General features: G+C 61.3%; 99 protein-coding genes, 1 other RNA gene and 1 pseudogene (1 of these 101 running past the window's edge). 43 read left to right on the forward strand and 58 right to left on the reverse strand.

The annotated features are described in order from the left end of the window. Positions 1-124: 124 nt before the first annotated feature. Positions 125-352 (reverse strand): hypothetical protein, encoded by a 228-nt coding sequence (locus ACOYQJ_RS12110; RefSeq protein WP_422906286.1) that lies wholly within the window; start codon positions 350-352, stop codon positions 125-127. A 119-nt stretch (positions 353-471) separates the two neighbouring features. Beyond that, positions 472-642, reverse strand: a complete 171-nt coding sequence (locus ACOYQJ_RS12115; protein WP_422906287.1) for a DUF1328 domain-containing protein — start codon at positions 640-642, stop codon at positions 472-474. A 125-nt stretch (positions 643-767) separates the two neighbouring features. Here ACOYQJ_RS12115 and ACOYQJ_RS12120 point away from each other — a divergent pair, with 125 nt between their 5' ends. Then, positions 768-1,079, forward strand: a complete 312-nt coding sequence (locus ACOYQJ_RS12120) for an ElaB/YgaM/YqjD family protein (protein WP_422906288.1) — start codon at positions 768-770, stop codon at positions 1,077-1,079. Between the two features lie 111 nt (positions 1,080-1,190). Here ACOYQJ_RS12120 and ACOYQJ_RS12125 read toward each other — a convergent pair whose 3' ends face one another. The 10 genes from ACOYQJ_RS12125 to ACOYQJ_RS12170 form a co-directional block, all read right to left on the reverse strand. Further along, positions 1,191-2,321, reverse strand: coding sequence for a Gfo/Idh/MocA family protein (locus tag ACOYQJ_RS12125; protein ID WP_422906289.1), 1,131 nt, complete (start codon positions 2,319-2,321; stop codon positions 1,191-1,193). Continuing rightward, positions 2,321-3,379 (reverse strand): sugar phosphate isomerase/epimerase family protein, encoded by a 1,059-nt coding sequence (locus tag ACOYQJ_RS12130; protein WP_422906290.1) that lies wholly within the window; start codon positions 3,377-3,379, stop codon positions 2,321-2,323. Before ACOYQJ_RS12130 ends, ACOYQJ_RS12125 begins: the two co-directional genes overlap by 1 nt. A 16-nt stretch (positions 3,380-3,395) precedes the next feature. Continuing rightward, positions 3,396-4,199: a TolB family protein gene (locus tag ACOYQJ_RS12135; RefSeq protein ID WP_422906480.1), complete on the reverse strand. Its 804-nt coding sequence runs from the start codon at positions 4,197-4,199 to the stop codon at positions 3,396-3,398. A 17-nt stretch (positions 4,200-4,216) separates the two neighbouring features. After that, on the reverse strand, positions 4,217-5,260 hold the full coding sequence (mgrA, locus tag ACOYQJ_RS12140; protein WP_422906291.1) for an L-glyceraldehyde 3-phosphate reductase: 1,044 nt from the start codon (positions 5,258-5,260) through the stop codon (positions 4,217-4,219). 12 nt (positions 5,261-5,272) lie between these two features. Continuing rightward, positions 5,273-6,403, reverse strand: a complete 1,131-nt coding sequence (locus tag ACOYQJ_RS12145; RefSeq protein WP_422906292.1) for a Gfo/Idh/MocA family protein — start codon at positions 6,401-6,403, stop codon at positions 5,273-5,275. Between the two features lie 3 nt (positions 6,404-6,406). Next, positions 6,407-7,150, reverse strand: coding sequence for a sugar phosphate isomerase/epimerase family protein (locus ACOYQJ_RS12150; protein WP_422906293.1), 744 nt, complete (start codon positions 7,148-7,150; stop codon positions 6,407-6,409). Positions 7,151-7,171: 21 nt separating this feature from the next. Continuing rightward, the gene (locus tag ACOYQJ_RS12155; protein ID WP_422906294.1) at positions 7,172-8,257 is read right to left on the reverse strand and encodes an ABC transporter ATP-binding protein; all 1,086 of its coding nucleotides are present in this window, start codon (positions 8,255-8,257) and stop codon (positions 7,172-7,174) included. 4 nt (positions 8,258-8,261) lie between these two features. After that, positions 8,262-9,173 (reverse strand): carbohydrate ABC transporter permease, encoded by a 912-nt coding sequence (locus ACOYQJ_RS12160; protein WP_422906481.1) that lies wholly within the window; start codon positions 9,171-9,173, stop codon positions 8,262-8,264. Positions 9,174-9,195: 22 nt separating this feature from the next. Beyond that, on the reverse strand, positions 9,196-10,086 hold the full coding sequence (locus tag ACOYQJ_RS12165) for a carbohydrate ABC transporter permease (RefSeq protein ID WP_422906295.1): 891 nt from the start codon (positions 10,084-10,086) through the stop codon (positions 9,196-9,198). A 76-nt stretch (positions 10,087-10,162) separates the two neighbouring features. After that, entirely contained in the window at positions 10,163-11,398 is a 1,236-nt protein-coding gene (locus tag ACOYQJ_RS12170) for an ABC transporter substrate-binding protein (protein ID WP_422906296.1), read from the reverse strand. Between the two features lie 207 nt (positions 11,399-11,605). Between ACOYQJ_RS12170 and ACOYQJ_RS12175 the strand changes: the two genes are divergently transcribed. From ACOYQJ_RS12175 to ACOYQJ_RS12190, 4 genes and pseudogenes are all read left to right on the forward strand, one after another. Continuing rightward, on the forward strand, positions 11,606-12,637 hold the full coding sequence (locus ACOYQJ_RS12175) for a LacI family DNA-binding transcriptional regulator (protein WP_422906297.1): 1,032 nt from the start codon (positions 11,606-11,608) through the stop codon (positions 12,635-12,637). A gap of 65 nt (positions 12,638-12,702) precedes the next feature. Further along, positions 12,703-13,377: pseudogene (locus ACOYQJ_RS12180) on the forward strand (aminotransferase class V-fold PLP-dependent enzyme); the annotation flags it as partial. A 155-nt stretch (positions 13,378-13,532) separates the two neighbouring features. Then, the gene (locus tag ACOYQJ_RS12185) at positions 13,533-14,204 is read left to right on the forward strand and encodes a response regulator transcription factor (RefSeq protein WP_422906298.1); all 672 of its coding nucleotides are present in this window, start codon (positions 13,533-13,535) and stop codon (positions 14,202-14,204) included. Further along, entirely contained in the window at positions 14,201-15,166 is a 966-nt protein-coding gene (locus ACOYQJ_RS12190; RefSeq protein ID WP_422906299.1) for a sensor histidine kinase, read from the forward strand. Before ACOYQJ_RS12185 ends, ACOYQJ_RS12190 begins: the two co-directional genes overlap by 4 nt. On the opposite strand, the gene ACOYQJ_RS12195 is transcribed toward ACOYQJ_RS12190, so the two are convergent. Then, a complete protein-coding gene (locus ACOYQJ_RS12195; RefSeq protein WP_422906300.1) occupies positions 15,163-15,846 on the reverse strand; it encodes a DUF1028 domain-containing protein in 684 nt (227 codons plus the stop codon). The genes ACOYQJ_RS12190 and ACOYQJ_RS12195 overlap by 4 nt on opposite strands. Positions 15,847-15,951: 105 nt before the next feature. Between ACOYQJ_RS12195 and ACOYQJ_RS12200 the strand changes: the two genes are divergently transcribed. The 5 genes from ACOYQJ_RS12200 (at position 15,952) to ACOYQJ_RS12220 (ending at position 22,174) form a co-directional block, all read left to right on the forward strand. Continuing rightward, a complete protein-coding gene (locus ACOYQJ_RS12200; RefSeq protein ID WP_422906301.1) occupies positions 15,952-17,529 on the forward strand; it encodes an ABC transporter substrate-binding protein in 1,578 nt (525 codons plus the stop codon). Positions 17,530-17,672: 143 nt separating this feature from the next. Beyond that, a complete protein-coding gene (locus ACOYQJ_RS12205; protein WP_422906302.1) occupies positions 17,673-18,620 on the forward strand; it encodes an ABC transporter permease in 948 nt (315 codons plus the stop codon). Then, complete coding sequence (locus ACOYQJ_RS12210) at positions 18,617-20,488, forward strand: dipeptide/oligopeptide/nickel ABC transporter permease/ATP-binding protein (protein WP_422906303.1); 1,872 nt, start codon at positions 18,617-18,619, stop codon at positions 20,486-20,488. The genes ACOYQJ_RS12205 and ACOYQJ_RS12210 overlap by 4 nt, the downstream gene beginning before the upstream one ends. Then, positions 20,485-21,441: an ABC transporter ATP-binding protein gene (locus ACOYQJ_RS12215; protein ID WP_422906304.1), complete on the forward strand. Its 957-nt coding sequence runs from the start codon at positions 20,485-20,487 to the stop codon at positions 21,439-21,441. Before ACOYQJ_RS12210 ends, ACOYQJ_RS12215 begins: the two co-directional genes overlap by 4 nt. After that, a complete protein-coding gene (locus ACOYQJ_RS12220) occupies positions 21,410-22,174 on the forward strand; it encodes a FadR/GntR family transcriptional regulator (protein ID WP_422906305.1) in 765 nt (254 codons plus the stop codon). Before ACOYQJ_RS12215 ends, ACOYQJ_RS12220 begins: the two co-directional genes overlap by 32 nt. A 20-nt stretch (positions 22,175-22,194) precedes the next feature. On the opposite strand, the gene ACOYQJ_RS12225 is transcribed toward ACOYQJ_RS12220, so the two are convergent. From ACOYQJ_RS12225 to ACOYQJ_RS12235, 3 genes are all read right to left on the reverse strand, one after another. Then, positions 22,195-22,620 (reverse strand): universal stress protein, encoded by a 426-nt coding sequence (locus tag ACOYQJ_RS12225; protein WP_422906306.1) that lies wholly within the window; start codon positions 22,618-22,620, stop codon positions 22,195-22,197. 63 nt (positions 22,621-22,683) lie between these two features. Then, a complete protein-coding gene (locus ACOYQJ_RS12230; protein ID WP_422906307.1) occupies positions 22,684-25,314 on the reverse strand; it encodes a TRAP transporter permease in 2,631 nt (876 codons plus the stop codon). A gap of 173 nt (positions 25,315-25,487) precedes the next feature. Then, positions 25,488-26,447 (reverse strand): TAXI family TRAP transporter solute-binding subunit, encoded by a 960-nt coding sequence (locus ACOYQJ_RS12235; protein WP_422906308.1) that lies wholly within the window; start codon positions 26,445-26,447, stop codon positions 25,488-25,490. A gap of 118 nt (positions 26,448-26,565) precedes the next feature. On the opposite strand from ACOYQJ_RS12235, the gene ACOYQJ_RS12240 reads away from it, so the two are divergent. Then, entirely contained in the window at positions 26,566-27,900 is a 1,335-nt protein-coding gene (locus ACOYQJ_RS12240) for an aspartate aminotransferase family protein (RefSeq protein WP_422906309.1), read from the forward strand. A gap of 80 nt (positions 27,901-27,980) precedes the next feature. Here ACOYQJ_RS12240 and ACOYQJ_RS12245 read toward each other — a convergent pair whose 3' ends face one another. The 9 genes from ACOYQJ_RS12245 to ACOYQJ_RS12285 all read right to left on the reverse strand — a co-directional run bounded on the left by ACOYQJ_RS12245 (position 27,981) and on the right by ACOYQJ_RS12285 (position 36,576). Next, positions 27,981-28,106 carry a hypothetical protein gene (locus tag ACOYQJ_RS12245; protein WP_422906310.1) on the reverse strand — a complete coding sequence of 42 codons (126 nt, stop codon included), beginning with the start codon at positions 28,104-28,106 and terminating at the stop codon, positions 27,981-27,983. 13 nt (positions 28,107-28,119) lie between these two features. Next, entirely contained in the window at positions 28,120-29,415 is a 1,296-nt protein-coding gene (locus tag ACOYQJ_RS12250) for a c-type cytochrome (RefSeq protein ID WP_422906311.1), read from the reverse strand. A 2-nt stretch (positions 29,416-29,417) separates the two neighbouring features. Further along, complete coding sequence (locus ACOYQJ_RS12255; protein WP_422906312.1) at positions 29,418-30,623, reverse strand: formate dehydrogenase subunit gamma; 1,206 nt, start codon at positions 30,621-30,623, stop codon at positions 29,418-29,420. Positions 30,624-30,772: 149 nt separating this feature from the next. Further along, a complete protein-coding gene (gene fdh3B, locus ACOYQJ_RS12260; protein WP_422906313.1) occupies positions 30,773-31,366 on the reverse strand; it encodes a formate dehydrogenase FDH3 subunit beta in 594 nt (197 codons plus the stop codon). 12 nt (positions 31,367-31,378) lie between these two features. Beyond that, the gene (locus ACOYQJ_RS12265) at positions 31,379-34,276 is read right to left on the reverse strand and encodes a formate dehydrogenase subunit alpha (RefSeq protein ID WP_422906314.1); all 2,898 of its coding nucleotides are present in this window, start codon (positions 34,274-34,276) and stop codon (positions 31,379-31,381) included. Positions 34,277-34,435: 159 nt separating this feature from the next. Further along, the gene (locus tag ACOYQJ_RS12270) at positions 34,436-34,621 is read right to left on the reverse strand and encodes a twin-arginine translocation pathway signal protein (protein ID WP_422906315.1); all 186 of its coding nucleotides are present in this window, start codon (positions 34,619-34,621) and stop codon (positions 34,436-34,438) included. A 131-nt stretch (positions 34,622-34,752) separates the two neighbouring features. Next, entirely contained in the window at positions 34,753-35,361 is a 609-nt protein-coding gene (locus ACOYQJ_RS12275) for a TorD/DmsD family molecular chaperone (protein ID WP_422906316.1), read from the reverse strand. Positions 35,362-35,378: 17 nt separating this feature from the next. Next, positions 35,379-35,984 carry a DUF3306 domain-containing protein gene (locus ACOYQJ_RS12280; protein ID WP_422906317.1) on the reverse strand — a complete coding sequence of 202 codons (606 nt, stop codon included), beginning with the start codon at positions 35,982-35,984 and terminating at the stop codon, positions 35,379-35,381. A 55-nt stretch (positions 35,985-36,039) separates the two neighbouring features. After that, positions 36,040-36,576: a DUF3305 domain-containing protein gene (locus ACOYQJ_RS12285; protein WP_422906482.1), complete on the reverse strand. Its 537-nt coding sequence runs from the start codon at positions 36,574-36,576 to the stop codon at positions 36,040-36,042. Between the two features lie 191 nt (positions 36,577-36,767). Here ACOYQJ_RS12285 and ACOYQJ_RS12290 point away from each other — a divergent pair, with 191 nt between their 5' ends. Continuing rightward, a complete protein-coding gene (locus tag ACOYQJ_RS12290) occupies positions 36,768-38,717 on the forward strand; it encodes a 4Fe-4S binding protein (protein ID WP_422906318.1) in 1,950 nt (649 codons plus the stop codon). 8 nt (positions 38,718-38,725) lie between these two features. Here ACOYQJ_RS12290 and ACOYQJ_RS12295 read toward each other — a convergent pair whose 3' ends face one another. Further along, positions 38,726-39,472: a hypothetical protein gene (locus ACOYQJ_RS12295; RefSeq protein ID WP_422906319.1), complete on the reverse strand. Its 747-nt coding sequence runs from the start codon at positions 39,470-39,472 to the stop codon at positions 38,726-38,728. Positions 39,473-39,529: 57 nt separating this feature from the next. Between ACOYQJ_RS12295 and ACOYQJ_RS12300 the strand changes: the two genes are divergently transcribed. The 8 genes from ACOYQJ_RS12300 to ACOYQJ_RS12335 all read left to right on the forward strand — a co-directional run bounded on the left by ACOYQJ_RS12300 (position 39,530) and on the right by ACOYQJ_RS12335 (position 45,607). Beyond that, positions 39,530-39,721, forward strand: coding sequence for a DUF6494 family protein (locus ACOYQJ_RS12300; RefSeq protein ID WP_422906320.1), 192 nt, complete (start codon positions 39,530-39,532; stop codon positions 39,719-39,721). A gap of 3 nt (positions 39,722-39,724) precedes the next feature. Next, on the forward strand, positions 39,725-40,783 hold the full coding sequence (locus ACOYQJ_RS12305) for an Mrp/NBP35 family ATP-binding protein (RefSeq protein ID WP_422906321.1): 1,059 nt from the start codon (positions 39,725-39,727) through the stop codon (positions 40,781-40,783). A 3-nt stretch (positions 40,784-40,786) separates the two neighbouring features. Further along, positions 40,787-41,509, forward strand: coding sequence for a biotin/lipoate--protein ligase family protein (locus ACOYQJ_RS12310; protein ID WP_422906322.1), 723 nt, complete (start codon positions 40,787-40,789; stop codon positions 41,507-41,509). Continuing rightward, positions 41,506-41,985 carry a DUF6505 family protein gene (locus ACOYQJ_RS12315; RefSeq protein ID WP_422906323.1) on the forward strand — a complete coding sequence of 160 codons (480 nt, stop codon included), beginning with the start codon at positions 41,506-41,508 and terminating at the stop codon, positions 41,983-41,985. The genes ACOYQJ_RS12310 and ACOYQJ_RS12315 overlap by 4 nt, the downstream gene beginning before the upstream one ends. Before the next feature lie 210 nt (positions 41,986-42,195). Then, a complete protein-coding gene (locus ACOYQJ_RS12320) occupies positions 42,196-43,011 on the forward strand; it encodes an ABC transporter substrate-binding protein (protein ID WP_422906324.1) in 816 nt (271 codons plus the stop codon). Between the two features lie 122 nt (positions 43,012-43,133). Then, entirely contained in the window at positions 43,134-43,943 is an 810-nt protein-coding gene (locus ACOYQJ_RS12325) for an amino acid ABC transporter permease (RefSeq protein WP_422906325.1), read from the forward strand. Continuing rightward, entirely contained in the window at positions 43,943-44,671 is a 729-nt protein-coding gene (locus tag ACOYQJ_RS12330) for an amino acid ABC transporter ATP-binding protein (protein ID WP_422906326.1), read from the forward strand. The genes ACOYQJ_RS12325 and ACOYQJ_RS12330 overlap by 1 nt, the downstream gene beginning before the upstream one ends. Positions 44,672-44,752: 81 nt before the next feature. Beyond that, positions 44,753-45,607 (forward strand): substrate-binding domain-containing protein, encoded by an 855-nt coding sequence (locus ACOYQJ_RS12335; RefSeq protein ID WP_422906327.1) that lies wholly within the window; start codon positions 44,753-44,755, stop codon positions 45,605-45,607. A gap of 5 nt (positions 45,608-45,612) precedes the next feature. Here the strand turns inward: ACOYQJ_RS12335 and ACOYQJ_RS12340 are convergent, their stop codons facing one another. Genes ACOYQJ_RS12340 through ACOYQJ_RS12350 form a run of 3 tightly spaced genes read right to left on the reverse strand, consistent with a single transcriptional unit; the run spans position 45,613 to position 47,980 of the window. Beyond that, positions 45,613-46,464 carry an ABC transporter substrate-binding protein gene (locus ACOYQJ_RS12340; protein ID WP_422906328.1) on the reverse strand — a complete coding sequence of 284 codons (852 nt, stop codon included), beginning with the start codon at positions 46,462-46,464 and terminating at the stop codon, positions 45,613-45,615. A gap of 27 nt (positions 46,465-46,491) precedes the next feature. Next, positions 46,492-47,262: an ATP-binding cassette domain-containing protein gene (locus ACOYQJ_RS12345; RefSeq protein WP_422906329.1), complete on the reverse strand. Its 771-nt coding sequence runs from the start codon at positions 47,260-47,262 to the stop codon at positions 46,492-46,494. Between the two features lie 10 nt (positions 47,263-47,272). Continuing rightward, positions 47,273-47,980 carry an ABC transporter permease gene (locus tag ACOYQJ_RS12350; protein ID WP_422906330.1) on the reverse strand — a complete coding sequence of 236 codons (708 nt, stop codon included), beginning with the start codon at positions 47,978-47,980 and terminating at the stop codon, positions 47,273-47,275. A gap of 193 nt (positions 47,981-48,173) precedes the next feature. Here ACOYQJ_RS12350 and ACOYQJ_RS12355 point away from each other — a divergent pair, with 193 nt between their 5' ends. From ACOYQJ_RS12355 to ACOYQJ_RS12365, 3 genes are read left to right on the forward strand one after another with little or no spacing between them, the layout of a single operon-like run. After that, positions 48,174-50,393 (forward strand): SH3 domain-containing protein, encoded by a 2,220-nt coding sequence (locus tag ACOYQJ_RS12355; RefSeq protein ID WP_422906331.1) that lies wholly within the window; start codon positions 48,174-48,176, stop codon positions 50,391-50,393. Between the two features lie 33 nt (positions 50,394-50,426). Then, on the forward strand, positions 50,427-52,829 hold the full coding sequence (locus ACOYQJ_RS12360; protein WP_422906332.1) for a DUF4384 domain-containing protein: 2,403 nt from the start codon (positions 50,427-50,429) through the stop codon (positions 52,827-52,829). A gap of 12 nt (positions 52,830-52,841) precedes the next feature. Beyond that, on the forward strand, positions 52,842-53,582 hold the full coding sequence (locus ACOYQJ_RS12365; RefSeq protein ID WP_422906333.1) for an OmpA family protein: 741 nt from the start codon (positions 52,842-52,844) through the stop codon (positions 53,580-53,582). A gap of 374 nt (positions 53,583-53,956) precedes the next feature. Here ACOYQJ_RS12365 and ACOYQJ_RS12370 read toward each other — a convergent pair whose 3' ends face one another. The 4 genes from ACOYQJ_RS12370 to nudC form a co-directional block, all read right to left on the reverse strand. After that, a complete protein-coding gene (locus ACOYQJ_RS12370) occupies positions 53,957-55,357 on the reverse strand; it encodes an FAD-binding oxidoreductase (protein ID WP_422906334.1) in 1,401 nt (466 codons plus the stop codon). Beyond that, positions 55,354-56,148, reverse strand: coding sequence for a DUF4198 domain-containing protein (locus ACOYQJ_RS12375; RefSeq protein WP_422906335.1), 795 nt, complete (start codon positions 56,146-56,148; stop codon positions 55,354-55,356). Before ACOYQJ_RS12375 ends, ACOYQJ_RS12370 begins: the two co-directional genes overlap by 4 nt. Before the next feature lie 56 nt (positions 56,149-56,204). After that, the gene (locus ACOYQJ_RS12380; protein ID WP_422906336.1) at positions 56,205-56,672 is read right to left on the reverse strand and encodes an SRPBCC family protein; all 468 of its coding nucleotides are present in this window, start codon (positions 56,670-56,672) and stop codon (positions 56,205-56,207) included. 70 nt (positions 56,673-56,742) lie between these two features. Further along, positions 56,743-57,711 (reverse strand): NAD(+) diphosphatase, encoded by a 969-nt coding sequence (gene nudC / locus ACOYQJ_RS12385; protein WP_422906337.1) that lies wholly within the window; start codon positions 57,709-57,711, stop codon positions 56,743-56,745. A 168-nt stretch (positions 57,712-57,879) separates the two neighbouring features. Here nudC and ACOYQJ_RS12390 point away from each other — a divergent pair, with 168 nt between their 5' ends. After that, the gene (locus ACOYQJ_RS12390) at positions 57,880-59,841 is read left to right on the forward strand and encodes a bifunctional 2',3'-cyclic-nucleotide 2'-phosphodiesterase/3'-nucleotidase (RefSeq protein ID WP_422906338.1); all 1,962 of its coding nucleotides are present in this window, start codon (positions 57,880-57,882) and stop codon (positions 59,839-59,841) included. Between the two features lie 6 nt (positions 59,842-59,847). On the opposite strand, the gene ACOYQJ_RS12395 is transcribed toward ACOYQJ_RS12390, so the two are convergent. Next, positions 59,848-60,954, reverse strand: coding sequence for a THUMP domain-containing class I SAM-dependent RNA methyltransferase (locus ACOYQJ_RS12395; RefSeq protein WP_422906339.1), 1,107 nt, complete (start codon positions 60,952-60,954; stop codon positions 59,848-59,850). An 83-nt stretch (positions 60,955-61,037) separates the two neighbouring features. Here ACOYQJ_RS12395 and ffs point away from each other — a divergent pair. Further along, positions 61,038-61,136: signal recognition particle sRNA small type (ffs, locus tag ACOYQJ_RS12400), an RNA gene on the forward strand. A gap of 129 nt (positions 61,137-61,265) precedes the next feature. Here ffs and ACOYQJ_RS12405 read toward each other — a convergent pair. From ACOYQJ_RS12405 to ACOYQJ_RS12415, 3 genes are all read right to left on the reverse strand, one after another. Beyond that, on the reverse strand, positions 61,266-61,799 hold the full coding sequence (locus tag ACOYQJ_RS12405) for a protein-tyrosine phosphatase family protein (RefSeq protein WP_422906340.1): 534 nt from the start codon (positions 61,797-61,799) through the stop codon (positions 61,266-61,268). Continuing rightward, positions 61,780-62,616, reverse strand: coding sequence for a KPN_02809 family neutral zinc metallopeptidase (gene ypfJ / locus ACOYQJ_RS12410; protein WP_422906341.1), 837 nt, complete (start codon positions 62,614-62,616; stop codon positions 61,780-61,782). Before ypfJ ends, ACOYQJ_RS12405 begins: the two co-directional genes overlap by 20 nt. Before the next feature lie 87 nt (positions 62,617-62,703). After that, positions 62,704-64,233, reverse strand: coding sequence for an ankyrin repeat domain-containing protein (locus ACOYQJ_RS12415; RefSeq protein WP_422906342.1), 1,530 nt, complete (start codon positions 64,231-64,233; stop codon positions 62,704-62,706). A 346-nt stretch (positions 64,234-64,579) separates the two neighbouring features. Between ACOYQJ_RS12415 and ACOYQJ_RS12420 the strand changes: the two genes are divergently transcribed. The 3 genes from ACOYQJ_RS12420 (at position 64,580) to recR (ending at position 67,647) form a co-directional block, all read left to right on the forward strand. Continuing rightward, positions 64,580-66,340: a DNA polymerase III subunit gamma/tau gene (locus ACOYQJ_RS12420; protein ID WP_422906343.1), complete on the forward strand. Its 1,761-nt coding sequence runs from the start codon at positions 64,580-64,582 to the stop codon at positions 66,338-66,340. A gap of 171 nt (positions 66,341-66,511) precedes the next feature. After that, positions 66,512-66,856: a YbaB/EbfC family nucleoid-associated protein gene (locus tag ACOYQJ_RS12425; protein ID WP_422906344.1), complete on the forward strand. Its 345-nt coding sequence runs from the start codon at positions 66,512-66,514 to the stop codon at positions 66,854-66,856. A 194-nt stretch (positions 66,857-67,050) separates the two neighbouring features. Then, entirely contained in the window at positions 67,051-67,647 is a 597-nt protein-coding gene (gene recR, locus ACOYQJ_RS12430; RefSeq protein WP_422906345.1) for a recombination mediator RecR, read from the forward strand. Between the two features lie 107 nt (positions 67,648-67,754). Here recR and ACOYQJ_RS12435 read toward each other — a convergent pair whose 3' ends face one another. The 3 genes from ACOYQJ_RS12435 to ACOYQJ_RS12445 form a co-directional block, all read right to left on the reverse strand. Beyond that, the gene (locus ACOYQJ_RS12435) at positions 67,755-69,125 is read right to left on the reverse strand and encodes an alpha,alpha-trehalose-phosphate synthase (UDP-forming) (protein ID WP_422906346.1); all 1,371 of its coding nucleotides are present in this window, start codon (positions 69,123-69,125) and stop codon (positions 67,755-67,757) included. Between the two features lie 5 nt (positions 69,126-69,130). Beyond that, the gene (gene otsB / locus ACOYQJ_RS12440) at positions 69,131-69,880 is read right to left on the reverse strand and encodes a trehalose-phosphatase (protein ID WP_422906347.1); all 750 of its coding nucleotides are present in this window, start codon (positions 69,878-69,880) and stop codon (positions 69,131-69,133) included. Between the two features lie 150 nt (positions 69,881-70,030). After that, positions 70,031-70,795 (reverse strand): DUF1013 domain-containing protein, encoded by a 765-nt coding sequence (locus tag ACOYQJ_RS12445; protein WP_422906348.1) that lies wholly within the window; start codon positions 70,793-70,795, stop codon positions 70,031-70,033. A 134-nt stretch (positions 70,796-70,929) separates the two neighbouring features. Here ACOYQJ_RS12445 and ACOYQJ_RS12450 point away from each other — a divergent pair, with 134 nt between their 5' ends. Beyond that, complete coding sequence (locus tag ACOYQJ_RS12450; protein WP_422906349.1) at positions 70,930-71,559, forward strand: ribonuclease T2 family protein; 630 nt, start codon at positions 70,930-70,932, stop codon at positions 71,557-71,559. Here ACOYQJ_RS12450 and ACOYQJ_RS12455 read toward each other — a convergent pair whose 3' ends face one another. Further along, positions 71,560-72,207: a sulfotransferase family 2 domain-containing protein gene (locus tag ACOYQJ_RS12455; protein WP_422906350.1), complete on the reverse strand. Its 648-nt coding sequence runs from the start codon at positions 72,205-72,207 to the stop codon at positions 71,560-71,562. It lies immediately after the preceding gene. 83 nt (positions 72,208-72,290) lie between these two features. Between ACOYQJ_RS12455 and ACOYQJ_RS12460 the strand changes: the two genes are divergently transcribed. The 7 genes from ACOYQJ_RS12460 to ACOYQJ_RS12490 all read left to right on the forward strand — a co-directional run bounded on the left by ACOYQJ_RS12460 (position 72,291) and on the right by ACOYQJ_RS12490 (position 87,640). After that, entirely contained in the window at positions 72,291-73,916 is a 1,626-nt protein-coding gene (locus ACOYQJ_RS12460) for an AMP-binding protein (protein WP_422906351.1), read from the forward strand. A gap of 185 nt (positions 73,917-74,101) precedes the next feature. After that, positions 74,102-76,273, forward strand: coding sequence for a hypothetical protein (locus ACOYQJ_RS12465; protein WP_422906352.1), 2,172 nt, complete (start codon positions 74,102-74,104; stop codon positions 76,271-76,273). Between the two features lie 2 nt (positions 76,274-76,275). Further along, entirely contained in the window at positions 76,276-80,031 is a 3,756-nt protein-coding gene (locus ACOYQJ_RS12470; protein WP_422906353.1) for a DUF6603 domain-containing protein, read from the forward strand. Continuing rightward, complete coding sequence (locus ACOYQJ_RS12475; protein ID WP_422906354.1) at positions 80,031-81,920, forward strand: hypothetical protein; 1,890 nt, start codon at positions 80,031-80,033, stop codon at positions 81,918-81,920. The genes ACOYQJ_RS12470 and ACOYQJ_RS12475 overlap by 1 nt, the downstream gene beginning before the upstream one ends. A gap of 12 nt (positions 81,921-81,932) precedes the next feature. Further along, a complete protein-coding gene (locus tag ACOYQJ_RS12480) occupies positions 81,933-85,847 on the forward strand; it encodes a hypothetical protein (protein ID WP_422906355.1) in 3,915 nt (1,304 codons plus the stop codon). Between the two features lie 15 nt (positions 85,848-85,862). Then, the gene (locus ACOYQJ_RS12485) at positions 85,863-87,461 is read left to right on the forward strand and encodes a hypothetical protein (RefSeq protein ID WP_422906356.1); all 1,599 of its coding nucleotides are present in this window, start codon (positions 85,863-85,865) and stop codon (positions 87,459-87,461) included. Beyond that, entirely contained in the window at positions 87,461-87,640 is a 180-nt protein-coding gene (locus tag ACOYQJ_RS12490; protein ID WP_422906357.1) for a hypothetical protein, read from the forward strand. The genes ACOYQJ_RS12485 and ACOYQJ_RS12490 overlap by 1 nt, the downstream gene beginning before the upstream one ends. Here ACOYQJ_RS12490 and ACOYQJ_RS12495 read toward each other — a convergent pair. Next, positions 87,637-88,170: a hypothetical protein gene (locus ACOYQJ_RS12495; protein ID WP_422906358.1), complete on the reverse strand. Its 534-nt coding sequence runs from the start codon at positions 88,168-88,170 to the stop codon at positions 87,637-87,639. The two genes, ACOYQJ_RS12490 and ACOYQJ_RS12495, sit on opposite strands and share 4 nt — an antisense overlap. A 174-nt stretch (positions 88,171-88,344) precedes the next feature. Between ACOYQJ_RS12495 and ACOYQJ_RS12500 the strand changes: the two genes are divergently transcribed. Further along, positions 88,345-89,370 (forward strand): hypothetical protein, encoded by a 1,026-nt coding sequence (locus ACOYQJ_RS12500; protein WP_422906359.1) that lies wholly within the window; start codon positions 88,345-88,347, stop codon positions 89,368-89,370. A 124-nt stretch (positions 89,371-89,494) separates the two neighbouring features. Here the strand turns inward: ACOYQJ_RS12500 and ACOYQJ_RS12505 are convergent, their stop codons facing one another. The 6 genes from ACOYQJ_RS12505 to ACOYQJ_RS12530 form a co-directional block, all read right to left on the reverse strand. Further along, positions 89,495-90,787 (reverse strand): SPOR domain-containing protein, encoded by a 1,293-nt coding sequence (locus tag ACOYQJ_RS12505; RefSeq protein ID WP_422906360.1) that lies wholly within the window; start codon positions 90,785-90,787, stop codon positions 89,495-89,497. A gap of 92 nt (positions 90,788-90,879) precedes the next feature. After that, positions 90,880-91,512, reverse strand: coding sequence for a uracil phosphoribosyltransferase (gene upp / locus ACOYQJ_RS12510; RefSeq protein WP_422906361.1), 633 nt, complete (start codon positions 91,510-91,512; stop codon positions 90,880-90,882). Continuing rightward, a complete protein-coding gene (locus ACOYQJ_RS12515; RefSeq protein ID WP_422906362.1) occupies positions 91,509-92,513 on the reverse strand; it encodes an adenosine deaminase in 1,005 nt (334 codons plus the stop codon). The genes upp and ACOYQJ_RS12515 overlap by 4 nt, the downstream gene beginning before the upstream one ends. Before the next feature lie 38 nt (positions 92,514-92,551). Next, positions 92,552-93,763, reverse strand: a complete 1,212-nt coding sequence (locus tag ACOYQJ_RS12520) for a phosphopentomutase (protein WP_422906363.1) — start codon at positions 93,761-93,763, stop codon at positions 92,552-92,554. Then, positions 93,760-95,052: a thymidine phosphorylase gene (locus ACOYQJ_RS12525; RefSeq protein ID WP_422906364.1), complete on the reverse strand. Its 1,293-nt coding sequence runs from the start codon at positions 95,050-95,052 to the stop codon at positions 93,760-93,762. The genes ACOYQJ_RS12520 and ACOYQJ_RS12525 overlap by 4 nt, the downstream gene beginning before the upstream one ends. Beyond that, complete coding sequence (locus tag ACOYQJ_RS12530) at positions 95,049-95,441, reverse strand: cytidine deaminase (protein WP_422906365.1); 393 nt, start codon at positions 95,439-95,441, stop codon at positions 95,049-95,051. Before ACOYQJ_RS12530 ends, ACOYQJ_RS12525 begins: the two co-directional genes overlap by 4 nt. 208 nt (positions 95,442-95,649) lie before the next feature. On the opposite strand from ACOYQJ_RS12530, the gene ACOYQJ_RS12535 reads away from it, so the two are divergent. The 3 genes from ACOYQJ_RS12535 (at position 95,650) to ACOYQJ_RS12545 (ending at position 101,140) form a co-directional block, all read left to right on the forward strand. Then, positions 95,650-97,929: an NADP-dependent malic enzyme gene (locus ACOYQJ_RS12535; protein ID WP_422906366.1), complete on the forward strand. Its 2,280-nt coding sequence runs from the start codon at positions 95,650-95,652 to the stop codon at positions 97,927-97,929. 229 nt (positions 97,930-98,158) lie between these two features. After that, a complete protein-coding gene (prpE, locus tag ACOYQJ_RS12540) occupies positions 98,159-100,051 on the forward strand; it encodes a propionate-CoA ligase PrpE (RefSeq protein ID WP_422906367.1) in 1,893 nt (630 codons plus the stop codon). A 399-nt stretch (positions 100,052-100,450) separates the two neighbouring features. Beyond that, positions 100,451-101,140 carry a Crp/Fnr family transcriptional regulator gene (locus ACOYQJ_RS12545; protein WP_422906368.1) on the forward strand — a complete coding sequence of 230 codons (690 nt, stop codon included), beginning with the start codon at positions 100,451-100,453 and terminating at the stop codon, positions 101,138-101,140. A gap of 104 nt (positions 101,141-101,244) precedes the next feature. On the opposite strand, the gene ACOYQJ_RS12550 is transcribed toward ACOYQJ_RS12545, so the two are convergent. Then, positions 101,245-102,006 (reverse strand): NAD kinase, encoded by a 762-nt coding sequence (locus ACOYQJ_RS12550; RefSeq protein ID WP_422906369.1) that lies wholly within the window; start codon positions 102,004-102,006, stop codon positions 101,245-101,247. Between the two features lie 160 nt (positions 102,007-102,166). On the opposite strand from ACOYQJ_RS12550, the gene glyA reads away from it, so the two are divergent. Together glyA and ACOYQJ_RS12560 are read left to right on the forward strand one after the other, a co-directional pair. Next, positions 102,167-103,462, forward strand: coding sequence for a serine hydroxymethyltransferase (glyA, locus tag ACOYQJ_RS12555; protein ID WP_422906370.1), 1,296 nt, complete (start codon positions 102,167-102,169; stop codon positions 103,460-103,462). A gap of 135 nt (positions 103,463-103,597) precedes the next feature. Next, positions 103,598-104,005, forward strand: coding sequence for a (R)-mandelonitrile lyase (locus ACOYQJ_RS12560; protein WP_422906371.1), 408 nt, complete (start codon positions 103,598-103,600; stop codon positions 104,003-104,005). A 4-nt stretch (positions 104,006-104,009) separates the two neighbouring features. On the opposite strand, the gene ACOYQJ_RS12565 is transcribed toward ACOYQJ_RS12560, so the two are convergent. From ACOYQJ_RS12565 to fzlA, 5 genes are all read right to left on the reverse strand, one after another. After that, positions 104,010-104,621: a class I SAM-dependent methyltransferase gene (locus tag ACOYQJ_RS12565; RefSeq protein WP_422906372.1), complete on the reverse strand. Its 612-nt coding sequence runs from the start codon at positions 104,619-104,621 to the stop codon at positions 104,010-104,012. 107 nt (positions 104,622-104,728) lie between these two features. Beyond that, positions 104,729-105,235: a peptide-methionine (S)-S-oxide reductase MsrA gene (gene msrA / locus ACOYQJ_RS12570; RefSeq protein ID WP_422906373.1), complete on the reverse strand. Its 507-nt coding sequence runs from the start codon at positions 105,233-105,235 to the stop codon at positions 104,729-104,731. Beyond that, positions 105,232-105,681 (reverse strand): peptide-methionine (R)-S-oxide reductase MsrB, encoded by a 450-nt coding sequence (gene msrB, locus ACOYQJ_RS12575; protein ID WP_422906374.1) that lies wholly within the window; start codon positions 105,679-105,681, stop codon positions 105,232-105,234. The genes msrA and msrB overlap by 4 nt, the downstream gene beginning before the upstream one ends. A gap of 105 nt (positions 105,682-105,786) precedes the next feature. Beyond that, positions 105,787-106,827, reverse strand: coding sequence for a tRNA epoxyqueuosine(34) reductase QueG (queG, locus tag ACOYQJ_RS12580; RefSeq protein WP_422906375.1), 1,041 nt, complete (start codon positions 106,825-106,827; stop codon positions 105,787-105,789). Positions 106,828-106,904: 77 nt separating this feature from the next. Next, on the reverse strand, positions 106,905-107,570 hold the full coding sequence (gene fzlA / locus ACOYQJ_RS12585) for an FtsZ-binding protein FzlA (RefSeq protein WP_422906376.1): 666 nt from the start codon (positions 107,568-107,570) through the stop codon (positions 106,905-106,907). A gap of 128 nt (positions 107,571-107,698) precedes the next feature. Here fzlA and ACOYQJ_RS12590 point away from each other — a divergent pair, with 128 nt between their 5' ends. Beyond that, positions 107,699-108,403: a DUF5765 domain-containing protein gene (locus ACOYQJ_RS12590; RefSeq protein ID WP_422906377.1), complete on the forward strand. Its 705-nt coding sequence runs from the start codon at positions 107,699-107,701 to the stop codon at positions 108,401-108,403. A gap of 6 nt (positions 108,404-108,409) precedes the next feature. Here the strand turns inward: ACOYQJ_RS12590 and mtgA are convergent, their stop codons facing one another. The 4 genes from mtgA to ACOYQJ_RS12610 form a co-directional block, all read right to left on the reverse strand. Further along, positions 108,410-109,162 carry a monofunctional biosynthetic peptidoglycan transglycosylase gene (gene mtgA, locus ACOYQJ_RS12595; protein ID WP_422906378.1) on the reverse strand — a complete coding sequence of 251 codons (753 nt, stop codon included), beginning with the start codon at positions 109,160-109,162 and terminating at the stop codon, positions 108,410-108,412. 347 nt (positions 109,163-109,509) lie between these two features. Then, positions 109,510-114,051: a glutamate synthase large subunit gene (gene gltB / locus ACOYQJ_RS12600; RefSeq protein ID WP_422906379.1), complete on the reverse strand. Its 4,542-nt coding sequence runs from the start codon at positions 114,049-114,051 to the stop codon at positions 109,510-109,512. A 154-nt stretch (positions 114,052-114,205) separates the two neighbouring features. Then, positions 114,206-114,619, reverse strand: a complete 414-nt coding sequence (locus ACOYQJ_RS12605) for a GFA family protein (RefSeq protein ID WP_422906380.1) — start codon at positions 114,617-114,619, stop codon at positions 114,206-114,208. A gap of 106 nt (positions 114,620-114,725) precedes the next feature. Beyond that, positions 114,726-115,343, reverse strand: partial view of an NAD(P)-dependent oxidoreductase gene (locus tag ACOYQJ_RS12610; protein ID WP_422906381.1) — the 3' portion only. The gene runs 819 nt beyond the window's last position; 618 of the gene's 1,437 nt are visible here — the last part of the coding sequence; the start codon falls outside the window, past its right edge; the stop codon is at positions 114,726-114,728.

The following is a 115,343-nucleotide window of genomic DNA, read 5'->3' on the forward strand; positions in this document are numbered from 1 at the left end:
TGACGAACTTGTCCCATAAGGTCTCCTTCCATTCCAACGAAAGGATCACACCATCAAACCGTGGGATCAAACACCTAATTCCATGATTTCACACTGATTGAATTTGGTAATTTTTCGTTGTATTTCAGTTGTTTGTGTGAAATTGTAAACTGGCGGAGGCCGCATTCAATTTCCCGCCCCCGGGGCACCGCAAAAACCCAATAAAAACAGTTGTTTGAGTTATTATCTCAACTTTGCGAAGCGTGCGAAGTAGCGCCTGGGTATCCGACAGCCCGTCAGAAATTGTATGCGTGTCGCGCACGCCTGTTGATACGTCATCAACGCTGAGAACGACATTCAGTGCGTCTTTCACAATAACTTCCTGAAAGGTTTTCGTCTTGAACAACCAACGCCGATGGCCCGATCGCGTTGAAATGCCAACAAAAAACGGGGCCGCATTGGCCCCGTTTCCAAACCATTCATGTTGTTCGTTTAAGGTGTGCGACCGCGCAGCGCGCGGGCCACCATGGCGACGACGAAGAGGATCAGGAACAGGAAGAACAGGACCTGCGCCACACCTGCAGAAGCCGATGCAATGCCCCCAAATCCAAAGACACCCGCGATGATCGCGACCACAAAGAAGATTACAGCCCAGTACAGCATTGTCTTATCCTTTCGGTTGATCTGAGTTCTGATGGCTTAACCGCCGGTAAGCCAAAAAGTTCCCGCGGAACCTTAGCGCCGCTCATCCGTTGGTAAGGTGAAGCACCTGAAAAAGGAGACATGACATGACAACCGTTCATCCAATGGACCCGGAAACTCAGATCACCGGCAACCTTGATGCAAAGTCGGTGGCGGACAAGGCCAAACACGTTGCGGAAACGGCGAAGGATTCTGTGTATGACGTGCGCGAGCGCGCAACCAGCGCCGCGCATAATGCACGGGACCGGGCCGAATATGAGTTCGAGCGCGGCAAGGAGCAAATCGGTGCTGCCCGTGATGAGGCCGAGCGCGCTGTAAAAAGCAACCCCGGTCTGGCAGTTGCCGGTGCCTTGGGCGTTGGCGTGCTGATTGGTATGGCGCTGACATCGCGGCGTTAAGGGCCGAGTGAAATCATGTGAAGGGCGGTGCTTATGCGCCGCCCTTTTTGCGTGCTCAGGCCGTGTTGCAGACCATTGCGCCGCAAGTTGTTTGACACGAGGGTACGTGTTTTACCCAAGCGGCGTCCAGACGCCATCCGCCTTTGAGGATGCGATACAGGCTGAAATAAAATGCATCCCCTCCAGGCCATCCGTTATATTCGGGGCGTGCAGCCCTTTGGGCAAGGCTTCGCCGCGGTCCGCGTGGCGGATCATTGCTGCGGCTTCGTTGTAGATCGTGGCAAATCCCTCAAGATAGCCCTCGGGATGGCCGGGTGGAATGCGGGTCACGCGGTTCCCTGCCTCGGTTGATCCAGCGCCGCCGCGGGTCAAAATCTGCTTGGGCTGCCCAAAGCGGGTGAAGGTCATGACGTTGGGATTTTCCTGCGCCCATTCGATGCCGCCCTGGGTTCCATGCACCCGCAGCCGCAGTGCGTTTTCATTACCCACCGCCACCTGAGAGGCCCAGAGCATTCCGCGTGCGCCGCCTGCAAAGCGCAGCATCACATGCACGTTGTCATCCACCTGCCGTCCCGGCACGAAGGCTTGCAAATCTGCCGCCAGCTTATCGGTTTTCAAGCCCGTCACGAATGATGCGAGATTGAAGGCATGTGTGCCAATGTCGCCCACGCAGCCCCCGGCCCCGGACCGCTGCGGATCGACGCGCCAATCGGCCTGTTTGCCAGTGGTCTCCTCGGCCAGCCAATCCTGAACGTACTCTACATGCACCACGCGCAATTCGCCCAAATCCCCGCGCGCCACCATCTCGCGCGCTTGGCGGACCAGCGGATAGCCGGTGTAATTGTGCGTCAGGATGAACAGCTTGCCGCTGTCGCGCTGCGCCTTGGCGATCTCCTCAGCTTGCTCGGGCGTGGCCGCCAGGGGTTTGTCGCAGATCACATGGATCCCGGCCCGCAGGAAGGCCACGGCTGGCCCTGCGTGCATGTGGTTTGGCGTGACGATAGCCACGGCGTCGATGCCATCACTCCGTGCTGCCTCGGCCTTGGCCATGTCTTCGTAATCGGTATAGGCCCGCTCTGGGGCGATCCCCAGATCCGAGGCCGATGCCTTGGCCCGCTCGGCATCGGAGGACAAAGCCCCGGCGATCAGTTCCCATTGCCCATCAATACGCGCGGCGATCCGGTGTACACCGCCAATAAAGGCCCCCTGTCCGCCGCCGACCATGCCAAGTTTCAGTTTCATTATGCGGTCCCCAGCATTTTGCGGATGGCGTCCATATCCGTCTCGCCCCCGGCGAAATCGTCAAACGCCCTGTCCGTCACTTCGATGATGTGCTGCTCGATGAACGGCGCGCCTTCGGCGGCGCCCTGCTCGGGTGATTTCAAGCAGCATTCCCATTCCAGCACGGCCCAACTGTCATAGCCATGCGTGGCAAGACGCGAGAAAATCGCGCCGAAATCCACCTGCCCGTCACCAAGGCTGCGGAAGCGGCCCGCACGGCCCAGCCAAGGCTGGTAGCCGGAATAGACCCCCTGACGGCCATCCGGGTTGAACTCGGCATCCTTGACGTGAAAGGCGCAGATGCGCTCGTGATAAATGTCGATGAATTGCAGGTAGTCCATGCATTGCAGCAGGAAATGGCTGGGGTCATAGTTGATCCGGCAGCGGGTGTGCCCCTTGCAAGCGTCAAGGAACATCTCCCAACTGGCGCCGTCGAACACATCCTCTCCCGGATGGATTTCAAAGCCGATATCGACCCCGTTTTCCTCGTAATGATCAAAAATCGGCATCCAACGCCGCGCCAGTTCGGCAAAAGCCTCTTCTACCAACCCAGCGGGGCGCTGCGGCCAAGGGTAGAGGAACGGAAAGGCGAGAGAGCCGGTAAAGCTGACCGTGGTGTCGAGGCCAAGGCGCCGCGAGGCGACCGCCGCCTTTTTCACCTGATCCACCGCCCATGCCTGCCTCGCCTTGGGGTTGCCATGCACCGCAGCCGGGGCGAAGGCGTCAAAGGCTGCATCATAGGCCGGGTTCACGGCGACAAGCTGGCCTTGCAGGTGGGTCGAAAGCTCGGTGATCTGCACACCTGCGTCGGCGCAGATGCCCTTGATCTCGTCGCAATAGGTGTCGCTGTCTGCGGCCTTGTCCAGATCGAACAGGCGCGCGTCGAAGGTTGGGATCTGCACGCCCTTATAGCCAAGGCCCGCCGCCCATTTCGTGATATTTTCCAGAGAGTTGAATGGCGCATCATCGCCCGCGAACTGGGCAAGGAACAGCGCGGGGCCTTTGATCATTCCGGGCATTTCGGTCTCCTACTCTTCAAGTGGTCTCGTGATAGCGGACATAGGCAAAACGGCGGCTGTCCTGGGCCCAGCAGGGCACGTTCAGCGTGCCCTGGCCGCCAAAAAGCGTGGTCAGGCCGCGCGACGGGCCGCCCTCGGCTGGCATAAGGCGCAGGTCGACTTGACGACCAAACGGGTGGCCTTTGGTGCCGGGGGGATAGGCCAGATAGAGGATGTGCCGCCCGTCCGGCGACGGATGCGGGAACCAGTCCACGGTGTCGCTATGGGTCATTGGTTGCGGGTCGCTGCCGTCAACGCGCATCCGCCAAAGCGCCATGCCGCCGCCGCGATCCGAATTGAACCAGATGTGCTGACCGTCGGGGGTGTAGTCGGGTCCGTCATAGTGGTGCGGGCTGGTGACCAGCACCTGTTCGTCGCCGCCATCCAAGGCACAGGTGGCGATGCCAAAATCGCCATTTCGCACACAGGTATAGCAAAGCCGCTTTCCGTCAGGCGACCAGCCATGCCACCAGCTAGGAACCTTGGGTGTGACGCGCTTGGGCGTCCCTCCCCCCACCGGAAGGGTGTATATACAGGATTTTCCCGTCTCGGTTTTGTCGCTGATCGCCAACACGCGGCCATCAGGCGAAATCCCGTGATCATTGTTCAACTGGTCAAGTCCAGTATCAACCGGAAGCAGTTCTGGCGCCTCCAGGGGCACGCGAAACAACCGCCCCTGCGCGTTGACAATCAGCGCGTTGCCATCGGGCGTCCAGTTGGGCGCCTCAACATGGCAGTCCGTGGCCAGCAGGGTTTGCACCTGCTGGCTTTCGACATCCATTATTTCCACAAAGGCTTTCACCGCGCCGGGCCTTCCCGCTCGGCAGAGGCGGCCCAGAGGTTCACATTGGCATCCAGCGCGTATTGATCGATCTCGGCCAGTTCCGCGTCGGAAAACTGCAGATTTTCCACGGCGCCTACACAGTCCAGAACCTGCGACGGCCGGGAGGCGCCGATCAGGGCAGTTGTCACCCTCTCGCCGCGCAACACCCATGCCAGCGCCATCTGCGCCAGCGTCTGCCCGCGCCGTTCAGCGATGGCATTCAACGCGCGGATGCGGCCCAGAACCTCGTCGCTCAGGAACCCTTCGGGCAGCGATTTCCCCTGTGCGGCGCGGCTGCCTTCCGGGATACCGCCTAGGTATTTCTTGGTCAGCATCCCCTGCGCCAACGGCGTAAAGGCGATCGAGCCGATGCCCAGATCGTCCAGCGCATCCAGCAAACCGTCGTCTTCGACCCAGCGGTTGATCATCGAATACGATGGTTGGTGAATCAGGCACGGCGTGCCCAGATCTTTCAGGATCGCCGCCGCTTCGCGGGTTCTTGCTGCATTATAGGATGAAATCCCCACATAAAGCGCCCGCCCCGAACGCACAATATGATCAAGCGCCATCATGGTTTCTTCCAAGGGCGTGTCAGGATCAAAGCGGTGGGAATAGAAGATATCGACGTAGTCCAGCCCCATACGTTTCAGCGACTGGTCGCACGAGGCGACCAGATACTTGCGGCTGCCCCATTCGCCGTATGGGCCGGGCCACATGCCATAGCCCGCCTTGGAGCTGATGATCAGCTCGTCCCGGTAGGGGGCAAAATCCGTGCGCAGGATTTCCCCAAAGGCCAGTTCCGCTGCACCCGGCTCTGGGCCATAGTTGTTGGCCAGATCGAAATGGGTGATGCCCGCGTCAAACGCCGCGTGGCAGATCTCGCGTTTGACCTGATGCGGGGTGTCATCGCCAAAGTTGTGCCAAAGGCCTAGCGAGATGACCGGCAGTTTCAGTCCCGAGCGCCCGCAGCGGCGATATTGCATCGTGTCGTATCGATTGTCTGAAGCCTGCCAAACCATCTGCTTGTTTCCTTATGCCAAGAGGGCCTGCGCGCCCTCGGGGCTGAGCGCCTGAGGCCGATCGCAAGTGGTTGTCATTGTGACCCAAGAGCGGTCTTCTCCGGCTTGAAGGATCGCGGTCATGACTTCAACCACATGTGTGGCCAGTTCCTGCGAGCAGCGGTGCGGGCGTCCCTCAAGAATGCCCTGTGCCATATCGGCAAGTCCTGCACAGCGATAATTTGCCCGTGGGTTCCCGCGCCCGTCTTCGATGTTGTTCACGGCAAGGGGATGACCGCGCCCCTCCAAGGCTTCGGCGCCGTCGGGTGTTGCCAACAGGATATCGCCGCCGAAAAAGTTCGGATCGGGAACATAGAGCGAGCCATCAAGCCCGTAAAGTTCCATGTTTTCATGGCGATGCGCCTTGACGTCCCAGCTTGCGCCCAGTGTCACGATGGCGCCGTTCTGAAATTCAAGCAGCGCGTGAATATTGGTCGGCGTGTCCACCGGGACCATCTCGCCATCGCGCGGGCCATTGGAAATGGTGCGTCGCTCTGATCCCTTGCCGGTCATTGCGGCCACGGCTTTGATCGGGCCGATCAACTGCACGAGGTTGGTGATGTAATAGGGCCCCAGATCAAGGATCGGTCCGCCACCGGGCTGAAAGAAGAAGTCCGGGTTCGGGTGCCAATGCTCCATGCCAAAGGACATGACGTGGCAGGTGCCGCCGATGACCTTGCCGATGGTGCCTTCGTCCAGAACTGCGCGCGCCAGTTGGTGCGCCCCGCCCATGAATGTGTCGGGGGCCGAGCCCACACGCAGGCCCTTTTCTGCCGCCAGTTTGCGCAAGGCCTCGCCCTCGTCCAGCGTCAAGACAAAGGGCTTTTCCGAATAGCTGTGTTTGCCCGCTTCCAGAATGTGCTTGGACACTTCGAAATGCGCAGCAGGCACGGTCAGGTTGACGATGATATCAATGTCGTCCGAGGCCAGCAAACCCTCCACGGTTTCCACCCGCAGGCCGAATTCCTCAGCCCGCGCCTTGGCAGCTGCTTCGCTGATATCCGCGCAGGCCCGCATCTCGATGCCTTTGAACAGTGGCGCGAGTTTCATGTACGCAGCCGAGATGTTGCCGCAGCCGATCACGCCTACTCCCAATGTGCTCATGTCTCAGTATCCCTTGAAAGCTTCGATGGACCGTTTGGCGAAACGCTCAATGTCCGAGGGTTTGTCATGTTCCATAACGAACAGATCGACGCCCGCAGCGCGCAGGGCTTGCATGATGCCGGCCCAATCCATCGTGCCTTGGCCGACATCGGCCCAGCCATCCTCGTCCAGACATTCGCCCGCTCGGGCAATATCCTTGATATGCGCCGTGGTAATGCGCCCCCTGTACTTCTCGATCCATTCCAGCGGGTCGCCGCCGCCACGTACAACCCAGGCCACGTCCATTTCCCAGTCGATCGAGGGGGCCTCGGTCAGCAAGATGTCCATCGCGGGGCTGTCGCCCATGAACTCCCAGTGATGGTTGTGCCACCCGAAGGCAAAGCCAGCATCCTTGACCTTTTTCGCGGCGGTTTCCAGCCGCGCAGCGATGGCTTTCCATGCAGCAAGATCGGGCGTATCGGTCCGCAGATCATCTTCCGGCGCGGGGCAGAAGACACGGTTCATGCCCAATGTCCGAGCCGTGTCCAGTGACTGTTCCAGCCCGTCCTCGAAGGAACCCACCGGGAAGAAATGCCCCGAAGGCATGCTAAGCCCATTGGCATCGAGCAGAGCTTTGAAGGCGGCCGGGTCTTCGTAGCTTCCGCCGAACCCCTCGACCTGCGTATAGCCCAGATCAGCCAGCAGTTTCAGCGTATCCGCCCAAGAGCCACCGTTGCGCGCGGAGTAAAGTTGAAAAGATGCATCCATAGTCATTGTCCTATTATGCCGTTACAGGCGTGCTTCACTTGTTTTGTCGAAAAGATGGGCGCGCGACGGGCTGAACCCGATCGGCAAAGCCTGACCGCGGCGGATGGTGGCCTGCCCATCCAACCGCACCCACATGGCCTGATTTCCAACCGTCACCCGCGCTAAAGTGTCGGACCCCAAAGGCTCGACCAGCTCGACGGTGCTGTCCAGACGCACGGGCATTGTCTCAGCCTCGGCGCCGCTGACGATATGCTCGGGGCGAATGCCGAACAGGGCGGGTGCCATGCTCACATCGCCCGCAAAGGCGTACCCTTCCAATGCGATGTTCCCGAGATCCGAAGCAAACTGTCCCTCGGTCACCGTGCCTTCTATGAAGTTCATCGAAGGTGAGCCAATGAACTGCGCCACGTACAAACAGGAGGGATGGTTGTAGATTTCATGCGGCGAGGCGAATTGCAGCACATGCCCGCCCCTCATGATCGCGATCCGGTCGGCAAGCGTCATCGCTTCGACCTGATCGTGGGTCACGTAGATCATCGTGTTACCAAGGGTCGCATGCAGCTGCTTGATCTCGACCCGCAGATCGGCGCGCAGCTTTGCGTCGAGGTTGGACAAAGGTTCGTCGAACAGGAACACATCGACATCCCGCACCAAGGCCCGGCCGATCGCCACCCGTTGACGCTGCCCCCCGGACAGGGCGCCGGGCTTGCGCTTTAGCAGCGGTTCGATCTGCAGGACCTTGGCCGCATGCGCGATCTTCTCTTTGATCTCGTGCTTCGGCAATCCGGCGTTCTTCAACCCGAAGGCCAGGTTCCCTTCAACCGTCATTTGCGGGTAGAGGGCATAGCTTTGAAACACCATGCCGATGCCACGCTTGCTGGGTTCTTCCCACGTCACGTTGCGCCCGCCGATGTGAATCTGACCGTCGGTCACATCCAGCAACCCGGCGATACAATTGAGCAAGGTGGACTTGCCACAGCCGGAGGAGCCGAGCAGAACGATGAACTCACCCTGCTCCACGTCGATATTGAGGTTCTTCAGAACCTCGACTGCGCCAAAGCTGAGCTTGAGGTTCTTGATCGAGATACTGGGTTCTGTGCGTGTCATGAGTTCAGCCTTTGACCGCGCCCGCAGCGATGCCGCGCACGAATAGTTTTCCAGAGACAAAGTAGATGACCAGCGGCACCAGCCCGGTCAGTAGCGTCGCCGCCATGTTGACATTGTATTCCTTGACCCCCTGAACCGAGTTGACGATGTTGTTCAGCTGTACCGTCATCGGGTAAAGGTCGGGCTTGGTATAGACCACGCCGAACAGGAAATCGTTCCAGATCCCAGTGACTTGCAGGATCATCGCGACAACGAAGATCGGCAGAGACATGGGCAGCATGATCTGGAAATAGATCTGCCAGAATCCCGCCCCGTCGACACGCGCCGCCTTGAACAATTCCTCGGGGAGCGAGGTAAAGTAGTTGCGGAACAGCAGCGTCAAGATCGGCATGCCAAAGATTGTATGCACTAGGATCAGCCCGCTCAGCGACCCGTAAAGCCCAATCTCGCGCAGCAGGATCACGATCGGGTACAGCATGACCTGATAGGGAATGAAGGCACCGAAAATCAGGATGGTAAAGAACAGGTCCGCGCCTTTGAACCGCCAGTTGGCCAGGGCATATCCATTGACGCTGGCAATCACGATCGAGGCGATCACCGACGGCACGGAAATCCGGACCGAATTCCAGAACCCGCGGCTTAGCCCGTCACAATTCAGCCCGGTGCAGGCCTCGGACCAGGCCTTGACCCAAGGCTCAAAGGTGATCTCCATCGGCGGGGAAAAGATATTGCCCATTCGGATTTCCGGCATCCCCTTGAGCGAGGTGACGACCATCACATAGAGCGGCAGCAGGTAGTACAGCGCCACCACGATCAATGTGCCGTAGATAAAGATATTGGCGCGGGTCAAGGCTTTGCGCGGGCGCGGTCCGGTCGGACCGCTCAGCGCATCCGCAGCGCGATCGGCGGCGATCACCGCGCCGGACAGGTTTGCAGGATCAGCCACGGTTCTTGCTCCCAAATTCGAGGTAAGCCCAAGGGATAATGACCACGGCCACGGCCAGCAGCATCATCGTCGACGCGGCAAAGCCCTGCCCAAGGTTCTGCCCGCCGAACATGTAGTCATAGACGTATTTCGCAGGCATCTCGGTGGAGATCCCCGGCCCTCCTCCGGTCTGCGCCACCACAAGGTCATAGACCTTGATGATGCCACTCGCGACCAGCACAAGCGTGGTGATGAACACCGGGCGCATCATTGGAATGACGATGAACAAATAGGTTTTCCATGCCGGAATGCCGTCAACCTTGGAGGCCTTCCAGATGTCCTGATCGATGCCGCGCAGCCCCGCAAGCATCAGCACCATCACCAGCCCCGAGCCCTGCCAGAGCCCGGCAATCATGATGCCGAAGATGGCGATGTCAGAATTATACAGCGGGTCAAATTCAAAACTGGTCCATCCAAGGCTTTGAACGATGTGTTGCACGCCGAAATCGGGGTTCAGGATCCACTGCCAAACCAGCCCGGTCACGATGAAGGACAGCGCGAACGGATAAAGGACAATGGTTCGAAACGTATTTTCGAACCGGATTTTCTGATCCATCAAAGCCGCCAGAAGGAAGCCAATGACAAAGCTGAGCACCAGCATGAACAACCCGTAAATGAACAGGTTTTCAATGGACATGACCCATCGGTTCGAACTCCAGAGCCGGTCGTATTGATCCAGTCCGACAAAGGACCATTTGGGCAGCAGTTTTGATTTGGTAAAGCTGTAAGCGACGGTCCAGAGGGTGCCTCCGGTGAAAACGACCAAGGCGGTCAGGATCATCGGGATGGCAGCGATCTTGGCTGTCTTGTTGCGAAACAGCTGGTTCGGGCGTGAAGCGGACATGGCGCCCCCGATCAAATGTTTGAAGGGTCAGGATGGGTGGGCCGACCCAAACGGGGCCGGCCCGATCAGCAAAAGATCAATCCGCGTCAGCGATGATCGCGGCAAAGCGCTCTTGCGCGGCTTCCGCGGTGATGCTGGCATCGGCAAAGAACTCGACAAAAAGTTCTTCGATTTGCGTGCGTGTATCCGAGGAAACCAGCTGGTTGAAATCAGGAATGGAGTCGCCGGAAGCAAGGATATCCAGACCCTTTTTCATGCAATCGTTGGCAGCAGCCAGGTCGACATCGCCCCGCACTGGAAGCGATCCCTTCTTGAGGTTGAAGGCCACCTGCGTTTCCGGGTCCAGAAGAACGGCTGCCAATTCACCCTGTGCAGCAGACATTTCCGGGTCGTCAAGGACCGGGAAATAGAAGGCATCGCCGCCCGCCTGAAGCGTCTTGTTCACGCCCAGACCGGGAAGGCAAGTATAGTCCTGACCTGCGACCTGACCGGCCACCTGGAATTCACCCTGTGCCCAGTCGCCCATGATCTGACCACCAGCCTGACCGGTGATCACCATGTTCGTCGCCTGGTTCCAGTCCTGAACGTTCGAGTCCGCCGACAGCTTGCGCGCATTGTCAGCCGCCTGGAAAATCCGCGCGACTTCGGGGCCAGCGGCAACCTCGGCGTTCTTGTCGCCATAGACCGAAAGATAAACATCCTTGGGCAGCAGCGAGATCATCATGACATTGAATGCGCCACTTTGCTGCCAGCCCTGCTGCCCCATGGCCATCGGGACTTTGCCCGCCTCGATCAGCGCAGGGGCGGCGGCAACGAATTCGTCCCAGTTGGTCGGCACCGCAACGCCCGCGTCTTCGTAAGCCTTGTGGCTCAGCCAGAGCCACTGCCAAGAGTGGATGTTCAGAGGGGCGCAATACACCTTGCCATCGACCGTGCAGGCGTCAAGCAACGAGGGCGGGTTGATGACTTCACGCCACTTGCCTGCCTCTGCGATATCGGTCAGGTCGCGCATCAGGCCCGCCTCGACCAGTTCCTCGGCCTGACGGCCATGGTTGAACTGGGTGGCCGCCATCGGATCGCCGCCGGTGATCCGCGAAATCATGATCGGGCGCGCGGTGTTGCCAGATCCGGCGATGGCGCCGTCAACCCACTTATGTTCAGTCTTGGCCTCAAACGCCTTGGCAAGTTCGGCCACGGCGGCAGCTTCGCCGCCCGAGGTCCACCAGTGCGTGACCTCAAGGTCAGCGGCCGAGACGGCCCCTGCGGTGCAAAGTGCGGTCGTTACCGCAAAAACAGTGCGAAGAGTCTTCATCTTCATCCTCCCTTGGGCCCTTCTCACAAAGACCCCGTTTATCTTGACGGTTTGAATTTCGTTCTTCAGAACCGCTGTTGTAATCGTTTACATCTGACGGCGCAATTGCCCCTGAAAACGATTACACATATGGTTTTCCGGGAAGCCCCGACTTGTCAAGGCCTGCCTTTCGATGAATACGTGAACCGCAAAAGGGACCGGGATCACATGGCACAGAAAACAGTCCGAATTCAGGATGTTGCCCGCGCGGCCGGAGTATCCACGGCAACGGTCAGCCGCGCACTGTCCAACCCCGACATCCTGTCCGAGACCACCCGCAAGGTTGTGCAGGAGGCGATTCGGGCAACCGGCTATCGCGTCAACCAAGCCGCGCGAAACCTGCGCAAACAGCGCGCGGGGGCCGTGCTTGTGCTTGTACCCAACCTTGGGAACCCGTTCTTTTCGCAAATTCTGGCAGGCATCAGCGCGCGGTTCTCGAACAGCGACTACTCGGTGCTGATCAAGGATACAGACGGACTTGCCGATCATGACGCCGGTCTTGTGGACTACTTTCTGGATGGCCGGGTGGACGGGATGATTTCGTTGGATGGGGGTTTGAGCCAGACCCAATTGAACACCTTCGAAACAAGCGGTGCCTCGGGCAAGATCGTCTTTGCCTGCGAATGGGTCCATGACTGCCCCCTGCCCTCCGTGCGCAGTGACAACGCAAAGGGGGCGCGGCTTGCCATCCAGCATCTGCACGAACTGGGCCACAGCAAGATCGCCCACATCACGGGCCCACAAGGCAACGTCCTGACCGCCACCCGGCGCGAAGGCGTGTTGCTGGAACGCGACCGGCTGGGCCTGCCCGCGCGGCCCGAATGGATCATCCGAGGCGATTTCTCGATGCAGTCCGGCCATGATGCAGCGGCGCGGATCCGAGCCATGAAGGATCGCCCCACCGCCGTCTTTTGCGCCTCGGACATGGTTGCCTTTGGCCTGATCGCGGGCCTGACCGAAGCTGGCATCCGCGTGCCGCATGACATCTCGGTCGTGGGTTTTGACGATATCGAGATGTCGCAATTCTACATCCCGGCGCTGACCACGATCCGGCAGGACCGTCGCCGTCTGGGGTGCCGCGCGGCGGATCTGTTGCTGGAACGGCTTGACCCGCTAACCGCAGAGCGCGCCGATAGCGCCATCGAACTGGTCGATGTCAAACTCATCAATCGGGCCAGTACCGCCACCCCTCTGGAATGACGCTGGACGCCCCCAGCCAGCAAGCCTAGGTTGCCGCGAATTCTAATGACCGAGGCAAAGACCATGGGCGCATGCATGACATGCAGGCACTGACCAAACTGGCCCACAGCGCGGGTGCGGTGCCCTAAGATTTGACGGCCTCGAACGCTGAGTTTGCGGTGGGCTGCACCTACAAATACCTCAATGGCGGTCCCGGCGCGCCGGCCTTCATCTATGCCCGCCCGGATCTGATCGAAGGGGTTGACCCGGTCCTTTCCGGTTGGCTGGGCCATGCCGCCCCCTTCGCGATGGAACCGGGGTACCGCCCCGCCATGTCGACCGAGCGCCTGCGCGTCGGCACGCCCGCGATCGTGCAATTCGCCATTCTGGACACGGCGCTGGACGCCTGGGACGGCGTTGACATGTCCGACCCGCGCGCTGCCTCCCTTCGTTTGTCCGAACTGTTCATCGCGCAGGTCGAGGCCCGTTGCCCGCAATTGACGCTGGCCTCACCGCGTGACCCGAGCCTGCGCGGCTCGCAGGTGTCCTTCGCGTTCGAGCACGGCTATCCGGCGATGCGCGCGCTGATCGACCGGGGCGTGATCGGCGATTTCCGAGCGCCCGACATCATACGCTTTGGCTTCACCCCGCTCTATTTGGACGACGACGACATTCTGCGCGCCGCCGACATCATCGCCGAGGTCATGACATCCGAGGCCTGGCGCGCGCCGGAATATCAGGTTCGTTCTGCAGTCACCTGAACTGCCCGAAAAAGCTGTCAAACGCGTTCTATCTGCGCGAGTTCTGCACGTCTGCTGCGCACCGCCTGCATTGCGCGGCTGACATGGTCTTTGCACAAAAGAACTTTCGGCGCCACGCCGGTTGGGCAATAACCAAAAGCATGAGGATGACAGGTTTGAAAATTCTTCTGGTCGATGACGACCCACGCCTGCGCGACCTTGTGCGTATCGCACTCGAGCGCGCCGAGTTTGCCGTGATCACCGGCAACGATGGGCAAAGCGCCCTGACCCATGCCGCGCGCGAAGCGCCTGATCTGATCGTTCTGGACATCGGCCTGCCGGAAATGGACGGCTTTGAGGTTTGCCGCCGCGTTCGGGCGGGCTCAGACGTACCCATCTTGTTTCTGACCGCCCGCGACGATGAGATTGACCGCATTCTGGGCCTTGAGATGGGCGCCGATGACTATGTTACCAAGCCATTCAGCCCGCGCGAATTGGTGGCGCGGGTGCGGGCCATCCTCAAGCGGACCAACGGCGCCGGACAGCGCAAGGATGTGGTCCACGGTGCCCTGCGGCTGGACCGCGCGGCGCATCGGGTCTGGGTCGGCGCGGCCGAGGTGACGCTGACCTCGACCGAGTTCACGCTGCTTGACCACCTGATCAGCTATCCGGCTCAGGTCCGCTCGCGCCGCCAATTGGTCGAGGCGCATTGGGGCGCCAACAGCGCCGTGTCAGACCGCACGCTCGACAGCCATCTGCGCAACCTGCGGCGCAAGCTGGCCGAGGCGGGGGCGCCCGACGCGATTGAAACCGTGCACGGCGTCGGCATGCGCCTGGGATCTGCATGAGGCGCGGCTGGCGACCGTCGCTGGGCCTTGTCCTTGGCGGCGGGTTGTTCGGCACACTGGTGATCTCGCTCGCCGGGTTGGTGGTGTTCCGCTATCTCGGTCCCGAGATTGGCTATCGCAAGGCAGCACTGCTGCTCGGCGCAGGCATCGCCGCCAGCACGGCCATTCTGGGCTGGCTGCTGGTGCGGCTTCTGCTGCGCCCGATCACTGCGCTTCAGACCTATGCCGCGCAGGTCCAAAGCGCCCCTCAGGACCCCGCCGATCCGCCGCCCCATTTCGGCACCAGGGAATTGCACGCCACGGCGCTGAGCGTGATGAACATGGCCGAAACCCTGCGCGACCGGGAAAGCAACATGCGCAGCTATTCCAACCACGTCACGCACGAAATCAAGACCCCCGTTGCCGCCATCCGCGCCGCCGTTGAACTGCTGGAGGATGGCACGGAGCTGAACCAAGAGGATCGCCAACTGGTGGCCCGGATCGGCGGCGCCGGTCGCCAGATCGAATCCCAGCTAGAGGCCCTGCGCCGCGCCGCCCGTGCCCGCGAACTGCGGTACATCGGCCAATGCACCTTGGCCCAGGCGCTGGACGGCATGGACCATCATGACCTCGACATTGCTCTGGATGGTGATGATTTGGAACTGCCGTTGTCGAAAGAAGGGGTGCAGATCGTCCTCGGCCATCTCTTGCACAACGCCAAGGCCCATGGCGCGACAAGCCTGCGGCTGTCTCAGACCAAATCGCCGGGCGGGGTGACATTGCGGGTGCAGGACAATGGTGCCGGTATCTCGAACGGCAACCTGCCGCATGTCTTCGAGCCGTTCTTCACCACCCGCCGCGACAGCGACGGTACCGGCATGGGGCTGGCTATCGCGCGGACCATCCTGAACGCACACCGGGCCGATATTGCCGCGATCCCCGCGGATCAGGGCGCCTTGTTTGAACTGCGCTTCGCGGGCTAATTCTTGAAGAAATCGGCGCTCAGAACCTGCTCTGGCGCGTTTTGCGTGGGCACCTGCTTGGCCCATTGCGCGTATAGTCCGTTGGTGGCCCTGTTGTGCAAATCGTCCAGCGCGCCAATTGGATCGCTTTCGTGATAGTCTACCCGCAAGGTCAGCGGCGCCTGCGCAGGATGCAGAACCAAGAGCGCGGCCGACATCAATCCGCGGCTGTCACTGCCCGCCGACTCGCCGGCGCGCAGGGCCGCGATCAGACGCTCGGCAATACCGCCCGTCGCGTCGGAATAGCCTTCGGCCACCGCATCTAAAACCGCCTCCGAGGCCAGAAGGTTGCCCGCCACGATCCCGCCCGCAATCAGCCGATGGCCCATGGCCGGGGTGTTGTCCTCTCCGGTAAAGGCGGCGCCTTCGCCCTGCTGGCCCAATGCCGAAAGCTGCCGCTGTGCGCGGCCACTGTCCGGTTGCGTGACGGCCATCACCGCTTCATCTGCGGGCAGACCCAAAGCCAACCGGTCGAGCACCTCCTCGCCCCAGAAAGTCGACGGCGCTGCACCCTGACTGGCCGAAAGCCCCGCCCCAAGCCGCCCGCGCAAGACCCAGCCTCCGACGCATAGGCTTCCGGTGGTGGCAGCACCGCCAAAGGCGCCGGTGAGCGGATCTCGGACAAGAATTGAGTAAGTCATGAGCACTCTTTTAGCAGGGATGCCCTGAATTATCATGAAAAATTGACCGGTGCAATTTATCATGATAATTTGGAGTCAAAATAAACCGACAGGGAGTCGCCCAAGATGAAACTTTTGACCATGACGCGCCGGACCTTGCTGGCCGCCGCCACATCGACGCTTGCCCTTGGCACGCTGACCGCGCCTGCGCTGGCCCAGACGCCCGAAGGCGTGCTGATCGTCGGCCAGATCGCCGAGCCGAAGTCACTCGATCCCGCCGCCGTCACCGCCGTGAATGATTTTCGCATTCTGGTGAACGTCTATGAGGGTCTGGTCCGCTACAAGCCCGGCACGCTGGAGGTTGAACCCCAGCTGGCCACATCATGGGAGATTTCCGAGGACGGGTCCGAGTACACCTTTACCCTACGCGATGACGTGACCTTTCACGATGGCACACCCTTCAACGCCGAGGCGGTCAAGTTCAACTTTGACCGGATGCTGAAAGAAGATCACCCCTACCACAACACCGGCCCCTTCCCGCTGGCCTTCTTCTTTGGCTCGGTTCAGGAAACCGAAGTGGTCGATGAATATACCGTCAAGTTCAAGCTGAACGGCCCCTATGCGCCCTTCCTGTCAAACCTTGCCTATCCGACCGGACTGATCGTCTCGCCCGCCGCGGTTGAAGCGAATGGCGCCGACTTTGGCCGCAACCCGTCCGGCACCGGGCCGTTCAAGTTTGCCGAATGGCGCTCGAACGAAGCGGTGGTGATCGAAAAGAACCCCGATTACTGGGGCGATGCTGCGGGCACCAACGCGGTTGTCTTTCGGCCAATTACCGATGCCAACACCCGCGTGGCAGAAATGCTGGCAGGCGGCATCGACATGATGGTCGAAGTGCCGCCCACCTCGCTTGGTCAGTTCGAAGGCGATGGCTTCAATGTGGTCGAACAGGCCGGACCGCACGTCTGGTTCCTGATCCTGAACGCCAAGGAAGGCCCCTTTGCGGACAAGAAAGTCCGACAGGCGGCGAACTACGCCATCAACAAAGAGGCGCTGGTGAACGATGTGCTGGAGGGAACCGCCGAGGTGGCCGCTGGCCCGACCCCGCCAGCCTTTGCATGGGCCTATAACGAGGCCCTGGATCCCTATCCCTATGACCCCGAAAAGGCCAAGGCGCTACTGGCCGAGGCCGGGGCCGAAGGGGCGGAGCTGACATTCTACGTGACCGAAGGCGGCTCGGGGATGCTGGATCCGGTGGCGATGGGCACAGCCATTCAGGCGGATCTGGCCGCTGTCGGCCTTAACGTGACCATCGAAACCTATGAGTGGAACACCTTCCTTGGTGAAGTAAACCCGGGGCTTGAGGGCAAGGCAGACATGGCCGAGATGGCATGGATGACCAACGACCCGGACACCCTGCCCTATTTGGCGCTGCGCACCGATGCATGGCCCGACGCGGGCGGTTTCAACTCGGGCTATTATTCCAACCCCGAGGTCGACAAGCTGCTGGAAGAGGCGCGGGTTGCCACAGATCAGGGCAAGCGCGCCGAACTTTACAAGCAGATGCAGGTGATCGTGCAGGACGATGCGCCTTGGGTCTTTGTCGCCAACTGGAAGCAGAATGCGGTCACCTCGGACCGGGTCGAGAACTTTTCGCTTGAGCCATCGTTTCTTTTGCAGCTTTCGAAGGTTGTAAAGAACTGAGGGATTTCGGGCACTGACGCGCCCGATCCGCTGGGGGGCGCTGCCCCCCAGACCCCCCGGGATATTTGCGGACCAGTGAATGCGAAGGGCGTTGCCTCTGACATTCCTTGTCTGCCCGGTTTTACAAAGCCAGAGGGCTGCTTATGGGCGCGTATATTCTGAAACGGCTGGTCTCGGCGATCCCTGTGCTTTTGGGGATCACGGTGATCGTCTTCCTGATTATGGCGATGATCCCCGGTGATCCTGCGACCGCAATCCTTGGCAGCTATGCGACGCCCGAAAATGTGGCCAAGATCAACCGCGATCTTGGGCTCGATAAGCCTTTGGTCGCGCGGTATTTCATCTGGTTGGGCAATATGCTGACCGGTGATTTCGGGCGCTCGTTCAGTTTGAACAGACCTGTGCTGGACGAGATCCTTGAGCGGTTCAGTGCGACCTTGGTTCTGGCGGGAACGAGTTTTGTTTTGTGTTCGGTACTGGGGGTTCTGGCGGGCGTGGTCTCGGCGGCACGGCAGTATGGGCTGGCCGACAAGGCGATCACCTTTACCGTTCTAATCGGGATTTCGGTGCCCTCGTTTTTCCTTGGGATGATGATGATCCTGCTGTTCGCCGTGAACCTGCGGTGGCTGCCTGTCTCGGGGATGTATGCGATTTATGGCGGTGGAGATCTGCCGGATTTGCTGCACCATCTGGTGATGCCCGCACTGGCGCTGGCCGCAGTCGCAACCGGAGTTGTGGCGCGGCTTTCACGTTCGGCTATGTTGGAGGTGCTGCGGCAGGATTTCATTCGTACCGCCCGTGCCAAAGGGGTGCCCGAGCGAAGGGTGCTGATGGGCCATGCCCTGCGCGCCGCGATGGTCAGCATCATTCCTGTGCTGGGCATTCAGGCCGGATTTGTGCTGTCCGGTGCGGTCTATATCGAGATCGTGTTTCAGTGGCCCGGCGTGGGCCGCATGTTGGTCGACGCGATACTCAAGCGCGACATCCTGCTGGTGCAGGGCGGCGTGGTCTTTGTCGCTGGCTGTTACGTGTTGTTCAACATCGCGGTGGACGTCGCCCAAAGCCTGCTGGACCCGAGGATCAAGACATGAGCGTTTTCCTCAAACTGCTGTTGCGCAACCGTCTGGCGGCCATGGGGGCGGCGGTGCTGACTGCGATCCTTTTTCTGGTCATCATCACGCCTCTGCTGCCTTTGGCCGACCCGGATGTGACCGACACCGGCAAACGCTTTGTTCCTCCGTTTAGCGAGGGCGCGCTGCTTGGCACGGATCATCTTGGCCGCGATCAACTGGCGCGGTTGCTTTATGGCACAAGGCTGAGCATTGCCATTGGCATCGCTGCCGCAGTCATAGCGGCCTCGATCGGCAGCGCCATCGGGATCATCGCGGGCTATTATGGCGGTCGCGTGGACAATCTGATCATGCGCCTTGTCGATATGTTGATGGCTTTTCCCTATATCCTGCTGGCTTTGGCCATTGTTGCGGCGCTTGGTCCCGGACTGATGAATGCTCTTATTGCTGTCGCAGCGGTCAACGTGCCGTTTTTTGCCCGCAATATCAGGGGCGTCACCGTCAGCCTTGCGGGACGCGAGTTTGTCGACGCCGCCCGGCTCGCGGGCATGGGGAACACGCGGATCATCCTGTCGGAGATCCTGCCCAACGTGCTGCCTGTCATCGTCATCGCCATGTCCACTACGGTCGGCTGGATGATCCTTGAGACGGCCGGGCTGTCCTTTCTTGGCCTCGGCAGCCAGCCTCCGCAGGCTGATCTTGGCTCCATGTTGGGCGAAGCGCGCGCTGCAATGATCCGGGCACCGCACACCAGTGTTGTGCCTGGCGTGATGATCTTTCTCATCGTGATGAGCGTGAACCTCTTGGGCGATGGCATCCGCGATGCACTGGACCCACGGCTGAAATCCGGCGCGCTCAGCCGCCCCTTGGCGACCACCATGGTCGATCGTCACGGCGCCGTGCCCGCCGCCGATCAAATGGGCCTGCTGAACATTCAGGAGCTTGAGACTCAATTTCATGTCGGAGCGCGCGTTTATCGTGCCGTTGGCGGGGTGTCGCTGCATGTCAGCCCGGGCGAATGTCTGGGCGTCATCGGCGAATCCGGCTCGGGCAAATCCGTGACCGCCCTGTCCGTGATGGGACTTGTCGCCTCTCCTCCCGGCGTCATCACGGGTGGGGCGGTCCGTTATGCTGGCGAAGACCTGTTGGCGGCCAATTACGAAAGCCTGCGCAAGAAACGCGGTCAGAATGTCGCCTACATCTTTCAGGACCCTCTGGCGACGCTGCACCCGCTGTACCGCGTCGGGGATCAATTGATCGAGGCGATTTCCTCGCACCACCGGATCAGCCGGACCGAGGGGCGCAAGCGGGCGCTTGAGTTGCTGATATCGGTGCGGATTCCGAATGCCGAAAGCCGCCTGAACGACTACCCGCACGAGATGTCGGGCGGCATGCGGCAGCGCGTCGGGATCGCAATGGCGCTGGCCAATGACCCGGACGTGATCATCGCGGACGAACCCACGACGGCGCTGGATGTGACCGTGCAGGCGCAAATCCTGTCCCTGCTGGACGATCTGCGCCGCGAACGCGGTCTGGCGATCATCTTTATCACCCATGACTTTGGCGTGGTGGCGCAGCTGTGTGACCGGGTGGCGGTGATGTATGCCGGGCGGATCGTCGAAGAAGGCCCGACCAGCGCGGTTCTGGAGGCCCCGGCCCATCCCTACACCAAGCGCCTGATCGCCTGTGTGCCGGAACTAGGGGGCGGGCGGCGCAGGCTGGCGGCGATCCCGGGCCTGCCTCCGGTGGTCGACAACCTGCCCAAGGGTTGCGCCTTTGCCCCGCGCTGCGAAAAGGCCGCTGACGCCTGCCGCAAGGGTGAGATTGCCCTTGCAGGCGCAGGGCAACGCGCCGTGCGCTGCATCGACCCCGAGGAGGTGCTGGCATGAAGGCGCTGAACGTACAGGATCTGTCCAAGACTTTCCCGATCAAGTCGGGGCTTTTCGGCAAGTCCCGGGATGGCGTGCGCGCCGTGCAACCCATGAGCTTTACCGTCGAGCAAGGTGAGACGCTTGGCATCGTCGGGGAATCCGGTTGCGGCAAGTCCACTCTGGCGCGGATGCTGGTCGGGCTTCTGGATCCAAGCACCGGGCAAATCGAGATCGCGGGCAAGGCTTTGGACAACGCCGATCCGGCGGTTTTTGGTCGGCTGATCCAATACGTCTTTCAGGACCCGATCAGCAGCCTGAACCCGCGCAAGACGATCCGCCAGATCATGGAAGCGCCGCTGCGCCTGCTGTATGGCATGGACCGGCCCCAGCGGCAGCAAAGGATCGAGGAGATCTTTGCCAGTGTGAACCTTCGCGAGGAGTTCCTGACGCGCTATCCGCATGAATTTTCCGGTGGACAGGCTCAGCGCATCGGCATTGCCCGCGCTCTTGCTGCGGCGCCGGAAATCATCGTTCTGGATGAACCGGTCTCGGCGCTGGACGTTTCGGTTCAGGCGCAGGTGCTGAACCTGCTGGCCGATCTCAAAAAGCAGTTCGGCCTGACGTATCTGTTCATCAGCCACGATCTGGCCGTAGTCGAGGCAGTCAGCGACCGCGTCATGGTGCTTTATTTCGGCTCAGTGGTTGAAATTGGCCGCGCCGAAAGGATATTCGCCTCTCCCAAGCACCCCTACACAAGGCTGCTGGCCGACAGCGCCCCAGTGGTGGGGCGCCCCCTGACCGCACCGGAACAAAAGGGCTCGGAATTGCCCGATCCGCTGAACCCACCTTCCGGCTGCGCCTTTGCCGGGCGCTGCCCCAAGGCGACAGATATCTGCCGCCAGAAAACCCCGGCCCTTGAAGAAATGGGAGACGACCAGTTTGCAGCCTGCCACCACCCGATCAAAACCTGAGCCGAAACTCAGCCGCCCTGCAAAGGTGGCCGAAGCCATCAAGGATTGGGTCGTGTCTCAAGGTCTGCGCGCGGGCGACCGTCTGCCCGGCGAAACCGAACTGATCACGCGTTTTGGCATGGCCAAAGGCACCATCCGCGAGGCCATGCGTATCCTCGAAGCGCAGGGGCTGATCAAGACCCGCACCGGCCCGGGCGGCGGCAGCTTTGTCCACGAGGTCAGCCGACAGCGCGCCAAAGCATTGCTGGGCAACTACTTTTACTTCAAGGATCTGACGATCAATGACATCTACCAGCTGCGCCTTGCCCTCGAACCGGAAATGGCTGCCTCGCTTGCCGGAACCCTCTCGCGAGAGGTCCTGACCCAGCTGGAAGACAACATCAGCGCCTATTCAACGCCCGCCCAAACACTGGACGAGGAGCGCGCCCAACATGTTGCCTCGTTGCGGTTTCATGCCCTACTGGCCGAACAGGTGGAAAACCCTCTGCTGGGTTTCGTGATCGACTTCATGGTCAATCTGCTGTCGGATCTGACCGTTTATCGAAAACTCTATTCCCCGCCAAACCAGGAACTCTGGTCACGCGGGCGCGACTATCAGGTGCGGCTGGTCATGGCGCTGCGCGAAGGCGATGCGGGCGCCGCAAGGGCGATCATGAAGGCCCATATGGAAACCGCGTGGAGCCTGATGCGCGGGCAAGAGGCCGAAATGGCCCGCCGCTTCATATCCGAGTAACTTCTGCGCGCGGCCCCAATTCAGCGGATCACAAAGACTGACTGATTGGCATGGCGCACCACGCGGGCCGCGTTTGGCCCGACAAGATAATCGCGCAATTCCGGCCGGTGAGCGCCAACGACAATCGCATCGGCCCCAACAGCATCGGCAGTGCGGATGATCGTGTCATAAATCGTGCCCTGCATCACATGCAGATGCGCGGGAATGTCCGCAGGCAGAACCTCAGCCACCCAAGCCCTGAGCAACGCTTCAACCTCGGCCTTCATCTTGCTCGCATGCTCTGGCCCCAGCGCGGCGCCGACCATGGCCATGCCGCTTTCGGGCACAACGTTCAGAACGTGAAGCTCTGCCTCATTGGCGCGGACCAATTGGCAGGCCGCCTCGGCGGCGCGCCGTTTGCCTTTGGATTGATTGAGATCGACCGCAAGCAGGATCTTTTTGAACATCGTCTTGCCTCCCTGGCGAAAAGCGATCCGAAGCGCGAAACCCGCCTCGGATCGCGAGTCCTTTTAAAATGGTGCCTGGGTCGCCCGAGGCCGCTGGATCATGACCACACCGGCCAGCAGGATCAGCGCCGGGATAAAGAACAGCTCTTTCGGCATCCGGTCATTTTCGACCTGCACCTGCGTGATCGTCACCGGATTGTCGCCGTAGTAGTCATACTCGGTGCCCAGCGTTTCAAAATGCGGCGTGCCGGGGAAAGGTTCTTCCAGAAGCAAAGCGCCCCCCTCCTCCATCACCGTCAGGCCCTGATCTGACAAGGCCGTCATGGCATCACCCGGAATGGCAGGCACGACCACAGTGGTCGGGCGCATCTTGCCGGTGTCGAAGTCGGGGCCAGTCACCGTCAGGCGCACCTCTTGCCCCTGAGGTGCCCCTTCCATCAGGGTGATCGCCGCCGGACCGCTGGCCGAGGCGTATTTCTCGGATATCTGGTCAAGGAAGAACCCCGGCCGAAACAGCATGAAGCAGATCACCAGCAACAGGGCGCTTTCCCACCATCGCGACTTGGCGATGAAATAGCCCTGCGTTGCCGCCGCAAACAGCAGCATGGCGATCAGAGCGATGAAAAAGACCAACACGGCGTGCGGCAAAGTCACATCGATCAACAGAAGATCAGTGTTGAAGATGAACAGGAAGGGCAGCAGCGCTGTTCGGATGTCATAGCCAAAGCCCTGAATACCCGTCTTGATCGGATCGCCCCGGCTGATCGCGGCGGCGGCATAGGCCGCAAGCCCCACCGGCGGCGTGTCATCTGCCAGAATGCCAAAATAGAAGACGAACATGTGCACTGCGATCAATGGCACGATCAGCCCCGCCTGCGCACCGACACTGACGATCACTGGCGCCATCAAGGAAGACACGACGATGTAATTCGCGGTTGTCGGCAAACCCATGCCGAGGATCAGGGACAGCACCGCCACCAACACCAGAAGAATAATCAGATTGCCGCCCGAGATGGTCTCGATCACCTGCCCGATGACCTGATGCGCCCCGGTCAGGGAAATTGTGCCGACGATGATGCCCGCCGCCCCGGTCGCCACACCGATGCCGATCATGTTGCGTGCACCAAGGATCAGGCCCTGCACAAAGTCCTTCCAGCCCTGCACGGTTTCCGCAGCAACCCCCTGCCCCCGGAACATCGCCTTGAGAGGGCGATGCGTCAGGCCGATGATGATCATGAAGATCGTCGCCCAAAAGGCCGACAGCGCGGGCGAAAGGCGCTCCAGCGTGTCGGTGCGCACCATCAGATTCCACACCAGAATGAAAATCGGGATCGAGAAATACAGCCCGGATATCAACGTCGGCGTCAGACGCGGCGCGACCGGCGGGCCATCTTCGTCCTTGTCCATTTCAAGTTCGGGATAGCGGGCCGCCACTCCTACCAGAAAGACGTACAAAACGGCGATCACCGCGACGGCGGCATAGACGCTTTCGCCCATGACAGGATCAAGGATGGTACGAAGCCCGATCATCAAGAAGGCCAGCGCCCCTAGCACGATAAAGCCGGACAGAAACAGGATCATGATCATCAAGACACCGATCTTGCGACCGGGCTTTTCGAGCCCCTTCAACCCCATCTTCAGGCTTTCGAGATGCACGATGTAGAGCAGCGCGATATAGCTGATCACCGCTGGCAAAAACGCATGTTTGACCACGTCGATGTAGGGAATATTGACGTATTCCACCATCAAAAAGGCTGCGGCCCCCATGACCGGCGGGGTCAACTGACCATTGGTGGAACTCGCCACCTCGACCGCGCCCGCCTTTTCCGCCGGAAAGCCGATGCGCTTCATCAGCGGAATGGTAAAGGTGCCCGTGGTCACCGTGTTGGCAATGGACGAGCCCGAGATCATTCCCGTCATCATCGACGACAGAACCGACGCCTTCGCAGGCCCGCCGCGCAACGCGCCCAGCAGGGCAATGGCCACCTTGATAAACCAGTTGCCGCCACCCGCGCGGTCCAGCAAGGCGCCGAACAGCACAAACAGGAAGATCATCGAGGTCGAGACCCCCAAGGCGACGCCAAAGACCCCCTCAGTCTGCATCCAGTAGTGGCCAAGCGCCTTCGAAAGCGAGGCCCCGCCATAGTTGGTGATATTGCGCGCCCACTCCGAATAGCCGCCGAAAAAGGCAAACAGGATAAAGGCACTGGCGATGATGACCAATGGCAGGCCCAAAGATCGGTAGACCGAGATCATCAGCACCACCATGCCGATCGAGGACATGGCGATATCGGTGGGCGACCACAGGCCCGGACGGTCAGCGATCTGGAACCGGAAGACCACAAGGTACATACAGGCCCCGACCCCCAGAACAACCAAGGCCCAATCGTACCACGGGATGCGATCGCGCGGAGAACTGCTGAACAGCGGAAAGGCCAGCGTCGCCAGCATGATAGCAAAGGCCAAGTGCACATAGCGCGCCTGCGCAACGATATTGGCGAACATGCTCACGCCCGTGGCCTGCGCCACGATACCGGGGATGCGGCTCGCGATGTACAGTTGGAACACCGACCAGGCGATGCAGGTGCCGATGATCAGCTTGGCCTGCCATGCCGCGCTGGGATTGCGCGCGCCGGTATCGGCCTCGGCCACCATATCATCGGCTGTACGTTCTACGGAAGGCTGATCCACCATCGTCTTCGTCCCCCTGAGACCACTGTCTTGTCCATGCGGTTGCGTCTTGTTGTTCGGCGCGCAATCCGAGACTTATCAAAGCCCTTGGCGTTGGCCCCAGCCCTTGGATCGGGGCCAGCGCAAAAGGTTCCAGCAAGAACGGCGGCAAGTTTCCCTGCCGCCGTCTGGACTGATTATTCCATCAGTCCCAGTTCTTTATAGGCCTTTTCGGCGCCCGGATGCAGCGGCGCGGACAGGCCATCCTTGACCATCTGCGCCGGGTCGAGATTGGCAAAGGCCGGGTGCAGCTGCCGGAAATCGTCGATGTTTTCCATCACCGCCTTGGCCACGACATAAACCACATCGTCCGAGACATTGGCCGAGGTCACAAAGGTTGCGCCCACGCCAAATGTGGTCACGTCCTTGTCGTTGCCGGTGTACATTCCCGCCGGGATCGTCGCGACGCGGTAGTAGGGGTTGTCAGCAACCAGCTTGTCAATCGGCTCACCCACCACGTCGATCAGCTTGATGTCGCAGGTGGTGGTCGCTTCCTTGATGGCAGCGGCCGGGTGGCCGATGGTATAGATCATCGCGTCGATGTTGCCGTCACAGATCTGCGCGGCCATCTCGGACCCTTTGTATTCGGTCGCAAGGGCGAAATCGCCCATCCCAATGCCAAAGGCATCCATCACCACTTCCATGGTGGCGCGCTGACCAGAGCCGGCATTGCCGACGTTCACGCGCTTGCCCTTGAGGTCCTCGAATTTTTCAATGCCGCTGTCGGCCCGGACAAGCAAGGTGAAGGGCTCGGGGTGGACGGAAAACACGGCGCGCAGCTCGGGGAACGGATTATCCGCGAAGGTCGAGGTGCCGTTATAGGCGTGGTACTGCCAGTCAGACTGGGCCACACCAAACTCAAGCTCGCCAGCTTTGATCGTGTTGATGTTGTAGACCGAGCCGCCGGTGGATTCGACCGCGCAGCGGATGCCATGTTCCTTGCGGGACTTGTTCACCAACCGGCAGATCGCACCACCTGTGGGATAGTAAACCCCCGTGACGCCCCCCGTACCGATCGAGATGAATTCCTGCGCGCTCGCTGCACCACCGAAGGCCAGTCCAACGGCTGCGGCAGCGCCAAGTACGAAATGTTTCATGTTTCGCTCCCTATTTTTTGTCTCTGTCTCATGAAGAGTTGAGTTTTCAGTAGAACCGGGAATCGGATTTGTGGCAAGGTTCGTACAGAAAAATCTTCGCTGAAAAGAAGTTAACGCAATGTCAGGTAGAACATCTCACGTCTTTCCGCGCAATTCCAAGGCACCGCCGCCGGTGGTTTCGCATGGCGATGGGGCCTATCTGTACGACACTTCAGGCAAGGCCTATCTGGACGGATCGGGCGGCGCGGCGGTGTCCTGCCTCGGCCATTCCGACGCCCATGTGACGCAGACGATCAAAGCGCAGCTGGACAAAGTCGCCTTTGCCCACACCGGTTTCTTCACCTCTGATCCAGCCGAGGCGCTGGCGGATAAACTGATCGGCCTCGCCCCCGAGGGGCTGGACCGGGTCTATTTCGTTTCGGGCGGATCCGAGGCGATGGAGGCGGCGCTGAAACTTGCCCGCCAGTATTTCATCGAGATCGGCCAGCCGCAGCGCGGCCGGATCATCGCCCGCCGTCAAAGCTATCATGGCAACACCCTTGGCGCGCTGGCCACCGGTGGCAACGCATGGCGCCGCGCGCCATTTGCGCCGCTGCTGATCGACGTCAGCCATGTCGCGCCCTGCTACGCCTATCGCGGCCAGCACGAAGGCGAAACCGAAGCCGCCTATTGCGACCGTCTGATTGCCGAGCTTGAGGCCGAGATTGCCAAACATGGCGCCGAAACGATCATGGCCTTCGTCGCCGAACCCGTTGTCGGCGCCACATTGGGGGCCGTACCCCCGGTGGCGAATTATTTCAAACGCATCCGCGATCTTTGTACCCGGCACGGTATCCTGCTGATCTTGGATGAGGTCATGTGCGGCATGGGCCGGACCGGCACGCTTTTTGCCTGCGAACAGGATGGCGTTGCGCCAGACATCTGCGCCGTCGCCAAAGGGTTGGGTGCGGGCTACCAGCCCTTGGGCGCGATGCTCTGTTCCAAAACAATCCATGATGCGATCGAAACTGGCTCGGGCTTTTTCCAGCACGGCCACACCTATATCGGTCACCCCACCGCCTGCGCAGCAGGACTGGCCGTTCTCGAACGTCTGGTGGATGACGCCCTTCTTGCCAATGTCGCCCCGATGGGTGCCGCGCTTGCAAACCGCCTGAACGACCGATTTGGCCAACACCCCAATGTCGGCGACATCCGCGGACGTGGCCTGTTTCTTGGGCTTGAGCTGGTCGAAGACCGGGTGAACAAAGCGCCCTTTGACCCATCGCAAAAGATCAACGCCCAGATAAAGAAAGCCGCGTTTGAGGCCGGGCTCATCTGTTACCCGATGGGCGGCACCGTTGACGGACAACTGGGCGATCATATCCTGCTGGCCCCTCCCTTCATCCTGACCGAGACGCAAGCGGATGAATTGACAGACAAGCTCTGGAACGCCTTCAAAGCCGTTGGCCTCTGACCGCCTGCCTTTGCAGCTTTTTGAAGATCCGGAGGGGGGGTGCGCAAATCAGGACCGCGAGGCCCCGTTCCCGAACCGCTTTAATCCAGCCGAACCGAAGCCCCCGCGGCGCGCTCCTTGGAGGAAAACCCGATTTCGTGCAGCCCGTAATAGGCGCCAACCGCGATCACCACCATAGCGACAAAGCCTGTAAACATCGCTTTCATATCAACGCACTCCTCATTGCGTGGCGCCTTTCAAAAACTCGATCAGGTCGGCCCGGTCATCTGCCCCGGCGATCACCTGCATCGGCATCTTGGAACCGGGAATATAGTGATCCGGCCCCTGATCAAAGAGCGCATCCACCGTCTTTTCGGTCCAGATGATCCCTGCACCATCCAGCGCCGTGGAATAGGAGTACTCTTCGATCACCCCGGCCTGCCGGCCGAACAGACCATGCAGCGTCGGCCCAGCCTTGCGTGACGGTCCGGGCTCAAGCGCGTGACAGATCGAGCACTTGCGCATGAACTGCCGTTCGCCATTTGTCATTTCTTCCGCCGGGCGCAAGAAACTGCGCGCGCCGGAAATCCCCGGTTCGAACCTGTCCAGCAGCGCGATGGGCCAGGCATAGACAACATCGTCGAGACCTCCGGCATAGATCGTCTGGCCATCGGGCGAAAACGCCAGCGCCCAGACCGGCCCCTGGCGGGCGGCGCGAAAATCGCGGGCAATGCGCCAGTTCTTCGTGTCAACGATCATGATATAGCCCTCGCCGTCCCCCACCCCAAGCTGTCCGGTCTCGGCATGATAAGCGAGCGCCAGAATAGGCCGTCGGTCCAACGTGAAATCGGCAAGCTCGTTGCCTTCATGGTTGATAATGCGGGTCGTCCCGTCGACAGCACCATAGGCGATCCAGGCTTCGGTCACGATCAACTCATTGATGCCAAACCCGTTTTGGACCAGCGGCAGGCCCGCGCCCTCCTTCAGATCAAAGAGCATGAGACTGCCGTCAGAGGTTCCGGCGTACAGCCGGGATGGGTCGGCAAAAGCCACCGCGTTGACCCCACCCGGCGCGTCAAGAAAACGGCCCCGCGGCGCAGGTGAAGGCGGAGAGAGCGCCCAGTTTTCCCCCGTCGTTATGGGCCACAGACCGATCTTGCCATCCCAACTGGCACTGGCGACAGTCGCGTTGTCTGGCGAAATGGCAATATCCGTGACCTTGCCCTTGTGCACGCCCAGCGGAATGCCCCAAGTCGGCAGGTCCCATCTCAGCACGCTGAAGTCATCGCCACCCGATACCAGTAGCCCGGGGCCGGCAGCCACCGCGTTCACCGCCGCAGAGTGACCTTCGAGCCATTCAGGCCGTGTTCCGTTCCAGACGCCAACCGAATTATCGAAACTCGCCGTCACAACCCGCCCATCGGGCAAAACGTCGATCGCCATGATCGGTCCACCGTGGCCTTTGAGCGTAGTGAACTCCTGCGCCGAAACCGATCCGGCGCAGATCAGGGCAAGGGCTGTCAGCAGCCCCCGCACCCTTACTCGGCAGGGGTCGCGGTGCCCGCGCCCCCGGCTTTGGCTTCATCTTCCTTGACCTTCTCCAGCCAGAGAGAATGGTGCTGGTGCGCCCATGCCTCATCCACCTCGCCGGTGCCCATGGCATCAAAAGCGCCTTCCATGCCAAGCGAGCCAATGTAGATATGCGCGATGATGATCGCCATCATCACGAAGGCCACAATCGCGTGCCACAGCTGCGCAAGTTGCATTTCCTCTTGCGGGGCAAGCGCCGTCGGCAAGGGGGACATATCCACCCAACCCGGAACGCCGATGTCGTTCAGGATGGCAAAAGTTTTGGCAAACAGCGGAAGCTGGAACGGAAACAGCAACGACAGTCCGGACACCGACAGTGAAGCCCCAAGCAGGATGACTGACCAGAAGATGATCTTTTGCCCGCCGTTGAACTTCTTGGCGGGGGGGTGCTTGTTGCCGATGATACCGCCCGCCTGCGCGAACCATTTGATATCGGTCTTGTCGGGAATATTGTGCCAAACCCAAAGCACAAAGACCAGAACCAGAGCCAGCATGAAGGCCCAGGCCACGTTGTTGTGGATCATTTTCGAGACGGTCAGCATCGTGGCGTTCAGCTCTTTGCCGACATAGGGTGCAATGAACATGCGCCCGAAAAGGGTCAGCAAGCCGGTGAGGCCCAGCAGGATGAAAGATCCCGCCAGCATCCAGTGCGAAAATCGCTCAAAAAACTGGAAGCGGGTGACGGTGTGGCCGGTCATCGGCTCATCCAGTCGGATCTTTCCCCGCAGCACGTAGAAGATCGCCAGCGCCGCGATGGTGCCCAGCAGCAGGTAACCGCCATAGGTCGCCAGCGGCCCTTTGCGGAATTCGTACCACTTCATGCCGCCGTCCTGAACCAGAACCTTGCCGACGTCATTATTTGTACTGACCGTCACATCGGCCTTGTTGAACCGAAGCGCCCGCCAGAGATCGGGATCGGACGAGGTGCCAAGCGGCGCAAGGTTCGGCGGCGGCACGGCATCGCCGCCCACATTGTCCGAGCGAAAGCTTTCGTCCACGGGCAGGCCTTGTTGGCGCCGCAGAATGTCTTCCAGCGTTTGCGCGCCACCGGTGGCAGAGCGGTCGATTACGGGGGCCTCTGCCTCCTGCGCTGTCGTCAGGACAGGCGCGGCCAGCAGGACCAATGTCAGAATAGCCATGAGATGGCGCAGCATGGGGGTCTCCCGAAATGCGAATGGCTGTCATGCGGGCACCCGGTGGTCCGGTCGCCTATGCAACTCAATGGGTAAGGCGGGGTGATCCCCGCCCTACGTTTTGACGAACACGGCGGCAAAGCTCTGTCGCCGCCGTGCCTCGGACGGGATCAGCCGCCCTTCTGGTCGTAAGCGGTGCCCCAACCCCATGCGCCCGAGCCGAAGCCGCGCGCGACCACACGCTCGCGGTAGATGGCCGACACAACGTCGCCATCGCCCGCCAGCAGGGCCTTGGTGGAACACATCTCGGCGCAGATCGGCAACTTGCCTTCCGCGATCCGGTTGCGGCCGTACTTCTGGAACTCCACGGTCGAGTTGTTCTCTTCCGGGCCACCGGCGCAGAAGGTGCACTTGTCCATCTTGCCGCGCGAGCCAAAGTTGCCCGCCTGCGGATATTGCGGCGCGCCAAAGGGGCACGCGTAAAAGCAATAGCCGCAACCGATGCAAAGGTCCTTGGAGTGCAACACGATGCCCTCTTCGGACTGATAGAAGCAGTCCACCGGGCAAACGGCCATACAGGGCGCATCCGAGCAGTGCATACAGGCCACGGAAATCGAGCGTTCGCCCGGTTTGCCATCCTGAATGGTCACCACGCGGCGGCGGTTGATCCCCCACGGCACTTCGTGTTCGTTCTTACAGGCCGTGACGCAGGCGTTGCATTCGATGCAGCGCTCGGCGTCGCAGAGAAATTTTGCTCTAGCCAATCTCTTTCCTCCTTACGCTGGCATGATCTTGCAGAGAGTCGCTTTGGTCTCCTGCATCTGGGTGACGCTGTCATACCCGTAGGTCTGGGCCGTGTTGGTCGATTCACCCAGTACATAAGGGTCAGCCCCGTCCGGGTATTTCGACCGTTGGTCCTCGCCCTGGAAATGACCGCCGAAGTGGAACGGCATGAAGGCAACGCCTTCGCCGACCCGTTCGGTGACCATGGCCATGACCTTGACCTTGCCGCCCTCGGGGCCTTCGACCCAGCACTGCGCGCCGTCCCGAACACCAATATTGTTGGCGTCACGAGGGTTGATCTCGACGAACATATCCTGCTGCAATTCGGCCAGCCACGGGTTGGACCGCGTCTCGTCACCGCCGCCCTCATACTCGACCAGACGGCCGGATGTGAGGATGATCGGATAATCCTTCGAGAAGTCCTGCTTCTGGATCGAAGCATAAAGCGTCGGCAGACGGTAGAACTTGCGATCCTCGTAGGTCGGATAATCCGCCACCAGATCGCGCCGGTTGGAGTACAGCGGTTCGCGGTGCACGGGGATCGGATCGGGGAATTCCCAGACCACGGTCCGCGCCTTGGCGTTGCCATAGGGGGCGCAGCCGTGTTTGATCGCAACCCGCTGGATGCCGCCCGAAAGGTCGGTTTTCCAGTTGGTCTTGGGTCCGGCCACAGCCTCGATGGCGCTGCGTTCCTCGTCGGTCAGGTCACCATCCCAGCCAAGGTCCATCAGCATCTGCATGGTGAACTCGGGATAGCCGTCCTGAATTTCCGAACCGGGGTTGAAGACCCCCTCGGCCAGCAGGTTTTCGCCATTGCGTTCAACACCATAGCGGGCGCGGAAGGGCAAACCTCCCTCAGCCACCGGCTTGTTGATGTCATAGAGGTTGGGCGATCCGGGATGGTTCATCTCGGCCGTTCCCCAGCATGGCCAGGGCAGACCGTAATAGTCGCCATCCGCCGGGCCGCCAACCGCCTGAAGCGTGGTGCGGTCAAAGGTGTGCTGGTTCTGCATGTGCAGCTTGATCCGCTCCGGCGACTGGCCGGTGTATCCAACCGTCCACATGCCGCGATTGATCTCGCGCAGCGTGTCCTCGATGTTCGGCGTGATCCCGTCATCTTCCAGCGCGATATTGCGGAAGAGCCGGTCGTGGAAACCGAACTTCTTGGCGAAGAGACCCATGATTTCGTGGTCGGTCTTCGACTCGAACAGCGGTTCGACAACCTTCTCTCGCCACTGGATCGAACGGTTCGACGCGGTGACCGAGCCGTAGGTCTCGAACTGCGTACAGGCCGGCAGCAGGTAAACGCCATCGGTCCGGTCGTGCAGTACCGCCGACACTGTGGGATAGGGGTCGACGACCACCAGCATGTCCAGCTTTTCCATCGCGGTCTTCATCTCGACCATTCGGGTCTGAGAGTTCGGCGCGTGGCCCCAAAGCACCATGGCCCGCACCTTGTTGGGCTGGTCCATGTTCTCGACATCTTCCAGAACACCGTCGATCCAACGCGAGACCGGAATACCGGTTTCGTACATCAGATCCTTGTCCTTGCCGTCGGCGCCTTTCATCTTGGCGAACTGGCCGTTCAGCCAGTCAAAGTCTTCGCCCCAGACGCGCGCCCAGTGCTGCCACGAGCCCTTGGCCAGACCATAGTAGCCCGCCAGCGTGTGCGACAGCACACCAAGGTCCGTCGCGCCCTGCACGTTGTCGTGGCCACGGAAGATGTTGGTGCCACCACCCGAGGTGCCCATGTTGCCCAGCGCAAGCTGAAGCACGCAATAGGCGCGGGTGTTGTTGTTGCCGGTGGTGTGCTGGGTGCCGCCCATGCACCAGATCACGGTGCCCGGACGGTTGTTGGCCAGTGTCAACGACACGCGGCGCAGCTGGCTGCCCGGCACGCCGGTCACACGCTCGACCTCTTCGGGGGTCCACTTTTTCACTTCTTCGCGGATCTGGTCCATGCCCCAGACACGGGTGCGGATGAACTCTTTGTCCTCCCAGCCGTTCTCGAAGATGTGCCACAGGATACCCCAGATCAGCGCCACGTCCGAACCGGGACGGAAGCGGACATATTCGTCCGCATGGGCCGCGGTGCGGGTAAAGCGCGGATCACAGACGATCAGTGGCGCATTGTTCTGTTCCTTGGCGCGCAGGACGTGCAGCAGGGAAACGGGGTGCGCCTCGGCGGGGTTGCCACCGATGATGAAGATCGCCTTGGAGTTATGGATGTCGTTGTAGCTGTTGGTCATGGCGCCGTAGCCCCATGTGTTCGCAACACCCGCAACGGTGGTCGAATGGCAGATACGCGCCTGGTGATCGACGTTGTTGGTGCCCCAATAGCGGGCGAATTTCTGGAACAGATAGGCCTGTTCGTTGTTATGCTTGGCGCTGCCCAGCCAATAGACCGAATCCGGGCCGCTTTCTTCGCGGATCGTATTCATGCCGTCGCCGATCTCGTTGATCGCCTGTTCCCAGCTGATGCGCTTCCACTCTCCACCCTCTTTTTTCATCGGGTACTTGAGGCGGCGCTCGCCGTGGGCGTGCTCGCGGACCGCGGCCCCCTTGGCGCAATGGGCGCCCAGGTTGAAGGGGCTATCCCAGCCGGGCTCCTGCCCGATCCAGACGCCATCCGACACTTCGGCAATGACCGTACACCCGACCGAGCAGTGGGTGCACACGGATTTCTTCAGCTCGACGGTGCCGGTGGCAGCCGACTGAGCGCTGGCCTGTGTCACGGAGCCGCCTGTGGCGGCAATCGCCGTCAGACCCCCGATGGCCAGACCGGACCCGCGCAGAAAGGCGCGGCGATCAACCGAGGCGTTGGCAACCTCGGAAAGGATACTTGTCCGCTGGGGGCGTCGCGCAACCCCGTTGGTCTTTTTCCTAAGCATGTTTCTCTCTCCCTTTACGCAGCCTTGCGGCGCGCTGGACTGTATAAAAGGCCGGTCAAGCAGTCGGGCGTCACGCAACCAGTCGCTTGGGTGGCCAAGTATCAACGTCCGGACAGGCCGGGCGCCGCAGGCACGCGCAAAGCGTGCTGAAACATCACGCTAGAAGCGCGCCGATGCCAAATAAGCGCGGGTGTGCGCAGTGTCTTGCATCTTGTCCGAAGTCAGATCGGGCTCGGCCGCCTCGGCTGCCGTGCCGCCTGATGCCACGGCAACGGCTGCAATCGGCGCCGTGGTCGCAGCCACTTTCAGAAAGTCGCGGCGCGTGGCCCCTTCTTCCTTTTTCATGAGTGTCCTCCTCAAGAGTATTGGTCGCGCAAGAGTCCCAAACCGGTTGCCAGCGTGGGCCTGTGCTCCAATGGTTATGGGCAGTTGCCTGCCCCTTTGTGCCGAGCCCAAGGGCCCGGCGGCGAAAAACACTAGTCCGAACTCATCCGGAACGCCTCGGCCTCGATCTGCATGAAGAGCCGGCCAATCGTGCCCACAGGCGCATAAAAGACCGAGTTCTTCGCACCTTCGAGATCGGAATAGAAATGCGCGGCCCAAGGTCCGATGTGCTTGTTAAAAAAGTCTTTCTGCTGGCGCAGATTTGCAGGCCCGCCAAAGCGACCAACGATCATCGCGCCCATCATTTCCATCAGACTGGCGATATTGTCTTCGGGCTCGAACACATTTTCAGCCCGCGCAAGGCCGCGCGCCGTCATGTCGCGACGCAGCAGGGCAAGCGGCTTTTCATTCAGGAAACCCGTCAGATAATACGAGGCATAGGGCAACAGTTCCCCGCGCCCGAGACCGATGAACAGCCGGTTGTATTCACTTTCCGCGGTCTTCGGCTTGGTCATCCTGGCCAGCTTGGCGAGGGTGCCGATGGCCTGCCCCAACTCGCTGTCGTCGCCCTTCAGACTTGCGGACTGGGCAAGCAGCATCTCGTCCGGAGGCCCCGACAGGATCACGCCCAGATAGTTGTACAGATCCGCCCGTAAGCGGTCTTCGTCGGCAACCCGGGGCGTTTCGGCGGTGGCACTCATCTAGGCATTATCCTTGCTCAAGTCGTCGATGGATCATCGAAACGGAACCGCATGCGTCTGGACGAGACCGGCATTTCCGCAGGCTCGTCCTCAAGATCATCGGGCGAATCGCCATCGCCCATCGCTTGTTCCACATGCTGTTCATCAGGTATTTCCGTCTCGTCCAGCGACTCTGGGTCCGCTTCGGGATCGACGGAGGCTTCTCCCATAACAGCTTCAACTTGCCGCGCTTTTTCGTCTGCGTCAAGGATATGGCTCAACATGCCCCTGCCCACCTGATAGGCCGTTTGCATGTTTTCGACGACCGTCGCAGCGTCCGTGTAGTCGCCGCCGTAATCGATCAGGCCGTCCAGATTGGCCAACTCGGGATTCAGCACCCAAAGCCTGCGCAACGCACGAGTCCTGAGGCGCGCCGGGACAGCGGAGGTCAGGAACAGCTTGATCTGATCGCTGTCCTGAACGTCTTCCGGCAAGGGCAGGTCCAGCTCGGCCAAAATCTCTTCATCCGGACGTTCGGCCTGTTTTGCCTCTTCTTCGGCGCGCGCCCGGGCCTCATCGGCAGAGCGTTCCGCCTGCTCTTCTGCCTCGACCGCGGCTTTCCTGCGTTCCCAAAAGCTGGTCAAGTCATGGCTCCGCAATCCTGGGCCAAACTCCGGCATGCATGTTTATCCAAACCGCTCATTGCAGCCGCCGTTTCTTCAAGGCAGGCGAGGCATAGACATCCGCCGCCTTGCCAATCCGCGGATCGCCAATGCCGTCCTCCTTGAGATCGACCCTCTGCTTGTCGCGTTTGCGTTTCACAAAGACCTCGTGCTCGTGGAACTCCTCCACAAAATCCCGGATCCATGCGATCAGGCCCGGCGGCATCGGTACCTTTTCAACGATCTCATCACCGCTGTCGGTGTGATCCTGCGCCTGATAAGGCGAGGCCGTGACCAGAAACATGTCCAGCGGGCAGTCGGCATCATCGCTTTCGCGCATCACAACAAAGATGCTTGGCACCTCGGCGGACAGCCCGCTCAAATAGGCTTCAGTCTCAGCCCCGTGCAATTCCAGCGTCAGGGTCGCCGCGTGGTATTCGTAAATTTCGCCCTCCTGGCGGAGCACCCGCCATTCAGCCGGCCCGGCGCCCGGCAGCACAGCCACCGCGCGCCATGCGTATTTCGCCCAGCGGGTCACGCCCGGGCTGCGCCGAAGAACGATGCCCAAGGGAATGGTCCGATACATGGCCGGATTATGGATCACGCCGCGCGCACCTCGATAAACTGGATTTTTGTCAGAACTGCCGACACTGTTGGTCATACACTGGTTTGAGTTTAGGGCGTTGAGCAGCGGGCGGCATAGGACTTTGGTCGTATTGCGGTCGGCGGCGAATGACGTCCCGCTTGCGGCGAAATGGGGGCTCTATGACCAAACGCATCATCACCTGTAATTGCGAACAATCTCAAAGCATTGACACCCAAACCCTAAGCGAGTCCCTGGGGTTGGACGTGGCACGCCCCTGTCACGCGCTCTGCACGTCCGAGGCGAGCAAGGCGGCCGAGGAAATCGCCAAAGGAGACGTGATGATTTGCTGCGGCCAGGAAAGCCGCCTTTTCGAGTCGCTCGCCGAAGAACTTGGCGCCCCTTCCCCCGCATTCACAGATCTGCGGGATCGCGCTGGCTGGACCGCTGACACCGTCGACACCACCCCGAAAATGGCTGCGCTTTTGGCCGAAGCCTTGCTGCCTGCGGCCCCCATAAAGGCGCTGGATGTGATCAGCGAAGGGCTGTGCCTGATCCTTGGCGCGCCAGAGGTGGCTCTGGCCGCAGCCGAGCAATTGAAAGATTTTCTCGGCGTCACGGTACTGCTCGAAAACGCGGGTGATCCGCCGATGCATCGCGGATTTGACGTGGTGGTTGGCCGTCTGCGTGGCGCAACCGGGGCGTTGGGCGGCTTTGACGTCCGCATCGACGCGCTGCAAATGCTGGATCCCGGCGGGCGTGGCGGCTTTTCCCTGACAGAGCCGCGCGACGGTGGGCGCTCGGGCTGTGACATCCTGCTTGATCTGCGCGGCGGGGCGCCGCTGTTCGCGGCACATGAAAAGCGCGAGGGGTATTTGCGTGCTGATCCCGGCAATCCGGGCGCCTTGTCTGCGGCGATCCTAGCGGCCTCGCATCTGGTCGGCACTTTCGAAAAGCCGCTTTACGTCAAGACCGAAGAAACCCTTTGCGCCCATTCCCGGGCCGAGCAGATCGGCTGTACCCGCTGCCTTGACCTGTGCCCCACCGGAGCGATCACGCCCGCCGGGGATTTCGTAACTGTCGATCCGATGATCTGCGCGGGTTGCGGCGCCTGTTCAGCGGCTTGCCCATCCGGCGCGATCGTCTATGACGCGCCGCCGGTGGACCTGACGTTTCGCCGCGTGCAGACACTGGCCAAGGCCTATCTGGACGCAGGCGGGATGGCCCCGCGCCTGTTGGTGGTGAGCGCCCACGGTTCCGAAATGATACGCCTTTCCGCGCGATTTGGCCGGGGCCTTCCGGCCGATGTGATCCCGCTTGAGGTCGACGCCATGAACGGCTTTGGCCATGCCGAAATCGTCGCCGCACTGGCGGCCGGGTTCGCATCGGTCGCGCTGGTGCCGTCGCCCGGAACTGACCGCGATGCGCTGGCAACGCAGGTCGCCCTTGCCAGCGCCATCGGCGGCGTGGCGCGCGTGCGCGTCCTCGACACCTCGGATCCGGACGCAATGTCGGATACGCTTTATGCCGATGTCGCCCCCGCGCCCGTGGCCCAGCCCGTGCGCCCGATGGGCACGCGGCGCCAGATCACCCGCCAAGCCGCCCGCGCCCTGCATCCGGGAACCGAGGCGCTGGCCCTGCCCGATGGCGCCCCTTACGGCGCGGTCCTGGTTGACACCGAAGCCTGCACTTTGTGCCTGTCTTGCGTGTCACTTTGCCCCTCGGGCGCGCTTGGCGACAATCCGGACCTGCCACAACTGCGATTTCAAGAGGACGCCTGCCTGCAATGCGGCCTTTGTGCCAACGTCTGCCCCGAGGACGCCATCACCTACGAGCCGCGCCTGAACCTGACGGATGCGGCGCTGTCGCAAGTGATCCTGAACGAGGAAGAACCTTTTGCCTGCATCGAATGCGGGACACTATTCGGGGTGAAATCGACGATTGAAAAGATCACCGAAAAGCTTTCCAGCCATTCGATGTTCGCAGGCTCGGACAAGCTGCGGATGATTCAGATGTGCGACAATTGCCGGGTGAACGCGCAGTTTCATTCGGACGACAGCCCCTTCAAAGGCGCCGACCGCCCCAAGGTGCGCACGACCGAGGATTATCTCTCCAAGCGCCGCGATCACTGAGTTCAGGACTATTGGCTTTGAATGGGTGCCCCAAGATCCGCGGCCGGAAGGCCCTGTACATAGGCCAGGATCGCCTCGACCTCGTCCAGCGTCATCTCGATCGGGTGGATCGGCGACGGGCGGTCTTCGGGGAACGGGGCCGAGACATCCGTGATCAGCGTAAACGACGGATGCGGGTTGAGGACATAGAACGCCTCGAACCGATCAGCCCAATCGGGAAAGGCCCGCAGCACCATGAAGCTGGGGGTCGAACCGATCGAGTTGAAGCGGTCTTCGGGGCGCACGACATGGCACCGGCCGCATTTGACACGCGAGGATTTCAACCCAAGATCGGCGTCGCCGTCCATCGCCACCTGAACCGCCTCAACGGCTTTGGGCTGCGGCAGGGTGAACAGCTGCGCGCCATCGGGGGCAAAGCTGGTCACCGTGTTGCGCCCCACTTCGGACGTCAGCCAATCGGCAAAACGCTGTGTGGCCTTGTGCCCCTCGGACAGCACCTGCATATGCCAGACCTGCCCCGCCCCTTCGAACAATGGGCGCCCGCTGTCGCCCAGCGCCATATCCGCCGGATCGCCCGGCGCCACGGTCTGGACCTTGACTTGTGTCTTGAGGGAAAAGCGCGGAAGGATATGTTTCAGCAAACCCGACTGCTGCAGCGCCTGCGGCGCAGCCAGCCGGACCAAACGATCTTCTTGCGCCTGCACCAATGTGGGCAGGAGCAAAATCAGAAATAACGTGATCCAGCGTGTCAGCATTTGCCCAAGGTAAGACCCGCCCGCGCCCCGGATCAAGAAAAACCGAAAGGAAAGATCATGAGCGACGATTTCAACATGTCCATGCGCAAATTTCTCAAACAGGTGGGCGTGACCTCTCAGCAGGCCATCGAAGAGGCGCTGCGCGGCGCCGAAGCCTCGGGAAAAACCTATAAGGTCAAAGCGGTTGTCACCATCGAAGAGCTGGGCATGACACATGAGGTCACCGGCGAAATCAAAGGGCAGGAGTAACCCTTGGCCCTTTCTCGCGACGACGTTCTGAACATCCTGAAATCGATCAATGATCCGGCGGGCGGCGACATCGTCAGCTCGGGGCTGATGCGCGCTCTGAACGTGGGCGACGATGGCGCGGTGCGCTTTGTCATGGAGCTTGCCCACCCCTCGCCAGCTTATGATGCGGTCAAATCCGAAGCCGAGACCCGCCTGAAAGCGGCTGGTGCGCCGATGGTCTCCATCGTCATGACAGCCCATCAGGACAAGGCGCCGCCACAGCTCAAACCCGCCAAACCGGCCGAACCAAGCGGCCCGCAGAAGATCCCCGGCGTTGATCGGATCATTGCCATTGCCTCGGGCAAGGGCGGCGTCGGCAAAAGCACGGTTTCGGCCAATCTGGCCTGCGCGCTGGCACAGCAGGGACGGCGCGTCGGCTTGCTCGATGCGGATGTCTATGGCCCCTCCCAGCCGCGTATGCTTGGCGTTTCCGGGCGCCCGGCCAGCCCCGATGGCAAGACCATCCTGCCGCTGCGCAACCACGGCGTCACGATGATGTCGATCGGCTTGATGACCAACGAAGGTCAGGCCGTGGTCTGGCGCGGCCCGATGCTGATGGGCGCGTTGCAGCAAATGTTGATGCAGGTGCAATGGGGCGCGTTGGACGTGCTGATCGTCGATCTGCCCCCCGGCACCGGCGACGTGCAGATGACCCTTGCCCAAAAGGCCGAGATCACCGGCGCGGTGGTGGTCAGCACACCGCAGGACGTGGCGCTTCTGGATGCGCGCAAGGGCATCGACATGTTCCAGCAACTCAAGGTTCCGATCCTTGGCATGATCGAGAACATGAGCACGCATATCTGCTCGAACTGTGGCTTTGAAGAGCACGTTTTTGGCCATGGCGGCGTTGCGACCGAGGCGGCCAAGCTGGGCGTGCCCCTGCTGGCGGAAATCCCGCTGCATCTGGACATCCGGCTTGCTGCGGACGGCGGCGCACCGATCGTGGTCAGCGCTCCGGACAGCGCACAGGCCAAGGCGTTTCAGGACGTCGCCGCACGGCTGATCGCGGATGGGAATGCCTGAGCGATGAACGATCTGGAGCGACAAGAGGCCCCCACCTTCCCCCCGCTGATGTCGGGGGAAGAGGTCACAGGCCAGCAAGACCCATTTGAGATCGCCTGCCTGCGCGCCACCACGGGCTGCGACGCGGGGCTGGTGCTGTACCGACTGGATGCCAACAGTCTTGAGGCCGCACTAGTCTTTGCGCCCGAAGTGCCCTTGGCCGAGGCCATGGCCATGCTGCCGCTCTGCGGGGTCGGGTTCCAAAACGCGCTTGGCGCGCTTGCCCCGCCCGAGGTGGCGGTGCATCTGGAATGGAACGGCGCCCTGCGCATCAATGGCGCGCGCTGCGGACGTCTGCGGGCCTGCGCGTCAAACGATGACCCGGCTGCAGTCCCGGATTGGCTGGTGATCGCGCTCAGTGTTCCGCTGATCCCGACGCATGACGACCCGGGTCTGACCCCGGACGAAACCTCGCTTTTTGCCGAGGGCTGCGCAGATGTCGCCGCCCCGCGCCTGCTTGAAGCCTGGGCGCGGCACACGCTGAACTGGATCACCCGTTGGGAAACCGAAGGCCCGCAAAGCCTGCACGCCGAATGGCGCGGTCTGGCGCATGACATGGGCGAAGAGATCACCCAAAGCGGGCGTTCCGGCACCTTCCTGGGAGTGGACGAAGCCTTTGGCATCCTGATCCGCGACGACAAGACCACCCATCTGATCCCCCTGACCGAGATGCTGGAGACCCCATGAAACTCGCCCGCGCGATCCATTTTGACGAATCCGACACCCGCGTCTACGCCTCGCCTGCCCGCACCGGCGAATGGTGCATCCCCGGCGGCTTTGAATTCTCGGACTGGGGCGAAGGCGATCTGACCGGCAAGGCCCGGCAGGCCTTTGCCAACGGCTGGTTCGGGTTGGAAACCGGTGGTCGCGTGACCTTTGTCGCCGTGACCCAAATCGAAGAGGCCGAGGCCGAAACGCTTGCCCGGATCCTGGCGCAGCACTTCGTCACCTACTACGGCGCTCCGTCGCCCGAGGCCGCCATGCCCGTGGCCCGCGACGAGCTGACCCACATGGCCGAGCTGTGCGAAGATCACGCTCCCAACACCTTGCTGACCGTCGCCCGCGAGCTGACCGAATCCGGCGTGCGCGAGGCCTTCCGCGTGATCGAAGCTCAGGACGCCGGGCTGGAGCAGTTCGCCATCCACGGATCGCTGGACGACTAAGACTTTGCGGAAAACATATGACGCACCAATGATCGCCAGTATCCTCAGAACGTGAAGCGAGGCAGTGTTTCGGCGATTCAAGTTTTTCGAAACGCCATTGGTAAAGCGCGGCCGGATATATCTGCGCATGATCTCATCCACCCAAAGGCTCTGGACAAGCGCAGCGCAGGCGGCAACTCTGTAACCAAACATCAGACAGGGAACGTTCACATGAAACTCTGGATCACCACCGCCCTCGCGCTTGGCCTTGCCAGCGCCGCCGCCGCTCAGAATGACTGTGCCGCGGGCAAGACGATCACCGATGGAACGCTGACAGTCGCTACCGGCAACCCGGCATATTACCCTTGGGTGATGGACGACAATCCAGAAAGCAAAGCCGGGTTCGAGGCCGCCGTCGCCTATGCTGTCGCCAATGAAATGGGCTTTGCCGATGAACAGGTGACATGGGTGCGCACCTCCTTCGACCAGTCCATCCAGCCCGGTGCCAAGGATTTCGACATCAACCTCCAGCAATTCTCGATTACCGAGGATCGCGAGAAGATGGTCGATTTTTCTGACCCCTATTACAGCTCGGCCATGGCCGTCCTGACCACCCAAAAGGTTGTCGACGCTGGTGCGACGGCAACGGCGGACAGCCTGAAAACCCTGATCTGGGGGGCCGATGCCAATACAACTGCCGTTCCCATGCTGGGCGCGCTGATCCAGCCCGACAAGGACCCGATGCTTTACGGCGACAACGCCGATGTCACCGCCGCGCTTCAGGCGGGCCAGATCGACGCCGCCCTTTTTGATCTTCCAACAGCCCTCTACCTGTCCGGCGTCGTGGTCGAAGGCGGCACGCTTCTGGGCCAGTTTCCGGCCGAGCGCACCGACAATCCCGACCAATTCGGCATCCTGATGGAAGAGGACAGCGCGCTGAAACCTTGCGTCAACGCAGCCCTGGCCGCCCTGAAAGACAGCGGGAAACTGGCGGCGATCGAGGCCGAGTGGCTACAAGAGGCCACCTCGGTCCCGATGATCGAATAACCACCGCCCGGCGCATTCGTGTTTCTTTGGGCCAAAAATACCTCGGGGGGGCGTGCCAGCGGCACGCGGGGGCAGCGCCCCCATCCTGCCTCGCTTTGAAATAGGCCGCCATGACCGCCCAAATGACCCGCCGCCAAACCTTCGAAGCGCAGCAACGCCGACGCGCCACACTTGTCGCGGCCGGCTCGACTGCTGCCGTGGTCCTCGCGTTGATCGTGCTGATCCCCCTCGCTCCAGGCTGGGAGGCGGTCAAACGCAGCTTTTTCAACGTCGAGGTTTTTGCCAAAACCTTCCCTGGCCTGCTGCAAGCCTTCCTCATGGATATCGCCATCTTCGCGTGGTGCGCGCCGCTTATCGCTGCGGCGGGTCTGATCGTTGCGCTCATGCGCGACATCCGCTCACCCGCGCTCTACCCGGTTCGGCTGCTGGCCATCCTCTACACCGACATCTTTCGCGGCCTTCCGGTAATTCTCGTGATCTATCTCATCGGCTTTGGCGTGCCCGGGCTTGGCCTGCCTCGTCCGTGGAACTCACCTTACCTTTGGGGGTCTTTGGCGCTGATCCTTGTCTATGCTGCCTATGTCGCCGAGGTCATCCGCTCGGGCATTGAATCCATCCACGACAGCCAGCGCTCCGCCGCATTGTCTCTGGGCCTGTCGCAGGGAGACACCATGCGCTTTGTCATCCTGCCCCAAGCGTTGCGCCGCGTGGTCCCGGCCAACATGAACCTCTTTGTTGCGCTGCAAAAGGACGTGGCGCTGCTGTCTTTCATCGGCCCGGTCGAGATTTTCCGGCAGGCCGGTGTCTACAAATCCCTCATGGCCAATTTCACACCCTACGTGGGCGCCGCGATGATCTTTCTCGCCATCACAATCCCGGCCACCCGCTACGCCGACCACCTGATGAACAAACAAGCCAAGGCACGATCCTGATGGCGCGGCTGGACCTGCAGAACATCCAGAAAAGCTTTGGCAAAACCAAAGTCCTGCAAGGCATCGACCTGACGGTTGAGCCGGGGCAGATGATCTGCCTGATTGGCGCCTCGGGGTCGGGCAAATCTACCCTGCTGCGCTGCATGAACCTGCTCGAGCCCATCGACGACGGGCGCATTCTGCTGGGCGGCGACGATATCTCGGAACCGGGCCGCGATCCGCAACCGGTGCGTCAGCGCATCGGCATGGTCTTTCAAAGTTACAACCTGTTCCCGCATATGACCGCCGCTGAAAACGTCATGCTGGCGCCGCGCCGGATCAAGGGCCTGTCCCGCGCCGACCTGCAAACGCCCGTGACCGCCCTGTTTGACCGCTTCGGCCTTGCGGACCGCATGGCGCATTACCCCGATCAACTCTCGGGCGGACAACAACAGCGCGTCGCCATTGTCCGCGCACTCGCCATGAACCCCGAGATCATGTTGTTTGACGAAATCACTTCGGCGCTTGATCCGGAATTGGTGGCCGAAGTGCTCGACGTGCTGCGCAGCCTGCGCGATGAGGGCATGACCATGGTGCTGGCCACCCACGAGATGGGTTTTGCCCGCGAACTTGCCGACAAGGTCTGTTTTCTCGATCAGGGCAGTATTTGCGAAGAAGGCCCGCCCGAACAAATCTTCGGCGCCCCGCGCAAGGACCGCACCAAAGCCTTTCTTTCGCGTGTGCTTTAATTCCCCCTCGCGCGGATAAGCCGGCTGCAACATCGGTCATTGCGATTGCCAAACCGCCCTTCACATCCGTAGAACCAACTCATGACCGCTGAACAGCCCGCATTCCTGACCACCAAAGAAGTCGCCGAGCTTTTGCGCGTGAAAGAACGCAAGGTCTATGACCTCGCAGGCGAAGGTGAAATTCCCCATCGCCGCATTACCGGGAAACTGCTGTTTCCACGGACCGAGCTTTTGGCCTGGATCGAAGGCCGTTCGCAGGCCCGCCCGGCAGTTCTTGCTGGCTCGCACGATCCGTTGCTAGACTGGGCCGTGCGCGAAAGCGAATGCGGACTGGCGCTGTTGACTGGCGGCAGTTTGGACGGTGTCGAACGTTTTGCCGCCCATGAAGCCGCGCTTGCCGGGATGCACATCCCCGAAGAAAACGGTTGGAACGTGGCCACGGTATCGGCGCTGCGTCTTTCTGAATGCGTGCTGATCCATTGGGCGATGCGGACGCGCGGGCTGATCCTGTCCCCCGATTTGGCCAATCAGGTCAGCGATCTTGGCGATCTGCGCGGCCGCAAGCTCGCCCTGCGCCAAGCGGCAGCGGGCACGGCACGGTTGTGGGACCATTTGCTGCAACAGGCTGGGTTGAAAGAGGCGGATTTCACGATCGCCGGGGTCGCCCGATCTGAAAGCGATGCGGCCATGATGGTCGCCGAAGGCACAGCCGAGGCTGCGCTTGGTCTCGAAGCCATGGCGCGGCAATTCGGCTGCGCGTTTCTGCCCCTGACGCAGGAAAGCTTCGATCTGCTGATCGACCGCCGCAGCTATTTCACGGACCCGGTCCAGCGCCTTCTGACCTATGCCCGCAGCACGTCACTGATGGAAAAGGCCGCAGCCATGGGCGGCTACGACCTTAGTGATCTAGGATCCGTGCGCTGGGTCTCAGCCTAGGGCGTTTATCCCGCCGCCCCCTTGCCGTCTGCGCCTTTTGCATTGGGGAAGAACAGCTGCTGACCACCGACCTTGTAACCAGCGATGGCCGCCTGCCCTTCTTCCGACAGCACCCAGTCCACGAAAGTCTGGCCGAGCTCGGACTTCACGTTGGGATGCTTTTCAGCGTTCACCAGAATGATGCCGTATTGGTTGAACATCTTGTCGTCACCTTCGACAGCGATCTGATAATTCCCCTTGTTGCCAAACGAAATCCAGGTTGCCCGGTCGGTCATGATATACGCGCCCATTCCGGTGCCCGTGTTCAGCGTTGCTCCCATGCCTGAACCGGTCTCGCGGTACCAGCCGCCCGAGGCTGCCTTGATATCCACGTTGGTCTGCCCCCAAAGCCGCAGTTCGGCCTTGTTGGTGCCGCTGTCATCCCCGCGCGAGGCAAAGGGCGCCTTTGCAGCCGCAATTTTTTCCAGCGCCGCCACGACATCGCTCATGCCAGCCACGCCGGCCGGATCATCCGCAGGGCCGACGATGACAAAATCGTTGTACATCACGTCAAACCGCTTCACCCCGTCGCCCGCTGCCACGAACTTTTCTTCGGCGGGTTTGGCATGGACGAACAGGACGTCGCCGTCACCATTGGCGGCGTTCTTGATCGCCTGACCGGTGCCAACAGCAACCACGCGCACTTCTATCCCGGTTTTGTCCTTAAACATCGGCAGGATGTAATCGAACAGTCCCGAATTCTGTGTCGAAGTCGTCGATTGCACAACGATGAAATTGTCCTCGGCGGCAGCGCACTGGGCCAGTCCAAGGACGGAAGCCGCGGCAAGGCCAAGGGCAAGAAAATGACGTCTGATCATAAGGTTTTCCCGTCGTTCGATGTGAGTTCAGAAAGGTAATGCGCGCCCGTTGGGAAACATCAATCGCCCTTCGGTCCAGGCTCTCAGGGCCTCGGACCGGGGGCAATCCAGCAGCGTGGCAAGCGGGCCGACCTCGGCCACCTTGCCCGCCTGCAAAAAGATCAGGTCGTCCCCCACGCGGCGGGCCTGACCGGCGTCATGGGTGACCATGAGGGTTGCGATGCCCGCGCCATGCGCTTCGGCCAGCATCTGCTCGACCGCATAGGTCGAGGCTGGGTCAAGGCTGGCGGTCGGCTCATCCAGCAGCAAGAGCCGGGGCCGCCCAACCAGCGCCAAAGCCAGCGCAAGACGTTGCTGTTCGCCCCCCGACAGAACCCGGGCGGGGCTACGCGCAAGGCTGGTCAGGCGGGCCCGGTGCAACGCCTCTTCGGCACGCGCAGCGCGCTCGGCGCGCCGCACGCCCCGTGCCTTGAGAGCAAAGCGCACATTGGCCAGCACCGAACGGCGCAGCAACACCGGGCGCTGAAACACCATGGCCTGTTGAGGGCAGGCCTGCCGCAGGGGGCGTCCGCACCAGAGTACCTGGCCGCTGTTCGGGGCAATAAGTCCGTGCAAAAGCCGCAAAAGCAAGCTTTTGCCGGCGCCATTGGGGCCAAGGATCACCGTCCGGCTTCCGGCCCGCACGCTCAGGTCCATGCCATCCAGCAGGGACCGGCCGCCCGCCGAAAAGGACAGCGCCCGCGTCTCCAACAACACCGGTGCGAGGCTGGGTTCGGCCACCGGCGCGGCCTGTAACATGTGGCACCCGTCATGCATAGGCGGCCCTCAGCGCTGCGCCGCGCAGCCCCATGACCGCCGCGTTTACCGCCACGGCAAGGCTCAGCAAAACCACGCCCAGCGCCAGCGCCAGTTCAAGGTTCCCCTTTGAGGTTTCCAGCGCGATGGTTGTCGTCATCACCCGGGTGACATGGTTGATGTTGCCGCCAACGATGATCACGGCGCCCACCTCGGCCACTGCCCGACCAAAGCCCGCCAGCGCCACCGTCAAAAGGCTATAACGCGCGTCCCAAAGCAGCGCCGCGATGCGATCCGCGGCCCCCACCCCGAGCGAGGCAAAATGTTCGGCGTATTCGCCATAAAGATCCTCGGTCACTTGCCGGGTCAGCGCGGCCACGATGGGCATGACCAGAATGACCTGCGCGATGATCATGGCTGCAGGCGTGTATAGCAGGCTCAAGACCCCCAAAGGCCCCGATGCCGAAAGTGTCAGGTAGACACAAAGCCCCACTACGACGGGCGGAAGCCCCATCAGCGAATTCAGCATGACATTCAGCGCCGTACGCCCGGCAAAGCGCGTCGCCCCCGCCACCGCGCCCAAAGGCAGGCCGATCAGGCAGGCGATGGCAACCGCGCTGAGGGTCACGCGCAGCGACAGGGCGATGATCTCCCACAGGTCGTGATCGCCCTGAAGGATCAGCCCAAGCGCCGCTGCCAGTGTCGCTCCGAAATCTTGCATTTTGCGCGCTTTCCTTCCCCGCCGGGAAAATATGCATAAAAATGCAGGCCTGTCCAGCGTGGTGCCTTGATTTTACACGAAAAGGACATGGTCCCGCCCAAGGGGTCGGGTTTTCCTTCGTTGACAGGACGGGGGGGCAGACACGATCATGAAGATGACTTTACGTAAGAACTTTTTTATTCGGGGAATTATCATGCGTATTTTGACGGCATTGGCTTTGAGCGCCGCCTCACTGACCCAAACGGCTCCGGCACATGCGCAGGAATTCGTCGGCTTTGATCGCGGCAGTTTTGGCCGCGTGGTTCTGAACAGAAAGCAGGCGGCCATCGCCGGCGATCAGGATATGGATTTCGAGCTTGCGGTTGGCCAGTACAACAACGAGTCCATTCAGAACTATTCGCCCCAAAGCGTCTTTGCCCGGATCGGGCATTCCGTCGGGCGGCTCGATATCCTGACGGACGCGGGTATTTTCCCTTGCACCGCCTTTATCGTTTCGGACAAACATATCCTGACCAACTACCACTGTGTGCCGGGCATTCTGGACAATGCGCAGGCCAAGGCGACCCGCATCGACGCGGTGCAGTTCGTGGCGGGCTACACCCAGCAAGGCGTCGAGGATGGCACCAAGACCTTTGTCGTCTCGCCAACTCCGGTCGAGGCCTACAAGGATCTGGATTATGCGGTTCTGGAGGTTCTGGGCGATCCCAGCGCCGAATATGGCGTTCTGGCCCTGTCCGACAGGCTGCCCGAGGACGGCGATCCCTATTGGGTGATCGGCCACCCGATGGGCGAGGCGCAGCGCATCAGCCGCGAAAAGTGCCGCGCCAACCGCCCGGCCCTGTCCAACCACCAACTGCTGCACACCTGCGACACGCTGCCGGGGAACTCTGGCTCTCCGGTGATTGACGCATCGCTTCAGATGGTGGTGGGGCTGCACCACGCCGGGTCCAAGCGGGATTCTGTGAACTTCGCCATTCCCATGCGCGAGATTCTGGCACGGTCCGAGGTTCTTGAGGCGGCTCTGGCCCCCAGTCTGGGCGGGATTATCAATGATGCGGGCACGGATACCGGCGAGCCCACGGACGGCGAAACGCCCCCGCCCATGGTGAACGAAAACGCCATGTGCGACTCGCTTTACAAAGAGGCGAAGGAACTTGGCCAGTGCTTTGCCTATTCCGCCTATCTGACCCAATGCGAAGGCCATCCTTACGCGATCTTTGCCCAAGGCTATGTCAACAGCCAATGCGGAAGCGAACCCGTGGACCCCGGCGAAGACGTTGTGACCGCACCTCCGCCGCCGCCGGTCTATACACCTCAACCTGCCCCTGTACTGTTGCGCCCTTGGTGCGGCAGTTCCAACCTGAACGCGACCGAGGCCGCGATCTGCAGCGATTCCTATCTGGCGGGTCTCGATGCCGAGATGGAAAGCGCCTACCATTCACAGAACGGGCGCAGCTCTGCCTCGCAGCAAAAGCAGTGGCTGACCGGCACGCGCAACGCTTGCGGCGGCAATGGATCGTGCATCTCGCGAGTGATCATTGACCGGATCGCCTATCTGAAGTCCGCGGCACCCGCGCAGCCCGAAACCGGAACTGGCGCCCCGCAGGTTGTGCGCGGCAACTACACCTTGGGCAGTTCAAGCTGCTATATCGTGACGGCCTCGCGCACATCGCTTGCCGAAGCGCAAAGCTTTATCCGGCAGTGGTTGTCGGGGCGCAACGGCGTGCGGATCTTTGAATCTTCCAACGGCTATTATGGCATCGTGGTCGAGACCGTTTCCAAATCCCGCTCGGACGCGCGGCTGAACCAGTTGAAGTCTCAAGGCGCCATTCCTGGCGATTCCTATTGTTCCACCGGCAGCCGCTTTGTTGCCGAGGTGATCTATGGTCGGGCGTCGGGCGGCACGCCGACCCCGCTTCCGAGCCTGACCACCATGTATGTCGACAATAATTCCGACAACTCATTGAACGTACGCACCGGTCCTTCGACCGACTACCAGCGCTTTGCAGAGATCCCTACTGGCGCGCAGGTTCAGGTGATCAGTCGTTCGGGAAAATGGTCAAACGTGATCATTCCGGACGGGCGCAAGGGTTGGGTCTACAGCCCGCTTTTGACCTCGAACAAGCCTACGGCGCAGCGTGTTTGCACGGGCCGGGTGATCAATTTGAGACCGATCAGCGCCTACAACAGCGCGACGGGCGCGGGCTTTCTTGCGGTACGGGACCAACCCAGCGCACGCAGCGGCCGCAAAATCTCTGAACTTTATCTGGGCGATCAGGTCCGCGTGCTGTCGCAAAGCGGCAGTTGGGCACAGGTCAAATGCACCTCGGGGCGCTGCACCAACCCCTATGCGGGTCGCGGCGGCGTGACTGGCTGGTCGTCCAAGAAATACCTTTCCATCAGTTGCAGATAATTGCCCGATATTACGGGTCGAGGGAGAAGATTTATGAGCACCAAGGATATTTTGACCGCGGCGGTTCTGGCCTTTGCTGGCTGGAGCGCACAGGCAAACGCCCACGACGCGATGCCCCTGCCAAGCGATGCAACCGAGATGGAAAAGGCCGCCTATTCGATGCTGGAAAAGCACTGCGCGCGTTGCCACCAGGAAGGCGCATTGAAGGAAGGTCTGCCAAAGGCCAAATCGGGCTTTGGCCATGTGCTGGACATCCGCCGCCTTGCCCATGACACCAAATTCGTCATCCAAGGCCAGCCCACCGGGTCCAAGCTGTATGACGTGATCGGCGAATACAGCTTCCCGTCGATGCCGGATGATTGCACCGCCTCGGATTGCTTCCCGACGCAGGCAGAAATGCAGACGATCTCGACTTGGATCACCGAATTGGCCAATCAAGCCCCGCCAGCGCGGGAATTCGTGCCAATTTCCAAGATGTTCGAACTGGCGCAATTGGATCTACAGGCCCAGCCCACCAATCGGCGGTCGCAAATCCGCTATCTGTCGCTGCGCCCCTTGCACAACGACGCTGATGTAACCGAGGACAACCTCACGGGCTACACCGCAGCCGCCGTCAAACTGGTCAATGCACTGTCGTGGAACCCGACGCCTTACAAGTTCGAAAAGGTCGATGACTACGGCATCCTGATGCGCATCTACCTGCCCGAAATCAACTGGTCGCCAGAAAAATGGCACCTGCTCGAGGCGCAATATCCCTACGCCGTCCAAAGCGAGACTGATCCCTATCTGACCCAGCTTCAGCATATGTCGGGAACCAGCGTGCCGATCATCCGCGCCGATTGGTTTGCCTCCACCGCGCCCGTTTCGCCCCTGTATTACGACCTTCTTGGCCTGCCCGACTCCGTGGCGGGGCTTGAGGATCTGCTGAACCTCGACATGATCGGCAACATCCAAAGCGGACAGGTCGTGCGGGCCGGGTTCCAGAACTCCGGCGTGTCAACCAACAACCGCCTGATCGAACGCCACCCGCTGAACACCGGCTTTTTCTGGACCTCCTATGACTTTGCCGGATCGAAGGGCAAGCAAAGCTTTTTCGAAAACCCGCTTGGCCCGGTCGGCGCATTCGAGAACACGGGATATGGCAATGAACATGCTTTCCTGCATGACGGTGGCGAGTCGATCTTCACCCTGCCGAACGGCTTTCACGCCTATTATCTGAACACCTCGGCCGGAGTACGGCTGGACGTTGGCCCCACCTCGATTGTGCGCGATGACGATTATTCCGATGGCACCGGCGAAGTGGTGAACGGCATTTCCTGCATGTCCTGCCATTCCAAAGGCATCCGCCTGAACGAAGACCGTGTGCGCGATGTGGCGATGAACGATTTCTCCCTGCCGACCGAGGCGCGTCAGGTCATTGACCAGATTTACCCTGGTCAGGACGAGGTGGCCAAGTATCTTGCCGCCGACACGCAGCAGTTCTTTGGCGCCATGGCCTCGGCCGGGCTGGAACCAGAGATTACCGCAGGCGGGCTTGAACCGGTGCGCGGGTTGTTTGTCTACCACGTCGACCGCTTTATCAATTTTGCTCAGGCGGCGAATGAACTGGGCCTGACCGAAGAAACCCTGCGCCAGCGGGTCGCCTTTGTCGGCCATGATCTGGCCAGCTTGATCATGCGGCTGGATCAATCCCCCATCGCGCGGGATGAATGGTCCGCGTCTTATCCCGCGATCCTTGAAAAGGTGACGGAATATCGCCCGATCGTGCCGCAGCATCGCGTCGCGGCGGACCTCAGCCATTCGGTGCAGAAGGTTCTGGCGCAGACCGACTATGCCCCGCCCCCGCCGCCTGCACACAAACCTGTCGCTCCGGCGCCCGTCCCCACCAGTTATGACGACGCGGTCAAGGCCCCGGATTACGCGCCGACACAGCACAGCGCTCCGGCGCAAAGCCACCTGACTGTCTACACCGACAAGCCGAGTTACAAGGTGGGTGAAGGTCTGAAGATCATCGTCGAGCCGCGCCACGATTGCCGCCTGACCCTGATCAACATCGACGATCAGAAACGGTCCTGCGTGTTGTATCCGCATCCTGCCTTGCCGGACGAGGTGATCCCCGGCGGCTCGCAATATGTCTTCCCGCCGCGCGGTTCGCTCAAGACGCAGTATGTCGGGGTCGAGACCATTCTGGCGATCTGCAACGGCGGCTCTGAAGCCATCGCCAAGGAAACCCGCGACACCAGCCGGGTGTCTTGCGATGTCTCGCAAAACGAAAGCGGCGAGGCGACGTACAAGGACGTGGTGAACGAAGTTCTGGCGCTGGATCTTGGATCCGACGACAAGGCAACGCTCAGCGGCGCGACCTACCGGGCCGTTTCGACGCATAACCCCGCCGTGGCCAAGGCACAGATTTCAGCCCATGTGACGGATTACTGAGGAGAGATGAAAATGCTTCGCAAGACATTGATCTTTGGGATCTTTTGTATCGGATTGCCAATCGCGGCCCCGGCGCAGGAAGGCGAAATTTTCATCCCCGGCGCAAATAACAGTGACACTGCACCGCCTCCGGCTCCGCAAAGTGCTTTGGCGGCCTGCCTTGCCGCGCCGGATGCAGCCAATTGCGCAGCGGTCAATCTTGACCCAAGCGGCATGGCTTTTGAATCGGCAACCGGAGACCCCTCGGTTCAGTTTGAAACACTGGTGCTGGATCTGGACGACGGCAAGGTGCAGGCCCGGCCGGAACCGCCAGCCAAAGCCCCCGACTACACGGCTGCCGCCCCCGCACTTACCCACGGGAAAGTGGCTCTGCCCTCGGTCGCGGTGACGATTGAGTTCGACTATGACAGCGCCTCGATTCGCGCTGACCAGATCGGCAAGGTGGCAAGCCTGATCGGCGCGTTGCAGGACCCTGCGCTGAAGGGCGCGGCCTATGCAGTGATCGGCCATACGGATGCTGTCGGCTCGGAAGGCTACAACTGCGATCTGTCGCGCCGCCGCGCGGCTTCGGTCACATCGGCACTGACCGGAGGATATGTGACCCTGCCGCTTTACCCGGTGGGCTTCGGGGAACATGTGCTCAAGAACACCTATGATCCGCGGGCACCTGAAAACCGGCGCGTGACGTTCATGCGCCTGCCCGCGCAATACGACAATGTACTGGCCACCGCCGGGGCAGTCTGCCGCTACTAAAGCGTTGGCCAAAGAGGTTTGCGCCGTGCCTGCGCGCATCGCCCGGGATGGGGGATTATGCCGGTTGCGGGATGAAAGGCGCTTTTACCGCGCTATGAAAAGCTCGCGCGCACGGATAGCATTTCTTGCAATCTGATCTGTTCCTGCTGAACTCCGTTCAAAGCGATTGATCGTCGATCAAAGCGAGCGTTGGTCGCGTCGTCAATCACAGGAACCGTGGCCGCGATATCAATCCGCGTGGCCACTGTGTGTTTGATATGCAGTACCTGCAAGTACGCGGTTGGGCGCATTTGGAACGGTGGGGCGGCGCCTTTGCTCTCGAATTTGACACCAGCCTTTGCAGCATTGTCGGCTCAAGTCTTAACCGAAACGCCCTAGGGGATAACTTTTCCGGGGTTCAGAATTCCCTTGGGGTCTAGCGCCGCCTTGATCCCGCGCATGACGTCAAGGGCCACCGGGTCTTTGAACCGCGCCATGGCGGACCGTTTGGACAGCCCGATCCCGTGCTCTGCCGAAAACGAGCCGCCCAGCGACAAGGCCACTTCTTCGACGGCTTCCATGATCTCGTCGCGCGAGACTTCGGCGCGGCCGAGCCAGACAGCGTAATGCACGTTGCCGTCGCCAAGGTGCGCCACCACCACAGGGGTCGCTTCCGCGTCCAATTCAGCCATTTTTGCGTCTGCCAGCATCAGAAAGGTGGACACCTTGTCCAGCGGCAGTGCCACATCGCAGATCACCGCCGGTCGCCGAGTGCTGACTTCGGCTGCAGCTTCGCGCCGTGCCCAAAATTCACGGCGTTGCGCCTCGGACTGGGCGACCACCGCATCCAGAACGCTGCCTTCTTCAAGCATGTCGCCCAGAACATCTTCGAGATAGCACGCCACGGGCACCTGCCCGTCCGGGTCCGGCTGAACGTCGCGCGGGGCGGTGGCACCCAGTTCGATCAGGATGTTCACGTCATAGGCATCGTCGAAGGGCGCCCGGACTTCGGGGTGAAGCGATGCGAATTCTTCGATATAGCGCCGGGGCATGAATTCAAAGGCTTCAACCTGCCCGCCCGTCGCCTCTTGCATGCGGTTGAGCAGGATCAGCGCACCGTCGAGCGTGTCGACCGCCACCATTGCCGTGGCATAGGCGCGGGGGGCCGGAACCAGCTTGACCACCGCCGCGGTGATCACCCCCAGAACGCCTTCGCAACCGATCATAAGGTTGCGCAGGTTCAAACCGGTGTTGTCCTTGTGCAGCTCTGTCATCAGGTCCATCACCCGGCCATCGGCCAGCACCACCTCGATGCCCAGCACCAGATCGCGGGTATTGCCATAGCGCAGCACGTTCGAGCCGCCGGCATTTGTCGCCAGGATCCCGCCAATCGTGCAAGACCCCTTGGCTCCGAAGGTCATCGGAAAGCTGAGGCCCTCGGCCTCGGCGGCGGCATGCAGGTTCGACAGGATCACCCCCGCTTCGACCACGGCCAACCGCGCATCGGAGCGAACTTCGCGCACCTTGTTCATCCGGTCCAGCGAGAGCATGATCGACGCTTCGGCCGCAGTTCCGCCGGACAGTCCGGTGTTGCCGCCCACGGGCACCACCGGAACGCCAGCCGCATGGGCCGCGCGCAGCACCGCCACCACGCCGTCACGATCCGAAGGACGCGCAACGCACAAAGGGGTCCAGGAGTAGGCGCCGATCCAGTCGCGCGTCCAAGGGGCCATGTCTTCGCCGGTCAGAACGAGATCGTCGCCCAAGGCGCCGCGCAAAGTGTCGACTATCGTCATTCAGGTACTCCAAAAGTCAGCGACGCCCAAAGGCTTTCCCAGGCTGGATCGGTGTCGGCCTCGGGCGTCATTTCCCGCATCACCACATGATCGGCCAGATAAAAATGTCCGGGCTCGACCTCTAGAAGCGCGCGGCCCGTGTCGTCGGTGCGGTATTGGCGGACCTCGACCGATCCATCAGGCGCGCGATCGAACAATTCGACCTGCATGTTCGCCTGTGCCTTGCCCTGATACAGCGCGCGCACAGGAAACCCGCCCGAGACATCGTCGATATAAGGGTTGGCCAGCGCCACCAGTTCAACCTCCAGACCGATCTCTCGGTCGGAGCCTGCACCTTCGCCGATGGCGATCAGGCTTTTGGCGTGGCGGGAATACTGCTCGCGCACCTTTTCTTGTGAAAAACCCCTGTCCAGATGCGCCTGAAGGACCCATTCAAAATCCTTGTGAGTGCAGAAATTCACGAATTTCTCCCACTCGGTATAGGTCAGTTTGTAATCCTTGGTGACATGCACGACCACGGCCAGCCCTTCGCCGGGTACGGCCATGTTCAGCGCAGGCTTGTCCCCACCGCGCCCCTCAACGGGCAGGGTCTGGTCTCCCAGCACGATATCAAAGCGGCTAAAATTCGGAGGGATATAAGAATAGGCGGGGCCTTTCAAATCCTGTCCAACCCGAATATCGGCCATAAGCGGCGCGCCGGGCACCACCTGCGTGGACAGGGGATCGATCCAGAATTCATGGGCTTGGCCGGGCGCGGCCCAAAGTAACAAGGCCATCAACAGGCGTTTCATGAGCATTCTCCTTTTGCCCAGAGATAGCGCTATACATAGCGCTTTCACGCCTCTTCTCAGGCCGAGTTCTTCAGTTTCAACTCAAGATCCTTGGCATAGCCTGCCATCTTCTTGCGAAATCGTTTGTCGATGCCGCCCTTGGCCAGCTTCAAGGACTGAACCAACAGCCGCGCCGACAGCGTCTTGGGCTTCAGTTCGGTCACCATGTTGATCCTTGTGCGGCTGCGCGACAGGGCCACGACCTCGACCCGGGTTTCCGCCTCGAGCCCGCCTGACACGGTATCAAAAACCATCTGCTCGGGTACGGTATAGTCGACCAGCGTCACCTGCGCCTGGCGGCTCTTTCCGCGAAAGGTAAAGCCTGTGGCCCACCCCATGCCCGCCGCCGGGACATCCTCGCCATCGGTCCGCTTGACGTCGATGCCACGACGCATGACTTGCCGTTCAATCGCCTCGAAATCCGAAAGCTCTGCGAAGACCCGCTCGACCGGGGCCTCAATATCTTCGCTTGCCGTCAACTGCATCTATCGCGCCTTTGGTTGTTGATTTTTCTGGCTATTGGCCTCGGGTGCGGAGCCTACAGAAAATATTCTTCTAATCCAGCCTGTCCGCAAGCCAATTGCGCAGAAGAAAATGCGCAATTGCGCCTTTACGCGCGGGCAGGATGTCCGTGCGCAGGCCGGCAAAGACATCTGTCAGCTGTTCTCGGGAAACCCAGCGGGCATCGTCCAATTCGACCGGGTCGACTTTGATGTCCTCGCTCAACGCCTCGCCATGGCAACCGAACATGAGCGAGGATGGAAAGGCCCAAGGCTGGCTGGACAGATAGCGCACCGGCCCAACGTCAATGCCCGCCTCTTCCATGACCTCGCGGCGCACGGCGGCCTCGATCGGCTCGCCGGGTTCGACAAAACCGGCGAGGCAGGAATACATCCCCTCGGGCCAGCCATGCGAGCGCCCAAGCAGGCATCGGTTGCCCTGCGTGATCAGCATGATGACCACCGGATCAGTGCGCGGGAAATGATGCGCGCCGCAGGCCGGGCAAATCCGTTCCCAGCCCGCATTGTGACTTTGGCTTTGCACACCGCAGCGGGCACAAAAGCCGTGACTGGCGTGCCAATTGAAAATCGCCTTGGCGGTGGTCGCCAGTTCCGCGTCGCGGGCATTGAGCCGCGTCAACATGCTGCGAAGTTCACGAAAGCGCTGACCTTCGGGCAACCCGGGATGCGTTTGCTCGGTCGTATCGACAAAGCCGCCAAGCTGCCCGTCTTCAAGACCGTCGGGCTGCCAGCCGGAAATGTCATGGGCAAAGATCGCTGCCCCGTCTTCGCGTCCCAGCAGGATCGGGGCCGAGGTGGCATGGGACAAAACCGGATGATCCAGCGGTAGGCGCACAAGATCAAAACCCGCTTCGCCCTTGATCAGCAGCTTGCCGCGCCAGATCAGCACCGTATGGCTGCGCGTATCCTGCATGGCTGCGGCCAATGCCGGAATATCGCTGCGCAATTCCGCGGCGCGATCCAGCATTGACCCTCCGAAGGTCACCTGCTCTGCGATTTTCATTTGGCTGCCTCCCGGTTTCGTCGGACAATGACTCTGAAGGCTGCGGTTTACAATTCACGATTTCCGGGTGAAATTTGGAATTTCATACACGCCTGCATTGCAATCATTTTTGATTTCTGTTCATTCTTAGTATCTTAAGTTTCACCCCGCAGCTCTGCCAATTAGAGAATGAATGAAAAAGTTGCGCACGCCAAAGAACAGTCTGACGCCGTCAAATCGGGTTATTCTACCGGAGAAGTTTTGCCAAATACGCACCCCTTTGCGAACCGGACCGCGGCCGGAATATGCCATTTTCGGATATTGGAGACGACCGATCTTCATGCGCATTTGTGTGCCTATGATTATTACCACGATCAGCCCAGTCACACGGTCGGTCTGGCGCGCACAGCCACGCTGATCCGGAAAGCGCGCGCCGAAGTCGACAACGCGCTGCTGCTGGACAATGGCGATCTGCTGCAAGGCAGCCCGATGGGGGACGTTCATGCCGCATCCCCGAACGCTGCCACGCATCCGATGATCGCGGCGATGAACGCTTTGGGCTATGATGCCGCGACCCTTGGCAATCACGACTTCAACTTTGGGCTGGATTATCTGACAACTGTCATTGCGGATGCGCAATTCCCCTATGTGCTGGCCAATGTCAGGCTCCAGAGCGGCCCGGACGGCTCATTTCTGCCGCCCTACGTCATTCTGGACCGGGAGGTGCTGGACGGCGCCGGAGAACGCCACCCGCTGCGTATCGGCATTCTGGGGTTGACGCCTCCGCAGATCATCAAGTGGGATTGCAGCGCGCTTGCTGGCCAGATCGAAACACTGGAATTCCTGGAAACGGCTCAGGCCTATATTCCCAGAATGCGGGCCGAGGGGGCGGATATCATTCTGGTTCTGGCGCATACCGGCATCTTGCCGGACACTGCGGGAATGCAGGAAGAAAACGCCGGCCTTCCGCTAAGCCGCTTGGACGGAGCGGACGCGCTTTTTACCGGCCACGTGCATATGGTTTACCCCTCACCTGCCTTTGCAGATATCGACGCGGCGCAGATTGACACGGGCCATCTGAACGGATGCCCGACTGTCATGGCGGGGTATTGGGGTTCGCATCTGGGGGTCGTCGACTTGCTGCTGGAACGGACCTCTGACGGCTGGCGCGTCGAAGACAGCCGCGCCGAGACCCTGCCGATATTTTCGCGCGCCACCGGGCAGACCATCACGCCGCTGGTCGAGGATGACCCCGAGCTGGTCCAATTGGCGCAGCCCTCTCACGAAGCGACCCTGACCTATATTCGCAAGTCCATCGGCCAAAGCACCGCTCCGCTGCACAGTTACTTCTCGATGGTCTGCGGCTCGGCCCATCTTGACCTGATCGCCGGGGCAAAACGTGACTATGTGGCAGCGCAGCTGGCCGGGGGCCCGTTTGAAGGATTGCCCATCCTCGGCGCGGCGACACCGTTCAAGTCCGGCGGGCGCAGCGGACCAGACTACTTTACCGAAGTGCCCGCAGGCGATCTGACGATCCGCAGCGTGACGGACATGTATCTTTACCCCAACAACATGCGGGCCGTGAAAATCACCGGCGCACAGTTGCGGGAATGGCTGGAACGCTCGGCCGGTTTCTTTCAACAGGTCGACGCGGGTGCGCGGGATGTGCAGCTGCTCGATCCAGCGGTGCCCAGCTATTATTTCGATGTGATCGGCGGGGTGACTTATGACTTCGATCTATCCTTGCCCGCGCGCTATGATTTGCAGGGCACGTTGGTCCGCCCAAAGGGGCAACGCGTGAAGAATCTGGCGCTGAACGGCCAACCTGTAACGCCCGAGATGGAGTTCATCGTTGCCACCAACAGTTACCGTGTGGATGGCGGCGGTGCCTTTCCCGGTGTGACCGAGGGTGAGGTTGTGCTGGAAACGCAGGCCAACACCCGCGATGTCGTTCTAGACTACATTCGGCGAAAAGGCGCGATTTCCCCGAGCCCCGCACCGCAATGGGGATTTGCCCCGGTGCGCGGCGCCACGGCGCTTTTCCAGACCAGTCCGCGCGCACGGCTATACATGCAAGACGTCGCGAAGCTGAACATAGAGGATCTCGGCGACGACGATTCCGGCTTTTGCACCTTCCGCCTCCTTCTTTAGGCGAACTCAGGTCAGTGTCCCGGTTTTGTAGAGCTTGATCTTCAACCCGCCATGCGGGATCGGCGCGCTGGTTTGTGCAAAATTCAGCCCCGTCGATTTGGCCAGCCCCGGATCGCTGGTCACCAGCCCGACGCGCCAGCCCTTGAAGTTGGCCTTCAGCACCTGCCCCAAAGCGCCGTAGAGCGCGAAAAGCAGCTTGCGATCTCCAATCCGCGCGCCATAGGGCGGGTTGACCATGACAAGACCGGGTGGGCCTTCAGGGCGTTGCAAATCGCTGATCGGCTGACGCGTGAACGCGGTCACCGCCTCCAGCCCCGCGCGTTTGGCATTGGCAAGGCTGTAGCGGATGGCGCCGTCGTCGCGGTCATAACCTCGAAAAACCAGATCGGTTTCGCGCGGCTGCACCTCTGCTTTCAGGGCCGCCCATTTGTCGGCGTCGAAACTGGCAAATTGTTCAAAGGCAAAGCCGCGCGTGCGGCCCGGCGCCAGACCCTGCGCGATCTCGGCGGCCTCAAGCACAAAGGTGCCTGACCCACACATCGGGTCCAGCACAGGCTCTGTTCCGTCATAGCCGCAATCGCGCAGGAACAGCGCCGCAAGGGTTTCGCGCATCGGCGCTTTGTTGACCGCTTCCTTGTGGCCGCGCCGGTGCAGCGGCTCGCCGCTTGTATCAAGGCTGAAGGTCACCAGATTATCGTCAATTCGGGCCATGACGCGGATCGGCGCATCCTCGGCGATCGGCGCGCCAAGGCTTTCTTTGATGGCGGTCTCAATCCGCTGCCGTGCGGCGCGGTCGTGGTAGATTTTCGAGGCCTTGCAGCTGACCTCGACCCGAACCGGCAAATCCGGGCGCAGATGGGCGGCCCAGTCAAACTTGCGCGCGCGCTTGTCCAGTTGGGCCAGGTGAAAGGCGCGGAATTCGCCGATCCGGGCCAACACGCGCGAGGCGCCGCGCAGATGCAGATTGGCACGCCAGACGGTTTGCCAGTCGCCGCGTATGGTGACACCCCCCGGCACGCATTGCGGCGCTGGCAGGCCGATGGCCGCGGCTTCATCCCGCAGGATGGGTTCCACCCCCGGAGGGGCGGCAAGGAATATCTCGAATGGCTCCATAGCCCCCGCTTATCCGCAAATTCGTGCCACCGCCAGAGCGCAGCCCCCTTGCAACGCGCGCCCATGTCCACTACATCCCCGCTTGAGAGGTTGGCGCGGGCAAGCGCCTCGCCAACCTGGTCAGGTCCGGAAGGAAGCAGCCACAACGAGCCCCGCTTGGGTCGATGTCCAGCCTCTCACCTCGCGCTAACTCTGCGCATCGTCAGCAATGCCCCTCCCCAGAATTTCAGGAAAACGGTTCAGACTTTTCTGCACCTCAACCGCCGGGCGCATGTTCCGGTTTGCAGATCGAGGCTGATTGCCTCGCAGACCTAATCGTTGTGCCGCACAAACAGGGCAGGCAGACGTTCAGCCTTCATCGCCCATTCCATCTGTTCATCAGTTTCTATCGCGCAGGGCCGGACCGAGCGCAGACGCTCCAAGGCCTCGTCCGGGGCCTCGCCTGCCTCGATCATCAGGCGCAGCGCCACCATGCCTGACCGCCCGCAGCCGCCCCGGCAGTGCAGCAACACCCGTCCACCACCAAGCAGCGCCCGCCTTGCGCGCTCCGAGGTGTCGGGCCAGGCATCTTCGAAATTCGAATTGGGCGCGCCAAAGTCGCGGATCGGCATATGCACCCAGCGGGTGCCGTGCTCGACGATGTCTTGTCCAAGGCTCGTCGCCCCAGCTTCAAACAGCTCGACATTGGTCACAAGCGAGACCACGAAAGCCGGTTTCCAGCTGGCGATATGCATCAGATCACCCTTATAGTCGCCACCCGCCCCCGGCAGCGGCGAGAGCGCCAGAATGCCTCCGCCGACCGGCAGGGCGTGTATGACGATATTCTCAGAGATTGCGCGCTCCAAAGGTGTCGCAGCTTTGCACGTCGCCGCTTTTGTAGCCCCGCGCAAACCAGCCCGAGCGTTGCTCGGAGGTGCCATGGGTAAAGGTGTGCGGCTGGGGTATTCGGCCGGCACTGCGTTGCAGATGGTCGTCGCCGATCTTGCGCGCGGCATTCAACGCCTCTTTGATGTCACCCGGCTCCAGCAAGCCATCGACGTTCCTGGCCCAGACCCCCGACAGGCAATCGGCCTGAAGTTCAAGCCGGACAGTCAGCGCATTGGCCTCGGTTTCACCCACCGCCTGGCGGCGGTTGTTGACCTCGCCCAGAATGCCCAATTCGTTCTGAACGTGGTGGGCAACCTCATGGGCAATAACATAGGCTGCGGCGAAATCACCCTTGGCGCCCAGTTGCCGCGACAAGGTGGCAAAGAATTCGGTGTCCAGATAGGCCTTTTCGTCGGCCGGACAGTAGAACGGCCCGGTCGCCCCCGACGCCCCGCCACAGGGCGAGGCCGTTTGACCAGAAAACAGCACAAGGATCGGAGGCTGGTATTCAATGCCCAGCTGATCGGGGAAAACCTGCTCCCAGACCTGTTCCGTTGTCGCCAGAACGCGCGATGAAAACTCGGCCGACTTCTGTTCCTCGGCCGAAAGTTCGCGCGGCGCGCCCTGTTCTTGCGGCAGCCCCTGCAACAAGGGTGTCACATCGACCCCGGCAAAGTAGCCGATCGCCAGAATGACCAGCAGCCCAACGCCGCCGATGCCGGCCTTGGCGCCGCCACCGCCGCTGCGGCGTCGGTCTTCGATATTCCGGCTTCCACGAACGCCCCTGAGTTTCATGCAGCACCCCCGGTTTCACACAACGCCCAGATGATACACAACATATCCCGGGTGCCTAGTCGATTCGCCCCGGGAGTGCTGGCCGGATCAGACCACCTGTCCGGGCATCCGGATCGCCCAGTCTTGCAGGAAAGCCGAGACGTCTTCGCGCCCTGCGTTGCGGATCACAGCCTCGGGCAAGGCGACGCCCGCCTCAAGCGCCAGTCGAAAACATGCGATGTGATCGCGCTCGGCGCGTTCCGGATTGTTCTCAGAGCCATGCAGGATGGTCGACAACAGCGTTCCTCCGTAGCCATTCACATGGCTCAGATCGGGGCGCAGTTTCATGAAATAGGCCATCACCTCGGGCAGCCCCTCCCAGCCTGCGATCTGGACCGGCGTGATGCCCTGCGCATCGGGCTGGTCATAGGGCAAGCCAAGCGCCACAAGTCGTTCAATCTGAGGTAACCTGCCCGGAAGATGCAGGATTTCGCGGATCAGGTGCTGGTACGCTTCGGGCAGTTTGGCGGGATTGATATATTGACCGGGGCTGGCCTGCCCATCGGCGGAGCGGGCCATGAGCTCTTCTTCGGGTGTCAGAGGAACAGCGGCGCCGCGCGCTTCGATGGCGCGGGACAAAGCTTGGTTGCCGTGCACCCGGGCAAAGCCATAGGCGCTGGCGCCTTTGTAATGCGCGGACGGATCGGCGCCCGCATCAAGCAAGATGGCAATCATGCGATCGTCACTGCCGCGCCGCGCCGCCTGATGCAGCGCCGGCATGACGAAAGGCGCCTCGCCTCCGACCTCTTCTGCGTTGAAGTCATCGACCCGGGCACCATGATCAATCAGCATCTGAACCGCTGTGTGGTCGTGAAAATCCATCGCCCGCAGCAAAGCATTAGTCCCCTTTGGGTCAGCGCCCGCCGCAAGCAGCATCTTCAGCCCTTCGTGATGCCCCAACTCTGTCGCATGATACAACGACTCGCCGTCGTTCGGGTTGGCGCCATGCGCCAGCAGCCAGCGGCCGAGAACCATGTTGTCCGCATGACCAATCGCGCCATACAGTGCCGAGAGCAGATGGTCGTCGCCGGGTTGGGCGGCAAAGCCATCGTTCACATCCGCGCCATGGGCCAGCAGCATCTCGGCCACCGCCAGCATGTCCGCTTCAAGCTCTGGGCGCGCGCTTATCCAGCGTGAAAAGGCCAGATGCAGGATCGGTCTGCGCGGCCCAAAGGATTGGACCGCCAGCCCAGGGTTGCGCGCCAAGGCCTTCTCAATTGCCGCGCGATCGTAAAGCGCGCATTGCAGGCCAAACAGACCGTCCGCCAGATCAGGCGTCTGTTCGAGCAGCGCCGCGACAATCGCAGTCTGGCCGTGAAACAGCGCCACCTTCAGCCGCTGCTGCGCCGTCGCGCGATCCAGCCCCGTGGTCTCGGCGGCCAGCTTCAGTTTGGGCCAGCTTGCAAAGCCATGTTCCTGCGCGATGATCTGAAGAAAATCGGCCCGTTGAAGCGTTTCGAAAGTCTTGCGCGGCGGGCGCTGTTTGACTCGCTCAAAAGCCCAGCCTTCGCCGGCCTCAAAGGCATGTTGCAAACGTTTGGCCGCGTGGCGCAGCCCTTCAAGGGAAAGATCGGTCATGATCGGGTTCCTCAACCTAGGCCCGCGATCCGCTAGATCGGGCAAGAGAAAACCGAAGCGGTGGTTTCAGGTCAATCACCGGACATGACCCCAAACCGCCAAATATGTCGGTCGTCAGACAAGGCAGGTGCGGGCGCTTTCCGCGGATCAGGAGGCCCCCTGCCACGGGCGCGCCGACATTTTACCCCAAAGCCGGGACAAATCAATCGGTCGGTTCGTCCGATTCTCTTGAAAAGCGCGTAATCGCGCACCAGATCCTGACCGCGGTCACGCCCTGCCGTCTCAGACCCGGTAGACGCCGGGCGCGCCACGGCTTACCCTGCCGCGACTCCAATCGAAAGACGCCATGACCGACGCCGCCCCCCAGACCGAATATCAGGTCCTCGCCCGAAAATACCGCCCGGAAACCTTTGCCGATCTGGTTGGGCAGGATGCCATGGTCCGCACCCTGCGCAACGCCTTCAAGGCCGACCGCATCGCGCAGGCCTTTATCATGACCGGGATTCGCGGCACCGGCAAAACCACCACCGCGCGGATCATCGCCAAGGGGATGAACTGCATCGGCCCCGACGGAAGTGGCACCCCGACCACCGACCCCTGCGGCCAGTGCGAACATTGCCTTGCCATCATGGAAGGCCGCCACGTCGATGTAATGGAGATGGACGCCGCCTCGCGTACTGGCGTTGGCGACATCCGCGAGATAATCGACAGCGTACATTATCGGGCGGCCTCGGCGCGCTATAAGATCTATATCATCGACGAGGTGCACATGCTGTCCACCTCGGCCTTCAACGCGCTTCTCAAGACGCTGGAAGAACCGCCCGCCCACGTCAAATTCATCTTCGCCACCACCGAGATCCGCAAGGTTCCGGTCACTGTCCTCTCCCGCTGCCAGCGCTTCGATCTGCGCCGCATCGAACCCGAGGTCATGATTGCCCTGATGCGCAAGATCGCCAATTCCGAACAGGCCGAGATCACCGACGATGCTCTGGCCCTGATCACCCGTGCCGCCGAAGGCTCGGCCCGTGACGCGACCTCTCTGCTGGATCAAGCGATCAGCCACGGCGCAGGCGAGACAACCGCCGATCAGGTCCGCGCCATGCTAGGCCTTGCCGACCGGGGCCGCGTCATGGACCTGTTCGAACGTATCATGCGCGGTGATGCGGCGGGCGCGTTGACCGAACTGTCGTCGCAATATTCGGACGGCGCCGACCCTCTGGCCGTGCTGCGCGATCTGGCGGAACTGACGCACTGGGTATCCGTGGTCAAGATCACCCCCGACGCCGCCGAAGATCCAACGATTTCTCCGGATGAACGCAACCGCGGTCTTGCTTTTGCCGATGGCCTTGGCATGCGCCCACTGTCGCGCGCCTGGCAGATGTTGCTGAAAGCCATCGAAGAGGTCTCGAACGCGCCAAACGCCATGATGGCCGCCGAAATGGCGCTGATCCGCCTGACCCATGTTGCCGAATTGCCCTCACCCGAAGAGATGATCCGCAAGCTGCAGGACACCCCACCGCCGCCGGGCCCCGGCCCTTCGGGCGGCGGGCTCGCTCCGCAGGGCGGGCAGACCTACGCGCAGGGCACCCCGGCGCCAACGCATTCCGGCCCCTCTGGCCCTTCGGCCAGCTATGGCGGGGCCGCCGTGGCCATTGCCGCCGATCAGGCGCTGGCGCGGTTCCCAACCTGGGACCACGTGGTCGAACTGATCCGCGCTAATCGCGATGTAAAGCTGCTTGTCGATGTGGAAACCTGCGTACGCCTGGCCGCATATCAGCCGGGCCGTATCGAATTCACCCCCACCGACACCTCCCCCCCCGATCTGGCCCAGCGCCTTGGCAGCGCGCTGCAGCGCTGGACAGGCAACCGTTGGGGCGTGACGCTGGTCAATGAGTGCACCACCGAAACCATCGCCGAAAAACGTGACGCGGCCAGACTTGCCCTGCACGCCAAAGCCGCCGAGCACCCGCTGATCCAAGCCGCCTTGGCCGCCTTTCCAAAGGCCGAAATCGCCTCGGTCCGCACGCCGGAAGAGGCTGCAAACGCAGCGATGGAAGAGGCCCTGCCCGAAGTTGAAGACGAATGGGACCCTTTCGAAGAGGATTGATCCCCACCCTAAACGCAGTTCGTGAGCGGCGCGGGCATTTCTCAATTCTGGCAGACGGCTGCGACGCCATTGGATTTCGGGCCCGATCGCTACAGCCAGGTCCGCACTGTATCTTGCCGACAGGATCGGCGGCTGCGATAAGCGAAACAACCTCAGACAGGAGCAATGACAATGCTTAAGGGACTCGGCCAGCTTGGCGATATGGCCAAGATGATGAAACAGGCGCAGGCCATGCAGGAAAAGATGGCCCAGCTTCAGGAAGACCTGAACACCATGATGGTCACCGGTGAATCCGGTGCCGGTCTGGTCAAGGCCACCGCCACTGCAAAGGGCGAGTTGAAAGGCCTGGACATTGACCCGACAATCTTTGACCCGAACGAAAAGGAAGTCGTCGAGGATCTGATCCTTGCAGCGATAAAGGACGCCCAATCCAAGGCACAGGACCGCGCTCAGCGCGAGATGGGCAAACTGACCGAAGAACTCGGTCTGCCCGCCGACATGAAGCTGCCGTTCTAAGGCACCGCATCCAATGGGCAAAGGCGCCGACGCGCGCCCTTGCCTTCGCGGCGTTTGCTCATAAACTTCCCGGCGAAACATTCCGATAACCGCTCGAACGGGCGGTCAGCAGGCAAGGCAATGCCAATGAGCAAGGCACCTCCGATCCAGATGTTGGACAGCACCGCAAAGCGCCTGGCGTTTTTGGGGGCCGCATGACGCGTCGCAACGATCCGATCGAGGCGCTGATCGACCTCATGGCGCGTTTGCCCGGCCTTGGCCCCCGCTCGGCCCGGCGCGCGGTGCTCTACCTTATCCGCAAGCGTGGACAATTGCTGCAACCTCTTGCGGACGCCATGCAAGAGGTCGCCCGCAGCGCACGCGAGTGTCTCAACTGCGGCAACGTCGGCACCAGTGACATATGCGAGATCTGCGAGGACAGCCGTCGCGCCACCGGCATCTTGTGCGTTGTCGAGGGGGTGGCCGATCTCTGGGCGATGGAGCGCTCGGGCGTGTTCAAGGGCCGCTACCATGTTCTGGGCGGAACGCTGTCGGCTCTGGACGGCGTTGGCCCGCAAGACCTGCGGATACCGCAACTGGTCAGCCGATTGGAAAACGAAGAGATCACCGAAGTGATCCTTGCCCTCAACGCGACAATCGACGGGCAGACCACGGCGCATTACATCGCTGACCAGCTTGAAGGCCGGGTATCCCTGACCTCGCTGGCACAGGGCGTGCCGATCGGCGGCGAGCTGGACTACCTCGACGATGGGACAATCTCGGCCGCTCTCAACGCCCGCAAAAAGTTTTAGAAATCCGCTCTATCACACCCAATGCCACTCGGACGAGACATCGACCACAGGTCTGCGGGACGGCGGGTGGGGCGCATTCCGGCGCAGCCGGAACAGCGTCGCCCCCGTCACGCCACCTTGGCCATCCCTTCGCTCATCAAAGAAGCCAGAAAACGATCCGTCCACCAGACGATATCCTCGGTTCTGACGTTCTCCCACAGCTTCGCATGGCGCGCCTTGCGCTCGTCCAGCGGCATGGTCAACGCCCGCAAAAGTGCCTGCGCCATCTCGCGGGCGTCATAGGGGTTGACGATCAGTGCCTCGCCCATTTGTTCGGCGGCCCCTGCGAAATGCGACAGGATCAGAACCCCCGGATCCTCCGGATCCTGCGCCGCAACAAACTCTTTGGCGACAAGGTTCATGCCATCGGCAAGCGGCGTGACAAGGCTGACCGCTGCGCGGCGATAAAGGCCCGCCAGATCATCGCGCGGCACTTGACGGCGGATGTAACGGATCGGCGTCCAGTCGATCTCGCCGTATTCACCATTGATCGAGCCGGCCGTCAGATCCAGCGCTTCCCGCATGTCCTGATAGGCCTCGACGTTCTCGCGCGACGGCGGCGCAATCTGCAGAAGCGTTGCCTTGGGGTCGACCTCTCGGCGATCTTGTACATAGGTCCCGAAACCCTCAAAGCGTTGCACCAGACCCTTGGAATAATCCAGACGGTCGACCCCGAGAACCAGCTTTTGGTCCGGCGCCATCGATATGCGCGCCCCGGCCTCTGATGCCTCGGCCGCTGCACGAAAGCCCGTCGCATCAATCCCGATCGGACACGCCAATGGCATGAAGCGACGCCCCTGAACGGCAATCATGCCATCAGATCCGAGAGGCACGCCAAAGCGCTGTTCAAACAGGATCGCGCAGCGTTTGACGTCCGCTTGGGTTTGCAGGCCAAAGACATCGTAGGAGGCGATCCAACCGGTAAAGTCGTCAGCCTCGGGCAAGGCCGGGACATCTGACGCGACCGGAAAGGGGATATGCAGGAAAAAACCGATGCGGTTCTCGACACCCAGTTCGCGCAGGCACTTGGCCAGCGGCAGGAAATGATAATCGTGAATCCACAAGACATCTTCGGGCCGCAAGAACTCTGCCAGCATCTTCGCCAACCTCAGGTTGACCTCCAGATACCCTTCGGCATAACCCGGCTGCACGTCCATCAGATCGGCGCGGCGGTGGAACAACGGCCAAAGGACCGAATTGGCATAGCCAAGGTAATAGTTGTGAAACTCCGCTTCGCTCAGATCAAAGGCATAGCGGTCATAAGCACCACTTGCGATCTGATACAGGCCGTCCTTTGGATTTGCCTTGGCGTCCCCCGAACTGCCTATCCAGATACCACCGTTCGCGGTCAGGCAATCGTGCAAGGCCACGACCAATCCCCCCGACGGCTCTGCCTCGGTCGGTATCCGGTTGGACACCATGATCAATCTGCCAGTCATTTGATTTACCTCTGCTGCGTCCATTGCCAAAGGGCGGCCCGCAACATCGTTGGATCAGCAATCCGAAGCGGCGCCCCACTTGCTCCACTTCCAACTTTGCAGGCGGTTCCCCCTGCTTCAACACACAAACGCATGGCAGGCTCATCGGTTGCATCATCGCCGCAAAAAACAGCACGTCGCCCGGCAAATGGGGATTTGGACAGCAGTTCCACGCTGGCCCGATCCTTTCCGATATCGTCCGGGCGCAGCTCGACCGCCATCTTGGCAAAGTGCACATCCAATCCGGAAAAAGGCGCGGCAAGTGCCTGCATTTCGCCTCTGACCCGCGCTTCGAACTCGGGCGCGCGTCGATAGTGCAGCACGACACCTGTCGGTTTAGGCTCACACAGCAGGCCGGGGTCTAATGCGGCGATGCGCTGCGCCCCGGCGATCAACTGCGCCAAAGTATCGCTGCCGGCCAAAGGATGGCGCCAAAGCCCCGCGTCATCGCGCCGCTCGGCACCATGCCCGCCAAGGATCACGCCCTTGTACTGTGGCACAAAGCCTTCCAGAGCGGCAACCGAGCGCCCCGACACCAAGGCAATCGCGCCGCCTGTCACCCTGTCCAGCGCGCCCAGCAGGTCTGGTAGATCATCCGGAACAACGATGCCGTCCGGCGTCTGCGCCAGATCGACCAGGGTTCCGTCAAAGTCCAGAAGAATGGCAGCCTGTTCGGGGGCAGGCAGGGCGGCGGCGACTGAATGTGCATCAAGCATGGCCTTTAGGATGGGTTTTTGCCGCCAAGGTTCAAGGGCAATCCCCTATTGCCAACTTGGCCAAAAGGGTGCCTGCCCAATATCTGACCTGATATGCAAAAAGCCCCGGCCAATGAGCCGGAGCTTTGATCACTTCTTGGAAAGACTGACTTACTTATCGTCTTCGTCTTCGTCATCATCCTTGCCGCCGGGCAAGTTGAAGAAGCTGTCCGCATCGGCGAAATCGCTGGCGGTGCGGTTATCTTCTTCTTCGTCATCCTCGCCGCGCGGGTCGGACAGGCTGAAGGTTTCAAGGCCTTCAATCGCCGAAGGCAGACGCGGTTCCGAGTCCATCTCAAGGCTCTGCTCGGTCGAGACCAGCTTGCGACGCTCGTCGTCCGTCATCACCGCGTCCATCTTCTTGGCGGCCTTGGCAACGGCAGCGTCCAACTCGGACTGTTTGCACAGGCCAAGGGCAACCGGGTCGATAGGCTGCATGTTCTGGATGTTCCAGTGCGTGCGCTCGCGGATCGTCTGGATCGTCGGTTTAGTCGTCCCCACCAGCTTGGAGATCTGGCTATCAGCCAGTTCGGGGTGGAACTTGACCAACCAAAGGATCGCATTCGGACGGTCCTGACGCTTGGACAGCGGGGTATACCGCGGGCCGCGACGCTTTTCTTCGTCATGGGCAGCGGCATTGAACTTGAGTTTCATCTTGTAGACCGGGTCTTTTTCGGCCTTGTCGATCTCTTCCTGGACAAGCTGGTTATTGGCGACCGGGTCAAAGCCCTTGACGCCCGTAGCAACGTCGCCGTCGGCGATGCCCTGAATTTCCAGCTCGTGGAAACCGGTGAAATCGGCGATCTGTTTGAAGCTGAGCGTGGTGTTGTCTACCAGCCAGACGGCAGTCGCCTTGGGGTGCAGAAGTTTGGCCATGGAATGCCTCCGTACGATATCTCTTTCCCGCGCCAAGGCCGGGGCCAGGGCGGTCCCGGCGATCCGGGACAAGTTGCCGTTGTAGGGAAACCTGGGCGCTATATAGTCGCCTTGACCAAAAGAGGGAAGAGAAAATGCGTTGGTTGGTGATCTGGTTGTTTACAGCTGTATCTGCGATGGCCGAGGGAGAGCAGGCGGGCGAATTCGACTACTACGTCATGTCGCTGTCATGGTCGCCCACATGGTGCGCGCTGGTAGGCGACGGACGCGGATCGCCGCAATGCGATGCTTCGGCCGATTTCGGTTGGGTCCTGCACGGGCTCTGGCCGCAATACAACCGCGGCTGGCCATCCTATTGCCGCACCACCGAACGCCAGCCATCGCGCGCCCTGACCGCCTCGATGGCGGACATCATGGGCACCCCCGGTCTGGCCTGGTACCAGTGGAAAAGGCATGGCGTCTGTTCGGGACTCGATCCGGTGGCCTACTACGATCTGGCGCGCAAGGCCTATGAAAGCGTGACCCGCCCGGCGGTGTTTCGCAAGCTGGACAAACCGGTGAAACTGCCCGCCTCGGTGGTGGAAGAGGCCTTTCTCAAGGCCAATCCCGAATGGGAGCCGGATATGCTGACCATCACCTGTCAGGCCGGACGCATTCAGGAAGCCCGTCTTTGCCTGTCCAAGTCGTTGAAACCGGTCCCCTGCGGACGCGACACAGTGCAGGACTGCAAGATGAAAGACGCGCTGTTCGACCCGATCCGCTGATCACGGCTCGAACTGGTAACCAAAACGCGCGATGTCGGCGGCGCTGATCCGGGCAACCAGATCAACCTTGTCGCTCGAATAATAGCTGCGAAAATCCCGCCGGTTCGAACGGTTTGCGTGTGGCATTTCAAGGTCAAAACCAAGACGTGCGGCCAGCGGGGCGAGGTCTTCGTCCAGATGTTCAAGACGCAGGTAGAAATCTGCCTGCTCGCGCCCGGTGACATCCGTCATGTAGCGCGCATAGGGCCAGGCTTGCAGGGAAGATTGCGTGTGGTCGTGGCTCAGGAATTCGGCAAAACTGAGCGTTTGCGCCAGTGTGACCGCCCGGTGATCAAAGCGTTGCATTTGCAGCCAGTGATAATAGCTGACCATACGATCCCAAGGGTTTCGCACCAGCGTAAAACAGGTCATTTGCAGGATCTCATCCGGCGTCAGCACCCCGTCGATATCGGCCAGAGTCGAATGCTTCCATAGGCGCCCGCTGGCCCGCAATTTCTTGACCCGGCCACGCCGCTTTTGCGCCTTGGGCGTGTCGCCGATCAAAATGTCGTCGCGGTGTGCGCGATCTTCCAGCGCCAGCGCCATCGAGGTCCCCCCGGTCTTGGGGATATGCACAAAAATATAGGAACGCCCGGGCGAGATGATCATTCCCGCACCCTAGCGGAAATCCCTCTTTCCACCAGCCCCAAGCTTGACCATTATCGGCCCCGAAAAGGTAAGGAGAGAAAACCATGGCTTGGATGCGAGACGAAACCGGGTTGGGCCGGAACACCGCGAACTACGTGCCTCTGACGCCACTGTCCTTTCTGAAACGCGCTGCCGGGATCTGGCCGGATCACATGGCGGTCGTCTATGGCGCGCATCGCAAGACCTACGCGCAATACTTCGAGCGCGTCTCGCGGCTGGCGTCGGCGCTGACCAAATTGGGCGTGCAACCGGGTGACGTTGTGGCAACGATCCTGCCCAACATCCCCGCACAGGCCGAGGCGCATTTCGGCGTGCCCGCCTGCGGCGCCGTCTTGAATGCCATCAACACAAGGCTCGACCCGGATACCGTGGCCTATATCCTTGATCATGGAGAGGCCAAGGTTGTCCTGTGCGACCCGCAATTCCTGCCCACCCTCGCCGAAGCGTTGGACCGCATGGAAGGCACCGCGCCACAGGTCATCGAGGTGGCTGACGATCACGCCGGGGTGCATGGGCACGGCCATTACACCGAATACGAAGCGTTTTTGCAGACCGGCGACCCCGAATACGATTGGATCATGCCCGAAGATGAGTGGGAAAGTATCGCGCTCAATTATACCTCGGGCACCACGGGGCGGCCCAAGGGCGTGGTCTATCACCATCGCGGCGCTTATCTGAATGCCATGGGGCAGGTCGTGTCGTGGCGCATGACCCTGCATCCCAAATATCTGACGATTGTGCCGCTGTTTCATTGCAACGGCTGGTGCCACACATGGATGATGCCGCTGCTGGGGGGCACAGTCATTTGCTGCCGCGACATCACCGCGCCCGCAATCTTTGACGCCATTGCCGACGAAGGCGCGACCCATTTCGGCGGTGCCCCCATCGTGTTGAACGCTCTGGTCAATGCCCCGCAAGATCAGCGCCGCGCCTTTGATCACATCGTCGAGGTTTTCACCGCCGGCGCGCCCCCTGCCCCGGCAACCCTGGCCAAGATCGAGCCGATGGGATTCAACGTCACGCAGGTCTATGGCCTGACCGAGGTCTACGGCCCCGCGACCGAATGCACTTGGAAAGCCGAATGGGAATCGCTCGAAGGTGACGCCCGCGCCGCCATCAAGGCGCGTCAGGGGGTCGCCATGCCCTTTATGGAAGAGGTCATCGTCGTCGATGAACAAATGGCCCCGATCCCTCGCGACGGTGTCGAAAAGGGCGAGATCATGTTCCGCGGCAATGGCGTGATGAAGGGTTATCTCAAGAACCCCAAAGCCACGGAAGAGGCATTCAAAGGCGGATATTTCCATTCCGGCGACATCGCCGTTCAGCACCCGGACAGCTTTGTGCAAATTGCCGATCGGGCCAAGGACATCATCATCTCGGGGGGCGAGAATATCAGCTCTGTCGAGGTCGAGGGTTGCCTGATGGGACATGACGCCGTGCTGCTCTGCGCCGTGGTCGCCAAGCCGGACGAAAAATGGGGCGAAGTGCCATGCGCCTTTGTCGAGCTCAAGGACGGGCATGACGCAACCGAGGCCGAATTGATCAGCTATGCCCGGCAAAAACTGGCCGGGTTCAAGACGCCGAAAAAGGTCGTCTTTATGGAATTGCCCAAAACCTCGACCGGGAAAATCCAGAAGTTCGAGCTGCGCCAGATCGCCAAAACGGCCTGAGCGCGCGCCATTCAGACCTGTTGAAAACGCGAAAGGCGGGGGACTGACACCCTCGCCTTTCCTGTCTTTTGAAACCGAGGATCTTTCACCTTAGGGCGCAAATATTCACCAATTGACACTTATTAGTTGATCGAGTGCCCATTTGCGGTTTTGTTGAAAGCTATATTTGAACCGGGAATTTTCATATGGGACTTTTCGAGTCCCTTGGTTTGACCAACAAAGGTGGAACCAAGGGCGCCCGAGATACGCTTGCAGGGTATATGCAGACCCTGGCAGGGGCGGACTGCCTTGGGGTGCCGCCGCTTTCAGTGTATGAACGGTTCAATTCCGCAGGATCGGATTTTCACGGGCAATGCGCTGTCGCGCAGGGGGCTTCGGGGTATCGTCTGGGCGCCGATGCCAAGCTGGACGTGGCCAAGATGATCCCGGCTTCGGCCTCGGTTGGCCTGACGGCGGCCGCGACGCTCAAACTCAGCGCCGCCCGCCTGCCGACCTCGGCGATCATGATCTTTCGCCTGCCCAGCGCCATGACCGCCGTGGGCGTTGCGCAGATGCCCATCGCACTGGCACAGCTTGATGGCATCAACTGGACACTGAAGGCTGCCGCAGGGGCCGGGATCGGCGCAGGGCACGACTTTGAAAAGATCGCCGCGGCCAAGATCTCGGCGGACGCCAGCTTGTCCTACACTTGGCTCAACACCCGGCTGGTGTCTTTTGGCACGCAGCATTTCACCGGCACAAGGCGACAGGATATCGCCAACGCAGTTGATGCCATTCTGGCGCTGGAACTGAAAAAGACGCTGGCCAATATCCTGACCTACAACGAAGCCGAGGAACGCAAGCTGGCCAAGGCAGCAGGCTGGGAGGTGGGCTCGAAGTCTATGAAGGACATCGCCAAGGCAAAGCAGGACGACCTGACAGCCATTGGCAAAAAGACCCTCAGCGATCTGAGGCGCGGCGTCGGGTATGAATATGCGCTGGCCGGTTTTGCCTTTGCCACGCCTTTGGTTTTTGCGGGCAAGGTGATCTACGACGCTTTCATGGCGCGCAAGGACATGAAGCTGGACGAGCAGATGCTTGACCTGCGCGAAAAGCTGAGCGCCGAAGTTCGCAGGCTGACCGCTGCGGGCAAATCCGCCAAAGACCCCGAGGTTCTGACCCTGCGCACCGCGACAGACCGGATTTCGGACCTGCGCAACGCATTTCTCGAAGAGCGCGTCTACAAGACAAGCTCGGTCCGCGAAGCGGGTGCCCTGCCCAAGGTCGACAAGGCGCATCTGGAACGGACGGATGAAACCGCGCTGGCCCTGACCTCTCGCGAATACGGCGCCGAAATCGGGGTGAAAGGCGAATTCAAAGTCTTCACCAAGATGCAAACCTCGGCCAAGGCCGGGGCAGATGTCATGGGGCAGAAGATCGACTTTCGCTTTCAGGTGCGCGGCGCCAACGACATGCTGATGGTTCAGGATACCCAGGTCGATTACCTGCAAATGACCGCTGAAGCCGCTGTGGAATGCAAATTCGGCCTGACCGGGGTCAAAGCGGTTGATGACAAGCTGAACAAGGAAGTTGCCAACGAGGTCAATCAGAAGAAGGCCGGGAACGTCAAACAAGTGCTGGCCAAGCGCCGCTTCGGGGCGCTGATCTACCGCGCCGCTACGGTCTATCTTGAGGGCGGCAGTGCCAGAACCAAGCGGCCCAAGCCGGGGGTCAGCGGGCTGAGCATGGGGGTTTCCGTGCGATCCGCGCGGCTGATTTCCTATGCCAATCAGGTACGCGAATTGATCCGGACCAATGCCCCGGATGCGCAAACCAAAGCCTTTGAAAGCTGGGTTTGCCTGCATCTGGGGTGCCAACCACCGGCGCTGCGCGACTTCCTGAAGGACTCGCTGCTGGCCGATGCGAAGGTGGGCGAGGATGGCAAGACCGCGTTCCCCTCGGACGCGCTGATACTTGAGGCAAGTTATGGCATGAAGGCCGCGGCCCTGCCGGCCATGACAATGGGCTCGGATGGTGCTCCGATCAGCCTGTTCGATTACATGAGCTATGGCGGAATGCAGGGATTTCAGAACGATGTCTCAAAGGACAAATACACCCTGAGCGCGCTGCGCCTTCGGTACCGCATTCAAAGCCCGCTGAAATCCACCCCCAAGACCTACTTTTCCCTTGGGCTGCCGCTGAAACAGGCGCTGCCGCTTTCGGTGAATATCGACTTTGGTGCGAACAAAGAGGTCGGACAGGAATCCATTGTCGATCTGGCCGCGCAGTTTTCATCCGAAATTCGCGGCCTCGCCGCCAGCGAGTTCGAAAAATATGAAATGAGCGTGCCGCCGGTCGTGCTCTTCAACCGGTGCTGATGATGTCCCTGAGTTTTGCTGATATCAAAACCCGTCTGGACCAGCTGCAAAAGGCCTATGCGAAGGATCTGGCCGGGACATTCAAGATCAGCGGAACCACGGAAATCGAGCTGATCAAGCCGCTGCCGCTGGCCAATCTCGAGGGTTTCCTGACCAAGCTGTTTGGGTCCGATCACGCCCTGCCTGACATCCCCACTGGGGGTGCCATCATTGAAACGCTGCACATCAAGGCGGGCGATGTGTTTACCGCAAGGCTGCAAATGGCCTTTGAAAGTGCCGATTGGCAGGTGATGGACGGGTTGACCCTGTCGGTGACCTCGCTCGGTTTTCTCAACAAGGCGGGCGCGTGGTCCGGCAGCATCACCGCCCAGGCCACGGTGCAAGCCCATAAATTCGACGTCACGCTGCAATGGCCCGAGATGATCCTAGACGGCGCTTTGCAAAACGATCCCGGCGTGGCGGTCGCGCGCGATGCGGCCTTGCAGGCCGATACTCCGGCAAGACGCCAAGCCGCCGAACAGGCAGCGCAGGCGGCTTTGGATCAGACCTTTGACGCCGTGGATGCCGGCGGGTTGATCGCGGGCCACGGGCTGACACCGCATAAAGCGGCGCGGCTAGACCGCCTGGCGCTATTTGCAGCGGCGCGCATCCAGTATCTGCAACTGGATATTGCGGGCAGCAACCTGATCCAGTTCCACCAGCTAACCCTGAAAACGGCCGATCTGAGCCTTGTCTATGCGGGGGGCCCCAAGGCCCGGTTCACCGGGTCGCTGGAAACCGAAGTGGACATCGGCAGGACCAGCTTTCACCTCAAAGGTGCCAAGACCGAAACCGGCTGGCAAATCGAGGCGCGCGGGCAAAGCACGGGGACCTTGGCGAAGATTGTGCAGGACGTCTCGGCAAAGGTGCTGGGCACTGGCCACAAGATCACAGATTTCGGTGTTCCCGGCAATTTTGCCAATCAGACGGTCTCGGGCGATGTTCTGCTGAAACTGGACACGGCCAAGGCGTCAATATCGCTGGAATTGGCGGTTGAACTTAACTCCGGCTCGGCCCGGTTCGAGATTGACCTGACCAAAGACGGCGCCAGCGCCAAGGCGCAGCTAAGGCTGGGTGATCTGACCTTTGAGGTGGATTTCGCGAAGATAAAGACCCAGTCGGTTCTGGCCGCGCAGTTCCGCAGTGAAAACGGCGTCAGCATGAAACTGGACAGTCTGGCAAAGCTTGCCGAGTTGGACTCGGCGTCTACGGCGCCCCCGGTCGATGCCTCGCTGCAAATCACGCTGCGCGATGCGCTTTTGGCGGCGGTGACCTCGGCCGGCAAGACCCGTTTCCTGATCGCCGCCGATCTGGACGGCGGCATTGATCTGTCGGGGCTGGGCGATCTGCCCTTGGTCGGCGATCTGATGCCGCGCGACATGGGCTTTGGTCTGTCGCTTGCGCCGATCCTGCCCAGCGCCCCCTGGTCGGCGGCGAATATCGAAGCGCTCAATACCCTGCGCGGCAAGGATGGACCACACTTGCCGAAAACGCTCAAACGGGCGTCGCTGGGGATCAGCCTGAAGACCCCCGGCCACCCGCCCGAACCGCTGGACCTGCCTCTGACAAGCGATCCGGCCAAGCCCGGCGATCTTGCCAAACCTGCCGCCCCGAAAAACGGCGACGAGGCGCTGCATTGGAAAGACCTGCAGCGCAGTTTCGGGCCGGTCACGGTGAACCGGGTTGGCATCGGTCTGGACCGCAAGAATGCCGCCGATCCGACACTTCGCATTGCGCTCGATGGCGGGCTGGTCATCGCCGGGCTGGACCTGTCGCTGATCGGGCTCGAGGGGCATTATGGGCTGACATCGAAAACGCTGGGCTTCGATCTGCGAGGGCTGGGGCTGGAGTTTGAACGAGGCCCGATCAAGATTGCCGGGGCCTTTGCCAATCTTGGCGGCGATTATCTGGGCAAGGCGACGCTGGGCACGAAATCCTTTACGCTCAGCGCCTTGGGCGGCTTCGCCATGATCGCCGACACCGGCGGCAAGAAGACCCCGTCGATGTTCCTGTATGGTATGCTCAACGTACCCTTGGGCGGCCCGGCCTTCTTTTTCGTCGAAGGACTGGCGGCGGGCTTTGGCTATAACCGCAAGTTCACCGCGCCGGATGTCTCGGGCGTGCGGAGCTTTCCCTTTGTCGTCGATGCCGTCGGTGCGTCGGGCGGAAACAAACGCAAAGCCGGCAAGATCGGCGACGAGCTTGAACGTCTGCACGATTTCATCACCCCGCAACTGGGCGAGTATTTTGGCGCAATCGGGGTCAAGTTCACCTCGTTCAAGCTGCTCGACAGTTTCGCGCTGCTGGTCGTGTCCTTTGGCCGCGAGGTCGAGATCGACGTACTTGGCGTGTCGACCTATCAGATGCCGCCGATCGTGCCGAAAGGCACGCCTGCTCTGGCGCGGATCGAGCTTGATCTGGTGGCCAGCTTCCGTCCCAAGACGGGCGAGTTGAAGATCCGTGCCGAGCTGGGCAAAAATTCCTTTGTCTACGCCAGCCTGTGCCACCTGTCGGGCGGCTTTGCATTCTATTCGTGGTTCGGGCCTGAAAACGCGGGCGATTTCGTTTTGACGGCAGGGGGATACCATCCGCAGTACCCCGCTCCGGACTATTACCCCAAGGTGCCGCGGATCGCCCTGACTTATCAGATCACCCCGGACATCTACGTCAAAGGCTCGGCCTATATGGCGCTGACGCCATCGATGTTCATGGCGGGCGGATCGCTTTCGGCCTCGGCCAGTTTTGGCAAGGTCTCGGCCTCGTTCACCATGGGGGTGGATTTCCTGATCTCTTGGGAGCCGTATCACTACGATGCGAAGGCCTATCTGGACATTCGTGCGAGCTGGTGGATTTTCCACACCCATGCCCACGCGGAACTTGCGGTCTGGGGGCCATCCTTTGCAGGACACGCCAAGGTGCATTGGAGCGTGATCAGCTTTAGCGTCAGCTTCGGCCACAGCTTGCCCGTCGCGCTGCCGATCACATGGGATCACTTTCTGAAAAGTTTTCTGCCCTACGACGCGGCAAGCAAGACCACCAAGGTTGCCCCGGGGCTGGCGATAGCCGGGGGGCAAATCGGTGAGCAGTCCATCGCCGGGGCTGAACCGATCCCGGTGATCAACCCAAAGACGCCTAGCATCAGGATCGATACGGTGCTGCCAGCGCTGACAAGAAACTCGGGTGCGATCAGCGGAACAGACACCTTGGGATGCGCGCCGCTGAACGTCGCGGCCCTGAAAAGCGCGGATATCAGGATCAGCATACAAGCCAAGACATTGGGCAATGCGCTGGATCGGTTCCATGCCAAAGACCTGATCAAGGGGTTCCCTTCGGCGATGTGGGGCTATTCCAGCACCCGCGCCCTGCACGACAAGACACAACTGAACGGGTGCGGCGGGGTTCTGCTGACCCCGGCAACCAAACCGGTACCGACAAACGCCCCTACGCCGCCCAGTATCAGCCGCGAGGATTGCGCCTATGACATCCATCCCGATACCGGATTTGCCGGACATTTTCAGCCGAGCGTGCCCCCGGCGGTGCGGCAAACGCAAACCGGCGTCCCTGTAGCGACGGCGCTCAATCCGGCGGTCGGCAGCGTCGCGGCGAACAACCGCCAAGGCATTCTGAGCGATCTGGGCCTGCCCCCTGAAACGGCCGGGACAAATGAGACCACAGCCCGGAATTTCCGCGTGGCGCCAACCATTGCGGGGATATCGTGATGCGGGAAAGACAGGTGCCTCCAAAGCAGGACCCAAAAGACGAATTCGTCTTTCACGACAATGACATCCCGACACTGACATCGGACGTCTACACCGTCACGGCAACCTCGACCCTTACGGTCGCCAGCGGTGAAACAGTCACCGGAACCTCTTCGCTGACCTTCAAGGTGGCCGGGCCGCAGTTGGTCTTGCCCCCGGATGAGATTGCCGCGAAATTCCCTGCCAACACGGCGCGCGGCATGTTCTATCAGGTCTTGCCGCATGTGACGCTGACGCGCACGAGCCTCCCTTGGGAGCGGTTGCCTGCAAAAGGTGCCACGGGCGTGCCTTGGCTTGTCCTGCTGGTGCTGTCGCAAAAACAACTGGCACAAGCCGCGCGGTCAACCACAAAGGTCAGCGCGTTGGCGGCTCAGGGGATTGCTGCGGACGACACCGACCCCGAGGCGCAGATCAACCTGCTTGACCTGCCCGCCCGGCTTGTCGCCGATCTGCTGCCCGACTTCGATGATCTCAAGTGGCTGGCCCATGTGCGCAGCGTCACCCCCAAGAACGGGCCCGGTGCACCCGAAACCGCCACGCTGGTTTCCGCGAACCTGCCCGTGCCTGCGCAGCAAAACCACGCGTTCCTGATCTCGGTCGAGGGTCGTTATGCCCAAGGCAACAAGCCCACTGGCGCTTTGACCTTTCCGGTCCTGCACGAATGGACGTTCTTTTGCGAGGCCGAGCACAGCCACGGTTTCGCGGAACTGCTGATGCAGGCGCAGGGCCCCAATGGCCACCCCGAGCCCTTTGCACTGTCGACGCCGGACGGCGCACCGCCCGCCGCGGCCTTGCGCTATGAAAAGGGCTATGTCCCGGTTGTCCATCACATGCGCCGGGGCGAGGTTTCTGCCGCTTGGCTGCGCAGCCCGCTATCGGTGGGCGAGCCCCCGGATCCGACCCCGGCCCAGAAGGCACATCTGCCCGCGCAGCATTCTGACGGGTTTCTGACGCTCGATCCCGATTTCGCCATGCTGGACGTGACCTATTCCGGCGCGTGGGAACTGGGGCGGCTGTTGATGCTGGAACAGACCGAGCTTGCCACCGACCTGTATCATTGGAAACGGGCCCATGCGCAGGCCAGTCATCTGGCAAAGAACCCGGTTCCGGGCCTCACACCAGACCCGCTGCCGCCGATGCCCGGGCCTCTGGCCCAGTGGATCACCCATAACCTGATCGAACTGCGGTCCGTGCCTTTTGGCTATCTTGTGCCTGATAAGGGCATGTTGCCGCCCAACAGCCTGCGGTTTTTCGACGTGGATCGGTTTTGGCTGGATTGCCTACGTGACGGCGCTTTGTCGGTCGGGCGCAGCGACAGCGGCCAGCACAAACGCGAAGCCGATATGCGCAAGTCGCTCGCGTATCCGGACGAGACCAGCGGCTTGTTGCTGCGCAGCGCCGCTGTCAGCGATTTCCCGCATCTTGAGATCGATGCCTACAGCGTCGATCTGCCCAATGCCGATCCGGTCGGAACCACGGCCAAGCCGTTGGATATCCTGCGTTTCGAACGGCTCAGTCGCGACGTGTTGCTGGTTCTGTTTACCGGACGAGTGCGCACTGCGGACCTGCATCTGCACCCGCAGGCGGTCCATTTCGGGTTCGAAGCGCGCCACGATGCCAGCGGCACCGAATACATGCGCAAGGAAACCAAGCATTTGACCCCAAAAATGACCGTCGATATCGGAGCAACGCCACCGCTGAGCGGCCTGCTGCCCAGCCGCCGGGTGCAGATCGACGCCTTGGCAAAGAAACTGGTCGGCGCGCGCGCGGGCACTCCGGGCGATGTGGCGACATTTGCGCTGCAAATGCTGGAAGGCGTGCCGCTTGTACGCTTTCGCCGCGCGGTCTGAAAGGGGAGCAGGATGACGCAAACGCTTTTGGTTCCCATGCACCTTGACGCACTGGTTCTGGACGCCCCCGAGCCGGTGATCGGCCCGGCACTTGATATCGCGGTAGCGCCTTGGTTCGGCGACAGCGGCGATGGCGCGCTGCGCGACCATTTTTCCAACGTCGCCAACGTTTCGTCCGCCATGCGGCAGGATCCGATGTCGCCCAGCAACCGTCTTTTGCAGCCCGGCACCCATCTGCACTGGGCGCTGCCCGACGCGCTGACCCATGGCAACACGCGCAACCCCGGCCATCCCGCCTTTGTCGAGCGGGACGGGCTATGGTTTCCGAAAGTCCCGAACCGCTGGGCTGTGCTGAAACTGACCGGTGGCAGCTTTGACACGCTGGCCGCGGCATGGATCGTCGAAAGCGACTTTGTCCACCCTTGGGGCACCGGCAGCGAGGCGACAAGCTATCCGATCAAACCGGGGACCGGGCGGGTGCAGCCCTATGTCAGACTTGGCCGCAGTTACCCGGTTGCCGGGGCCGTGCCGCCGGACAAAAGCGACGGGCTGCTGGCGGATTATGACGCAGGGCTGACAGCTGTTGGCTATGGTGATCCAACCTTCGCGGCGCTGTATACCGGGTGCCACACGGTTTTCGGGTTTCATGACCCCGACCTGCCCTTGGCGGACACGCGTTATGAGGTGATCGGCTGGTATTCCGCCGATCAGGACTCGCCCCTTGGATATTGGAAGAGGCTGGATCCGCAGGGGTTAGACAGGAAACAGTTTATTGCCTCGCTTCTGGCCAGCGTTGACGATCCTCCCAAGCCGATGTCGCAGATCCAGAACTGGCCCAAGGCCGAGGCCCGCGCCGTGGAAATCGCCTTCGCAAATCAGACTGGCTGGGCGCTTTCGGACCCCGCGCAAAACTTTGCCCAATGCGACAGCCTGACCTTCAACGCCAGCATTCAGATCACCGCCATCAAGGGCAGCAAACCGGCGCCTGTCGATGGGCCTGTTACCGTGGGCACCTCGACCTCCGAGGCGATTGCGGCCTTTCTGTCGGACGGTGACACCGCACTTGAGCAGAGTCTTGAGGCCATCAGTTTTCACACCGAGATGAAGGATCATCACCTCGATTATGGCGCCAAGCTGCGTGAGACCCGCCATGCCGCGGGCTTCACCGCGACGGGCAAGAAAACCACTTGGGCGCTGCGCCCGCCGGAAACGGCGGTGTCGGACCCGATCACCGGAATGATGCCGCGTCACGACGAAACGCAGGCCACCTTGCCGGAATGGCTGGCGCAGGAATTGAACCTTCTGAACATCGCGCAGGACGATTATGACGCCGCGCGCGATACGGCAGATGGCCTGCGGCAACAGATGTATGCCGACTGGCAGCTGTATATGCGGGCCTGCTATCCTTTGGATGACAGGGCCGATTTCGCGCTGGACGTCGATCTGCTGCGCGACGTGGTTCTGGTGCAAAGCGTCGACGCCTACGAAGCCGCCGCCGCCGAGCTGGACCCCGGCAGGCAAGGCTCGGTCGCGGCGCGTCTGGCCGAGGCAAAGATCCGGATCCTTGATGCCGTGAACAGCTTTGTCGCCCATGCCAAACATCCGCAAAAGCTCGAACTGGTGCCCGTCGCCGGGCCGCGCTATTTCGTGCCGAACGACCCCATCATCGCAACCGAAGCCGAGGCGCTGAAGCAAAGCCCGCGCCACGGTCAGGACGGGCGCGCGCGAAAGGACGGGCGGCTGGAATGCATCGCCTTTTCCCCGGCCACCCTGCCCCGCGCAGACATAGGCCTTGGCGATCTTGACGCCCTGCGCCAAGTCATCGCCGCGCAGCGCACCCCGGCCTTTTCGGAAATAGCCGAGCGCGTCCAGGGCAGCTTTCAAAGCTGGAACCCGATCGTGCTGGAATGGCAGGCCTCGGTTCAGGCTTATCTGCCGGGCAGCAATTTGCGCTCGGACAAGGGGCGCTATGATCCGGGCGTAATCGACAACGGCTTTGTCCTGCCGGAAGAGCGTTGCGATCTGGACCTGCGTCAACCAACCGGCCCCGGCGATCTGGCCACGGCCTATCTTGTCGAGGGGCGCAGCCTGCTTCACGCGCATGGGCCGCAACTGCTGCAAACCGCGCTTGACGCCTATCTGAAAGAAAAACCCGCGCTGGATGGCAAGACCACAAAGGCGCTGGCAGCGGTGCAGACCAAACTGGGCAAAGCGCTGGACCCGAAACGCCAAAGCCAATTGGCGAGCACCTCGCTGGGTGGGTTCAACCAGCGCCTTTTGATGCGGCTTCTGGAAGAACAGCTTCCCATCGCCGACCCGCTGGGGTTTGACGCCGACAAGGCACGCGCCGATCAGGTGCGACGGCATGTGGGCAATGCCAACGGTTATTGGTCCGCCGAAACCGAGGCGCCCTTTATCCCACTGCGCACCGCTCGGTTGGCCTTGTCCGAAGGGCGGATCATCGACAGCTTTGGCCAGTTTCTGCCGTGGTATCCCGGAGGCAGAACCGGTGCACAGGTCCTGCCCGCGGCCACGTTGCGGCAAGGTACTGCGCTGGACATCTACCTGCCGCCAAGGTCGGCGCAGCCCTCACGGCTGGATTTTCGCTGGCTGGACGCCGACAGTGATCTGCGCGAAAGCAACGATCACCCGGCCTCATCGCCGCTTTGCGGTTGGGTTGTGCCGAACAATCTGGACAACGACATTCTGATTTATGACGCAGACGGCCAGCATCTGGGGATTATCGATTTCACCGGCATCTGGCGTCCGGCCCCTGGCAATGCCGCCGCTCCCGCCGGACCGGGGCTGATCCCCAACGCGCACCTTGCGCGGGTGGCGCGCTGGATCACCGCCAATGGCTCGGACAGTTTCATGCAGACGCTCCTGGACACATTCGACAGCAGCCTCAGCCGGATCGACCCAAAGGACTACAGCGTGCAAAACGCCGCAGCCTTGTTGGTTGGGCGGCCAATTGCCGTGGCGCGGGCCTTTATGAACCTCTCCCTGCAAGGCCCGCCCGCACAGGACCAATCGCAGCAAATGCTGAACCAACGGATCGCCGGGGGCGGCAACGCCGATCACGGCTTTGGTGCCATCGAATTTCCGATCCGGCTGGGCGAGTATGGCCAGTTGAACGACGGGCTGGTCGGCTATTTCCGTGCGGACGAAGACCGGGACGGCGCGCATGGCACCTTGTACGCGCCACAAAGCGCGGCCTCGTCGCATCCGGCGATCCAGACCTATGACCCAAAGACCAAGGCACCACTGACCATCCGGCACAGCTTTGACGCGCCACCGCAAAACCTGACGCTGCTGTTGGACCCGCGTTGCCCCGTCCACGCCACCACCGGGATATTGCCAACGAAAGCGATCCGAATTCCGCAGGATCAGTTCATGCCTTCGCTGCGCGCGCTGGAAATGGTTTTTGCGGCCATGCCCATTCTGACCCCGCCATCGGGAATGCAGCTGCCGCTGCCGCGCATCGCCGGAAGGACATGGTCCTGGCTGGCGATCGAGGATGGCCTCTGGCATGAACAATCCGGCCGGGCCACCGTCACGCTGGCTGATCTGCGCCACGCCTTGCCCGGGCGGATGCAGATCACCTCGGGCAATGTGGCGCGGCTGTTGGATGGGGACGATGCCACGACCGGACCAAACGTCTTCGCAGCCGCCGATCTGATGTGGCGCGCCTTGCTGGAGCAGGCATGGATCACCGAAACCCAGCCTGGCCTCGGCCTTCTGAAAGGGCCTGCTGCGCCAGACAGCCCGCCGTTGGGTTATGGCTTTGGCACCGCCGCCACGCAGATGCTGCTGAGCAAAATCGCCAAGGGGCTTCAGCCCGCCCAGCAAACCGCTGTTTTCCAGGATCGGATCGTTGCCCGCGAAGGCTGGCTCAGACTTGTTCCGACCAAAGACTCCAACACCTGACCGCGAGGACCCCAGATGACACGGATAGCCCCCATATCGCGCGCAACGCTGGATGCGGTGTTGTTGAACGAGCACCTCGAAAGCGTGCTGACCATCGGCGAAGGCCCCAAGACGCTGATGCTGGAACTGACCAACCTGCTTGGCGCGAATGACATCTCGATCGGCGATGCGCATGGCTCGTCCCTCGTGCTGACCTTTCGGCCCGGAGCGCTGAACCACATTGACCAGATCACCGTCGGCGATGGCTGGACGCTCGGCAGGCTCAAGGGGGCCTTCATCCCCTCGCTGGAACTGACGCACAAACAGGGCGTCACGCTGAAACCGGGGGAAAAGCTGCAAATCGCGCTGAGCAACCTGACCGCCTCGGCCGCCGGAGCATCGCGCAGCACCCGGGTCGAGATGGCCTATGCCAATGTCGCTGTCGCAGGGGGCCCCCAATTGTCAGGGCGCCGGACCATCCACCTGAGCCTGCTTTACCCCAATGTGCCCGCCGGTCAGGTGATCGGACAAACCGGCGTCACCGGATCGTTCAAGGCTGAACTGCTCAGCTCGGCCGATGTGCTTATCAGTTCCAAACGGCTGGTCAACGGCCAACCGGAAACGCCTATGGTCAACGACATTCGCATCCGTTTGTCCGCCAGCGCGCCGGTGCCGATCAAGGCCAACGCCTCGGGGCAGTTGCAGGACGATGTGGCCAAGGTCTCGTTCCATTTCCCCGGCGACACCGGGGACACGGCTAAGCTGTCGGGCAAGATCGTGACGACACAGGACGTGACCACGCACACCACCTTTCCGCCAGCGGCCTTTCCGCCGCCTTCCGGCATTGGGCGCGGCCACCCAATGGGGCCATTTTTCAACCCCAGCACCGCGCCAATTGTCACGACCGTTCAGAAGGACAGGTGGCAGGCGCATGGAGACATCATTTATTACGCCAGCCAACACGACGATCCGCTGTTCGACGACTTTCTGGAGTTTGGGCTCTCGATCACCACCAGCCTGAAACCCGGAGCCTACCCGCTGACGATCCGCCTTGAGAATGTGAACCAGCAGAACGTGGATATCGTTTTGCTGCTGAATGTCACGGCCATCGGCCTTCCCGGGATGGACCCGGCGGACGGTTATATCAATGCGCCGGGGTCGCTGACCATCAATACGCCGAAAACCCTGATCAAAGGCGATCTGACGGTCGACAAGAAACTAACGGTCAACAGCAACGAGATCCACTTCGGTAACGATTGGCACATTGGCGCAGCCACCAACTGGTTCTATTTCCGCAACCAAAAGAACCTGTCGATCATGTTCTTTCAGGAAGACAACAACGCCATAACCATCGGAACCGGAACAAACGTCGACAAACCGTTGCGGATCTGGGCCCCCAAGAACGTCGGTATCAACACCAACAGCCCCAAAGCCACGCTGGACGTGAACGGCTCGCTCGAGGCCAAAACCCTGCAACTGAACAATGCGGCCGTCGCTCTGAAATTTGCATACGGTTGGGATATTTACATCTACAAAACCCAATTTATCATCCAGCAGAATTCGAAAAACCTCGCGGTTTTCAATTCCAATGGGGATCTCTGGCTGCATGGTGTGGTAAAGGAGAAGCTTGTTTGATGAGTGACAAGATCCAAACCCGCCTTGTCTCGCTGCGCGACGAGCAGAAGAAAGGCAAGCAGATGCTGATGGATATGGAGCGTGAAGCCGATGAGCTGCGCGCCACGCTTTTGCGCATCGCCGGCGCCATTCAAGTCCTCGAAGAACTTGAGAGCAACGGCCAAGCCAACCCGGACTAGGCCGGAGCGGCGGGCTCTTTCTTGACCGGGACAACCAGCCCGCTGAACAACGTGAACGAGCCCAGCAGAAGCCCCGAAACCGATGCCACCTGCGGGATACCCAACACCGGCAGGGCCTCGGCCCCGATGGCATAGGCCCAGACCAGAAAGGCCATTGTACTGACCACCGCATGCAGTATCCAAGTTCCCGTACCCGCCTGGTCAGCGGCGGTTTTGACATAGATGACCACCCCGGCAATCGAGACCAACACCGTTGCCACGGCGACATAGTCATCCGGGCTGGCATTTCCCGACCACAGCAATTGCGGCTCCTCACCGTTGTCGATCATGGCATTACAGAAAATGAAAAAGGCGATGACCTCGAGCGGGATGTAATTCCGCACCCGGTCTATATACGACTGCGTCGCGTTTTCCGCCCGCGTGGCGTGAGACGCCTCGTGCAGGTTCTTGTCGATCGGGGCAGCGGTCAGCCGCATCAGTGTGCCACTGCTTTTCAGCTCCGGTGTGATGGAACGGGTCGAATTTGCCATCTGTCTATCCTTTGCTCGCCGTTACTTGAATTTTTTAGCAACTCATCTCCTTTTGCAAGATTATCAATGCCGACACACACCCTAAGATAGTATCACTGGCGCGAACGCTGTCAGATTGTCGGGCTGCGCGCCGCGTGCTAACGTCAGGCGAAACTGAGGCAGAGCAGCCCCCACATGACAGCTTTGAAGGAATTTGACCGGCTTGAGGCCACTGGCCTGTGGCGCGCGACGCCCGAGGATCAGCGGCGCGAAGTGATCGTCTCGCTTGGCGACGCAACGCTGACGATCACGTCGACGGCGGGCGACGTGCTCGCGCATTGGTCACTTGCCGCGGTGAACCGGTCAAACGGCACTTCGATCCCGGCGATTTACAACCCCGATGGCGATCCCGGCGAAACGCTGGAACTGCCCGAGGGCGAAGAGCTGATGATCCAGGGAATCGACCGTCTGCTAAAGGCAATCGACAAACGCCGCCCGCGTCCAGGCAAGCTGCGGCTGATGCTTGGGCTTGGCTTTGGTACGGCGGTTGCGGGCGCGGCGGTGTTCTGGCTGCCCGGCGCCCTTGAAAGATACGCGGTCACGGTTGTCCCGCCCGTCAAACGCGTCGAGATCGGCGAGGCCCTGATGGCCCGCATGACCCGCGTCACTGGCCAGCCCTGCCGCGCGCCCGAAGCACTGGGTCCATTGGACCGACTGGCGCTGCGCATCCTTGGCCCCGGACATGAAGGCGATTTGATCGTTGTGCCGCAAGGCGTCAGCGAAAGCGCGCATTTGCCCGGCGGCATCGTGGTGCTGAACCGGTCGGTCGTCGAGGATCATGAGGACGCGGATGTTGCCGCCGGCTATGTACTGGCCGAGAAAACCCGCGCTCGGGGACGCGATCCGCTGGCCGATTTGTTGGATCATGCCGGGCTGATCGCCAGCCTCAAGTTGATCACCACTGGTGTTCTGCCGGATGAAACCCTGTCCAGCTATGCCGAGATATTGTTGAAGGAAAAGGAAAGCGATCCGGGCTTTGAGGCCTTGTTGGCCGCCTTTGCCACGGCCGAAGTGCGCAGCACCCCCTACGCCTATGCCCGCGACATCACCGGCGAAAGCACCCTGCCCCTGATCGAAGCAGACCCGCGCGCTGGAGATGGCAGCCGCGAAGTGCTGAGCGATGCCGACTGGGTGCGCTTGCAAGGCATCTGCGGGTCGTAGGCCTTTCGATCAAACAAATAATCGAACTCTTGACGCAAGCGACGCATCAGAGCGCTCGGAATGCGATCTGGCGGTTTTCGGGACCCAGCCCGGCTTTGACCGCGCCGGAAACCCCCTAAGCGCCTCAGTTCAGGTAGGCCTGTACGTAGCCAACCGATTTTGTAGCTGCCAGCGCCTTGCCCAGAGCAGCGGTCGTGGCATAGGGCCCGACCATGACGCGGCGCAGGGATTGGCCGCCTTTTTTGTAGCTGCCAAAACGCACCGGAAGGCCAGCGGCGGTCAAGCGGGACGCAGCAGCCTTGGCCTTGGCCTCGGAGGTGAAAACGCCGATTTCGACATAACGTGCGGCGGCGGCTTTCGGTGTCGACCGAGTGGAAACGATCGGCGTGTTGCCCTTGCTGGACACCACGGGCGCGGAATATTTTGCCTTGGCGTGGTAGGCGATCACCGGCGCCTTTATCTTGTGGTTCCGCACGTTGTAGGCCAGTTGGCGGGGCACGGTATTTGTCCAGACCTTCTGGGTCGCCATGTAGCCTGCAACAGTCTGGTGCGCGCGAAGCGGGTTCAGACGATCATCGTCCCAAGCGGGGCGATAGCCCTTGGGCACACTGGCGACCTGAGAGTGCTGCTGCTGTTCGTAGACATGGCGCGGGACGATACGGGTCGACCCGCTGAGCGCGCTGCCCTGCCAGCCTTTGCTGTGATCGACGTTTTGGCCCTCGCCCCGTCGGACCACACTCACTTTTGGTGCAGCTTGAGCACCGCAGCGCACCACCACAGTCTGGCCATTTGAAATCTGGGTGCGGGCGCCGTCAATGCAGGCCCCGCTGTAATTGGGGACGGGCATCGCACGCGCCGTGGCTTTGGGGGCAGCAGGCGGCGCGGGAACGCGGCGAACCATGCGCGGCGGCTGTGCCATCACTGGCTTGGAGGCCGGTACACGGCGCACCTCCGGTACGGGTTGCCGGGCAGCAGTCTGCGGCGCTGGGGTGACCAGCACGCCGGCCGTGCCTTGCATGACGCGAATGTTGCCGGTGGGTTTGGCCACCGAAATGCCGGGCTTGGGTGCGGGTTGCGGCGCGGGTGCAGGCATCGGCGCCGGATCAGGTGCCGCGATGACGATGGGCGTGGCAGACTTTGGCTCCGGCGCCCGTGCCATCGTTCCGCCAAAGGTCGGCGTCTGGCCACAGATCTGTTTGCGCTGGCGGGTGACGCGGGGCACCCAGGTCGTGTTGCCGTCAAAACCGGCCCGAACGAAAACGCAGCCGTTGTTGTCGACAAATTGCTTGCCAGTGAAGGATTCAGGCGGAAAATTGGCCGGAATGGCCTTGATATCCCCTTGTGCCAACGCCGCCGAGGAAACGATCCCCATGCTGGCTGCGATAACGGCGATAATCGTAAAGGATTTCAAAGTCATGTCTGCCCCCACAGATGGTGGCTTTACCATGCCCGATACACAAGGACCTGTAAAGCCACGAAACATTTCCAAATAAGGCGAAATGCCTCGGATCAGCGCGTTCCGAACATCCGGTCGCCCGCATCGCCGAGGCCGGGTACGATATAGCCCTTTTCGTTCAGCCGTTCATCCAGCGAGGCAGTGACGATGGGCACATCCGGATGTGCCTCTTTCATGCGGGCAACGCCTTCGGGGGCGGCCAGCAGGCAAAGAAAGCGAATTTCCTTCGCCCCGGCCGCTTTGACCATGTCGATTGCCGCAACCGAGCTGTTGCCCGTGGCCAACATCGGATCGACAACGATGGTCAAGCGTTCTTCAAGCCCCTTGGGCAACTTGTTGTAATACTCGACCGGCTGCAGGGTTTCCTCATCTCGGTATAGACCGACAAAGCCGACACGCGCCGAGGGGATCAGCTCCAGTATCCCGTCCAGTAGCCCGTTTCCAGCCCGCAGGATCGAGACCAGCGCCAGCTTTTTGCCCGCGATCACCGGCGCTTCCATCGGGCAAAGTGGCGTTTCTACGGTTTCGGTCGTCAATGGAATATTGCGCGTGACCTCATAGGCCAGCAGCAGGCTTATCTCGCGCAGCAAGCGGCGGAATTTCCCGGTCGAGCAATCGACCTTGCGCATCTGCGTCAACTTGTGCTGCACCAACGGGTGGTCAACGATGGTCAGATGGTCGGTCATGGCCTCTCCAGTTTCTTGAGGATCGCGTCGCGTGTGTCCGCATCGCAGAATGCGGCCTGCATAGCGGTGCGGTTCAGTTCGGTGAAAATCTCTTCGTCCCAGCCAAAGGTTTTGGCAAGGGCATCGTATTCGCGTCGCATGGTTGTGTGAAAGAACGGCGGATCGTCGGTCGAGACCGTCACGTTCACGCCGCGGTCGCGCAGTTGTTCGATGGGATGTTTGTCGAGGCTGGGAAAGACCCCCAGAAAAACATTGGAGCCAGGGCAGACCTCAAGCGTGACGCCCTGTTCTGCCAGCATATCGACCACCGCCAGATCGCCAATGGCGCGCACGCCATGGCCGATGCGGGACACGCCCAGATCCTCGACCGCCTCGCGCACCTCCTGCGGGCCGCGCCATTCGCCCGCGTGACTGGTCAGATGCAACCCCGCCTCGCGCGCCATATCGAAACTGTAGGCATAGTCGCGCTGCTTGCCCTTGTTCTCATCCCCCGCCATGCCAAAGCCGACCAGCCAATCATCCGCCGTTTCAGCGGCGCAAAGCGCGGCGGTCTTGGCCTGTTCAGGGCCGAAATGGCGGATGCAGGTGACCACGCCCCGCAGGGTGATGCCATGGGACTTTTCAGCGGCCTCGGCGGCTTCGCGGATGGCATGCAGGTATTCGCGCCAAGCCGCGACGTCACCGCCGCCGCAGAAATCGGGGCTTAGAAAGGTTTCGGAATAGACGACGCCGTTTTCTGCACTTTGCTCAAGCACGGCGGTGCAAAGGCGGGCGAAATCCTCGGGCGTCTTGAGAACCGATGTCGCAGCCTCGTAAACGCTGAGGAAATGCACGAAATCGCGGTAAGCGTAGGAGCCGTCCTCGTTGAAGATCCGGCTGAGGTCGATGTTCTTTTCCTTGGCCAGCCCGCGGATGAAGGCAGGCGGCGCGCCGCCTTCGAAATGCAGGTGCAATTCGGTCTTGGGCAGATTGATGATCTGGTGAAGCTGGTCTTCGTTCATGTCTTGTCCTTCTGGCCCATGTCGGGCTGCGCGTCCCGTCACAGAACGTTTTTCCCGGGCCCTTGCGGCTGCACGCCCAGATACGCCGCCACGCTGGCCGCGACATCGACAAAGCCGATCTGCCCGATCTCTCCTGCGCCAAGGCCCGCGATCACCACCGGCACCCGCTCGCGGGTGTGATCGGTGCCATGCCAGGACGGATCATTGCCATGGTCTGCCGTGATCAACAGCATGTCGCCTGCGCGCAGGCGCGACAGCAGCTTGCCCAGCTCCGCATCGAACCATTCCAGATGCCGCGCATAACCCGAGATATCGCGGCGATGGCCATAAAGGCTGTCGAACTCGACGAAATTGGCGAAGGTCAGGCTGCCCTCTTCGGCCTCGTCAATCAGATCGGAAAGATGGGTCATCAACGCGGCGTCCGGGCCTTTGCGCACGTCGTCGATCCCGGTCATCGAAAAGATATCCCCGATCTTGCCCACCGCATGGACCCGGCGCCCGGCGTCCTGCACCCAGTTGGTCAGAACCGGACCCGGCGGGGCGATGGCATAATCGTGGCGGTTCGATGTGCGGGTAAAATTGCCCGGCGAGCCAACAAATGGACGGGCGATCACGCGGCCCAGCCTAAGCTTATGCAAATGCGGCGCAAGGGTTTCGCAAAGGCGCAGCAGACGGTCGAGACCAAAGCTTTGCTCGTGTGCGGCGACCTGAAAGACGCTGTCGATCGAGGTGTAACAGATCGGCTGGCCGGTGCGCATATGCTCTTCGCCGAATTGCTCGATCATCGTGGTGCCAGAGCCGTGGCAATTGCCGAGGATGCCGTCCACACCCGCGATCTGGCACACCAGATCGGTGATCTCCTGCGGAAAGGCGGGCACGGTTTTCGGGAAATAGTACCAATCCCACGGCACCGGTAGGCCCGCCAGCTCCCAATGGCCCGACGGGGTGTCCTTGCCGTTCGACACCTCGGTCGCGGCGCCCCACCGCCCTGACAAAGATGTCGGGCATAGCCCCGGCCTGACGGTCCCCGAGGCCAGTTCAAGCGCATTGAACAGACCCAGGCCAGCCATTGTCGGCAGATGCAGCGGCCCCGAGCGTCCCTGTTCGGCACGGCCTTCCGCGCAGGCGTCAGCGATATGGCCAAGGGTGCATGCGCCGGTGTCCGGCTGATCGTCGTTAAAGAACTGATCGGCATCCGGGGCGCCACCGATGCCGACGGAATCCATGACGACCAGAAAGGCACGGCTCATGCAATGCGCTCCCGCACGAGCGGCGCGACCTTGGGGGCTTTGCCCATCCGGATGGCGGCGCGGATCACGCGCTCGGCCTCGTCCGCCTCTTCCAGTCGGGCGGCGTGGATGCGGCAAAGCGGCTGGCCCTTTTCGACCTTGGCGCCCAGATGGACAACTTCGGAAAGGCCAACCATCGGGTTGATCTGGTCCGTTTCCACCTGCCGTCCGCCACCAAGCGCAACAACGGCCAGCCCCAGTGCCTCGCCGTCGATACTGGCGATTTGACCGGAGCTTTCGGCCTCGACCGCGCGGATCACCGGGGCCTCGGGCATGAAGCGGCGCCAGTCCTCGACAAAACTGATCGGGCCACCAAGACCGTAAACCATCTTGCCAAAACGCTCTGCAGCCGCGCCCGAAGCGATGATCTCGCGCAGCTTATCCTCCCCGCCCTTGATGCCGACGCTTTCCAGCACCTCAGCGCCCAGCGCGACAGACAGATCATGCAGCGGACCCTGATCCAACCCGGTGAGCACGCGCATTGCAGCATCGACCTCCAAGGCGTTGCCCAGCGAGGGCGCCAAGGGTTCATCCATTCCGGTGATCAACACCGTTGTCTTGCAGCCCGCGCCATTTGCTGTGTCGACCATGGCCCGAGACAAGGCGCGGGCTTCGTCCACATGTTTCATGAAGGCGCCACTGCCGACTTTGACGTCCAGAACCAGCGCCTCGAGCCCCGCCGCAAGCTTTTTTGACAGGATCGAGGCGCAGATCAGATCAAGGCTTTCGACCGTCCCGGTGACATCGCGTACAGCATAAAGGCGTTTGTCCGCAGGCGCGATGGCAGCGCTGGCCCCGACGATGGCGCAACCGGCCTCGGCCACGACCTTGCGAAAGCGGCGTTCATCCGGCGAAGTCAGGTAGCCTGGAATCGCGTCGAGTTTGTCGAGCGTGCCGCCAGTGTGGCCCAAACCGCGCCCTGAAATCATCGGGACATAGACGCCGCAGGCCGCCAGCGCGGGCGCCAGCACAAGCGAGGTGCAATCGCCAACCCCGCCGGTCGAATGCTTGTCCGCGACCGGACCGTCCAGATCCCACTGCATGACATGACCTGAATCGCGCATCGCAAGGGTCAGCGCGACGCGCCCCTCTTCGCTCAGTCCCCGCAGGCAGACCCCCATGGCGAAGGCCCCGGCCTGCGCGTCAGATACGCTGCCATCAGCCAGTCCCTTGGCAAACCAGCGCAGATCCGAGGGCGAGACGTCTTCGCCTTTGCGCAGATGGGCGATGATGCGGCGGGCGTCGGTCATGTGCGATCCATGTGGTCTTTGCCAAAGGCTCCGGGCAACAACTCGGCCACGGTGGTCACGAATTCGGCGCCATCGGTGGTGGCGAGGGTCACCTTCACGTCCCCCTTGGCGAATTCCGCCAGTTTCTGGCGACAGCCGCCGCAGGGCGGCACCGGCGCGGGACTGTCGGCGATCACATAAACCTCGGCGATCTCGGTCTCGCCTGTGGCGATCATGGCGGCGATGGCGCCAGCCTCGGCGCAGGTGCCTTCGGGATAGGCTACGTTTTCAACGTTACACCCCACATGAGTCGCCCCCGAAGTGCTGCGCATCGCGGCGCCCACCTTGAACCGGGAATAAGGGACATAAGCGTTTTCGCGGACCGCACGGGCCGCGTCGGACAAAGACATGATGGTGACTCCCTCAGAGCGAACCCCCATGTTGCGAAGCGCCCGCTCCGAATGCAAGGGGCCATCGGACGTTGACCAAGGGGGAATTCCCGTAAGAATAGCGCAAGGGGATTTTCAAGCGCAGCATGAAACTGCTATGCGGCAGCGGTGGCTGGTCGCCATCAGGAAAGTTGGTTTAATGGTAAACCAAACCCACGGGAGGGAAGAAATGACTGAGTCCGCCAAGGAAACGCTGCGTCAGGCAGCCTTGTTCTATCACGAGTTCCCAAAACCCGGAAAGCTTGAGATCCGGGCGACCAAGCCGCTGGCCAACGGCCGCGACCTGTCCCGCGCCTATTCCCCGGGCGTCGCCGAGGCCTGCCTTGAGATCAAGGCCAACCCGGCCGATGCCGCACGCTATACGGCCAAGGGCAACCTCGTTGCGGTCGTGTCGAACGGAACGGCGGTGCTGGGCCTTGGCAATATCGGCGCGCTGGCCAGCAAACCGGTGATGGAGGGCAAGGCTGTCCTCTTCAAGAAATTCGCCAATATCGACTGCTTTGATCTGGAGGTCGATGAATCCGACCCCGAAAAGCTGGCTGATATCGTCTGCGCGCTGGGGCCTACCTTTGGTGCGATCAACCTTGAGGACATCAAAGCCCCCGACTGCTTCATCGTCGAAAAAATCTGCCGCGAGCGAATGAACATCCCGGTTTTCCATGACGACCAGCACGGCACCGCCATCGTGGTCGGCGCCGCGGCAACCAATGCTTTGCATGTCGCCAAGAAGGCCTGGGGCGACATCAAGGTTGTCAGCACCGGCGGCGGCGCCGCGGGGATCGCCTGCCTCAACATGCTGGTCAAGCTGGGCGTCAAGCGCGAGAATATCTGGCTCTGCGACATTCACGGGCTGGTCTACGAAGGCCGGGCCGAGGATATGAACCCGCAAAAGGCTGCATTTGCGCAGCCTTCAGACCTGCGCGCACTGGACGATGTGATCGACGGCGCCGACCTTTTCCTTGGCCTCTCCGGACCGGGTGTGCTGAAGCCTGAACAGGTGGCCAAGATGGCCAAGCGCCCGATCGTCTTTGCGCTGGCCAACCCGACCCCGGAAATCATGCCCGACCTCGCCCGCGAAGTGGCCCCGGATGCGATCATCGCCACAGGGCGCAGCGATTTTCCCAATCAGGTAAACAACGTCCTGTGTTTCCCCTTCATTTTCCGCGGCGCTCTGGACGTGGGCGCGACCGAGATCAACGATGCCATGGAAGTGGCCTGCGTCGAGGGCATCGCCGCCCTCGCCCGCGCCACCACCAGCGCCGAGGCCGCCGCCGCCTATGCCGGCGAACAGCTGACCTTTGGCGCCGATTACCTGATCCCGAAACCTTTTGACCCGCGCCTGTCCGGTGTCGTCTCGACCGCCGTGGCGCGTGCGGCGATGGAAACCGGTGTCGCCACCCGCCCGGTCCAGGATCTGAAGGCCTACAAGGCGCATCTTGACGCAAGCGTCTACAAATCGGCGTTGCTAATGCGGCCGGTGTTTCAGGCCGCGCGCACAGCTTCGCGCAAGATCGTCTTTGCCGAAGGCGAGGACGAGCGCGTGTTGCGCGCCGCGCAGGCCATCCTTGAGGAAACCACCGAACAGCCGATCCTGATCGGTCGCCCCGAGGTGATCGCCCACCGCTGCGAACGCATGGGCCTGAACATCGGACCAGACAAAGGCCTTGAGATCGTCAACCCGGAGAACGACCCGCGTTATCGCGACTATTGGGGCACCTACCACGAGTTGATGGCTCGGCGCGGCGTAACCCCCGATCTGGCCCGCGCCATAATGCGCACCAACACCACCGCCATCGGCGCCGTCATGGTGCATCGCGGCGAGGCAGATTCGCTGATCTGCGGCACCTTTGGCGAATTCCGCTGGCACCTGAACTATGTCACGCAGGTTCTTGGCTCGCAGCGGCACCGGCCCAATGGCGCGCTGTCGATGATGATCCTCGAAGACGGGCCGCTGTTTTTGGCTGACACGCATGTCTCGGCCCTGCCGACGCCCGAACAGCTTGCTGAAACCGCCATCGGCGCGGCGCGCCACGCCCGCCGTTTCGGGGTCGAGCCACGCATCGCCTTTTGTTCGCAGTCGCAGTTCGGCAACCAGGCCGAAGGCTCGGGCAAGCGGCTGCGTGATGCCATTGCCCTGCTGGACGCCATGCGCACCGATTTCCAGTACGAAGGCGAGATGAATGTCGATGCCGCCCTCGACCCCGAGTTGCGTGACCGCCTGCTGCCCGGTGGCCGCCTCGAGGGCGTCGCCAACGTGCTGATCTTTGGCCACGCCGACGCCGCCTCCGCCACGCGCAACATCCTCAAGATGAAGGCTGGCGGACTTGAGGTTGGGCCGATCCTGATGGGTATGGGCAACCGCGCCCACGTGGTCACGCCCGGCATCACAACGCGCGGATTGCTGAACATGGCCGCGATCGCCGGTACGCCGGTGGCGCATTACGGCTGATCCCGCAGCGAGTCGCCTCTTTGCACCCGTGAGGTTTGCAGATTTGCAAATCCCACGGGCTTTTGCAGGTGGCAGGCAAATTTCAAGAAGGTTTGCAAAAATTCGCAACCTCAACTCGTCGAAATTCGCAAACTTCCTGCGGTAACTTGTCCTGTCAGGCGCCAACAGGCTTGCCCGATATGGCCGCCACCCCCTAAGCCCTTAACCAAGGACTTAGAGGAGGACGACCATGGGATACAATGACGTCTATCAGGCTTGGAAGGCTGACCCAGAGGGCTTTTGGCTGGAACAGGCCAAGGCCATAGACTGGGACGAGGCCCCCAAGCAGGCACTTTTTGATCGCGGCGACCACATGTACGAATGGTTCGCTGACGCCAAGGTGAACACCTGCTGGAACGCCGTGGATCGCCACGTCGAGGCAGGCCGGGGCGAGCAGACCGCGATTATCTACGACAGCCCCATCACCCACACCAAGCGCGAGATTTCCTACGTGGAATTGCGCAACCGTGTTGCCAACCTTGCGGGCGCTCTGCGTGCCAAAGGCGTCGAAAAAGGCGACCGCGTCATCATCTACATGCCGATGATCCCCGAAGCGCTAGAGGCCATGCTTGCCTGTGCCCGTCTGGGCGCCGTCCACTCGGTGGTGTTTGGCGGCTTTGCCAGCAACGAACTGGCCGTTCGGATCGACGATTGCGCCCCCAAGGCGATCATCGCCGCATCTTGCGGGATGGAGCCGGGCCGGGTCATCCACTACAAACCCCTGCTGGACGGTGCCATCGAACTGGCCACGCACAAGCCCGACTTCTGCGTGATCTTTCAGCGCGAACAAGAGGTCGCCAATCTGATCGAGGGCCGTGACTATAACTGGCACGGGTTCCAGTACGGCACCGAGCCTGCGGAATGTGTCCCGGTTGAAGGCAACCACCCAGCCTATATTCTGTATACTTCGGGCACCACCGGCCAGCCCAAGGGCGTCGTGCGCCCCACTGCGGGCCATCTGGTCGCGTTGAACTGGAGCATGAAGAACCTCTACAACGTCGATCCCGGCGATGTGTTCTGGGCGGCCTCGGATGTGGGCTGGGTCGTGGGGCACAGCTATATCTGCTACGGCCCGCTGATCCATGGCAACACCACCATCGTTTTCGAAGGCAAGCCCGTGGGCACCCCGGATGCGGGCACCTTCTGGCGCGTGATTTCCGAGCACAAAGTAAAAAGCTTCTTCACCGCCCCCACCGCCTTTCGAGCGGTCAAGCGTGAAGACCCCAAAGGCGAATTCGTCGGCAAATACGACATGTCCTGCCTCAAGGCTGTTTATCTGGCGGGCGAACGCGCCGACCCGGACACCATCGTCTGGGCGCAAGACCAGCTCAAGGTGCCGGTGATCGACCATTGGTGGCAGACCGAAACTGGCTGGTGCATCGCGGGCAATCCCCTAGGGATCGAGGAACTGCCGACGAAACTCGGCAGCCCGGCAAAGCCCATGCCCGGCTATGACATCCAGATTCTCGACGAGGCAGGCCACCCGATGCCGCAGGGTGAACTTGGCGCGATTGCCGTCAAACTGCCCCTGCCCCCCGGCACGCTACCGACGCTTTGGAACGCCGAGGCGCGGTTCAAGAAAAGCTACCTCGACCACTTCCCCGGTTATTACGAGACCGGCGATGCGGGCATGATCGACGAAGACGGCTATGTCTACATCATGGCGCGCACCGATGACGTGATCAACGTCGCGGGTCACCGTCTGTCCACCGGTGGCATGGAAGAGGTTCTGGCAAGCCACCCTGATGTCGCCGAATGCGCGGTGATCGGCGTGACTGACCAGCTCAAGGGGCAACTGCCGCTGGGCTTTTTGTGCCTGTCCTCGGATGTGAACCGCCCGCACGACGAGATCGTCAAGGAATGCGTCAAGCTGGTGCGGGACAAGATCGGCCCGGTTGCCGCTTTCAAACTGGCCTGCGTGGTGGACCGTCTGCCCAAGACCCGCTCGGGCAAGATCCTGCGCGCTACCATGGTTAAGATCGCCGATAGCGAAGACTTCAAGCTGCCCGCAACCATTGATGATCCCGCCATTCTGGACGAGATCAAAGAGGCGCTTCAGACCCTCGGATACGCAAAAGTCTAAGCCGGATTAAGATGGGGCGGCGCGATCGAAATGGATCGCGCCGCCCCAAACCCCAAAGCCTAGGGTGCCTTGCCGACACATGGCCCACCAGAGACATGGGGACGATGTGGCCAATAGCGGCTTGGCCGAAATGTTAGGGGTGCGTTTAAGGATCCAAGTCTGGATCAATAAATACCGCGCCACTCAACGCGAAAAATCCACATCCCGACACGGTCACATCCGAAAATTGCATATGACCGTGCATTCCATTTCGTTGCCAATCGAAACAACCTATAGATGCAAGCTAAATTTTGCATCGGCTTTCCTTTCGGCAATATCTTACCTATCTTGGAATCAGACTCCGGTATGTGATGCAGGTCACATTAACCGAAAAAAAACTCGGAAAACTGGCGGGCGAACTTGGGCGGATTTAGCAACTACCGGCAAAGCAGCATCTTGTTCGAGGCACTCTCGGCTCAAGATGCCGCTGTTTTGCGCGCCATGGGAAGGCAGGTGCATTATCACGTGCAAGCGCTGATTTGCGAAGAAGGCTCCGACGATCAATCCATGTTGTTGATCGAAACAGGCCGCGTCGAGATCAGCCTAACCTCGGCTCAGGGGCGGCGATCCATTCTGGCTCAGCTGGGTCCCGGCGATGTGGTGGGCGAAATGGCTGCACTGGACGGCAAGCCGCGCAGTGCCGATGCAACCGCGGCGGGCGACGTGACAGGAATTTTGCTGTCACGCGCGCAGGTTCAAAGCTTTTTGCGGGATCACCCGAAAGCTGCTCTGCTGGTCATTCAGACGCTTTGCGAACGCCTGCGCAAAACCAATACACGGCTTGCGACACAGGTACTGAAGGACGGGCCCACCCGCCTTGCCGGACTCTTGCAAGAGCTGTTCTTCGATTGGGGGCGACAGGATTCGACCGGTCAGGTTCATTTGACCGAAGGGTTTTCCCAGTCTGACTTGGGCGACATGACCGGCCTCACCCGCGAAACCGTAAACCGCCATATTCGTGCGTGGGAAGGCAAGGGCATTCTGCGCCGGGACAACGGAGCGCTTGTTTTGCTCAAGCCGGAAAAACTGGCCGAGGCAGCCGGACATTAACGCCTTTCGCGACAAACCTGAACCGCAAGGGGTCAACTTTGGTGGCGGGCGGATTTATGCCTGCGGGATGCACTTTGTCGGCCAGAGCCGCCTTGGCAGACGCGTCAAACGAATTGCTCACGAATCAGGCGCTCTTCCAACCCGTGACCGGGATCGAACAGAACACGGTGCTCAATGGATGGCTCTGAACGAATGTGGACCTGACGCACATCTCGCACGGCACGGCTGTCGGCTTCGGCCATGACAGGGCGCTTTTCAGCTTCGAGCACCTCGAAACTGACTTCGGCGGATTTTGGCAACAACGCCCCGCGCCAGCGCCGCGGGCGAAAGGCCGCGACCGCAGTCAAAGCCAGCACATCGGCACCAATCGGCAGGATCGGACCATGCGCCGAATAGTTGTAGGCGGTTGACCCCGCGGGCGTCGCCACCAAGGCGCCGTCGCAGACCAGTTCTGGCAGGCGCACCTTACCGTCGACACTGATCCGCAGCTTGGCTGCTTGCGGCCCCATGCGCAGCAAGGAGACTTCGTTGATGGCCAGCGCCCTGTGCTCGCCGCCGTCGCCGCAGACCGTGCGCATGGCCAGCGGGTTGATCACCGCCTCCTCGGCGGCCTCCAGACGTTCAACCAACCCGTGTTCCGAGTATTCGTTCATCAAGAAGCCGACCGTGCCCCGGTTCATGCCATAGACCGGGGCGGGGTTGGTTTCGGTCCGGTGCAGCGTCTGAAGCATGAAACCATCCCCGCCAAGGGCAACAATCGCATCCGCCCCCTGTTCCGAATGATCCCCGTAGCGACGCGTCAGGCAGGCCAGGGCAGACTGCGCAAGCGCGGCCCGAGAGGCACAAAAGGCGATCCGTAGCGACATGAAGTTTCCTGTCCTCTCACTTTGGAGCCAAAAGAACCACAAGTTCCCTTCCCGTGCCAGCCAAGACGCAAGATTAATGCGTTTGGTCGCTTTACATTCTTTGCCTCGAGGCCGGTTTCCGATACGAAACCGACAATCCCGAATCCCAAGGAGCAGGACGATGAACGCACCTCACCGCGACGACGGTTTCTTTACCGAAACGCTTTCCTCCCGTGACCCCGAACTTTTCGGCGCCATTACCGGCGAACTTGGCCGCCAGCGCGACGAGATCGAGCTGATCGCTTCTGAAAACATCGTCTCCCGCGCCGTGATGGAAGCGCAGGGCTCGGTGATGACAAACAAATACGCCGAAGGCTATCCGGGCCGTCGCTATTATGGCGGCTGCGACTGGGTGGATGTGGCCGAAAACCTCGCCATCGAACGCGCCTGCAAACTGTTTGACTGCGCCTACGCCAACGTTCAGCCGAACTCGGGCTCGCAGGCCAACCAGGGTGTGTTCCAGGCGCTGATCCAGCCCGGCGACACCATTCTGGGGATGAGCCTTGATGCAGGTGGTCACCTGACCCACGGCGCCAAGCCGAACCAGTCGGGCAAGTGGTTCAATGCCATCCAGTACGGCGTGCGCCAGCAGGACAACACGCTGGACTATGATCAGGTGCAGGAACTGGCAACCGAGCATCAGCCCAAGCTGATCATTGCCGGCGGCTCTGCCATCCCGCGCCAGATCGACTTTGCCCGCATGCGCGAGATCGCCGACAGCGTCGGTGCCTACCTGCATGTGGACATGGCGCATTTTGCCGGTTTGGTTGCGGCGGGCGAACACCCCAGCCCCTTCCCCCACGCGCATGTCGCGACGACCACCACGCACAAGACCCTGCGCGGCCCGCGCGGCGGCATGATCCTGACCAATGACGAAGCCATTGCCAAGAAAGTGAACTCGGCAATTTTCCCCGGCATTCAAGGCGGCCCGCTGATGCATGTCATCGCCGCCAAGGCCGTCGCCTTTGGCGAGGCCCTGCGCCCCGAGTTCAAGACCTATGCCAAGCAGGTGATCACCAACGCGCAGGCGCTGTCGGATCAGCTGATCAAGGGCGGCCTCGACACCGTGACCCACGGCACCGACACCCATGTCGTGCTGGTCGATCTACGCCCCAAAGGGGTCAAAGGCAACGCCACCGAAAAGGCGCTTGGCCGCGCGCATATCACCTGCAACAAGAACGGCGTGCCGTTTGATCCGGAAAAGCCGACTGTGACCTCGGGCATACGTCTTGGCAGCCCCGCCGGGACCACCCGCGGCTTTGGCGAAACCGAGTTCCGCCAGATCGCCGACTGGATCATCGAGGTTGTCGATGGTCTGGCCGCAAATGGCGAAGACGGCAATGCCGAGGTCGAAGCCAAGGTGAAAGCCGAGGTCGAGGCGCTGTGCCAGCGTTTCCCGATCTACCCCGACCTGTAAGGCGCGGCGGGGCAGACCCCGCCTGATATCGTGAACAAGACGGCAGGGCGGGGGTTTCCCCGCCTTTGCTTTTGACTGCCCTTCCCTATTCCTGCGAATGCCCTAAGCTGAAAGCCGGCACATCAGGAGAGCGACATGGACATCCACCGCGCAGGCAGCCGCCCCTCTTCCACCCCAAACCCCAAGTATTTCACCGGCGATGTCCGGATGGACCCGATCCTCTCGGCCCCTGAACCTGCGCGCGTCAATGCCATTGTCGTCACTTTCAATCCCGGCGCGCGCACCGCGTGGCACACCCATCCGCTGGGCCAGACGCTGCACATCCTTACCGGCCTCTGCCTTGCCCAGACAGAAGGCGGACCGGTCCGCGAGCTGCGCCCCGGCGACACCGTCTGGTTCGCCCCCGGCGAAAAGCACTGGCACGGCGCGGCGCCCGATGTCGGCATGTCGCATCTTGCCATTCAGGAAATGCTGAACGGCAGCGCCGCCGACTGGTTGGAACAGGTCAGCGACGCCGATTATACCGGCCCGCGCGAGGCCTGATCGTTCAAACCGCGCGCGCCACGACAAAGTGGTTTGGCAGCTTCTTCGGATAATCCCCGGTCTCGACGATCTCGAACCCCGCCGCCACGATCTCGGCCTCAAGCTGCCGGACCGAGAGGTAACGGATCGGGCTTGGCGCCTTTCCCAGCATCTGCATCACGGCAATTGGCAGACGCAGCCACGGCTTGCCCGCAAGGCAGGCGGTTTTAGATATAAACAACCCGCCCTTTGGCAGCGCCCTGCGGACCTGCCGCAAAAGCCCCGGACCATCGCCCACCAGATGCAACAGGTTAAAGGCCAAAACCACATCCATACCCGGGGCCAAGGCTTGTCCTGCCTCGGCGCGCACAAAATTCACCGAGCCGCCGTCCGCCTGCTTGGCCTTCGCAATGCGGATCATCTCTTCGGAGATATCCGTTGCCGTCATTTCGCGCACCGCATCGCACAGTCGCAGCGCCGTGCTGCCTGTCCCGCAGCCCAGCTCCAGCGCGGCCATGTCCGGGCGCAGCCAATGGCGCACCCGCTCCAGTGTCGCATCGTAAGCGTCGGGGTCGCCGACGGGTCTGACGGCGTATTTTTCGGCGGCTCGGTCCCAAAACGACAAATGGGTGATCATGGCAGGCTCCTATCTGGGTGTGCCTCTGCATAACGCGCGGGCGGCGCCAAACGAATTGCCCAAAAACGCAAGAGGCCCATGCGTCGATGCATGGGCCCCTGAAAGAGTTATTCTGCGGCATTCCGCCTTGGCAAAACCCAGTCCGCGCGCGGGAAGTGGCAGGTATAGCCATGCGGGATGCGTTCAAGATAATCCTGATGCTCTGGTTCGGCCTCCCAGAAATCGCCGACGGGCTCCACTTCAGTCACCACCTTGCCGGGCCAATGTCCGGATGCTTCGACATCGGCGATGGTCTCAAGGGCCTCCTGTCGCTGGGCTTCATCGACATAGTAGATGGCACTGCGATAGCTCATCCCGCGGTCGTTGCCCTGCCGGTTCAGCGTGGTCGGATCGTGAATCTGAAAGAAGAACTCCAGCAACCGCCGATAGCTGATCCTTGCCGGGTCAAAGAAGATCTCGATCCCCTCGGCATGGGTGCCATGGTTGCGATAGGTGGCATTGGGCACATCTCCGCCAGTATATCCGACGCGTGTTATTTCGACCCCATCAAGCTTGCGGATCAGGTCCTGCATTCCCCAAAAACAGCCTCCGGCCAATACAGCGCGTTCACTCATTCGATTTCCTCCACCTGATCAATGTATTTGCCATAGCCTTCGGCCTCCATCTCGTCGCGATGAACAAAGCGCAGCGAGGCCGAGTTGATGCAATAGCGCAGCCCGCCCCGATCCATCGGCCCGTCGGGAAAGACGTGGCCCAGATGGCTGTCGCCATGGGCGCTGCGCACCTCGGTTCGGATCATGCCAAGCGTGGTGTCCCGCAACTCGATGACATTGTCGGGTTCCAGCGGTTTGACAAAGCTTGGCCAACCGCAGCCGGATTCATATTTGGCCGCCGAAGCAAAAAGCGGCTCACCTGAAACGATGTCGACGTAAATTCCCGGCTCCTTGTTGTCCAGATGTTCGCCCGTTCCCGGGCGCTCGGTGCCGTTTTGCTGCGTCACACGGAACTGTTCGGGCGTGAGCGTCTCGATCACCTCTGGGCGGCGTTCATACTGTGCCATGCGCGTCCTCCTGTTTGTCTGTCCCTAAAGATGGTCCGAAACGCGCCTATTGCAATCGGATTGAAACGAAGCCTCACGAAGCCTTGTCCGCTCTGCAACATGTCATCAGGCGACGGGCGAGGCCGCCGCCGCCCAGCGAGCGGCATCGCGTACAGCCTCATCTGTATCATCGCACAGCGCGTGAACCGACCCCCGCAGCGCGGCATCTCCGGAATTGCCAATGGCGTAACAAACGTTGCGAACAAAGCGATCGCGTCCGATGCGCTTGATCGGGCTGCCGGAAAACAACGCCCGAAAGCCCGCATCATCCAGCCCCACCAGATCCGAAAGACGCGGCGCCACAAGCTCGGCCCGGGCGTGATATTTCATCTCGGTCGCCGTTTGCGCGAACTTGTTCCACGGGCAGACCGCCAGACAATCGTCGCACCCGTAGATCCGGTTGCCCAATCCCGGGCGCAGCGCCTCATCCACCGGGCCTTTGTGCTCGATCGTCAGATAGGAAATGCAGCGCCGCGCATCCAGTTGATAGGGCGCGGGAAAGGCATCGGTCGGGCAGATATCCAGACAGGCCCGACACGAGCCACAGTGATCCACCTCAGCCGCGTCCACCGGCAGCTCCAGCGTGGTAAAGATCGAGCCCAGAAAAAACCACGACCCAAGATCGCGGCTGACCAGATTGGTGTGCTTGCCTTGCCAGCCAAGTCCCGCCGCCTGCCCCAAGGGCTTTTCCATCACCGGCGCCGTATCGACGAACACCTTGATTTCAGGCGTCCCGCCCGCGGCCTCGATCAACCAGCGCCCCAATCGCTTGAGGCGTTTCTTGACAACGTCATGATAATCGCGGTTCTGCGCATAGACCGAAATCGCCGCACGATCCCGCCGCGCCAGCACCTCCAGAGGATCCTGTTCCGGCGCATAATTTTCGGCCAGCATGATCACGGAGCGCGCCTCGGGCCATAGGGCATCGGGCGCCCCGCGCCACTCCATCCGCTCGGCCATCCATGCCATTTGCCCATGCCGCCCAGCCTCAACAAAGCCCTGCAACCGCGCCATGATCTGCGGCACATCCGAAGGGCGGCATACCCGGCAGGCCGAAAATCCGACCTCACGCGCCTCTTGCTTCAAACGCTCCGTCAGGTCACGCAATGTGGCCCCCTGTCTTGAATGGTTCAATTATATCCCGAGCAACGGCGGCGCTGGCCCCGCACTCTGACACAGGCCAATCAGAAATCCAGATCGGCGTAATGCGCAGGCGGCGGAAAACCCGGCACCTGATCTGCCAGAATAGACCGGAACGCCGGTCGGGATTTGATCTTGGCATACCAGTCCTTGACCACCTCAGAGCGGTTCCAGTCCACGTCCGAGATGTAATCCAAAGAGGAAAGGTGCGCCGCAGCGGCGAAATCGGCCAGCGTCATGCTGTCCCCAGCCAGCCAGCGCCGGTGATCCAGCAGCCAGGCCATGTAGTCCAAATGATACTTGACCGCCCGCGCGCCGGATTTGACGTTCTTGCTGTCCGGAAAGCCCTGCTTCATGACCTTTTTGTTCACCCGCTCGTACAGCAGTTTGCTGGTCACTTCGTTGTGGAATTTGTCGTCGAACCAGCCGACGATGCGCCGCACCTCATAGCGCGCGTCCGGGCTGCGCGGCAGCAAGGAGGGCTCGGGGTATTTCTCTTCGATCCATTCGCAGATCGCGGCGCTTTCGGCCATCGTCTTGCCGTCGATCTTCAGCACCGGAACCTTCGCCGCAGGGTTGCGCCGCAAAAAGTCCGGATCCTTTTCCCAGTAACGCTCTTCCAGCAACTCACACTCGATCTTTTTCTCGGCAAGGCTCAACCTGACCTTGCGACAAAACGGGGACAAAGGAACGTGATACAGCTTGGCCATGATGATCCCGGCGATGAAATGAATGCCCTTCCTAGTACAGGCGAACCGCCCCCGGTTTCAAGCATCGCTGTCATCGCTTGACCCAAAGGCTGGCTCCGTCCACTGTGCCAATCAAACAGGAGTGTGCCATGTGCTGGAGTGCCCCGGTCACCTACGCCATGGTCGGCGCAGGTGTCGCAGCAACTGTCTGGACCATCCGCCGGGGCGAGCCTCCAGCGATTTGGGGTACTTTGGCCTATTTCACCGCGATGGAGGCGCTTCAAGCCACCGGATACGCGGTTATTGACCAATGCGATGCGCCGCTGAACAAAACGGTCACGCTGCTGTCATATCTGCACATCGCCTTTCAGCCGTTCGTCATCAACCTCTTTGCAATGGCACTGATCGCCCGTCCTATATCGGCAAAAGCCCGCCGGATCGTGCTGGGGCTTGCCTTGGTGTCGGCGGCCTCGATAGTCGGGCGGTTGTTGCCTTTTGGGTGGGCGGGTCACTGCCTGCCCGGTCAAGTGCTCTGCGGCGAGGCGTATTGCACCATTTCCGGTGAATGGCATCTGGGCTGGACTGTGCCGTGGTATGATCTTTGGGGATTGCTGCCATGGGTTGGCCCTTCTGGCTTTCCCGAGTATTTGCTGGCGGCCTTCGTTCTGCCACTCTTCTACGGAGCGTGGCGGTTTTCGTTGTTTCACCTGCTGGTCGGCCCGCTTCTGGCGTGGTCCTTGACCGACAATCCAAACGAAATGCCCGCGATCTGGTGTCTGTTTTCTATCGGGATCGTGCTGGTGGCTCTTAGTCCGCTGATCCGCCGAACCGTGGCGCCACCACTCCCGGCCTGAGCGCGATCATTCGAAACAGGCTGCGCGCCCGTCTGCCTCGATCGTGGCCGCGCCGCTGGCAATCGCTTTTGCCCGTTTTTGCAGATAGGCGGTCGGTCGCGCCGGGTTGCGTTTCTTGGGATTGGGCAAGGCCGCCGCCAACAAAGCCGCCTGCCGCGCCGAAAGCTTTTCCGGCCCGACGCCAAAGTAATGGCGCGCTGCGGCTTCGACGCCAAAGACGCCTTCGTCGAACTCGGCCACGTTCAAATACACCTCCAGGATGCGCCGCTTGGACCACAGGGCCTCGACCATTGGGGTCATCACTGCCTCAATGGCCTTGCGCAAATAGCTGCGCTCTTGCCAGAGATAGACGTTCTTCACCACCTGCTGGCTGATCGTGCTGCCACCGCGCGCCGCGCCGCTTTCGATCGCTGCCCGGATCGCCGCCATGTCAAAGCCCCAATGCGCGCAGAAATTGGCATCCTCGGCCGCCACGACCGAGCGCAGCATAACCGGTGCCACGTTGTCCACGTCCACCCAGACCCGGTCCACCGCGCCCAGCCGTCGCTGTTCGGACCAGATTGTGTGCGTGGTCGGCGGGTTCAGCCCGGCATAGACCAACACAACAATCAGCATCACTCCGGCCACGATCGCCCCCAGTTTGATCCCAGTCCAAACAAGCCAACGAAACGGGCGAATGCGGCGCTTTTCCGGGGCGTTCCTTGCCGCCGGTTTGCGCTTGGGCGTCGTTGTTTTCGCAGATGTCTTTTTGGCTGCCATGCCCAAGCCTTAGACCGACTGAGTTAAAAATGTAATCGGGCATAGACGGGAAAGCGGCGAACTGTGGTCGGTCGGGCGCGCCTTCAAAAGAACAGCGCACCCGACACGGATCGCGACGCAGCCCAAACATCAACACCAGACTGGTTACAACAGGCAACACAAGCGGGTTTCCCCACCCCAGCGCGACGACCACTGCAAAGTGCTTTAGCGCGCGGGGCGCATTGTCAAAAGCGGGTTTGACGCGCTTTAACGTCACAGGTGGCCTTGAGGTCACAATTGCCCTGCAAGGCGCAGACAAAAGGCCCGGAGACATGCCCCGGGCCTTTCGCAATCCCTTGGTTCGGCGGTTATTCCGCAGGCACTGCCAGATCGGCCTCGATGCCGAGCGGGAACTTGATCTTGTTCAGCATCTCGGTCGGGCAGACCTGCAAGAAGTTGGGCTTTTCGCTGTCCCAATGTTGCAGGATGTCCGCGGCCTTGCGGCTGCCGGTTTCTGCGGCGTGACGCTCGATCAGGCCTTTCAATTCGGCCTCCCACTCGGGTGTGGTTACAGGGCAGGTTACGAGACCTTCCTTGTTCATCAGCGCCGGAGCCATGCCATCGGGATCATAAAGATAGGCCATGCCGCCTGTCATGCCCGCGCCAAAGTTGGCGCCGATGGTGCCAAGGATCACCGCCACACCGCCGGTCATATACTCACAACCGTTGGAACCGCAGCCCTCGATCACCACCTTGGCCCCGGAGTTGCGCACCGCAAAGCGTTCGCCCGCGCGACCCGCCGCAAAGAGATGCCCGTCGGTCGCGCCATACAGCACCGTGTTGCCGATGATCGTGTTCTCGGAGGCAACCAGCGGTGAGACCTGCGGAGGCCGCACGACGATCAGACCGCCAGACAGACCCTTGCCGACATAGTCGTTGGCATCGCCGGACACTTCCAGTTTGAGCCCCGGCGCGGCAAAGGCCCCCAGCGACTGGCCCGCGCTGCCCGTCAGCTTGACGTGCAGGTGATCGGGTTGCAGCGCGTTGCGCATGCCGAACTTGCGCACGATATGCGACGACACCCGCGTGCCCACCGTCCGGTGCGTGTTCATCACCGCATAAGACAGCTGCATCTTTTCGCCGTCCTGCAAGAAACGCGCGGCGTCGCGCACAATCTCCGCATCCAGCGTATCGGGCACAGGGTTCCGCGGGCGGTCACGATCATAGACGATGTTCTCGGAACCATCGACATGGATCAGCAGCGGGTTCAGGTCGAGATCGTCAAGGTGTTCAGAGCCACGCGACACCTGGCTCAGCAGGTCCGCACGACCAATCACATCCGACAGGCTGCGCGCACCAATGCTGGCCAGAATCTCGCGCACTTCCTGGGCGTAGAAAGTGATCAGGTTGACGACCTTGTCAGCATTGCCGGTGAACTTGGCCCGCAGATCATCGCGCTGGGTGCAGACGCCCACCGGGCAGGTGTTCGACTGGCACTGACGCACCATGATGCAGCCCATCGCAATCAGTGCAGCGGTGCCGATGCCGTATTCCTCGGCGCCCATCATCGCGGCCATGACAATGTCGCGCCCGGTCCGCAGACCGCCATCGGTCCGCAAGACGACGCGGCTGCGCAGGTTATTCATCGCCAGAACCTGATGCGCCTCAGTCAGGCCCATCTCCCACGGGAGACCGGCATATTTGATCGAGGTCGCAGGCGAGGCCCCCGTGCCACCGTTGTGACCCGAAATCAGGATCACGTCAGCCTCGGCCTTGGCGACACCAGCAGCGATCGTACCGACACCGGAAGACGCCACCAGTTTGACCGTCACCTTCACCGTCGGGTTGATCTGCTTGAGGTCATAAATCAGCTGCGCCAGATCCTCGATCGAATAGATATCGTGGTGCGGCGGCGGCGAGATCAGTGTCACGCCCTTGGTCGAATGACGCAGACGCGCGATCAGGTCCGTGACCTTCATGCCGGGCAACTGACCACCCTCGCCGGGCTTGGCTCCCTGCGCAACCTTGATCTCAAGCTCTTCGCAGTGGTTCAGGTACTCGGCAGTGACGCCAAAGCGGCCTGACGCCACCTGTTTGATCTTGGCAGAGGGGTTGTCGCCGTTCGGCTCCGGTACGAAATGCGCCGGATCTTCGCCGCCCTCGCCCGAGTCCGACTTTGCGCCAATCCGGTTCATCGCCACGTTCAGCGTCTTGTGCGCCTCAGGCGACAGCGCACCCAAGGACATCCCCGGCGTCACAAACCGCTTGCGGATCGAGGTGATGCTTTCCACCTGCTCCAGAGGGATCGCATCGCCAATCGGCTTGATCGCCAGAAGGTCCCGCAGATGGATCGGCGGGTTGCTTTGCATCGCCCGGCTGTACTGCTTCCACAACTCGAACGAGGCGCGGTCACAGGCCGACTGCAACAGATGCATGTTCTGCGCACCCCAAGCATGGGTCTCGCCCGACTTGCGCGCCTTGTAAAAGCCGCCAATCGGCAACACATCACGCCCCGAACGGAAGCCAAGCGCATGCACCTCTTCGGCCTTGCGCTGCAGGCCGTTCAGACCAATGCCCGAAATGCGGCTCAGCATGCCGGGGAAGTATTCCGCACACATGGCACGCGACAGGCCAACGGCTTCAAAGTTCAGACCGCCACGGTAGGACGACACCACCGAGATCCCCATCTTGGCCATGATCTTGAGCAGGCCCTGATCCACCGCCTCGCGGTACTTGGCAACGGCTTCGGTCAGGTTCATGTCCAGCAGCCCGCGACCAATGCGATCAGCCAGCGAATCCTCGGCCAGATAGGCGTTGACCACGGTGGCACCAGCGCCAATCAGTACTGCGAAGTAATGCGGGTCGATGCATTCGGCGCTGCGCACATTCAGGCTGCAGAAGGTCCGCAGGCCCTTGCGCGTCAGGTGGCTGTGCACCGCGCTGGTCGCAAGGATCATCGGCATCGCAACCTTTTCCGGGCCGCAGCGCTCATCCGTCAGGATGATGTGACCGCTGCCCGAACGCACGGCGTCCTCGGCCTCGGAGCGGATGCGCGCAAGCGCGGCGCGCAATGCGCCCTGCCCGCCGTCCGTCGGGAAGGTACAGTCGACCTCGATGAACGGCGCGTTGAACTCGGCCTTCAACGCCTCGAACTGGGCGTTGCCGACAAAGGGGCTGTCGAGCACGTAAATCTCGGTCTGCGCGCTGCTTTCATCCAACACGTTCTTGAGGTTTCCGAACCGCGTCTTGAGGCTCATTACGCGGTATTCGCGCAGGCTGTCGATCGGCGGGTTTGTCACCTGGCTGAAGTTCTGACGGAAATAATGGCTCAGCGGGCGGTACTTCTTCGAAAGCACCGCGCTGGGAGTATCATCCCCCATCGAAGCCAAAGTCTCTTTGCCATCCTCGGCCATCGGCGCAAGGATTTGCTCCAACTCTTCAATGGTATAGCCCGCCGCGATCTGGCGCTGGCGCAGCTCGGCGCCAGAGAAAATCGGCTTTTCATCCACCTTGGCCAGCGACTCGTCGAGTTCGGTAATCTTGCCGACCCACTCGCCAAACGGCTGGCTGGCGGCCAACGCATTCTTGATCTCGACGTCGTGGTACAGCTTGCCCTCTTTCATATCGACGGCAATCATCTGTCCGGGGCCAAGCGCGCCCTTCTCGCGGGCGGTCGCCTCGTCCGTCGGCACCATGCCGATCTCCGAGCCGGCAATCAGCAACCCGTCGCCAGTGACGACATAGCGCATCGGGCGCAGACCGTTGCGATCCAGACCGCCGCAAACCCAGCGGCCATCGGTCATCGCCAAAGCTGCAGGCCCATCCCAGGGCTCCATGACCGAGTTGCAGTACGAATACATATCGCGCCAGGATTCCGGCAGTTCAACGGCCTGCTTGGACCAGCTTTCCGGCACCAGCATGGTTTTCGCCATCGGCGCATTCCGCCCCGCCCGGACCAGCACCTCAAAGACCGAATCCAGCGCCGCCGAGTCAGACGACCCGTTCGGTACGATCGGCTTGATATCCTCGGCCATCTCATCGAACGCCCCCGAGGCCATGCGGATCTCGTGACTCTTCATCCAGTTGATGTTGCCCTTCAGCGTGTTGATCTCGCCGTTGTGGGCCAACATGCGGAACGGCTGTGCCAGCCACCACTGCGGGAAGGTGTTGGTGGAATAACGCTGGTGATAGATCGCAAAGGCGCTCTCGAATCGGTCGTCCAGCAGGTCGGGATAGAACTCCGCCACCTGCTCGGCCAGCATCATGCCCTTGTAGATGATCGAGCGGCAGGACAGCGACGCAATGTAAAGCCCGTTGATGCCAGCAGCCTGAACCGCCTTCTCGATGCGACGGCGAATGACATAAAGCTCGCGCTCAAAGGTTTCTTCGTCCACGCCCTTGGCGTTCGAGATAAGGATCTGTTCGATCTCGGGCCGCGTCGCATTGGCTTTTTCGCCAAGGCACTGCACCTTCACCGGCACATGGCGCCAGCCATAGATGTAATAGCCCATGCGCAACACTTCGGATTCAACGATCGTCCGGCACGCTTCCTGAGCGCCATGATCCGTGCGCGGCAAGAACACCTGCCCCACGGCCATCAGCTCGTCCATGCGCGGCTTGTGGCCTGTGCGGTCAATCTGATCATAGAAGAAGTTCACCGGGATCTGCACATGAATGCCAGCACCGTCGCCGGTCTTGCCATCGGCATCCACGGCGCCCCGGTGCCAGACCGCCTTGAGCGCGGTAATCCCCGCCTCGACCACCTTGCGCGAAGGCTTGCCATCAAGGCTGACCACAAGGCCAACCCCGCACGAGCTATGCTCTTCACTCTCGTGATACAGTCCGTTTTCGGACATGTAGGCGCGCTTGGCTTCCTCGCGGGCCACCCATTCTGCATCATACTTGGTCATGGTCTAGACCCTCCATGAAAAGCTGCCGAAGCAGCCGTTGATTCCGCCGGAACCGGCCAAGGCGCGTCATGCCTTCACTGGTCCGAAAATATCCCGGGGGTCTGGGGGCTGGCCCCCATCTCCCGTCATTTGCAAAAGGCACAGTCGCCAGGGATCACTCCCCGTCCAGCACCCCGAATTTCTCGACGCAGTCCTGACGCGTCAGCTGTTTGCGCCCCTCACCGGCATAGGCAAAGCTGTCCGGCTTGTGGTCGATGTAGATCTCGTTGGTCATCTCAAAGCCGTTCGGGTCGTCGAATAACCCCACGGGAATCTCCGTATTTCCAAACCAGTCGCTTTCCATCGTCACCCGGAAATACAGTCCCGTGCCGCACTTGGTACAAAAGCCGCGCTCGGCCCAACTCGACGACTGGATCACGCCAATTGTCTCGCCGTCCCAAGTCACCTTCTCCGTCGGAACGGTCACGCCAATCAGCGCGCTGCCCGTCCAACGGCGGCACATTTCGCAATGGCAGACGCCACAGGTGGGCGTCACGTCGCGGGCGGTAAAACGAACCGCGCCGCACATGCATCCTCCTGATCGATCCGTCATCTTGCGTCCCTCTGCACTTCGTCAGGTCAAGCTGCCTGACCTTTACCCTGCTACGCCATCGCGAGCAGAGCCGATGAGCCTCCTATTCGGCGGCCACGGCCCCCACCCCTGTCAGGTCGGCAAGCACCGCCTCGGCGCAATCGCGTCCGTCCCGGATCGCCCAGACGACCAGCGACGCGCCACGCACAATGTCGCCCACCGCATAAACGCCCGGCAGCGCCGTGCGGCCTGTGGTGAACTCGGCCTTCACGGTGCCCCAACGGGTCACTTCCAGCTCGGGCTGACCCCAAAGCGTCGGCAGATCTTCGGGCGAGAAACCCAGCGCCTTGATCACAAGATCGGCCGGTTCGTCATAGTCCGAGCCTTCGATCAACTCTGGGCTTTGACGGCCCGTTGCATCAGGCAGACCCAGACGCATTTTCTCGACAATGACCGCGTTCACAGTGTCGCCCTTGAAGCCCTTGGGCGCGGTGAGCCACTCGAACTGCACGCCCTCTTCCTCGGCGTTTTGCACTTCGCGCTGAGAGCCGGGCATGTTGGCGCGGTCGCGGCGGTACAGGCATTTGACGCTGGTCGCGCCCTGGCGGATCGCTGTGCGCACGCAGTCCATCGCCGTGTCGCCGCCGCCGATCACCACAACCTTTTTGCCTTTGGCGTTCAATTCACCGCTTTCGAACTCGGGCACGCTGTCACCAAAGTT

Source organism: Pacificoceanicola algae (assembly GCF_049341065.1).
Taxonomy (GTDB): Bacteria; Pseudomonadota; Alphaproteobacteria; order Rhodobacterales; family Rhodobacteraceae; genus Pacificoceanicola.

Excerpts from the sequence above, each read along its gene's own strand:
- ACOYQJ_RS12115 (WP_422906287.1), bottom strand. The coding sequence starts at position 642 with ATGCTGTACTGGGCTGTAATCTTCTTTGTGGTCGCGATCATCGCGGGT.
- ACOYQJ_RS12120 (WP_422906288.1), top strand. The coding sequence starts at position 768 with ATGACAACCGTTCATCCAATGGACCCGGAAACTCAGATCACCGGCAAC.
- ACOYQJ_RS12125 (WP_422906289.1), bottom strand. The coding sequence starts at position 2,321 with ATGAAACTGAAACTTGGCATGGTCGGCGGCGGACAGGGGGCCTTTATT.
- ACOYQJ_RS12130 (WP_422906290.1), bottom strand. The coding sequence starts at position 3,379 with ATGCCCGGAATGATCAAAGGCCCCGCGCTGTTCCTTGCCCAGTTCGCG.
- ACOYQJ_RS12135 (WP_422906480.1), bottom strand. The coding sequence starts at position 4,199 with ATGGATGTCGAAAGCCAGCAGGTGCAAACCCTGCTGGCCACGGACTGC.
- mgrA (WP_422906291.1), bottom strand. The coding sequence starts at position 5,260 with ATGGTTTGGCAGGCTTCAGACAATCGATACGACACGATGCAATATCGC.
- ACOYQJ_RS12145 (WP_422906292.1), bottom strand. The coding sequence starts at position 6,403 with ATGAGCACATTGGGAGTAGGCGTGATCGGCTGCGGCAACATCTCGGCT.
- ACOYQJ_RS12150 (WP_422906293.1), bottom strand. The coding sequence starts at position 7,150 with ATGGATGCATCTTTTCAACTTTACTCCGCGCGCAACGGTGGCTCTTGG.
- ACOYQJ_RS12155 (WP_422906294.1), bottom strand. The coding sequence starts at position 8,257 with ATGACACGCACAGAACCCAGTATCTCGATCAAGAACCTCAAGCTCAGC.
- ACOYQJ_RS12165 (WP_422906295.1), bottom strand. The coding sequence starts at position 10,086 with ATGTCCGCTTCACGCCCGAACCAGCTGTTTCGCAACAAGACAGCCAAG.
- ACOYQJ_RS12170 (WP_422906296.1), bottom strand. The coding sequence starts at position 11,398 with ATGAAGACTCTTCGCACTGTTTTTGCGGTAACGACCGCACTTTGCACC.
- ACOYQJ_RS12175 (WP_422906297.1), top strand. The coding sequence starts at position 11,606 with ATGGCACAGAAAACAGTCCGAATTCAGGATGTTGCCCGCGCGGCCGGA.
- ACOYQJ_RS12190 (WP_422906299.1), top strand. The coding sequence starts at position 14,201 with ATGAGGCGCGGCTGGCGACCGTCGCTGGGCCTTGTCCTTGGCGGCGGG.
- ACOYQJ_RS12195 (WP_422906300.1), bottom strand. The coding sequence starts at position 15,846 with ATGACTTACTCAATTCTTGTCCGAGATCCGCTCACCGGCGCCTTTGGC.
- ACOYQJ_RS12200 (WP_422906301.1), top strand. The coding sequence starts at position 15,952 with ATGAAACTTTTGACCATGACGCGCCGGACCTTGCTGGCCGCCGCCACA.
- ACOYQJ_RS12205 (WP_422906302.1), top strand. The coding sequence starts at position 17,673 with ATGGGCGCGTATATTCTGAAACGGCTGGTCTCGGCGATCCCTGTGCTT.
- ACOYQJ_RS12210 (WP_422906303.1), top strand. The coding sequence starts at position 18,617 with ATGAGCGTTTTCCTCAAACTGCTGTTGCGCAACCGTCTGGCGGCCATG.
- ACOYQJ_RS12215 (WP_422906304.1), top strand. The coding sequence starts at position 20,485 with ATGAAGGCGCTGAACGTACAGGATCTGTCCAAGACTTTCCCGATCAAG.
- ACOYQJ_RS12225 (WP_422906306.1), bottom strand. The coding sequence starts at position 22,620 with ATGTTCAAAAAGATCCTGCTTGCGGTCGATCTCAATCAATCCAAAGGC.
- ACOYQJ_RS12230 (WP_422906307.1), bottom strand. The coding sequence starts at position 25,314 with ATGGTGGATCAGCCTTCCGTAGAACGTACAGCCGATGATATGGTGGCC.
- ACOYQJ_RS12235 (WP_422906308.1), bottom strand. The coding sequence starts at position 26,447 with ATGAAACATTTCGTACTTGGCGCTGCCGCAGCCGTTGGACTGGCCTTC.
- ACOYQJ_RS12240 (WP_422906309.1), top strand. The coding sequence starts at position 26,566 with ATGTCAGGTAGAACATCTCACGTCTTTCCGCGCAATTCCAAGGCACCG.
- ACOYQJ_RS12245 (WP_422906310.1), bottom strand. The coding sequence starts at position 28,106 with ATGAAAGCGATGTTTACAGGCTTTGTCGCTATGGTGGTGATCGCGGTT.
- ACOYQJ_RS12255 (WP_422906312.1), bottom strand. The coding sequence starts at position 30,623 with ATGCTGCGCCATCTCATGGCTATTCTGACATTGGTCCTGCTGGCCGCG.
- ACOYQJ_RS12265 (WP_422906314.1), bottom strand. The coding sequence starts at position 34,276 with ATGCTTAGGAAAAAGACCAACGGGGTTGCGCGACGCCCCCAGCGGACA.
- ACOYQJ_RS12270 (WP_422906315.1), bottom strand. The coding sequence starts at position 34,621 with ATGAAAAAGGAAGAAGGGGCCACGCGCCGCGACTTTCTGAAAGTGGCT.
- ACOYQJ_RS12275 (WP_422906316.1), bottom strand. The coding sequence starts at position 35,361 with ATGAGTGCCACCGCCGAAACGCCCCGGGTTGCCGACGAAGACCGCTTA.
- ACOYQJ_RS12290 (WP_422906318.1), top strand. The coding sequence starts at position 36,768 with ATGACCAAACGCATCATCACCTGTAATTGCGAACAATCTCAAAGCATT.
- ACOYQJ_RS12295 (WP_422906319.1), bottom strand. The coding sequence starts at position 39,472 with ATGCTGACACGCTGGATCACGTTATTTCTGATTTTGCTCCTGCCCACA.
- ACOYQJ_RS12300 (WP_422906320.1), top strand. The coding sequence starts at position 39,530 with ATGAGCGACGATTTCAACATGTCCATGCGCAAATTTCTCAAACAGGTG.
- ACOYQJ_RS12310 (WP_422906322.1), top strand. The coding sequence starts at position 40,787 with ATGAACGATCTGGAGCGACAAGAGGCCCCCACCTTCCCCCCGCTGATG.
- ACOYQJ_RS12315 (WP_422906323.1), top strand. The coding sequence starts at position 41,506 with ATGAAACTCGCCCGCGCGATCCATTTTGACGAATCCGACACCCGCGTC.
- ACOYQJ_RS12320 (WP_422906324.1), top strand. The coding sequence starts at position 42,196 with ATGAAACTCTGGATCACCACCGCCCTCGCGCTTGGCCTTGCCAGCGCC.
- ACOYQJ_RS12325 (WP_422906325.1), top strand. The coding sequence starts at position 43,134 with ATGACCCGCCGCCAAACCTTCGAAGCGCAGCAACGCCGACGCGCCACA.
- ACOYQJ_RS12330 (WP_422906326.1), top strand. The coding sequence starts at position 43,943 with ATGGCGCGGCTGGACCTGCAGAACATCCAGAAAAGCTTTGGCAAAACC.
- ACOYQJ_RS12335 (WP_422906327.1), top strand. The coding sequence starts at position 44,753 with ATGACCGCTGAACAGCCCGCATTCCTGACCACCAAAGAAGTCGCCGAG.
- ACOYQJ_RS12340 (WP_422906328.1), bottom strand. The coding sequence starts at position 46,464 with ATGATCAGACGTCATTTTCTTGCCCTTGGCCTTGCCGCGGCTTCCGTC.
- ACOYQJ_RS12345 (WP_422906329.1), bottom strand. The coding sequence starts at position 47,262 with ATGTTACAGGCCGCGCCGGTGGCCGAACCCAGCCTCGCACCGGTGTTG.
- ACOYQJ_RS12350 (WP_422906330.1), bottom strand. The coding sequence starts at position 47,980 with ATGCAAGATTTCGGAGCGACACTGGCAGCGGCGCTTGGGCTGATCCTT.
- ACOYQJ_RS12355 (WP_422906331.1), top strand. The coding sequence starts at position 48,174 with ATGCGTATTTTGACGGCATTGGCTTTGAGCGCCGCCTCACTGACCCAA.
- ACOYQJ_RS12360 (WP_422906332.1), top strand. The coding sequence starts at position 50,427 with ATGAGCACCAAGGATATTTTGACCGCGGCGGTTCTGGCCTTTGCTGGC.
- ACOYQJ_RS12365 (WP_422906333.1), top strand. The coding sequence starts at position 52,842 with ATGCTTCGCAAGACATTGATCTTTGGGATCTTTTGTATCGGATTGCCA.
- ACOYQJ_RS12370 (WP_422906334.1), bottom strand. The coding sequence starts at position 55,357 with ATGACGATAGTCGACACTTTGCGCGGCGCCTTGGGCGACGATCTCGTT.
- ACOYQJ_RS12375 (WP_422906335.1), bottom strand. The coding sequence starts at position 56,148 with ATGAAACGCCTGTTGATGGCCTTGTTACTTTGGGCCGCGCCCGGCCAA.
- ACOYQJ_RS12380 (WP_422906336.1), bottom strand. The coding sequence starts at position 56,672 with ATGCAGTTGACGGCAAGCGAAGATATTGAGGCCCCGGTCGAGCGGGTC.
- nudC (WP_422906337.1), bottom strand. The coding sequence starts at position 57,711 with ATGAAAATCGCAGAGCAGGTGACCTTCGGAGGGTCAATGCTGGATCGC.
- ACOYQJ_RS12390 (WP_422906338.1), top strand. The coding sequence starts at position 57,880 with ATGAATGAAAAAGTTGCGCACGCCAAAGAACAGTCTGACGCCGTCAAA.
- ACOYQJ_RS12395 (WP_422906339.1), bottom strand. The coding sequence starts at position 60,954 with ATGGAGCCATTCGAGATATTCCTTGCCGCCCCTCCGGGGGTGGAACCC.
- ypfJ (WP_422906341.1), bottom strand. The coding sequence starts at position 62,616 with ATGAAACTCAGGGGCGTTCGTGGAAGCCGGAATATCGAAGACCGACGC.
- ACOYQJ_RS12415 (WP_422906342.1), bottom strand. The coding sequence starts at position 64,233 with ATGACCGATCTTTCCCTTGAAGGGCTGCGCCACGCGGCCAAACGTTTG.
- ACOYQJ_RS12420 (WP_422906343.1), top strand. The coding sequence starts at position 64,580 with ATGACCGACGCCGCCCCCCAGACCGAATATCAGGTCCTCGCCCGAAAA.
- ACOYQJ_RS12425 (WP_422906344.1), top strand. The coding sequence starts at position 66,512 with ATGCTTAAGGGACTCGGCCAGCTTGGCGATATGGCCAAGATGATGAAA.
- recR (WP_422906345.1), top strand. The coding sequence starts at position 67,051 with ATGACGCGTCGCAACGATCCGATCGAGGCGCTGATCGACCTCATGGCG.
- ACOYQJ_RS12435 (WP_422906346.1), bottom strand. The coding sequence starts at position 69,125 with ATGACTGGCAGATTGATCATGGTGTCCAACCGGATACCGACCGAGGCA.
- otsB (WP_422906347.1), bottom strand. The coding sequence starts at position 69,880 with ATGCTTGATGCACATTCAGTCGCCGCCGCCCTGCCTGCCCCCGAACAG.
- ACOYQJ_RS12445 (WP_422906348.1), bottom strand. The coding sequence starts at position 70,795 with ATGGCCAAACTTCTGCACCCCAAGGCGACTGCCGTCTGGCTGGTAGAC.
- ACOYQJ_RS12450 (WP_422906349.1), top strand. The coding sequence starts at position 70,930 with ATGCGTTGGTTGGTGATCTGGTTGTTTACAGCTGTATCTGCGATGGCC.
- ACOYQJ_RS12455 (WP_422906350.1), bottom strand. The coding sequence starts at position 72,207 with ATGATCATCTCGCCCGGGCGTTCCTATATTTTTGTGCATATCCCCAAG.
- ACOYQJ_RS12460 (WP_422906351.1), top strand. The coding sequence starts at position 72,291 with ATGGCTTGGATGCGAGACGAAACCGGGTTGGGCCGGAACACCGCGAAC.
- ACOYQJ_RS12465 (WP_422906352.1), top strand. The coding sequence starts at position 74,102 with ATGGGACTTTTCGAGTCCCTTGGTTTGACCAACAAAGGTGGAACCAAG.
- ACOYQJ_RS12470 (WP_422906353.1), top strand. The coding sequence starts at position 76,276 with ATGTCCCTGAGTTTTGCTGATATCAAAACCCGTCTGGACCAGCTGCAA.
- ACOYQJ_RS12475 (WP_422906354.1), top strand. The coding sequence starts at position 80,031 with ATGCGGGAAAGACAGGTGCCTCCAAAGCAGGACCCAAAAGACGAATTC.
- ACOYQJ_RS12480 (WP_422906355.1), top strand. The coding sequence starts at position 81,933 with ATGACGCAAACGCTTTTGGTTCCCATGCACCTTGACGCACTGGTTCTG.
- ACOYQJ_RS12485 (WP_422906356.1), top strand. The coding sequence starts at position 85,863 with ATGACACGGATAGCCCCCATATCGCGCGCAACGCTGGATGCGGTGTTG.
- ACOYQJ_RS12490 (WP_422906357.1), top strand. The coding sequence starts at position 87,461 with ATGAGTGACAAGATCCAAACCCGCCTTGTCTCGCTGCGCGACGAGCAG.
- ACOYQJ_RS12495 (WP_422906358.1), bottom strand. The coding sequence starts at position 88,170 with ATGGCAAATTCGACCCGTTCCATCACACCGGAGCTGAAAAGCAGTGGC.
- ACOYQJ_RS12500 (WP_422906359.1), top strand. The coding sequence starts at position 88,345 with ATGACAGCTTTGAAGGAATTTGACCGGCTTGAGGCCACTGGCCTGTGG.
- ACOYQJ_RS12505 (WP_422906360.1), bottom strand. The coding sequence starts at position 90,787 with ATGACTTTGAAATCCTTTACGATTATCGCCGTTATCGCAGCCAGCATG.
- upp (WP_422906361.1), bottom strand. The coding sequence starts at position 91,512 with ATGACCGACCATCTGACCATCGTTGACCACCCGTTGGTGCAGCACAAG.
- ACOYQJ_RS12515 (WP_422906362.1), bottom strand. The coding sequence starts at position 92,513 with ATGAACGAAGACCAGCTTCACCAGATCATCAATCTGCCCAAGACCGAA.
- ACOYQJ_RS12520 (WP_422906363.1), bottom strand. The coding sequence starts at position 93,763 with ATGAGCCGTGCCTTTCTGGTCGTCATGGATTCCGTCGGCATCGGTGGC.
- ACOYQJ_RS12525 (WP_422906364.1), bottom strand. The coding sequence starts at position 95,052 with ATGACCGACGCCCGCCGCATCATCGCCCATCTGCGCAAAGGCGAAGAC.
- ACOYQJ_RS12530 (WP_422906365.1), bottom strand. The coding sequence starts at position 95,441 with ATGTCTTTGTCCGACGCGGCCCGTGCGGTCCGCGAAAACGCTTATGTC.
- ACOYQJ_RS12535 (WP_422906366.1), top strand. The coding sequence starts at position 95,650 with ATGACTGAGTCCGCCAAGGAAACGCTGCGTCAGGCAGCCTTGTTCTAT.
- prpE (WP_422906367.1), top strand. The coding sequence starts at position 98,159 with ATGGGATACAATGACGTCTATCAGGCTTGGAAGGCTGACCCAGAGGGC.
- ACOYQJ_RS12550 (WP_422906369.1), bottom strand. The coding sequence starts at position 102,006 with ATGTCGCTACGGATCGCCTTTTGTGCCTCTCGGGCCGCGCTTGCGCAG.
- glyA (WP_422906370.1), top strand. The coding sequence starts at position 102,167 with ATGAACGCACCTCACCGCGACGACGGTTTCTTTACCGAAACGCTTTCC.
- ACOYQJ_RS12560 (WP_422906371.1), top strand. The coding sequence starts at position 103,598 with ATGGACATCCACCGCGCAGGCAGCCGCCCCTCTTCCACCCCAAACCCC.
- ACOYQJ_RS12565 (WP_422906372.1), bottom strand. The coding sequence starts at position 104,621 with ATGATCACCCATTTGTCGTTTTGGGACCGAGCCGCCGAAAAATACGCC.
- msrA (WP_422906373.1), bottom strand. The coding sequence starts at position 105,235 with ATGAGTGAACGCGCTGTATTGGCCGGAGGCTGTTTTTGGGGAATGCAG.
- msrB (WP_422906374.1), bottom strand. The coding sequence starts at position 105,681 with ATGGCACAGTATGAACGCCGCCCAGAGGTGATCGAGACGCTCACGCCC.
- fzlA (WP_422906376.1), bottom strand. The coding sequence starts at position 107,570 with ATGGCCAAGCTGTATCACGTTCCTTTGTCCCCGTTTTGTCGCAAGGTC.
- ACOYQJ_RS12590 (WP_422906377.1), top strand. The coding sequence starts at position 107,699 with ATGTGCTGGAGTGCCCCGGTCACCTACGCCATGGTCGGCGCAGGTGTC.
- mtgA (WP_422906378.1), bottom strand. The coding sequence starts at position 109,162 with ATGGCAGCCAAAAAGACATCTGCGAAAACAACGACGCCCAAGCGCAAA.
- gltB (WP_422906379.1), bottom strand. The coding sequence starts at position 114,051 with ATGACCAAGTATGATGCAGAATGGGTGGCCCGCGAGGAAGCCAAGCGC.
- ACOYQJ_RS12605 (WP_422906380.1), bottom strand. The coding sequence starts at position 114,619 with ATGTGCGGCGCGGTTCGTTTTACCGCCCGCGACGTGACGCCCACCTGT.